This window comes from Streptomyces sp. NBC_00012, assembly GCF_045040875.1.
Taxonomy (GTDB): Bacteria; Actinomycetota; Actinomycetes; order Streptomycetales; family Streptomycetaceae; genus Streptomyces.
Genome location: NZ_CP108309.1, coordinates 1,942,135 through 2,055,774, shown reverse-complemented (window position 1 = coordinate 2,055,774; position 113,640 = coordinate 1,942,135). Strand labels below are relative to the sequence as shown.

Here is a 113,640-nt window from a genome sequence, read left to right as displayed (position 1 = left end):
GGGGATCCGTCTTCTCGATGTGCACGACCAACGGCAGCACGTACTGCGGAGCCTCGTCGCGGCTCGTCGGCTCCGACCTGAACGGGCTGTCCGCCGCGGGCGAAGGGGGAGTGGACGGGGACGCGGGAATGTCATTGCTGCTCACCCGGTCCAGTCTGCCAGCCGCCCGACCCGGGTTTCTTGGCGGAATGGAGCGCTCCGGGTGAGGATGCACCGCATGAAGAGCGATCTCTTTTCCAGCGAGAACCTGGCACAGCAGGCGACGGCCCCCGGGATGACCCTGCAGAACGCCAAATCCATCAAGTACGCCGTCAACGGCGAGATGCACGCCCGCCAGGGAGCGATGATCGCCTTCCGCGGTGATCTGCAGTTCGAGCGCAAGGGCCAGGGCATAGGCGGCATGCTGAAGCGCGCCGTCACCGGCGAGGGGCTGCCGCTGATGGCGGTCCGCGGCCAGGGCGAGGCATGGTTCGCGCACGAGGCCGCCAACTGCTTCATCGTGGAGATGGAGCACGGCGACGTCCTCACGATCAACGGCCGCAACGTGCTCTGCTTCGACCCCACGATCTCCTACGAGATCAAGACCGTGAAGGGCGCCGGGATGACCGGTGGCGGGCTCTTCAACAGCGTCTTCACCGGCTACGGCAAGCTCGGCCTGATGTGCGAGGGACACCCCATCGTGATTCCCGTCACGCCGCAGCAGCCGGTCTGCGTCGACACGGACGCGGTGGTCGGCTGGAGCGCCAACCTGACCACGTCGCTGCACCGTTCGCAGAGCGTCGGCTCGATGATCCGCGGCGGATCCGGCGAGGCCGTCCAACTGCGGCTGGACGGCGAGGGATTCGTGATCGTACGGCCCAGCGAGGCCAAGCCCGAGAAGACGGCCAACTGAGGCTGAGCGGGGTCGGCCGCCGGTACGGACCCGGCGGCCCCTGGGTGCTGCGCGGGGTCGACCTCGACCTGCCCGCGCACGCCCTGGTCCGGATCGAGGGGGCCAACGGCACCGGCAAGTCGGCACTGCTGCGGCTGCTCGCCGGGATCGACGCCCCGTCGGAGGGCCGGATCACCGGCCGTGGAGCGCGTATGGCATACGTTCCCGAGCGCTTCCCGGCCGCGTTGCCGTTCACCGCGGCCGGGTACCTCGTCCATCTCGGCCGCATCCACGGCCTGCGGACCTCCGAGGCGGCGGACCGCGCCCGGTCCCGGCTCGCCCGTTTCGGAGCCGCCGCCCATGCCCGTACACCGCTTCCGGAACTCTCCAAGGGCACCAGCCAGAAGGTCGCCGTCGCCCAGGCGCTCCTCGCCGAGCCCGAGCTGCTGATCCTGGACGAGGCCTGGACCGGGCTCGACACGGTGGCCCGCGACGGGCTGGACCGGGCCGTTGCCGAACGGGTCGCCGCCGGCGCCACCGTCGTCTTCGTCGACCACGACCCGCGCAGGCTCGCCGGGGCGGTCGACGCCGTGTTCCGGATCGAGGGCAACGGCCTCCTCGCCGCCTCCGGGACACGGCCGCGGAGACGGGCCCGCGGGTACGGATCGAGGCGGCGGGCCCGCCCGGCGCGGCGCTCCCCGCCGGACTGCCGGGCGATCCGGGGCACACGCCCGTGGCCGACGGGGGCGTGCGGCTCACCGTCGCGGCCGCGCACTCCGACGCGCTGCTGCGCGCCCTGCTCACCGCCCGACCGCCCTGGCACATCCGCCGGCTGACCGCCGCACCCGGCCCCGCGCAGGGCCCGGGGGCCGACGGGTCCGCACACCGCACCCCGACCCCCGAGGCACCATGACCGCCCTGCTGGTCCGTTCCCAGCGCCGGCTCGCCCCGGTCCTGCTGTACGCGGCCTTCGTCGGCGTCGGCGTCGGCGTGCAGTGGGGGCAGCCGGTCCTCGACTCGCTCGGGCTACGCCGCCGCCGGGCTCCTGCCCGTCACCGCCTGGCTCGTACAGCTCTGTGCCAACCAGGAACCGCCCACCGCCCGGACGGTCACCGCCGCGGTGGCCGGATCGGCGAAGGCGCATCTGGCGGCGCTGCTCGCCGCGCTCGGCTGTGCCGGGCTGCTGGGCACGGCCGCCACCCTGATCGTGCTGGTGATCAGCAGGCCGGCCGGCACCGACAACACCGTCCGGGTGGCGCTGCTGCCCGCCGGGATCGCGGGGCTGCTCGCCGCCGCCTGCTGTGTGCTGATGGGGGCGGTGGCCGGCGCGCTCTGCACCCGGCCGCTGCTGCACCGGCGGGTCTGGTCGGTCGCCGCCACCGTGCTCGCCGTGCTGCTGGCCCTGGTGACCGGCGGTTCGCCCGCGAACACCGCCGTGACGGGACTGGTCACCGGGTCGCGGACGGGCACGGTGCACATGCCTGTCCTGCCGCTCGTCGTGGCCGCCGTCCCAGGGTCTTTCGTTTGGATCATGCCGGGCTCGCGTGCCCCGGTGCCGCTCCCTGATACGGCCTGATCCAAACGAAAGGCCCTAGCCGCCGCGGGGGCCGCGCTCGCCTGCCGACTGGCCTCCCTGCGCGGCTGAGCCAAGGACTGTCCCGCACGCCCGCGAGGGATTGCGGGACAGCCTCAGGAGGTGGCCACCGTGCGGATCAGGTCGGAGACCTTCACGAAGCGGTACCCCTGCCTGCGCAGTTCGGGAACCACCTGGCTCACCGCCTCGTCCGTGACCGGTGCCGCGCTGCGGGTGCAGTGCATGACGACCAGTGAGCCCGGTTTCACCCCCTCCAGCACCTGTTCGGCCACCGCGTCCGCGTCCGTCGCGAAGGCGTCGCCGCCGATGACGTCCCACTGCACCGCCGTCACCTTCTCGGGCGCGAGGGCGCGCAGCGACGCCTCGTCGTAGCAGCCGCCGGGAAAGCGGAAGTAGGGCACCGTGTTGCGCACCCCGGCCTTCCGGAACGAGGCGAAGGCCCGCGCCGCATCGGCGCGCATGCCGTCCTTCGCCACGTCCGGCAGCCCGTAGCAGGGCGACGTGAAGGCATAGTGGCTGTACGAGTGGTTGGCGATCTCGAAGAGGGGATCGGCGCCGATGGACCTGGCCTGCGCCGGGTACTCATCGGCCCACCGCCCCGTCATGAACACCGTCGCGGGCACCTCCAAGTCGCGCAGCAAATCGATCAGTTCGGGATTGTCGAAGTGCTCGCCCGCCGCCGCGCGCGGACCCTCGGCGGCTGTCATGTCGGCGTCGAAGGTCAGCGCCACGACCTTCTCGCCGGTCCTCGCACCGTGCGCGAAGACCGGTGTCAGCCCGCCGGGGCCCGGTGCCAGGGTGGGCGGCAGGGCCGAGGCCGGGTGCGACGGCGCATGGGCCACAACAGGTGAACGCCCTGCGCCCGGGGGGCCGTCGGCGGGCGCGCTGCCATGGCCCCCACAGCCGGTGAGGCCGCCCAGCACCACACCAAGAACGGTCAGAGCGGTCGTTTTCCGAACGGAATGAGTCACCAATGAAAAGTATCGACTTATGTGACTAATGGGTAGATATGCCCCTTCTCCGTATCGGAGTCGCGCCCGGATTCACCCGGGCGAGCTCTGCCGGCACCGCGGCCCGCGCCAAGGCGGGAGGCCGGCCGGCCGCACCCGCGAAGCCGCATCCGCTCCCGTCCGGAGCCGCGTCATCGGTTACCGGCTTCCGCCGTCTGCGTGACGGCTCAGGGCCCCGGAAGCGGTCGAGTCGGCAATCGGGGGCGGTCGAGTCGGCGATCGGGGGAATTCAGAGGCCGGCCATCCGGTCGTGAGGTCCGGGGCCCGAAGTGGTTCCGGCTGCCCTGCGGTGCGAGAGCGTGGCCGACACGCCGACCGTGCCGAGAGCCGCCACACTGAGGCCGGCGCCGAGCCAGCAGACGGAGGGGTAGCCGAGGCCGGCGTCGATCGTGAGGCCGCCGAGCCAGGGGCCGATGGTGTTGCCGAGGTTGAAGGCCGAGACGTTGGTGGCACCGGCGAGGGTGGGAGCGGCGTCCGCCAGGGCGAAGACGCGAGCGTTGAGGGCCGGGCTGACGGCGAAACCGGCCACCCCGAAGAGGAACACCGCCACCGCCAGTGGCACGGCCGCCCCCGTCGGTAGCGCCAGTGCCAGCGTCGCGAGGACGAGTGCGACGGCTCCGATTCCGGCGTACAGGGTGCCGAAAGGGTACCCGTCGGCGAACCGTCCGCCCAGGGTGATCCCGGCGACCGAGCCGACCCCGAACAGTGCGAGCAACCCGGGCACCCATGACACCGGGAGGCCCGCGGTGTCCGTCAGCAGAGGCGCCAGGTAGCTGAACGCGGCGAAGATCCCGGCCGAGGTCAGCGCGGTCGTGGCCAGCGCGAGCCACACCCTGCCGTCGGTGTAGGCCCGCAGCTCCGCCCGGAGGCGCGGACCGGAACCGCCGGAGCCGGAACCCTGCGGAACCAGTGCGAGCAGGCCGGCCAGGGCCAGCAGGGCGCATACCGCGACACACCACAGGACGGCACGCCAGCCGAACTGTTGTGCGACGTATGCCCCGGAGGGCACCCCGAGAACATTGGCCACGGTCATGCCTCCCACCATCACGGCCATGGCCCTGCCCCGCCGGTCCGACGGCACCAGGGAGACTGCCGTCGCCGCCCCGACGGCCCAGAACCCCGCACACGCCAGGGCGCTGACGACACGTGATGCGAAGAGCGTCGCGTAGTCGTCGGTGACCGCGCCGAGGACGTGGCCGAGCACGAAGACCAGCAGGAGTCCGGCCATCGTGGCCCGTCGGGGCATCCGCAGAGTGAGTACGGCCAGCAGAGGTGCGCCGACGAGCATGCCGACGGCAAAGGCCGACACCAGCAGCCCGGCATCGGGGACGGACACCCCCAGGTCCGACGCGATGGCCGGCAACAGCCCGGCGAGCATGAACTCCGACGTGCCGAGCGCGAAGGCGCTCATGCCGAGCACGTAGACAGCGAGAGGCAAGGCGTTACTCCGTCTTCCGGCGCTCAGCGGTGTGTCCGGCGTCGCCTTCGGTGGCGGGGAGGGGAGGAGTGACACGGACGGCGAGGGCCCCGACCGAGTCGATCACGACCGGCGTGCGCGCGGTAGGCGCGTACCGGACATCACCGCAAGCCCGAGGGCGTGCGATGACGTCCGGTACGCGGGTCTCACGCCTGTTGGGCCTCCAGCCGTCCGAACTTCTCGGGCGTGTCCACCGCCACGGTGAGCGGCCCCCGGTGCTCCAGCGTCATCGCGGCCAGGCCGACCGAATGCGCGAGGGCGTCCACGGTCTCCCGGAAAACGGGCGCCGACGTGCCCTGCCTTCCGTGTACCAGGTGGGTGATCCAGGCGGCCACGGCTGTGTCGTTCGCACCGATGTACTTCTCCACCTCGTGGTCGGAGCCGCTGCTCGGCGGCACGCTGGCTGTCACCACCTCGTCGCCGTCGCGTGCCACCAGGTGGGCACCGCCGACGCCGTGCGAGAGCAGCAGCGCCCATCGCGGGTTCGTCGCGTCGAAGAGCAGGCGGGCGAGATCCCCACCGGTGCGGCCGGCGTCGAGACCGAGATGCTCGGCGAGCACATCCGCCTCCCGCTGGCTGACCACGATGACATCGGCGAGCGGGTAGAAGCGCGGGTCCACTTTGCGCCTCTCCTCGATCGCTTCCGGTCCGAGGTGAAGGACCAGGAACAGCCCGTGCTCACGGGCGTAGGAAACGGCCTCCTGCGAGGCATCCAGGGGAATCCCCTGGTTGACGATGACGGTGCTCACGTCGTTCCCCGCTCGCTCGGTCAGCCCGGTGAGCGCGGCGTGCACGTCCTTGGAGGTGAGGGCCCAGTTGGCGCCACGCTCCATCCGCCAACCGCCGGCCTCGAAGAAGTCGGCGCCCGTCGTCTCGCCCTCGCGTACGACCACGGCCGAGAAATCGGCTCCGGACGCCGACAGCGAACCGATGACGTCCGCGCCGTCGTCGTCGGCGCCCAGGCATCCGACCACGGCCGAGGGTGCGCCCAGGGCGCGGGCGGTCACCGCGTAGATGGCGGCCTTGCCACCGGGGTGACGCCTCTGGGTGCCGTCGTTCTCGGTGAAGACATCGACCATCAGATCACCGATGCACACGATCATGTCAGTTTCCTCCGTGGGAATGTGTCGCTGATGGGTGAAGCGGTGCCGGCCTGCCGACCGGGTGCGGGGAAGCGGTGCGGGGTTCGCCGACGGTCGCGGCCGATGTGCTCGGCGGGCGGCGTCGGGCCGGAGTGCGCGTCGGCCGGCTCAGTGACCGCTGAGCGCCCAGGTCCACTCGCGCAGGAGATCCGGGCACTTGCGGACCAGGGCCTGTGCGCCGGATGCGTCCTTGACCAGGCGGTAGCGCTGCGCGTGTTTGGGTACCTCGACGCTGTTCTGGGTGTCGCAGCCGGCCACGAGGACGCCGCGGTCGCGCAGGGCGCGGCAGCGGTCCACGACCGTTCGGGCCGCGGTGTCGTCCGCGACCAGCACCGGAACCCGATTGCCGCGCATGGTGCGCGCCAGGTCCTCGGTCCGGGCCGGCCCGGGTACGAGTGCTGTCGTTCCCGTGGCGATCAGGTCGGGCTGATGGACGGAGTGATCGACCAGGATGTGGTCCGTGAGCGGGTCGAGGGCGCCGTCGAGAAAACGGAAATACTCCTCGAAGTCGTCCTGGTCCGCACCGATGGCGCAGACCAGGCCGGCCGGCACCGACAGGCGCAGTTGTGCCAACTGGGCCTCAGTGACCCGGCATTGGAGCTGAAGGTCCGTGGTGTCGGGCAGCTGGAGTGTGGCGAGGAGGGCGTGCCAGTCGCGGCCGGTCGGTACGTTCTCCATCACCGCAACGACCTTGAGGCCGGCGGGGATCATCGTGGCCATCAGCCGGATCGACTCGGTCTCGTAGTGGGCGAGCGGCAGATCGGGGCGGCGAACGGGGGCACGGTCGTAGGGATGGTGGCGCTCCTGGCCTGCCGAGTAGGCGGGCTCGGGTGGTGACACCACATGGACGCCGATGGCGTGGGCGCCGGCCGCGAGCACGGTGGCCAGGTCGAAGGGATTGTGCACCCGGCAGACCTTGAAAAGCAGTCTGTCCGGGCTCCCGGTCCGTCCTTCGGCCGCGGTCCGCGGGACGTCCACGGGGAGCCGAGGCACCTCGGCCGGTGCCGAGTACATCCGGTGCAGTTCGCGGGTCTTGGCACTGGTGCCCCATGTGGCGAAGGCGGTGACGTAGTCGGTCACCGGCCGGAGATCGAGGACGTCCTGCCATCCTTCGCACAGCTCCTCGCCGGGCAGTCCGCGCAGCCGCCGGGCAATGTTGTCGTAGTTGATGCAGGCGACCGCGGCGCGGATCTGCGCCGCGGACGATCCCAGCGCTCGCTTGGCCACGGCCAGAGTGGAGAACGTCGTGACGTTGTTGTCGTAGAGGAGTACGAGCCCGTCGCTGTCCAGCCAGGAGTACACGCGCTCCCGGAAGTGCTTGGCCATGCGGGAGAGGAAGGCGTCGGGGTTGAGCGGGGCGGTGTGGTCGAGGCCGCGGAGCAGGTCCTTGGACGAGTAGACGGCGTGGGCCACCCCCACGGCGGGGCGGTGCGGGTGTGTGAGCCGGGTGATGCAGGAGAAGGCGAATCCGAGGTCGAGCGCCCCGGACTGGAAGTCGACGATTCCCGTCGGCCACTCTCCACGCTCGTCGAGTTGCCGGGACAGGGACAGTACGGACCGGGCGATCACGGTGGGGTCGTCCAGCTCCCGCATGCGGAAGGGTATTTCCGCGTACTCGTCCACGAACATGCACAGTCTCTGCCACGCGACCGCACGGTGAACGACATCGAGGCGTGGTGTGCCGAACACGGCGCTCCAGTAGGCGAGGTGACTGTCCTCGACCAGGGATTCGAGTTCGTCATCCAGGGTGTCCGCCGTGTCGTGGGCGAGGCCGGCCCGGGTCAGGACGTCGAGGGCGTGGGTGGCCGCGTTCTTGAGGTGGTCGAGGATGCACAGCACGATCCAGCGCTCGGCGGAGGTGAACGCGGTCCACCGGCCGGGCGGTGCCGCGCGGTCCAGGAGCCGCAGGGCGTCCAGCGCGCCGTCGAGCGCCTCGCGCCAGCGTGCACGGCTGGTGCGGGGCTCCGGCAGAAGGTAGGGCGGCGAGCCCAGGTGGAAGAGCCGCCCGCGCAGCCGGATTTGGTCGCCGTCGGTGTACACACAGGCGAGGACGTAGCGGCGCAGGCGGTCCCCGCCGTCAACGGTGGCGATTCGTTCCTGCAGGGCATTCAGCGCGTCAGTGAACTCGCCGGCGTCCATGACTCCGGTGCCGACGCTGTTGTCCGTCGGCGGAAGGCGGTCCAGCCGCTCCGCGCACCGGTCGGCGGCGGGGCGGGACCGGTCCAGGGCGTAGCGGGTGTCTCCGCCGGCGAGGCGGGTCTGGAGGTCCAGATGCGGGTCGTCGGCGAGGAGATCGCTCCAGCTGCGGCTGGTCGTGCGGCCGGGCTCGTGGCGTACGCGCAGCGTTCGACCGCCGGACGTCTCGACCCGGTCGAACATGCGGTGGTCATGGTGGTTGTCGTCGGCCAGGAGCGTGATCCCGGCCCCCGCATCGAGGAGTTGGGAGACCACCGCGTCCTTGCCGTCACCGTCCACGACGACGCCCTGCACGCAATTGCCGTCGGGGAAGTCCAGAGTCGAACCCACGACCTCGTACGGGAGCCCCAGCAGGAGGGCGTCTCGCATCAGGCCCTCGACGACTCCCGCGATGAAGGGCTGGTAGCCGGCGCTCAGGAAGAGGATCCGCTGCCACGGCGCCTGTTCGTGGCGAATGTGCCTCAGGTACGCGGCGACTTCGGGGTAGAGCGAGAGGTCGCGTGCGATACGGCAGCCGGCCTGCCGCAGCCGCTTCGCCGACCAGCCCGATGGGGAGGACGAGTTGAGCAGATCGAGAGTCAGCTGACGGAACTCGCCCTCCGGGAGGGTGGGGTCCGGGCCGTAGGTACGTTCATTGGCGGCCCGGAACTCTGCCACGGCCTCTGCGGAGAGCAGCAGCCCGGGCGCGACACAGGCCCGGTACCAGGACGTGGTGTTGATCAGAGTGCGGTCGACATCCAGTACCAGCCATTTCTGTCCGGGCTCTGCTGGAATTGAAGGGATCAAGTTAATCTACTCCATGAGATTCGGTCCAATTCTTCAATAACGGTCCGGCTGCTGCACCGGCTCACGAGGCTGTTGCCGCGCTGGACGACTGGTTCGACGCTGACCACTTCGGCTACCGGAGTCAGCACGACGTGGCATTCCGTGCCCGGTGTCACATAGAGCTCCCGCAGATGCGAGACGGCATGCTGTTGCGCTTCGGCAGCCCTTCCGCGGAGCGTCATGTGAATATGGCCGCGTGGCTCGTACGGTTTTCCTCCCCGGAATTTCTCCCAATCGACTGACCGGCGCGGATAGTGCGTTCCGAAACAGTGAAGTTCCTGTCCGGAGCGCAGCCGGAAGATCTGCTCCGAGGCGATATCCGTGGCCTCCTGAACGGTGCGTAGCCGACGGCGAGGAATACGGCGCAGGACTCGCCCGACGATCACCGGCGGATCGGCTTCGTCGGCGACGGAGACGAACATCCGGATCGCGTACGACGTAATCCCTCGGGCACGGGCATAGGCCGTGACGGCGTCCAGCGCGTTCAGCCCACCGGATGCGCCCTCCAGCCGCAGCAGATGGCCGGGGACCGGAGCTGTGGCCGGGTCCGCGATCCTCGGCAGGAAGGCTGTGTGCGAGTAGACGCTGCGCAGGTCGAGCAGGTCGGGCGAGCTGTCCGTGCGCAGCGGCGCCACCGCGCTGAACTCGCTGCCGCCCGGAAGATGACCGCTCGACGTGCGGGAGGCGCCCGCGAGTGCCGGGCCGCTCAGCAGGGAGTGCTCCACCACCTCGCCGCCGGGGTGGTGAGCGGTCGGAGGCGCACCGGCCGCACCGATCCGAAGGTAGGAGGTGTCCTGGTGCACCAGGCCGAGGGCGACGGCAGCCTGGCGGGCGGCCTCGTCGCGGAAGTACTTGGCCCGGGCGAACAGGAAGGCGTCGATGCCCTGCATGTCGACGATGAACGAGCCCGGGCCTCCGTATCCGGCATGGGATGCGACGCCCGGACGGGCCGGGGAGCCGGGCTCCGACCGCACTCCTGCCGGTTCCGGCCCGTTCACTGTTCCGGCCGGGGCATTCTCCCAGTGGCTACGCGTTGCCAGATAGCGCCGGCCGTCGTTCGAGAACAGCAGACGGGAGCGCGCCGAATCCATGATCGCGTTTCCGCCGAGTGGTCTAGCGGCGCCGACGTCAGCGAAGAACGAACCCTCGGCAGCGAGCGGAACAGCCATGGACAATCTCCCCCTTGCAGGCAATAGGGAATACGCCAGGAGTAATGAGGGTGGCTTTGCAATAGCCCTTTCGGTGCGTCTTCCGGCCCACAGAGGATCACGCCCGACTCTTGGCGAGAAAGGGCACCGGCCGTAGGTGCTGTCCAAATATTGACGGTTTAATTCAGGACACGGAAGAATCCTGACATTCGGTCGATAGCCGCCCCGATCACAGCACACGCCCACCATCACGCAAATAGATGGTGCATGAATCAAAGACATTTTCGGAATACTTCAGGCCAGCCGCTGAGTGGGCGTCCGGCAGATCAGTACGATGCCCCGATGATTCCCAAGATGATCGCCACGGACCTAGACGGCACCCTGCTGCGCAACGACCGAACTGTCTCGGAACGGACGGTGCGCGCACTCGGTGACGCCACTGCGGCAGGCGCGGAGGTCGTCTTCGTCACGGCCCGCCCGCCCCGTTTCGTGGACGCGATCGCCGCCCGTTCACAGCTGACCGGAACCGCAGTGTGCAGCAACGGGGCTCTGGTGTACGACGTCGGCACAGGCTCCGTGCTGAGGTCCCGTGCCCTGCCGGCCGAGGAGGCGCGCAAAGTCGCCGAGGCGCTGTCCGAAGCGGTGGGCGGCGTGGGATTCGCGGTGGAGACGGGCCACAAGGTGGTGTTCGCCCCCGGCTACGGACACAGGCTCCCGGAGGACGCCGAGTCCGAGTTCCCGGTCGGCTCCGTCAACGACCTCTGGGCTCTGGACGCCCCGTTCGTCAAACTGCTCGTCTGGTCGGCGGAGATGAACGCGGACGCCCTTCTCGGCACCGCCGAGAACGCCGCCGGCGGGAAGGCGCAGTTCACCCACTCCGGCGGCAGCGGGCTGCTGGAGGTCAGTGCCGCCGGTGTCACGAAGGCGGGCACGCTGTCCGCGCTCTGCGCCGAGCGGGGCATCGACGCCTCGGACGTGATCGCCTTCGGCGACATGCCCAACGACCTGACCATCCTGGAGTGGGCCGGCACCGGCTACGCAATGGGCAATGCTCACCCCCAAGTGCTGTCCGCGGTCAGCCACCACACGCTGTCCAACGACGAGGACGGCGTGGCGGCCGTTCTGGAGAAGCTCATCGCCGCCGCCTGATCCCCCTCGGAGAGAAGACCTGCGTGACGCACCGGGCCCGGGTGACATTCCGTCCCCCGGCGCCCGGCACGCATGGAGGCGCTGCGTCCTCACCGGGGCCCGCGAACCATGCATCGCGGTCACACGGCTGCTACGCGTACGCGCGGACCGCCACGACGTGCGCCGAGGGGGCTCCGTTGGTCGCCTCGACGACGATCCTGAGCGCCGTCGACGTGACCGGCTCGTCCAGGGTGTGCACCTGACGGCGCCGCCGGTTGCCGTCCGTACGGGAGACGGTCCGCCAAGTGCCGTCCGCCTCGCGCGCCTCGACGCGGTAGTCCCGCAGCAGGGTGGGCAGCGTCTCGAACGAAGTCCGGTGGTGGTGCAGGTTGATCAGGTCCTCGTTGACGTCGTCGTCGGCGAGCACGTCGATCCGGCGGAGCGTGACCGGCCGCGGCCAGGCCAGCTCCAGCCACGCCCCGTCGCCGTCCCGGAGCGGCCCGGAGACCCACATGTGCGGACCGGCGTACGGACGGGCGTAACCGTCCACGGCCTTGGCGGGGGCGTACGCGGCGGTCTCGCCCGCCCGGAAGCAGAAGGCGCGGCGCAGAAGGCCGTTGTCGGTCCACTCGCGCAGCGGCTGCGGCGACTCGGCGGCCGGGTCCAGCGGCACGCGGGTGAACGCGAGCACGCCCGGGACCGGTCCGTCGGTGCTGTACAGGGCGAGGTCCGCGTTGGCCCGTACGAGGACGAAGGCGTTGCGGGCGCTCTCCGGAGTCCACCGGAGCCCCGTCCTGACCCACTGCTTCGACCCGGCGGCGACCGGGACGGTGACGGAGTCGACGAGGCGGCGGGGGACGTAGTTCTGGCCGAGTTCCGGGTCGTGGAGCTCGACGACGAGTGCCGTGTCCCGATCGGCGTCGACGAGCAGTTCGAGGCCGGTCAGTTCGGGATCGACGGGAAGCACCAGGCCGGCGTCGGCGGTCAGCGACAGGCGTTCCGGCAGCGCCCCGGCACCCAGGTCCGTCAGGCTGGACGAGGCCGTGACGGTGGCGCGCAGGGCCAGGTCGTCCGGGTCGCTCGACGCCAGACCGATGACGGAGGCGTCCTCCCGCAGCAGCGTGCGCTGCAGCGCGGGTACGTCGAGCGCTCGCGGGGCGACACCCCGCGCGGCACAGAGCGCGGCGGCGGTGCCCGCGGCCTGGCCGACCGTCGCGCAGGTCGCCATGACCCGGGTCGAGCCGAAGGCGACATGGCTGGCGGAGATGTTGCGCCCGGCCAGGAGCAGGTTGGTCGTGTTCACCGAGTACAGGCTCCGGTAGGGAATGGGGTAGACCCCGTCCGCGTAGCGCTGCTTGGCGCCGTCCCCGTCGGAGTACATGCCCTTCGGCGGATGCAGGTCGATGGACCAGCCGCCGAACGCGACCTGGTCGGCGAATTCGGTCTGGCCGAGAATGTCGCCCTGGTGGAGCACGTAGTCGCCGAGGAAGCGCCGGTACTCGCGCTTGCCGGGCACCGAACCCACCCACTCCAGCGTCATGTCGTCGGCGTCGAACTCGCCCGAGTTCTTGATGTGGTTCCAGATGCCGTGGATGACCGCCCACAGCTCGTCACGGATGACATCGTTGTCATGCACCGTGTCCAGCTCTCCGCCGAACTCGATCCACCAGTACGCGCAGCCGTTGTCGCCGGACTTGATGATGCGCCGCCGCGGGATGGAGGTTTCGGCGATGTTCTTGGCGAAGGACGGCGGCACGTACTTGACCGGGTGTCCGGCGTCCTTGGTGTAGAAGAGCAGGGTCGATCCCAGCGTGATGCGATCGGCCTCCTCCGGTGCCCACGGTTCGTGGTACTCCGCCCGGGACTCCCGGCCGATGCGGTGCCGGGCACCAGCCAGGGCGCCGATCAGACCGTCCCCCGAACAGTCCAGGAACAGCTCGCTCTCGAAGCGGATGTGCCGCTCGGAGCCCATCATCCACCCGGTGACGGCGTTGATGTGCCGGGCGTCCTCGGGGCCCTGTGCGTCCACCTCCCGGACGTCGGTGTTGAGGTAGAGCGTGATCCCGGGCTCGGCCCGGACCGCGTCCAGCACGACCATGTCCCAGTAGTACGGATTCCCGTCCGGGTTGCGGAACTGGTTCTCGACGAAGAGTTCGCCCATGATGCCGCCCTCGCGGGCGTGGTGATTGTTGCCGTGCGCGGTGGCGCCGACGACCCAGACCCGGACTTCGCTGCTTGAATTCCCGCCGAGAACCGGCCGGTTGTTGATGAGTGCCACGGTACGGCCGAGCCGTGCGGCGGCTATCGCCGCGCAGACACCGGCCAGACCGCCGCCGACGACGGTGATGTCGTGCCGTGCGGTTTCGTGCCTCATGGTTCACGTCCCATCGGGGGTTGGTTTCGAGGCTGCAGAAGGTGTGCCGCACACCGCTGACGGTGAGGTGTCCTTCCCTCCCGGCCGGTGCGGCAGGTCCCGCGGAGGCACGCGGAACCAGGCGGGAGCCTATCTCCGCGAACGGCGTCGCGCCGAGGCTTCTTGGATCAACTCCCTTCGGCCCGCGGCCCGTTCGTCCGATCGTCGCGCCGACTGTTCCGCAGCGCGGAACACGGGCCCCGTCCGGGCGGCGCGGAGGGGGCGGACACCGGCTGCCCGCCCCCTCCGGTACTTCAATGGATCAGCACGTCAACACGTCAGCGCCACGGCCCCGTCACCGCGAACGTCGTCCCCGGGGTGTAGCAGTTCACGAACATCGTCCCGCCGTCCGGAGCGAACGTGACCCCGGCGAACTCTCCCCACTCGGGCTCCTGCGGCGTCCCGATGTTCTGCCGCCCGCGCGCCATCGCGTACACCTCGCCGCGCCGCGTCAGGCCGAACACATGCTGCGCGCCGCCGCCGTCCTCGCACACCATCAGCCCGCCGTCGGCGGCCAGGCAGATGTTGTCCGGGGACTCGCCGGGCAGCTGCACGTCGGTGCCGGGGCCGAAGACGATCACGAGTGTGAGGCGGCGCCGCTTGGGCTCGTACCGCCACACCTGGCCGTAGTGGTCGGCGGCGGCCCCCTCCGCGCTGTGCGCGAAACTGGAGACGAAGTAGACCGCGGACCCGCCCCAGTAGCAGCCCTCCAGCTTCTGTGCGTGGGTGATGCCCCTCGGTCCGAAGTCCTGGAACCGGATCGCTGTCTCGGCCGCCAGTGGATCTGGAACGGGAACCCACTCGATGCCCTCGAAGCTCGCGCCGGTCTCCTGGACCATGGAGAGGTCGGGGACGCCCGGAACCCGCATGGCCTCCAGACGGCCGCCGGCCCGCAGCGAGCCGGTACCGCCGAGCGGCTTGTCCGGCAGGAAGCGGTAGAAGAGCCCGAACGGCTTCTCGAACGCGTCCTCGGTCTCGTAGACGATCCCGTTCTTCGGGTCGATCGCGATGGCCTCGTGCTGGAAGCGGCCCATCGCGGTGAGCGGCACGGCCCCGGTGCGGTGCGGATCGGCGCCGTCCACCTCGAAGATGAAGCCGTGGTCCTTGGTGTAGCCGTTGGTACCGGCTCTGTCCTCGGTCTCCTCACAGGTCAGCCAGGTGTTCCACGGGGTGCGGCCACCCGCGCAGTTCACCGCCGTGCCGGCGATGGCGACTCGTTCGCCGAGGACGTTGTTGCGGCCGTCCAGCTCCAGGGCCGTACAGCCGCCCTTGCCCATCGGATCGTAGGTGAGGCCCTCGACGGTCGGGACCGGGCGTTTCGCGGTGACGCGGTTCTCGTGGTTGCGCACCAGGCGGACGTGGCCGTGACGGCCCGCGAAGGCGGCCATGCCGTCGTGGTTGCTGGGGACCGGGCCCTCGCCGGAGCGGAGCTGGTCGCCCTCCCGGGACAGCACCCGGTAGCGGAAGCCCTTCGGAAGGTCGAGCAGGCCGTCGGGGTCGGGCACCAGCGGGCCGTACCCGCTGTGTCCCCGGGCGGCCGCGGTGCCCGCGAAGAGTTCGGAGAACGCTCCGGTGAAGGCGATGGAGGCGACGGCGGCGCCGCTGCCGGCCAGGACCTGACGACGTGTGGCTCGCGGTCGTGACGTTTCTGATGACATGGGGCAACTCCCTGCTGGCGGACAGGAGAAGTGACCCGCATGTGTGTACCACGCGTATAGCCGCGCGGGAACCATGCGGGTCACTGACCCTGGGTGTGTCCCGGGCCGGGAGTGGCCCCTGTGGTCAGACCAGAGAGGCGGAGAGGGTGATCGTCGTGCCGGTCAGCGCCTGGCTGACCGGGCAGTTCGCCTTGGCTTCCTCGGCGGCCTTGATGAAGTCCGCCTCGCCGATACCGGGCACCTGGCCCTGGACGGTGAGGTGGATGCCGGTGATGCCGGTGCCGGGCTGGAGGGTGACGTCGGCCGTGGTGGTCAGCTCGGTCGACGGGGTGCCGGCCGAGGCAAGGCCGTGGGCCAGTGCCATCGAGAAGCAGCTGGAGTGGGCCGCCGCGATGAGCTCCTCGGGAGAGGTCTTGCCGTTCGCCTTCTCCGCGCGGGACGGCCAGGAGACGTCGAACTCGCCGATGCCGGAGGAGTCGAAGGTGACGACCCCCTTGCCTTCGAGCAGATTGCCGTCCCAGACCGTGTGAGCCTGACGCGTGGTTGACATGCCGAATCCCTTCAAACGGTGTGCGCGGTCGATACGGGAGTCCCGAGGTGCACGGGGCACCTCGGGTGGTGGACCCCCGGAGGGCGATACGTCCCCGGAGGGCGTACGTCCCCGAGGGCCGGTACGTTCCCGAACCTACTGCGCCACCAGCCCCTTCGCGTCGCGAGCCAGCGCCGTCAGCCGGGAGATCGCCCGGAAGTACTTCTTCCGGTATCCGCCGTTCAGCATCTCCTCGCTGAACAGCCGGTCGAACGGCAGCCCGGAGGCGAGCACCGGGATCTCCCGGTCGTACAGCCGGTCCGCGAGGACGACGAGCCGCAGCGCGGTCGACTGGTCGGGGACCGGCTGGACCTCGGTGAGGCAGACCGCCCGCAGCCCGTCCGTCAGCGCGCCGTAGCGGCTCGGATGGACCCGGGCGAGATGGTCGAGCAGCGAGGGGAAGTCGTCCAGGCTGGCACCCTCGGTGGCGTACGCCGCTCTGGTGACCTGCTCGTCGGAGTACGGTGCGGGCGCCTCGGGCAGCCCGCGGTGGCGGTAGTCCTCGCCGTCGATCCGCAGCGGGCGGAAGTGCGCGGACAGCCCCTGGATCTCCCGCAGGAAGTCGGCCGCGGCGAACCGGCCCTCGCCGAGCTTGCCGGGCAGCGTGTTGGAGGTGGCGGCGAGCGCGACCCCCGCCTCGACCAGCCTGCTCAGCAGCGACGACACCAGCACGGTGTCGCCCGGATCGTCCAGCTCGAACTCGTCGATGCACAGGAGCCGGTGCCCGCTCAGCGTCTGCACGGTCTGCTGGAATCCCAGCGCGCCGACCAGGTTGGTCAGCTCGACGAAGGTGCCGAACGCCTTCAGCGAGGGGGCGGCGGGGGTGGCGTGCCAGAGGGAGGCCAGCAGATGGGTCTTGCCGACGCCGTAACCGCCGTCGAGGTAGACCCCGAGCGGTGCCGAGGGAGCCGCGGGCTTCTTGCTGAACCACTTGCGCTTGCCCGAGCCGCTGGCATGCGCCCCGCCGAGCCCGGTCGCGAAGCCGCTCAGGACCCCGACCGCCTCGGTCTGGCTCGGCTGGTTCGGGTCCGGGACGTACGTATCGAAGCGTACGGAGTCGAAGCGCGGGGGCGGCACCATCTCGGCGACCAGCCGGTCGGCGGGTACGCGGGGCTCGAGGGCGCACAGGGAAAGGGGAGCCGTTTCGGCTATGGGGCTCTGCCCCGGCATGGCTGTGGAGGACGACACAACTCTCAACCTTAAGCGCCGTGCCAGACTGCAGAACATGCGACGCCTCTTCCCTGTGACCGACCTGACACCGGCTGACCACGAGGAGGAGTGGAGTCTGGACGCCCTGGCCGACGCCTACGCCTACCCCGAACAGGACGGCCCCTGGCTGCGCGCCAACATGGTCTCGACGCTCGACGGGGCCGCCCAGCACGACGGCCGCTCGCAGCCCATCTCCTGCGAGAGCGACATGCGGATCTTCGGCACCCTGCGCGGTCTGGCCGACGTGGTCCTCGCCGGGGCGGAGACGGTGCGCCTGGAGGGCTACCGCCCCGCCAGGGCCCGTGAGGCGTTCGCCGCCCGCCGGGCCGCGGCCGGGCAGGGGCCCGCCCCCGCGATCGCCGTGGTGAGCGGCAGCCTGGACCTCGACTTCTCGTTGCCGCTCTTCACCGAGCCGCTCGTCCCGACCCTCGTGCTGACCGGCGCCGGGGCCCCGCCCGGCCGGATCGAGGAGGCGCGCAGGGCGGGCGCCGAGGTGGTGATCGCGGGGGAGGGCTCCCGGGTGGACCCCGCCAGGGCCGTACAGGAGCTGGCGGACCGCGGGCTCAAGCGGCTGCTGACCGAGGGCGGCCCCAGGATGCTGGGCCAGTTCGTGGCCGCCGGGGTGCTGGACGAGCTCTGTCTGACCCTCTCGCCGATGCTGACCGCCGGAGACGCGCAGCGGATCGCGGGCGGCCCCTCGGTGGCGGTGCCGGAACGATTCACCCTGGCATCGATGCTGGAAGAGGCCGGGTTCCTCTTCACTCGGTACCGTCGAAGCTGACATTCAGCGGAATTTGTCGTTCCGGTTAGCCCCCGGTGGGCACAATTACTCTCGCAGACCCCGTGCGAGCACGGGGAAGGATGGTTTCAGCAGTGACCGGCGACGGTCACTGAAGCAGAAGGGCACCCGTGGTGTTCACCAGCGTTTTGATGATCGAGAAGCCCCTCACCTCCGAGGACGTCGAGTTCGTCACCACCCTGCACGGGGAGGAGCAGATCTCCTTCGTCGTGCTCATGCAGCCGCGCGGTGACCAGGCCGATGTGCTGCTGCGGGCGATCGACGACCTGGCGATGGGCGAACTGAAGGAAGCCGCCCGGGAGGGTGAGGAGCCGGAGGGCAAGAACGCCAGACAGCCCGCCGAACTCGCGCTCGAAGTGTCACTCGAGGCGCTGCGGCAGGCGGGCTCCGAAGCGGTCGGACAGGTGATCGAGGACCACCCCCTGGACAAGCTGAAGTCCGTGGTCGACGACGCGGAGGCGGACGAGGTCATCGTGCTGACCGCGCCGCACTACGTCGAGGAGTTCTTCCACCGGGACTGGGCGTCCAGGGCCCGCCACAAGGTCGGCGTACCGGTGCTCAAGCTCTTCGCGCACAGCGAATAGGCTGGGCGGGCACCTCGTACCGACTCGGGTACTCGTACTCGTACCGATTCGGTACTCGCATCGACCTCTGGGAGACACACGCATGGCACCCGGTATTCCTGCCGCCATGGAACGGCCGCACTTCATCGGCATCGGCGGCGCCGGGATGTCGGGCATCGCGAAGATCCTCGCCCAGCGCGGCGCCAAGGTCGCGGGCAGCGACGCCAAGGAGTCGGGTACTGCCGAGGCGCTGCGGGCGCTGGGGGCGACCGTCCACATCGGGCACGCCGCCGGACATCTGGCGGACGACGCCTCGTGCGTCGTCGTCTCCAGCGCCATCCGCGCCGACAACCCGGAGCTGGTGCGCGCCGCCGAGCTGTCGGTCCCCGTCGTGCACCGCTCCGACGCGCTCGCCTCGCTCATGGGCGGGCTGCGCGCCATCGCGGTGGCCGGTACGCACGGCAAGACGACCACCACGTCGATGCTGGCCGTCGCCCTGACCGAGCTGAACCTCGACCCCTCGTACGCCATCGGCGGCGACCTCGCCGGACCCGGCACCAACGCCGCGCACGGCGAGGGCGCGATCTTCGTCGCCGAGGCGGACGAGAGCGACCGCAGCTTCCAGAAGTACGACCCCGAGGTCGCGATCGTCCTCAACGTCGAGCTGGACCACCACGCGAACTACGCCTCGATGGACGAGATCTACGAGTCCTTCCAGGCGTTCGCGGGCAAGATCGTCCCGGGTGGCACCCTGGTGATCTCCGCCGACCAGGCGGGCGCCGTCGAGCTGACGGAGCGAGTCCGGGCCCTGCCCTCGCTGAACGTCGTCACCTACGGCGAGTCCGAGAACGCCGACGTACGCGTCCACAAGATCACCCCGCGCGGGCTGACCAGCGAGGTCACGGTCGTCCTGAACGGGAAGTACCTCACGTTCACGGTCTCCGTGCCCGGCCGTCACTACGCACTCAACGCCGTCGCCGCCCTCGCCGCCGGTGTCGCCCTCGGCATCCCGGCCCACAACCTGGCCTCGGCCCTCGGCAAGTACACCGGGGTCAAGCGCCGCCTCCAGCTCAAGGGCGAGGCGGCGGGCGTGCAGGTCATCGACTCGTACGCGCACCACCCCACCGAGATGACCGCCGACCTCGAAGCGATGCGCGGCGCCGTGTCCGACGCCCGCCTCCTGGTCGTCTTCCAGCCCCACCTCTTCTCCCGCACCCAGGAGCTCGGCACCGAGATGGGCCAGGCCCTCGCCCTGGCCGACGCCTCCGTGGTGCTGGACATCTACCCGGCCCGCGAGGACCCGATCCCCGGCATCACCAGCACCCTGATCATCGACGCCGCGCGGGCCGCGGGCGCCGACGTCACCGCCGTCCACGACAAGGCCGCGGTCCCCGGGGCCATCGCGGGAATGGCGAAGCCCGGCGACCTCGTTCTCACCATGGGAGCGGGCGACGTCACGGACCTCGGCCCGCAGATCCTGGACCACCTGTCGAGCTGAGGGAGCGACGTGTCGTACGACATCGAGAAGCCGGACGAGCAGTGGCGGGCGGAGCTGACGCCGGCCGAATACGCGGTCCTGCGCCAGGCCGGCACCGAACCCGCCTTCGTCGGTGAGTACACCGACACGAAGACCACGGGTGTCTACTCCTGCCGCGCCTGCGGCGCCGACCTGTTCCGCTCGGACACCAAGTTCGAGTCGCACTGCGGCTGGCCGTCCTTCTACGACCCGAAGGACAGCGACGCGGTCGAACTGATCCAGGACCGCAGCCACGGCATGGTCCGCACCGAGGTCCGCTGCGCACGCTGCGGATCGCACCTCGGCCATGTCTTCGAGGGCGAGGGCTACCCCACCCCGACGGACCAGCGGTACTGCATCAACTCGATCTCGCTGCGCCTGGCCCCGGACGAGGGCTGAGGGGCGACAGCCAGGACGGGGCCCCGGACGCGTTCCGGGGCCCCGTCCCGCCGTGCGGGCTCAGTGCACGTCCCTGCGCATCGGCACCAGGACCGCGACGAACGCCGCGACCAGGGCGTACCCGGCGAGCAGTAGTCCGCCGCCGACGGGGGAGAGCAGCGGCACCGGGCCGGTCGCCAGTTCCGCGGCCATCGCGTCCGCCACATAGCTGAAGCCGGTCAGGGACGCCGTGGCACCGCCGGGCAGCAGCGGGTAGAGGAGTTTGACGCCCGGGATCATCATCAGCAGGTACTCGCCCGCGTACAGATAGCCGACGACGACGGCCAGCGCCGCGACCTGATGGCGGATCAGCGCCCCGGCGGCCACGCCCAGCAGGGTGTACACCGCCATCGCCACCGCCGGCCGGACGAGCAGCCCCAGCACTTCGCCGGTGGGCATGCCGGGGGTCACCCCGCGCGCCGCGACACCGCCGAAGAAGGCGGCCGCCGCGGTGCCCGCGAGCACCAGCCCGTACAGCAGGCCGGCGACGCCGTACGCGACGAGCTTGGCGGTGAGCACCTGTCGGCGCCTCGGGGCGTGGAGAAAGGTGTACGTGGCGGTGCGGTGCCGGTACTCCGACGTCATCGCCAGGGTGCCGAGCGCGGCCGGCAGGAACACCGTGAAGCTCAGCGTGCCGAGTACGGAGCGGACCCCGGCCTCGGTGTCCAGGCCGGGCGCCGGCGGATCGAGGTTCTCCGGGCCGACCAGCGTCATCAGCCCCACCATGCCGCCGCCCAGGACGACGGCCGCGAGGAGCGCCCAGAGCCAGAGGCGGGTGGCGGCCAGCCGCCGGAACTCCGCCTTGACCAGTGCCTTCATCGCAGTCCCGCCTTCTCGTCGGTCCGTATCGGTGGCTGGTCGTGTCCGGCCGCTCCGTCGTCCCCCGCCAGCCGGAGGAACAGCTGCTCCAGGCCGCCCCCGACGGTCAGCCCGTACACCCGCAACCGCTCGGCGGCGGCCAGATCGGCGACGGTACGGTCCGCCATCCCGTACACGCGCAGGCTGCCGTCCGGCATGAGGTCCACCCGGTCGGCGGCCCCGTCCCGCGCGGTCCCGCGCAGCAGTGCGGCGCGCAGCGCCGTCGCGTCCGGGGAGCGGACCAGCACCGTGCCGGGCGACGACCGTTCGATCTCCGCCGTCGGTCCCGCCGCCACCAGCCGGCCCTTCCGGATCACGACGACGTCCTCGACGATCTGCTGCACCTCGCTCAGCACATGGCTCGACACCAGCACGGTGCGTCCCTCGGCCGCGAGACCGCGCAGCAGGCCGCGCAGCCAGGCGATGCCCTGGGGGTCGAGTCCGTTGCCCGGCTCGTCCAGCAGCAGCACCCGCGGATCGCCCAGCAGTGCGGTGGCGAGCGAGAGCCGTTGCCGCATGCCCGTGGAGAAGGTACGGGTCCGGCGGTCCGCCACGTCCGCGAGCCCCAGCCGGGTCAGCAGCCGGTCGACCCGGTCGGCGGGGTGGCCGCCCATGGTGCGGTAGATGTGCAGATGATCCCGCGCCGAGTGGCCGGGGTGGACCGCGGAGGCGTCGAGCACGGCGCCCACGGTGGCGGAGGGCCTGGGCAGGTCCACGTACCGCTTGCCGTCGATGGTGGCGGTGCCCGAGGTGGGAGCCACCAGGCCGAGGATCATCCGCATCGTCGTGGTCTTGCCCGCGCCGTTGGGGCCGAGGAAGCCCGTCACGACGCCCGGTCGCACGGTGAAGCTCAGGTCCTCCACGGCGGTTGCGGCTCCGAACCGCTTGGTCAGCCCGCTGACCTCGATGTACGGGCCCTGCGGCTGTCCGCTCATCGGTGGCACCCCATCCGCTGCTCGATGAGCTGTGCCGACTGCCGCGCGTCGTCGAGCGAGAGGACCAGTTCGTCGAAGTCGCCGCCGAAGGCGGCGCGGTCCAGTTCCACGCGCAGCCCCGGCCTGCCCCGGTAGGCGGCCACGAGCCGGCGAGGTCCGGTGACCAGCCCCCATACGCCGATCTTGGCGATTCCGGAGGCGTGCAGGCCCTTGCGGGTGCCGTGGGCGGCGCGCAGGGGCTCGTCGACGACCGTCACCCGGCGGACCGCGGCGAGCGGGACGTCCAGGGAACCGAGCCGGGTCCATATGCGCTCGCGGCCGCTGAACTCGATGGTGAGGCCGGTGTCGGAGATGTTCATCAGTGCCATGGGATTCCCCCCTCGTCGAGGGCCCGGACGGGCCCCTGGGCAGTCGCGCGGGGACACCGCGTCGTCATATCTGCCATGAGCGTCTGTTCTATTAGATGTATAGCAGATAGGATTGGGGTGTGTACCTAGTGCTCGACCTCGACAGCGAGGTGCCGATCTATCAGCAGATCCGGGACCGGGTGGTGGAAGCCATCGCGGAAGGGGCGCTGGCGCCCGGTGCCGGACTTCCGTCCACCAGGCAGCTGGCCGTCGATCTGGCGATCAACTTCCACACCGTCAACAAGGCCTACGACCTGCTGCGACGCGAAGGGATCATCCGCATCAACCGCAAGAGCGGTGCGGCGGTCCGGTCCGACGTCAAGCAGCCGTCGGACGAACTGCGGGCCGGCGTCGACTGGGAGGCGCGCATGCGCACCCTCCTCGCCGAACTCGATGTCCGCGGGATCCCGAAGGAGGAGGTGACGCGCCATGTCGCGACGGTTCTGGACGGCTTCCCCGCAAGACAGGACGAGACGCCCTGACCCAGGGGGCCGCCGCGAGGAACGGCTCGCGGATCCGAAAGGCCGGGCCCGGTGCCGGTGCGACGTCCCGCCCTGCCGGGACCAGTGACAAGAACGGACAGGTGAACACCTTGCTGCTCTACGCAGCTCTCAATTTCGGCATGCTCGCGGTGCTGAGCGCCGTCCTGTACGCCGCCCCCAGCCCGCTCCTCAACCCCGCCGCCGTCCCCTTCGGCGTCCGCGTACCGCCGGACAAGGTACGTGCCACCGCCGTCGAGGAGCAGCGCCACCGCTACCGTGGCGCGATCCTCGTCGTCGCGGCCGTCGTCACCGTGCTCGGCTCGGCGCTCGGCGCCGCCCTCGGCACCCTCTCCGCCGGGGCTGTCGGCTCCCTGCTGCTCTGCGCCCTCGCCGCCGCGCTGTGGGTACGGGCCCACCGCTCCATAGCCCGCGCGAAGGCGGACGGCGGCTGGTACCGACAGGCCCGGCAGGGCGCCGTCACGGACACCTCGCTGCGCACCGACCCGGTCCGCTTCCCCTGGAGCTGGACCGTCCCCGCGCTCGTCGTCATCGCCGTCAGCATCGCCGCGGGCGTCATCGTCTACCCCGGGCTGCCCGACCGCCTCGCGATGCCCCGGAGCTCAGCCGGCGGCACCGCCTACGACACGTACCCGACCGGCGTGTGGTCCGCCTTCGGCCTCGTCCTGTGCCAGGTGTTCCTCACCCTCGCCATGGCGGCCGTGGTCGCCGGACTGCTCCGCGCCCGCGGCGACCTCGATGTGGCACACCCCGTGGCGGGCGCCGCACGGTACCGCCGCTACCTCACCGTCACGGCCCGCTCCATGATGGGCATCACCGCCCTGCTGAACCTCATGCTGCTCGGGCTGTCCGCGCTGATGTGGAGCGACATCCGCTCCACGCCCGCGACCCTGGCCGTCACCGGCGTGCCGCTCGTCGCGGTCCTCGCCGTGGCCATCGGCCTGGCCCTGCGCGTCGGGCCCGCCGGCAGCCGGTTGCGAGCGCTCGCGGACGAGGAGGACACCGGACTCGTCCCGCGTGACGACGACCGCTTCTGGCGCGGGGCAGGCGCCGTCTACATCAATGCCGACGACCCCGCGGTGCTGGTGCCCAAACGGGTCGGCATCGGCTGGACGGTCAATCTCGGCAACCCGCGGTTCCTGATCGCCGCGGCCGCGGTCCTCGCCGTCGTGGCGGGAGCGGCTGCCGTCGTCCGGGCCGTGTGGTGAAGCCGTGCCCGGCGCCGGATGCCCACGCCGCCGAACCGCTCCCGGCCGCCGGGGGCCGGGAGTCGGGGGCGACGCCGGTCGTCAGCCCTCGTCCTCGGCGCTCTCCGGCTTGAGCAGCGGATGGGCGACGCCCGGGAACACCCGGGCCCGCACCACCGGCTCCGCGGCTCCGCCCTGGACCACCGTCTCGGCGACACCCCAAGGCCGCCCCCGCAGCACCACGGTCAGGATGTACGTGGACGCACAGCCCATGCAGTCGTAGCGGTCGGCCCAGGTCTCCACGTCCGTGACGCTGCCGGGGTAGCGCGCCACGTGCCGGTGCAGCGCGTGGCAGCGCTCGCACCGCTCGCCGGGCTCGCAGGTGCCGCCGCAGGGGCACGGCACATCGAGCGTGTCGGCGGGGCGCCAGCGCTGGGTGAGGACGGCCTCGCGTGTGGCGCCCATGTCCTTCATGGCCTTCAGATTGCGGGCCGCGACGTTGTACGACTCGCCGGTCGCGGCCATCCGGTCCCGGATGACGTCCTTGCGTCCGCGGTTCGTCGTCATCTGTTCCTCCTGGGGGTGTCACGCAGCCCGCCGGGAGCGCACGAGATCGATGTGTCACACGGTACCGGTCACCCCGGACGGGCCACGACCTCCGTGTCCCGTCCGGGACCGCCGGGGACCACACGACAGCGCTCGGCTACGACCGCCGTACCCGCGCCGACAGCCTGCTGCCGAGCCGTCTGCGCAAGCCGTCCGGCCGGTTCCACGCCCGGAACGCTTCCGCCGTACGGCTGCTGCCCGCCCGCTCGGCCGCCTCCTCCACCGCCGCGACCTCGCTCCCGGACAGCCCCCGCACCACCGGACGCAGCACCTCCGCGAGCAGCGCCTGACGAGTCTCGCCCCAGGCCGGGCCCGCGTGCGGGTGGGAGCTCCAGACGGTGAAGCAGTCCGCGACATAGGCCGGGTCCGAGCGCAGCCGGGCGAGCACCGCGTCCCGGCGGGCGGCCGCGCCGTAGGCCGCGATGAGGTCCGCGTCGCCGCAGTGGACGAACGCGTAGAGCTCCGCCTCGGGCCGGTCCGGGGCGAGCAGCCGCCCGGTCAGGGCGCCGAACGCCTGCTCACGCACGCCCGGCTCCACCGGCTCCGCCCCGGCGCACAGCTTCCGGGCCTGCTCCGCCCAGCCCGGCTCCGCCGCCCCCGAGCGGACGTCCCGCGCGAACTCCAGGAGGTGCAGCGCGCCGCGCGCCCGCGCGTCGATCTCCAGCGGGAAGCCGCGCAACAGGTCATGGGCCAGCTCGGGGGCCTCCGCGTCGTCGGCCGGGGCACCGAGCGCCGCCGCGACGAGCACGGACCACGTACCGGCCGTGCGATGCGCGTCGGACGTGCTCCCGGCCAGCAGCAGCCGGGCCTCGCCCGTCGTGGGAACGCCGTCGCCCCAGACCAGACCGACCGCCGTACGCAGCACCAGCGGCTCGGTGAACGGTGACATGCCACCGGCACGCAGCACCGCGTTCAGCACCTTCACCCGGTCGTCGTCGCCGCCCGTCCTGGCCTCCGGCGCCGCCGCGCACATCCGCAGGTGCGGCAGCGCCTGCGCCCCGGTGAACGGCAGCGCGACCCCGGTCAGCAGCCGCTCCGTCGCCGACGGGTCCTGCGGGGCGATCCGGTCCAGCTCACCGAGGAGTGCCGTACGGACGTCGAACTGCTCGTCCAGGAGGTCGAGCAGCACCGCGGCGCAGTCGGCGGCCCCTTCGTCCAGCAGCGACCGGGCCATCCGGCCCACCACGTCGGGGAGCAGCTCCGCGCACTCCACATCGAGCAGCCGCGCGATCCGCAGCAACTGCACCGCACGCCCCACGGTCCGTCCGGGGACGACGGTCGCGGAGGCCGCGAGGGACGTGCCGGTGGCGAGTTCGGCACGCAGGTCGTCGCCCAGCGCCGTGACGAGTGCGGCGACGGCACGCTCCCCGGCCGGTCCGGCGAAGACCGAGCGCGCGGGCGGTTCGAGTGCGAGCCCGCCGCCACGTACCGCCTCCGTCACCAGCAGAGCGCCGAGCGACGCGGTCACGGCGGCGTCGGACCGCCCGTCGAGAGCGGTCAACAGGCCTGCCACAGCCGAGAGTTCGTCATCCGTGCGGTCGAGGCCGGGTGTGGTCAGGGCCTCGGTCAGCCGCCGCGTCCGCTCCTCGTCCAGCGCGTATGGCCGCTCGGCCGCCCAACGTGCCGCCGCGGCACGCCCGTCGGGCCCGAGCGGTACGCCCGCGCAGAGCGCCGTCACGGCGAGCGGCCCGGCCGCGAAGGGTTCGCCCGGCAGCTCCGCCGCCACCCGGAACAGCTCGGGGGACCGGGCGCGCCAGATCCGGGCACAGGTCTCCGCCCAGGCGTCGCCCACCGGCTCCCCGGGACGCGTCCCGGTGCAGTCGCGCACCAGGAGCCCGCTGTCCGGGCCGGCCGGTGCGGGGGCGTCCTCCGGCCGCACCCCGACGACCTGGTGCGGGGAGTCGGCCGGGCGGCGGGTGTACGTGGTGAAGGTCAGCCGCTGGGCGGTCTCCGGCGGGAGCACGGCCCCGGCCAGGGCGATCCACCGCGCCACATCGGCGCAGCTCCGCTCCACGAGGACGACCCGCGCCGACGAGGACTCCTCGCACACCCGGCGCAGATCGGCGAAGACCGCCGCCAGCCAGGGGCTCCGGGAGACCGCGAAGTCGTTGAGCGCCTCGGGACCGAAGGCGGCGGAGGCGGGCAGGGCGGTCATCGGGCGGGGCGTGCCGCCGGCCGGAGTGGTGGCCGTCCAGTTCGGCGACCGCCAGGCCGTGATCGGCAGCGCGCCGCCCGGCAGCCGGGCACCGGCCGGAATATGCACCGCGTGCGCGTGGAAACGTCCGGCGCCGGGGCCGCCGAGTGCCACGGCGCGGCTCAGCAGATGACTGCCGTCGGACAGCGCACTGAAACTGAACGCCTCGGGGAACGAACGGAGTTCGCCGGTGGTGGGGTGGTACGGAGCTCCGGCGGGCGGCTGGTAGCCCAGGAGCTGCTCGGCCTCCGCCAGCACCGGCGTGGGTATGCCGGCACCGACCGCCGTGAACCGTGCGCCGCCCCCGTCTTCCCCCGCACCGGCAGAGGTGTAGTGCAACTGAGCGAGGCTCATGCGTCGGCCCTCTTCGTCCTTGCCGCGAACGTCCCCCGTAGCGTCAGCACGCCCGCTCCGCAGGCCGCCCGTCGAGGGCAGGCCGTCCGGGCGTGGCGACGACCCCGGCGGGGAGCGGTCCGCAATCGCGGGAGCGACGCTATCAAGGCACACCGCTCCGTACGCACCCCGCCGGAAGGTCACCCGGGCGACTCCCGCCGGGCGGCCGCGCGTCCGCGCCGCACCCTGGTCCGGCGCGCGGCCAGGACCCTGCTCAATGCGCCGTCGTCACCCCAATGGCCTACGCACCGTCCGCCCCGCCGGTCGTTGGATTCCATCGGATTGCACAATCCCCCGAGGGCGCAGCTCATGGGCCCAAGGGTCCGTCCGCGTACAGGAGTTACTCCGTTGAATCTCAAATCTCTCACCGCGGCAGCCGCTGTTCTGGCGCTGGCCGGTCTCACCGGTTCGGCCAACGCGGCGCCCGGCACGGTCTCCGGCGACGGTGGCAACCGCATCGGCACCCTGCGTGTCAACGGCGACGCCTACGTCAAGGAGGGCGGCCTCAGCGCCACGTGGGTCAAGGAGTCCGGGGACGTCAAGCAGGTCACCCTCTCCGGCAACCGCATCGGCGTCCTCACCGGTGACGGTGTCGCGTGGGTGAAGGAGGGGGGCCTCAGCGCCACCTGGGTCAAGGAAGCCTCGGACGTCAAGCAGATCGCGCTCTCCGGCAATCGCATCGGCGTCCTGAAGGACAACGGCGAGGCGTACGTGAAGGAGGGCGGGCTCAGCGCGGCCTGGGTCAAGGAGTCCGACAAGGTCAAGGAACTGGAACTCTCCGGCGATCGCATCGGTGTCGTCACCGGTGACGGTGTCGGGTGGGTGAAGGAGGGTGGCCTCGGCGCCAGTTGGGTGCGTGAGTCGGACAACGTCATCGGCATCGACCTGGCGGGCAACCGCATCGGCGTCCTCGTCGGCAACGGTGTCGCGTGGGTGAAGGAGGGCGGGCTCAGCGCCTCCTGGGTGCGCGAGGCCGACGACGTCATCCAGCTCGAACTGTCGGGCAACCGCATCGGCGTCCTCAAGGACAGCGGCGACGCGTACGTGAAGGAGGGTGGCCTCAGCGCGTCGTGGGTCCACGAGTACACCCACGCCATTCAGATCGCCCTGTCCGGCAAGCGGATCGGCGTCCTCAAGGGCGACGGCGACGCACGGGTCAAGGAGGGCGGCCTGAGCGCGACGTGGGTCCTGGAGGCCGGCAACGTCACGGAGCTGGCGCTGTCCTGACCCGCGGTCTCCGCATGTGACCCGTGCCATCCGCCGCGCCGCACACCGGTGCCGACTTCGGTGTGCGGAGCGGTGCCGCCAGGGCGTGCGCCCCGCCGGGCCGGAATAATCCCTGGTCAGGGATTTAGCGCTTCGGTAGAAAGGAGCCATGAGCACTCTCTCCGCCCCTGCCCCGGGCCCCGCCCCCGTGGAACGCAAGACCTTCATCCGCACCGAGTTCGACCTGGGGGACGCGGTGCTGCGCCCCTGGAGCCGGGCGGACGCCGATTCGCAGACCGTGCTGGACGCGTTGGTGGCCGCCGTGGCGGACCCGGCGATCGCCCTGTGGAACCCCATCGCGACGGCCGACCGGGACGCCGCCCGCGCCTGGGTGGAGGCGCGTGACGGCGGGTGGGAACGCGGTGCGGTCGCCGCCTTCGCCATCCGGGACGCCGCCGACGGCGGGGTGCTCGGCGGCGTCTCCCTGCGCTGGGTCGACCGCGAGGACGGGCTGGCGATGGTCGGCTATTGGCTGCTGCCTGCCGCCCGTGGGCGGGGCCTCGTGACCAGGGCGGTCGCGGCGATGACGGACTGGGGCTTCGACACCGCCGACGCCCGCCGCATCGAGATCGCCCACGCCGTCGGCAACCCGGCGTCCTGCCGGGTGGCCGACCGCTGCGGCTACCTCCCCGAGGGCACCCTTCGGGACTCCCACCGCTTCGGCGACGGCGAGTACCACGACGAGCACCTGCACGCCCGGCTGTCCAACGACCCGCGACCCGACGGATTCTGACGGAACAGCAGATCGTCCGGGAATCGGCCTTCCCTCTCACCACCGTGTTCGAGCCGGGCCCCTCGCTGGCCGAGGTCATCGTCGCCGAGGGCGCCCTGCCGACCGGGGCCGTCCGCGCGCTCGGGGCCCGGCTCGCCGACGCGCTCGTCGCGGTGCACGGAGCCGGCCTGGTCCACCGCGACGTGAAACCGGCGAACGTGCTCCTCGCGCTCGACGGGCCCCGGCTCATCGACTTCGGCATCGCCCGCCACGAGGGCGCCACCGCCCTCACCGAGCCCGATGCGCTGATCGGCACGCCCGGCTACCTCGCCCCCGAGCAGGCGTCCGGGGAGCGGGCCGGGCCCGCCTGCGACGTCTTCGCGCTGGGCTGCGTCCTCGCGTACACGGCGACCGGCCGCCGCCCGTTCGGGGACGGCGGGGCCGCGTCCGTACTGTTCCGCACCGTGCACGAGCCACCGGACCTGCACGGCCTCCCGCCCGCCCTGCTGCCGCTCGTCGAGGCGTGCCTCGCCAAGGACCCGGCGGCCCGGCCCACGGCCCGGGACGTGGCGCGGGCCCTCGCCGAGGGGCCCGACGAGGACCCGCGCGCCTGGGCGCCGCCCGGACTGGCCGCCCTGATCGCCGCCCGCTCGGCCGCCGCCCTCGACGTCCCCGTCCCGGACCTGCCCACCGTCATCGAGGAACCCTCCGCACCCCGTCCTGCCCGGCGGACCGTGCTGACCGCCGGGGCGGCCTCGGTCCTGCTGGCGGGGGGCGCGGTGGCGCCTGGACGACGGCGCGGCGGTCCGGCACCGGGGCGGCCCCCCCGCACCCTCCCCACCCACACCATCGGCCTGCACGCGGACCTCACCGGACCGGGCCGGGCCACCGGCCTCGCGTACCAGCGCGGCATGCGGCTCGCCGTCGACGACCACAACGCCCGCGCCGACGCCCCCTTCCGGCTGGCCCTGCGCACCGAGGGCGACGCCGGGGACCCCGCCCGCGCGCTCCGCGCCGCCGACCGGCTGGCCGCCGACCCGAAGGTGCTGGCGGTCGTCGGGCCCACCGGGGGCGTCGTCGCCGCATTCGTCGTCGAGCGCTACTCGATCGTGGCAGGTCCCCGTCCTTCAGGGCGGGGAGCGGAAGCCAACTGGTCCAGGTCCGCCCGGCCCGGCGGCCGGCGATCGTGGAGGACGGCGCGACCCCGTGGGCGCCTGGGCGATCACGGACTTCTTCCGGGACGGCCTGCCCAAGGGCACGAAGGTGACCGTGCACCCGGTCGCGGCGGGCACCGACGACTTCGGCCCGGTGGCCCGCGCGGTGGTCGCCGAAGGCGCGGACGCCGTCGTCCTCGCCTCGACGTCACCCACCCGGGGCGCCCGCTGCGCGGTCGCCCCGGCCGCCGCCGGGTTTCACCGGCAGCCGCGTGTCCACCGGCCACGTCCTGGCGCCCGCCTTCCTCGGCGGTGCCGGGAAGGCCGCCGGGGGATGGGTGTTCGCCCAGGCGTACAGCGACCCGTCCGGGCTCCCGGCCGCGAAGGCGTTCACCGCCGCGTACCGCGAGCGCTTCGGCACCGCACCCGCCCGCTGGGCCGCCGAGGCGTACGACGCGGTCGGGCTGATCGCCCGCGCGGCCCGTGCCACCAGCGCCACCGGGGCGGAACGCGAACGCATGGCGCGGCGTCTCTTCCTGACCACCCACCCGGGCATCACCCGGACCCTGTCGTTCTACGCCGACCGGCGGGTGCGGTTCGAGACGGGGATCTTCCTCTACCGGGTCGAGGGCGGACGGGCCCGGTCCCTGGGGCCCTACACCAAGGTCTGAGCCGGACCCTCCGTGCGCCGGGCCGGGGAACCGCGCCGACGGCATGAAGCGGATCTTCGGGCGCGCTTAAGAAATCCTCGATGGACCTGTGGCGCGGGGTGCGGCAGATTTCTCGGTGACGGCAGAGGATGGTGCGCGGCAGCCGGTCGACACGCGCTGCCATGCCCCCGTCCCTCTCGATCCTCCCCGGGCCGCGGGCTTCGTTCAGGTAAGCCCCCGGCCCGGGGTACTCAACGCCGCACCAGCGCAGGGAGCCGCAGCCGTGAAGGCACTCGTGAAGCAGAAGGCCGAGCCGGGACTCTGGCTGATGGACGTGCCGGAGCCGGAGATCGGCCCCACGGACGTACTGATCAAGGTGCTCCGTACCGGCATCTGCGGCACCGATCTGCACATCCGCAACTACGACGGCTGGGCCCAGCAGGCCGTGAAGACGCCGCTCGTCCTCGGCCACGAGTTCGTCGGCGAGGTCGCGGAGACCGGCGCGGACGTCGTCGACATCAACGTCGGCGACCTGGTCAGCGGCGAGGGCCACCTGGTGTGCGGCAAGTGCCGCAACTGCCTGGCCGGCCGCCGCCACCTGTGCCGCTCCACGCTCGGGCTCGGCGTCGGCCGGGACGGGGCGTTCGCCGAGTACGTCGCCCTGCCCGCGTCCAACGTCTGGGTGCACCGGGTCCCCGTCGACCTCGACATCGCCGCGATCTTCGACCCGTTCGGCAACGCCGTGCACACCGCGCTGTCGTTCCCGCTGGTCGGCGAGGACGTACTGATCACCGGCGCCGGACCGATCGGCATCATGGCCGCGGCCGTCGCCAAGCACGCCGGCGCCCGCAACGTCGTCATCACCGACGTCAGCGAGGCCCGCCTGGAGCTGGCCCGGAAGGTCGGCGTCAGCCTCGCCCTGAACGTCGCCGAGGAGACCATCGCCGAAGGCCAGCAGCACCTCGGACTGCGCGAGGGCTTCGACATCGGCCTGGAGATGTCCGGCCGGCCCGAGGCGATGCGCGACATGATCGCGAACATGACGCACGGCGGCCGGATCGCGATGCTCGGACTGCCGTCCGAGGAGTTCGCCGTCGACTGGGCCCGCATCGTCACCTCGATGATCACCGTCAAGGGCATCTACGGCCGCGAGATGTACGAGACCTGGTACGCCATGTCCGTACTGCTGGAGGGCGGCCTCGACCTCGCCCCCGTGATCACCGGCCGGTACGGCTACCGCGACTTCGAGGCGGCCTTCGACGACGCGGCGAGCGGACGCGGCGGCAAGGTCATCCTCGACTGGACCTCCTGACCACCCGTATCCAGCTATCGAGCCGGGAGACACCCCTCATGTTCGACTCCGTACGCGACGACATGCGCACCACCCTCGAAGAGATCGAGGCCGCCGGACTCCACAAGCCCGAGCGCGTCATCGGCACCCCGCAGTCCGCGTCGGTCGCCGTCACCGCGGGCGGCCGCCCCGGCGAGGTGCTCAACTTCTGCGCCAACAACTACCTGGGCCTCGCCGACCACCCCGATGTGATCGCCGCCGCCCACCAGGCGCTGGACCGCTGGGGCTACGGCATGGCCTCGGTCCGCTTCATCTGCGGCACCCAGGAGGTCCACAAGGAACTGGAGCAGCGGCTCTCCACGTTCCTCGGCCAGGAGGACACGATCCTCTACTCCTCCTGCTTCGACGCCAACGGCGGTGTCTTCGAGACCGTCCTCGGCCCGGAGGACGCGGTCATCTCCGACGCCCTCAACCACGCCTCCATCATCGACGGCATCCGCCTCTCCAAGGCCAAGCGGTTCCGCTACGCCAACCGCGACATGGACGATCTGGAGAAGCAGCTCAAGGAGGCGTCCGGCGCCCGGCGCAGGCTCGTCGTCACCGACGGTGTGTTCTCCATGGACGGCTACGTCGCGCCGCTGCGCGAGATCTGCGACCTGGCCGAGCGCTACGACGCCATGGTCATGGTCGACGACTCGCACGCCGTCGGCTTCGTCGGTCCCGGCGGCCGCGGCACGCCGGAGCTGCACGACGTGATGGACCGGGTCGACATCATCACCGGCACCCTCGGCAAGGCGCTCGGCGGCGCGTCCGGCGGCTATGTCGCGGCCCGTGCCGAGATCGTCGCGCTGCTGCGCCAGCGCTCCCGTCCGTACCTCTTCTCCAACTCTCTCGCCCCGGTCATCGCGGCGGCCTCGCTCAAGGTCCTCGACCTGCTGGAGGCCGCCGGTGACCTGCGCGAGCAGCTCAACGCCAACACCGCGCTCTTCCGTACCCGGATGACCGAGGAGGGCTTCGACATCCTGCCCGGCGACCACGCCATCGCCCCCGTCATGATCGGGGACGCGGCGAAGGCAGGCCGGATGGCGGAACTCCTCCTGGAGCGCGGTGTGTACGTGATCGGGTTCTCCTACCCGGTCGTCCCGCAGGGCGCGGCCCGCATCCGCGTCCAGCTCTCGGCCGCGCACTCCACGAAGGACGTGAACCGGGCCGTCGACGCGTTCGTCGACGCGCGGGCCGCCCTGGGGGAGTAGCGCCCGAGGTCTCACCGGGGAACCCCGCCCGGGCGGGGTTCCCTCCGTGACCTGGGACAATGGGTCACATGATCGATTCACGGCGGCTGCGCATCCTCCGTGCGGTGGCCGACCACCGCACGGTGACCGCAGCCGCCGCCGCGCTGTATCTCACCCCCTCCGCGGTCTCCCAGCAGCTCGCCGCGCTGGAGCAGGAGACCGGGCACCGGCTCGTCGAACGGGGCGCGCGCGGCGCCCGGCTCACCCCCGCCGGGGAGATCCTGCTGACCCACACCAACGCGGTGCTGGCCCAGCTGGAACGGGCCGAGGCGGAGCTCGCCGCGTACAGCGCGGGGGACGCGGGTACGGTCACCGTCGCCGCGTTCGCCACCGGCATCGGCCTGGTCCTCGCCCCCGCGATCGCCGGACTGACCCGCACCGCGCCCGGCATCCGGGTCCGGGTCCAGGACGCCGAGGGCGACGCGAGCGTGCCGATGGTGCTCGACCGGCAGGTCGATGTGGCGGTCGCCGTCGAGTACCGGGGTGCCCCGGACGAGGACGACCGGCGGCTGACCCGGGTGCCCCTGTACTCCGAGCCGTTCGACGCGGTGCTACCGGTCGGGCACCGGCTGGCCCACCGGGAACAGGTGGCGATCGCGGACCTGGAGAAGGACGCGTGGATCGGCCCGTACCCCGGCAACCCGTGCCACGACGTGGTGGTCCTGTCCTGCGAGTTCGCCGGCTTCCAGCCCAGGATGGAGCACTCCTCGGACGACTTCCGCGCGGTGGTCGCGCTGGCCGGGGCGGGTGCCGGGGTGGCGCTGGTGCCGCGGTCGGCGCTGCAGGGGATGGAGCTGACCGGGGTGGTGGTGCGGCCGGTGGAGGGCAGCGCGCCGACCCGCCGGGTCTTCGCCGCGGTGCGGCACGGGGCGGAGGGGCATCCGCTGATCGCCCCGGTGCTCGACGCGCTGGCCGCGGCGGCGGCACGGGAGGGGGCACTGCCCCTGCCCGCATCGCCCTGACACGCCGGGGCATCCACTCTCACGTCCGCCGCCCGAGTACGGACCGGCCGCCGCCGGACCATCCCGGCCACAGCGTCCCCGCACCCGCCGTCACCGTCACGGCCAGGGCGAGCATCCCGTACTGGGCAGGTGGCATGTACGGCACCGAACCGGTCACCGACAACGCGAAGGCCAGCAGCGGGACCGCCGCGACCAGCGTGCCGACCGCCAGCCCGGCCACCGCGACCATGCCCGTCTCCAGCACCAGCATCCGCCGCACCTGACGGCGGCCCGCACCGACCGTCCGCAGCAGACGGAACTCGGGTCGGCGGCCCACCGTGATCAGGGACAGCGTGCTGACCACCGCGAGCAGCGCGAAGCCACCGATCACACCGACCCCGATGATGATCATGGCGTTGTCCTGGTCCGACGACGGCGGTGCGATCCGTACGTCGTCGGCCGTCGCGGGCCGCACCCGTGCCCCCGGGTACGGGGCGAGCGCGCGCCGTACGGCCGAGGCCGCCCCGCCGTCCGCCGAGCGGACCAGGATCTGCTGGTCGCGCGGGACCGATACGTGGCCGGCCAGCGCCTCGCGCGGCAGCATGAACTCGCCGAGCCCCAGGGCCCGTTCGTAGAGCGCCACCACCCGCAGCCGTACCTCGGTGCCGTCGCCGAGACGGAGCTCCACCGAGTCACCGATGCCGACACCGAGATCGGACGCCCGGTCCTCGCCGACCGCCACCGTGCCGCTGCCGGTGAGATCCGCCGGATCGCCCGCCGTGACGCGCGGGTCGAGCGTGCCGGACAGCTGGTCCGCCGTCACACCCAGCACGGGGAACCGGTCCAGCTTCGGCTCGCCCATCTCGCGGTGGGCGAGCACGACGCCGGAGCGCAGCACACCGGTCGCCGCCACCACCCCAGGAGCCTCGCGCACGGCCCGCGCCGCACCGGCCGGCAGCCCGGCGGCCGGGCCCGTCACCACCAGGTCGGCCCGGAGCGCGGCAGCGGCCTGCCGGCCGGCGGCCCGTTCCAGCGTCGAGCCCGCCGCCAACTGCACGCAGACGAACGCCACCACCAGCACGATCGGGGTGATCGCCGCACCCAGGCGCCGATGGTGCGCGGCGGCGGACCTGGCGGCGAGGAAGCCCGCGACCCCACCGGCGCGCCGCACCGGCGTGCCGAGGACCCGCGTCGCCACCCGGGCGATCCACGGACCGAGCAGCGCCACCGCGATGATCAGCGAGGTCGCCGCACCCGACGCGGCCATCGCGGCGGCCTGCCCGCCCTGCGCCGTCGCCGCACCGGCCGCGCTCACGCCCGCCATGGCCAGCACCGCCCCGGCGACCGTACGCACCCGCCCCGGTTCGCCCGACTCGGGCGCACGGGCCGCGCCCAGCGCCGCGGCGGGCCGCAGCCCGGTGATCGACCGGGCCGCGAGGACCGCCACCGGACGGGCGGCGAGCGCGACGAGCGCCGCGGCCGCGGCCGTCGCGGCGAACGGCAGCCACACCGGCACCGGCAGCGGCAGCGCGTCCGTCGTCAGCAGCGACCGCATCAGCAGGCCCAACGGCACCGAGGCGATCCCGCCCAGCACCGCCGCAGCCCCGGCCACCCGGCTCACCTCACGGCCGACGGCCGACCTGAGCTGCCGTGGCGTCGCCCCCACGGCACGCAGCAACGCCAGTTCACCGGAGCGCTGGTGGACCGCCTGGGAGAGGGTGCTGGCGATCACCAGGAGCGCCACCATGAACACCGTGCCCGTGATCGAGGCGAGCACCGGCAGCAGTTCGCCGCGGGCGCCTAGCGCGTCCGGGTACTCGGCCTGTCCGCGCTCCGGACCGGTGAGGACCCGGACGTCACGGTCGCCCCGGGCCCGGTCGGGCAGCGTCTTCTCCAGCGCTGCCCGCAGCGCGTCCGTGGCGACCCCCTCCTCGGCGAGGACGCCGATCGCGTCGACCGTGCCGGGGTGTCCGGCCAGGGCGGTGAGGCGCCGCTCGGTGAGGAACACGGCGGGGGAGCCGCCCCGGTGGGCGGTGCCGGCGACCCCGCTCACGGTGTACGGCCGGGGAGCCCCGTCGACCTGAAGGGTCACCCGGTCACCGGTCCTGCTCCCGGTGGCGGCCGCCAGCGCGCCGTCGAGGACCACCTCACCGCCGGTCCGCGGCGGGCGTCCGTCCGTCAGCCGGTACGGGGTGAGCGCGGCGGCCGCCCAGGAACGGGCGGAGCCCGGGGCCGCGCCGCCCTCACCGGCCACGGTCAGCGGCACCGAATCGTCCGCGACGGCCTTCGCGACACCCTGCGCCGCGGCCGTCCGCGCCACCACGGAGCGGTCGAGCCGCACCCGTTCCGGCAGGTACGCCGTCGCGGTCTGCGGCTCGCTGCCCCACGGCTTCGCCGTGTAAGTCACCCGCTGGTCGGCCGCCACCACCGCGTCGGCCCCCGCGTATCGCTGTACCGGCGGCCGGGCCAGCAGCAGTGAACCGACGACGAGGGCGAAGGCGCCGATCAGCGCGGCCGCCGCCGTGGCCGCCGTGAACACCGAGCCCCAGGCCCGGCGATGGGCCTTCAGCGAACGCCGGGCGAGAAACGCCGGCGCCCGCCGGACCCCGGCCCGCACATCCGGCCCGGGTCGTGCCGTGCCCTCGCTCCCGCTCCTCCTGCTCATCGCAGCCGGCCGCCGTCCATCGTCAGCACGGTGTCCGCCCAGCTCGCCGCCACCGGATCGTGGGTGACCATGACGACCGTACGGCCGTCGATCCGCACCGCGTCCCGCAGCAGACCGAGCACAAGCGCCGCCGACTCCGGGTCCAGGGAGGCCGTCGGCTCGTCCGCGAAGATCACCTCGGGTCCGGTCACCAACGCCCTTGCCACCGCGACCCGTTGCTGCTGCCCGCCGGAGAGCGTCGCCGGGCCCTGCGCACCGCGGCCCGCCAGGCCGACCCGGGTCAGCAGCTCCCGTCCACGGCTCAGCACCCGCTCGTCCCCGGGGTCGGCGCCCGCCAGCACCAGCGGCAGCACGACGTTCTCCTCGATGCTCAGCGAAGGCACCAGGTTGAGGGCGTGCGACTGGAAGACGAAGCCGATCCGGTCCCGGCGCAACCGGGTCAGCGCCGCCTCGGAGAGCGCGCCGAGATCGGTGCCCGCGATCCGTACCGTGCCCGCCGTCGGACGGTCCAGCCCCGCCGCGCACTGGAGGAACGTGCTCTTCCCCGAGCCCGAAGGACCCACCACCGCGGTGAAACTCCCCACCGGGACCGAGCAGCTGACCGCGTCGAGCGCGGCCGTCCCCCCGCCGCCCCGGTCGTGGCGCCGGCTCACCGACTCCAGACTCAGCGCGGGAGCCCGCACCGCCGTGATCGTCTCCACCGTTGACCCCACCATTCCTGCTTCTGCCCTGCCGTGTGCGTCTGACCTGGATAAACGCTATGAACACGGGCCCGGCCGCACGAGGGTGCGCGGTCCCGGAACGGGGGTGCAGCCAGCTCCACCGGACGCCGGGGGACGGCTCCACTCCGGCGGCAGGCGAACCCCCGTAACGTGGTCCGTCATGAGCACCGCACCCGCCCCGCTGACCACCGCCATCCGGCGTTCGTGGGAGGCGTCGCGCTATCTGTCCGTCGGCCTCGCGGTCGCGCTGCTCGCGTATGTGAGCGCGGTCCTGGTGGTGGCGGTCCTGCTGTTCGCCGCCGTGATCATCGGGCTGCCCGCGCTGCCGGAGGCCGCCAAAGTGCTGCGCCGGTTCGCGGAGTTCGAGCGGCGCAGGGCGGCGGCGCGGCTGGGCGTTCCGTTCACGCCGACGCCCTATCCGTCGCTGGACAGCCCCGAACTCTCCGAGCGGGTCCGGCGCGTACTCAACGATCCGACCGTGTGGCGCGATGTGCTCTGGCTGCCCCTCCAGGCGCTCATGGGCAACGCCGTCGCATATCTGGCGATGGTGCTGTGGCCGGTCGGTCTCCTCGTGGACGGGGTCGCGCTGCCGGTCGTGCACCTGCTGGACCGGCGGGCCGCCGACGAGTACGGCACACCGCTGCCCGAGCGGCCGGGGTGGGTGCTGCGCCGGCACTGCGTGCTCGCGGACCTGTCGGCCGGCTGGACCAGGTCCCTGCTCACCTCGTCGCCGTCCACCGCGCTCGCCGAACGCATCGCCCAGCTGACCGAGAGCCGGGCCGGTGCGGTGGAGGCGCACGGAGCCGAACTGCGCCGCATCGAACGTGATCTGCACGACGGCGCCCAGGCCAGGATCGTCGCCCTGTCCCTGCGGATCGGCCTCGCCCGACAGCTCCTCGACAGCGACCCGGCCGCCGCGCGCATCCGTCTGGACGAGGCACAGGACGGCGCGGAGGCGGCCCTGGCGGAACTGCGGCACGTGGTGCGCGGCATCCACCCCCCGGTGCTGACGGACCGTGGACTGACCGGCGCGGTGCGGGCGCTGGCCGCCGACGCGGGTGTGCCCGTCGCCGCGGAACTGGACGGCGTGGAGGACGGCCGGCGGCTTCCGGCAGCGATAGAGGCCGCCGCCTACTTCGTCATCGCCGAGGCGCTCACCAACATCAGCAAACACAGCGGGGCGACGGCCGCGACCGTGCGCGTCGCCCGAACCCCCGGCAGCCTGCGGGTGACCATCAGCGACAATGGGCGCGGCGGCGCGGACGAACGGCGCGGCACCTCGAAGGACCCCTCCACCGGCAGCGGGCTGGTCGGCATCGGGCGGAGGATCGCCGCTCTGGACGGCACCACCCGCATCAGCAGCCCCATCGGGGGGCCGACGGACATCGAAGTGGAGCTGCCGTGCGGATCGTGATCGCCGAGGACAACGCGCTGTTGCGGGAGGGCCTGATACTGCTGCTCACCAGCTCGGGCCACGAGGTGGTGGCCGACGCGGCGACCGGGCCCGAGGTGCTGCCCGCCCTGCTGGAACACCGTCCGGACGCCGCCGTGCTCGACGTACGGCTCCCGCCCACCTTCCGCGACGAGGGGCTGCGCGCCGCGCTCGCCGCCCGCGCCGAGCTGCCCGAACTGCCGATCCTGGTGCTCTCGCAGTACGTGGAGGAGACGTACGCCGCCGAGCTGCTCGCCAGGGGCGCGCAGGGCATCGGCTACCTCCTGAAGGACCGGATCGGCCGGGTCGACCAGTTCCTCCAGGCGCTGGAGCGGGTGGCGGGCGGCGGTACGGCGCTTGACCCCGAGGTGGTGACCCAGCTGCTGACCCGCAAGTCGTCGGCCGAGCCGCTGCGCAGCCTCACACCGCGCGAGCGCGAAGTGCTGGAACTGATGGCGCAGGGCAAGGCGAACGGCACCATCGCCACCGAACTCGTCGTGACGGAACGGGCGGTGAGCAAGCACATCGGCTCGATCTTCGCCAAGCTCGGCCTGGAGCCCGACGACGGCACGGTGCACCGGCGGGTGCTGGCGGTGCTGGCGTACCTGGAGGGCCGGGGGACGCGCTGACACGGTCCGCGGGTCTCACGTCGTCGGCGCGCCCCGCCGGGGCACCTCGCGGCGGGACAATGCCCCGCATGGACACCAGCGAACCCACAGGACCGGCGGCCCGCGCCCGCCGACTCGCCGTCCCCGGCCACCGCCGCATCCTCGGCATCGCGGGGCCGCCCGGGGCCGGGAAGTCCACCCTGGCGGCCGAGCTCGTCGACGCACTCGGCGGCCTCGCCGTCCTCGTCCCCATGGACGGCTTCCACCTGGCCCAGGCCGAACTGGAACGGCTCGGCCGCGCCGGGCGCAAGGGCGCCCCCGACACCTTCGACGCCGCCGGGTACGCCGCGCTGCTCGCACGCCTGCGCGCACCGGAAGCGGGCACCACCGTGTACGCCCCCGCCTTCGACCGCGCCCTGGAGGAGCCGATCGCCGGAGCCGTCCCCGTACCCCCGGACATCCCCCTCGTGATCACCGAGGGCAACTACCTGCTGCACGACGAGGGCTCCTGGGCGCCCGTGCGCGGGCTGCTCGACGAGGTGTGGTTCCTGGAGACCGACCCGGTGGCCCGGGTCCGGCGGCTTGTCGAGCGGCATGTGCGGTTCGGGAAGCCGAGGCCGCAAGCCGAACGCTGGGTGGCACGGTCCGACGAAGCCAACGCGCACCTGGTCGAGCGCGGCCGGACCCGCGCCGACCTCGTCGTACGGCTGGATCCCGACCCCGACAGGCTCTGAGCCCCGCTCGCGTCGGGCGGCCCGGACGGGCAGGATGCTGTGTGCCGTGTCGCGTCGCCAGGAGGTCCCGCATGTCCAGCCAGAGCCAGCCCGTGCCGTTCACCGCCGACGACTACCGGGCCCGCATGACGCGCGCGGCCGACACCGCCGCCGAGGCCGGGCTGGCGGGCGTGCTGGTCGCGCCCGGACCCGATCTCGTGTACCTCACCGGCTATCAGCCCGTGAACACCGAACGCCTCACCGTCCTGGTCCTCACGCCGGGTCAGGCCCCGGTCCTCGTCGTCCCGACGCTGGAGGCCCCGGACGCCGAGAAGGCCGTCGGCGCCCCGGCGCTCACCCTGCGGGACTGGACCGACGGCATGGACCCCTACGCCGTCACCGCCCCGCTGCTCGACGGCACGGGCCGGTTCGGGATCAGCGACAACGCCTGGGCGATGCACCTGCTCGGGCTGCAGCAGACGCTGCCGGGCACCTCGTACGTCTCGCTCACCGAGGCCCTGCCGATGCTGCGCGCGGTGAAGGACGCCCACGAGCTGGAGCGGATCGCCGCCGCCGGAGCCGCCGCCGACGCCACGTACGGCGAGATCCTCAAGGTGCGCTTCTCCGGCCGCAAGGAGACCGACATCGCCGCCGAACTGGCCGACCTGCTCAAACGGTTCGGGCACTCCCAGGTCGACTTCACGGTCGTCGGCTCCGGGCCCAACGGTGCCAATCCGCACCACGAGGCCGGTGACCGCACCATCGAGCGCGGCGACATGGTCGTCCTCGACTTCGGCGGCCTCAAGCACGGCTACGGCTCGGACACCTCCCGCACGGTCCACGTCGGTGAACCCACCGCCGAGGAGCAGCGGGTCCACGACATCGTGCGGGAGGCGCAGGAGGCGGGCTGCAACGCGGTCCGGCCGGGCGTCGCCTGCCAGGAGATCGACCGCGCCGCCCGCGCCGTCATCACCGGGTTCGGCTACGGCGAACGCTTCATCCACCGCACCGGCCACGGCATCGGGGTCACCACCCACGAGCCGCCGTACATGATCGAGGGCGAGGAGCAGCCGCTGGTGCCCGGGATGTGCTTCTCGGTGGAGCCGGGCATCTATCTGCCGGGCCGGTTCGGGGTGCGGATCGAGGACATCGTGACCGTGACCGAGGACGGCGGCCGACGCCTCAACAGCACGGCGCGGGAGCTGGCGATCGTCGAGTAGCCGGGCGCGGGGGCCGCGCCCGCGCCCCGACCGCCCTCAGCCGTCGGCCAGCACCACGCACGACTCCGGCGGCAGATGCAGCAGCCCGTCGACGCCGGGGGCATCCACCGGCTCCCACGCCGCCAGCACCCGGTCCCCGCCGCCCCGGCGCCGGCCGCCGCCCAGCGGGATCGTGGCCGGCTTCTCGCCCAGGTTGACCGCGATCCGCAGATCGCCCCTGCGGTACGCCAGCCAGCGCGCCTGTTCGTCGTGGGCGGTGCGCACCGATGCCAGATCCGGATCGCGGAGGTCGGGCAGGGTACGGCGCAGCGCGATCAGCTCGCGGTACCAGGCGTGCAGGCGGGCATGCGGCTCCCGCGACGGCTCGTTCCAGTCCAGACAGGAACGGTTCCGGGTGGCCGGGTCCTGCGGGTCCGGGATGTCGTCCGCCGCCCAGCCGTGCGACGCGAACTCCCGCCTCCGGCCGTTGCGGACCGCCTCGGCGAGCTCCGGATCGGTGTGGTCGGTGAAGAACTGCCAGGGGGTGCGCGCGCCCCATTCCTCGCCCATGAACAGCATCGGCGTGAACGGCCCCGTCAGGACGAGGGCCGCGGCGCAGGCCAGCAGGCCGGGGGAGAGCGTCGCGGAGAGCCGGTCGCCCAGGGCCCGGTTGCCGATCTGGTCATGGGTCTGGGCGTAGCCGACGAAGCGGTGGGAGGGCGTGCGGGCGATGTCGACGGGGCGGCCGTGGGTCCGGCCCCGGAAGCTGGAGTACGTGCCGTTGTGGAAGAACGCACTGGTCACGGTCTTGGCGACGGCGGCCAGCGGAGCCTGGGCGAAGTCCGCGTAGTAGCCCTGGGACTCACCGGTCAGCGCGGTGTGCAGGGCGTGGTGGAAGTCGTCGTTCCACTGGGCGTGCAGCCCGATGCCGCCCGACTCGCGCGGTGTCGTGGTCCTCGGGTCGCACAGGTCCGATTCGGCGATCAGCGGCAGCGGACGGCCCACTTCGGCGGCGAGCGCGTCTGCCGCCGTGGACAGCTCCTCCAGGAAGGTCAGCGCCCGGCCGTCGGCCAGGGCGTGGACCGCGTCCAGCCGCAGCCCGTCCAGCCGGTAGTCCCGCAGCCAGGCGAGCGCGCTGCCCAGCAGGAACGCCCGCACCTCGTCCGAGCCCGGGGCGTCGAGATTGACCGCCGCCCCCCACGGCGTGTGATGAGTGTCGGTGAAGTACGGGCCGAAGGACGGCAGGTGATTGCCGGACGGGCCGAGATGGTTGTGGACCACGTCCAGCAGGACCGCGAGCCCGAGACCGTGCGCCGTGTCGACAAATCGCTTGAGCCCGTCCGGTCCGCCGTACGGCTCGTGCACGGCCCAGAGCGATACCCCCTCGTACCCCCATCCGTGCGTGCCGGGGAACGGGCAGACCGGCATCAGCGACACATGGGTGACGCCCAGCTCGGCGAGATGGCCCAGCCGGGCGGCCGCCGCGTCGAAGGTGCCCTCCTCGGTGTACGTACCGATGTGCAGCTCGTACAGAACGGCCCCCGCGAGCCCCCGGCCCGCCCAGTCGCCGCGCCACTCGAACAGCGAGTGGTCGACGACGGCGCTCTCGCCGTCCGGCCCGTCCGGCTGGCGCCGCGAACGCGGATCGGGGAGCACCCTGCCGCCGCTCCCGCCCCCGTCCAGGACGAAGCCGTAGCGGTCCCCGTCCGATGCCCGCGCCCCGGCCGTCCACCAGCCGGACCGTGCCGGATCACGCTCCATCGCCCGCGGTTCGCCCGCCAGCCGCAGCGCCACCTCGTCCGCATCCGGTGCCCATACCTCGAACAGCATGCAACGCTCCTCGTCTCATCGCCCCCGCGCCCCGTCGCCGTCAACAGCCACGATCACCGGCCCACGACACTGGATCGAGCGCGTTACTGGCGATTAAGGTCTGGTTCTGATCATTGCCCCATCAGGTTCCGCTCAATACGCACTCCCTCGTACGGCTGTGGAGGCCGAGATGACCGTGCCGTCGTTCCCGCCCGGCTTCCTCTGGGGAGCCTCCGCGTCCGCCTTCCAGACCGAGGGGGCCACCGACACCGACGGCAAGGGCCCCTCCGGCTGGGACGCCTTCGCCGCGCAGCCCGGACGGATCAAGGACGGCACCGACACCACCCGGGGCACCGGCTTCCACCAGCACTACCGCGAGGACGTCGCCCTGCTGGCCGGCCTCGGCGCCGACGCCTTCCGCTTCTCCGTCAGCTGGCCGCGCGTGGTGCCCGGCGGCAGCGGGCCGGTCAACCCGCAGGGGCTCGACTTCTACGACCGCCTCGTCGACGAACTCTGCGCCCACGGCATCACCCCGGCCCCCACCCTCTACCACTGGGACACCCCGCTGCCGCTGGACGAGGAGGGCGGCTGGCTCAACCGGGACACCGCCTACCGCTTCGCCGAGTACACGGGCATCGTCGCCGAACGCCTCGCCGACCGCGTACCGATGTGGATCACCATCAACGAACCGGCCGAGGTGACGCTGCTCGGCTACGCCCTCGGCGAGCACGCACCGGGCCGCGCCCTCCTCTTCGACGCCCTGCCCGCCGCCCACCACCAGCTCCTCGCCCACGGCCTGGCCGTGCGCGCGCTGCGCGGCGCGGGCGCCGACAACATCGGCATCGCCGTCTCGCACACCCCCGTCTGGACCGCCGGGGACCGGGACGAGGACCGTCTGGGCGCCCAGCTCTACGACACGATCACCAACTGGCTCTTCGCCGACCCGGTACTCACCGGCCGCTACCCCGACGAGACCTTCGCCGCACTGATGCCGGGCCCGGTCGAGGACGACCTGACGACCATCTCCACCCCGCTCGACTGGTACGGGGTCAACTACTACAACCCCACCCTCGTCGGCGCCCCCGACACCAGTGCCCCGGAGTCCTTCTCCGGCTTCCGGATGCCCCCCGAACTCCTCTTCGGCATCCGGGAGATAGAGGGCTACGAGAAGACCGACTTCGGCTGGCCCGTCGTCCCCGACGGCCTGCGCGAGACCCTCGTCCAGCTCCGCGCCCGCTACGGCGACCGCCTCCCGCCGCTCTACATCACCGAGAACGGCTGCGCCGTCGACGAGCCGGCCGAGGACACCCGCCGGATCGCCTACCTCGAAGGACACCTGCGGGCCCTGCGCACCGCCATCGACGCCGGGGTCGACGTGCGCGGCTACTTCACCTGGTCGCTCACCGACAACGTCGAATGGACCGAGGGCGCCAGCAAGCGCTTCGGCCTGGTCCACATCGACTACGAGACGCTGCGCCGGACCCCCAAGGACTCCTACGCCTGGTACCGCGACCTGATCCGCGCACAGAAGACGGGCGGTCCGTCACGGTGACCTGACGGACCGCGCCCGGAGTGATCCATACTTCGCGGCATGGTTGCTTCATGGTGGTCCCGGGCCGGCCTGGGGATATTCGTGCACTGGACGCCCGCCTCCGTACCGGGCTGGGCCCCGCCGTACGTCCCCGCGGACCGGCTCCCTCTGGCGGGCCGGCGTTCGCCGCTGGGCTGGGCTCCGTACGCCGAGTGGTACGAGAACGCGCTCCGGTTCCCCGGCAGCCCCGTCTCCGCCCACCACCGCGCGACCTACGGCAGCCGCCCGTACGCCTCCTTCGGAGGCGACTTCAACGACGCCCTGGGGAACTGGGACCCCAACGCGTGGGCCCGCGACTTCCGCAGAGCGGGCGCCCGTTACGCCGTCCTCGTCGCCAAGCACCACGACGGCTTCTGCCTCTGGCCCTCCGAGGTGGCCAACCCGCACCGGGCCGGCTGGCACACCACACGCGACGTCGTCGGTGAATTCGCCGAAGCCGTACGGGCCGAGGGGCTGCGCTTCGGGGTCCACTACTCCGGCGGACTCGACCGGACCTTCGACGACCGCCCGATCGGAACCGGCGCGGACGCCGTCTCGGCCGTACCGCGCGGCAGCTACCCGGCGTACGCGGGCGCCCAGATGCGCGAACTGATCCGCCGCTACCGCCCCGACATCCTCTGGAACGACATCGCCTGGCCCGGCTCACCCTCCGATGTCCAACGGCTCGTCGAGTACTACCGCTTCGCCGTCCCGCACGGTGTCGTCAACGACCGGCTGATGCCCCACGCACCGATCCGGCGCGCGCTGTCGCTCCCCGGCGCCAAGGCCCTGTACGACGGCTGGGAACGCCGGACCACCGTCCGGGGCGAGGGCTCCGTACCGCGCCGGCCCCCGCACCACGACTTCAGCACCCGGGAATTCGCCCGCTGCACCCGACCCGACCCGTACGGGATCACCCGCGGCATCGACCACGGCTTCGGCTACAACCGCGACTTCCCGCCCGAGGCGTACCTCGGCCGCGAGGCGCTGGAGACGCTGGTACGGGAGACGGCGGCCGGGGGCGGCAAGCTGCTGCTGAACATGGGGCCGCGCGGCGAGGACGCGACGGTCCCCGCCGAGCAGCAGCTCCGCCTGGAATGGCTGGCGGAACTCACCCGTGAACTCACACCAGATGGATGCGTTCCTGGGTGATGCGGTGACCCGCGCGCGCGAACGCGGCCGCCATCGGCACATTGCCCCGGTCGGTGGCGCCCGCGATGAACCCGGCGCCCTCGGCCGCGAGGAAGTGCGTGCACTCCACGAGCAGGTCGTACCCGTAGCCGTGACCCCGCTGCTCGGGCACGACACCGATGAAGCCGACGCACGGCCCGGACGGGTTGTGGGCGGGCACCTGGATACCCGCCAGCTCGCCCTCGCGGGTGTACGCCAGCTGCCACCAGGAGCGCGGCGAGGGGCACCAGCGGAAGAAGTCGAGCTCCTCCTGCGCCGCCTGCTCCAGACCACCGGGGCCCTCGATGGCCTGCCGGGCATGGGCGTCCAGCGTGACGGAGTGGACCCGGCGCAGCACGTCGAGGATCACCTCGTCGTCCGGCTCCGGCCGGAACTCCAGCCGCCCCGGCCGCTCGGGCAGGCCGGACTCCGGTGTCCACCGGTAGCTGTACCGCTCGACCAGCGGCTTCATCCCGGCCGCGCGGGCGGCGGAGATCCGGCCCTTCGCGGCGGCCCGGACATCGGGCAGCTCCTGCCAGCCGGCGGGCAGGATCAGCTCGTACTCGGCGTGCAGCGGGGAACGGCGCAGCAGTTCGGCGCCCGCCGCCTCCTCGCCGTCGGCGAAGTCGAACCAGTTGAGCAGTACCGGCTCGGTGTCGTGGGGCCCGCCCCACCAGGCGGCACGGGCCACCACGACACCGTCGCGCAGGGCGACCCAGGTCCACTCGGGGCGGTAGTCGCCGCCGTTGTCCGTCGTGGCGTACCGGTGCCCGAACGCGGCGCGGCCGACGAGATCACGGCCCCGCAGGGTGTGGAAGAGATGTGCGTCGCTCTCGGTGAGCGCGCGGATGACCAGATCGGTCATGGAACAGTCCTCCGGAAGAAGTGGTGCGCTCCCGGTCAGACCGAAACCGAAACCGCCCGGGGAACGGGACGGGAGCGCGGGAACGCAGTGGTGGGTGTACGCACTGTTCTCGCCTCCTTCCTCGGCTCTCGGGCGGAGCAGTCACCGTAACCGGCAGTCCGGCGGGCCGTCCACCGGATTACGGGACAGCCCTCAGTCCCAGACCATGTCGAAGGAGCGCTCGAAGTTCACGTACCCGAGGCGTGCGAAGGACTTCGCCATCGGTACGTTGCCGAGGTCGGTGGCGGCCCGGATGCGTTCCACGCCGTCCTGCCCGGCCAGCACCCGGGTGCCCTCGGCGAGGATGTCATCGATGTAACCGTGGCCGCGGTGGGCGGGCAGCACACCGATGTACGCGACGATCGGGTTGTAGTTGTTGCGGGCCGGGATCACGAACCCCACCGGTTCACCGTCCGGGAGTTCGGCGACGCGCCACCACTCGCGCGGTGTCCGGTACGTCGCCAGCTCCTCGTCGTAGTGCTTCTCGGCGGCCTCGCGGGCACTGAGCCCGGACGCCAGATCGGCCTGCCCGTGGGCGTCGAGGGTGCCCTCCATCACCGGTGTCATCAGCGCGAGAAGGTCCTCGCGCCCGTCGACCGGACGGAACCGGAGCCGGCCGCTGCCGGCGGGGACCGCCGTACCGGCGCGCCACTCCAGCCGGAGCCGCTCGACCAGCATCCGCGCACCGGAGCGCTCCATGACCTGGATCCGGCCCTCGACCACCTCACGGGCGGCCGGGTCCTCGCGCCAGTCGGCCGGGACGAAGCGTCCGTACTCGGGCCGCGGGGAACCGGCGGGCACGACCGCCGCCGTCGCCGCCTCCAGCAGCTTCAGGCCCGCCTCGCCGCGTTCGGGTTCGGGCAGGCTGTCGTCCAGGTCGAAGAAGTCGAGGAGCTGAGGGGCCCGTCCGTCCTGGCTCCACCACGCGATCCTCGCCACCACGTGCTCGCCGCGCAGCGCCACCCACAACCACTCGGGACGGCGGCGACCGCTCGCCAGGTCGTCAGCGAGTTCGTGATCGAGGGTGTACGACAGCCGGAGGAAGAGCTCCAGCTCCTCGGGCCCGACGAGCGGACGGATGGTCAGTTCCTGTGGTGCACGGGTCACACAAACTCCTCGAAGCGCGCAGAAGTGCCTTCCGGCGGACGCCGGGCGGGCCTGCGGCGGGAGACGGTAGCAGCGTCCTCGCGGCCGTGCGCGGGGATATTCGCGGCCACGGGCTCCGGGCCGGCCGAGGGGCGGAACACGGGCACGTTCTGGACACTCCGGGGCGGTCGGACCGACAATTGGCCCTGTGACGTCCTCCTTCGAGTCCCACACGTATCCCGTGCGGCTGTCCGACGCCGAGCGCGACCGCGTGCTCGGCGTACTCAGAGACGGCGCGGCACAGGGCAGACTCTCCCACGACACTTTCATGCGGCGCATGGAGCTGGCCCTCACCGCCCGGCGCTCCGAGGAACTGAAGGCGCTCACCGCCGACCTGGAGGGCGAGGGCCGGTTGTCCCGGCGGATACTCCGCGTCGTGGGCGGGGTGTCCGGGTTCCCCGGCCGGGTGCGCCGGGTCTGGCAGACCGAGCGGCTCCCCAAGCTCCTGCTCCCCGCCCCGAGCCCGCACCCCCTGCTGATCGGCCGCGATCCGGGCAACGGACTGCGGCTCAACCACGAGACCGTCTCCCGGCTCCACGCGGAGCTCACCGCCCAGGGCGGCCGCTGGCTGCTGCGCGACCTCGGCTCGACCAACGGCACCTGCGTCAACGGCCAGCGGGTCACCGGCGCGGTCCCGGTCCGCGACGGGGACCAGGTGAGCTTCGGCCGGATGAGCTTCCGGCTCTCCGCACCCGTCCTCGGCCCCCCTGCCTGAGCGCCCGTCGGGTGGCCGAGGCCCCCGCGGCCCCTTCGAGGCATTCCCGGGCCCGGCGGGGTCCGGCTCAGGAACGCTGGTGCAACCCCCGCCCGCCGAGGGTGAGGAAGACTTCGCCGACCGCCTCGGAGAGCGTCGGATGGGCGTGGACGTGGTGCGCCACATCGGCGGGTTCGGCGTCCCAGCCGACGATCAGCTGGCTCTCGGCGATCATCTCGGATACCTGCGGCCCGACGAGATGTACCCCGAGGACCCGGCCGCCCCGCTCGGCGACCACCTTCACCATGCCACCCCACCCGTGCACCATCCCCTTGGCCACGGCGGTCAGCGGCATGCTGCCCACGGTGACGTCGTGCCCGGCGTCACGGGCCTGGGCCTCCGTCAGACCCACCGCGGCGGTCTGCGGGGACGAGTACGTGACCCGGGGGACGGCGGCGTAGTCCACCGCGGGCGAACGCAGTCCGGCCAGCGTCTCGGCGACGAGCATCCCCTCCGCGAACGAGGCGTGGGCCAGGCCGGGGGACGGCGGCGCCAGCAGATCGCCCACCACATGGATGCCCGGCACGGAGGTTTCGAGCCGCGACCAGTCGGCGGGCGCCACATGACCGCGCTCGTCGGTGGCCGGCCCCGCCGCGGCGAGACCGAGCCCCCCGGTCACCGGCACGCGCCCCACCGCGACGAGCAGCCGCTCGGCCGCGACCGGTGACGTACGCGCTGCGCGGTCCGGTCAACTCGGCGCTGCCGTGCACCACTTCGACCGCCGCGTGCGCGAGGTGGTCCACCACCCCGCGATGGTTGCGCGCCACGATGTCGTCCCGGGTGGCGACCAGGGCCGGCCAGTCCAACGAGTCCAGGGTCACCTTCACCCCCCACCGCTCCCCGGCCTCCGTGATGCCGTCCACGAGTTCGGAGGCGTGCAGCATCGCCTTGCTGGGAATGCAGCCCCGGTGCAGACAGGTGCCGCCCACCTTGTCGCGCTCCACGAGGACCACCTCCAGGCCGAGAGCGGCCGCCCGCAGAGCGGTGGAGTATCCGCCCGTACCACCCCCGATCACCAGCACGTCGGTCTCGGTCCCGTTCAGTTTCGTAGCCGTTGCATCCGCTGTCCGCGTCATGATCACAGCCTCCGCCCGGTCCTTGCCATGAGTCCAAGGCAATGTTTCTGTGGCTCCGATGCGCGGTCCTTATGGATACGGCCCCCGGGGAGATCGCCTTGAGCCTGCGGCAGATGGAGTACTTCCTCACGGTCGTCGAGGAGTCGTCGTTCACCCGGGCCGCCGAACTCCTCCATGTCACCCAGCCCGCGCTCTCCCACCAGATCAAGGCCCTGGAGCGGACCGTCGGCGGTGCCCTCCTCGAACGGCTGCCGCGCTGGCGGCGGGGGTGCGGAGGGCGGTGAGCTGCACATCGCGACGGTGCACGCGGTGGCCGTCGGCATCCTCCCGGACGTCTTCGCGCGCTGGCGCCGGGTGCGTCCCGGCGTCGGTCTGGTCCTCCACGAGTACGCCTCGCCCGAAGCCCTGGCGGAACAGCTCGAACGCGGCACCGCCGACCTCGCCGTCGGCCACCCGCCCGCGCGCCGGCCGGGGCCCGTCGTCCCGGTCGGCGAGGAGGAGATCGTCCTGGTGGTGCCCTTCGACGACGCGCTCGCCGGACGCGCCTCGGTCCGTCTGGAGGAGCTGGCCGACCGGCCCTGGGTGCGCTGCGCGATGGAACCCGTGGTCCAGGGCCGGCCGTTCCTGGACCTGGTCTGCGGGGAGGCCGGCTTCACACCCCGTACGGCGGTGCGCACCGAACACACGTCGACCGCGGTACGGATGGCGGCGGCCGGGGTCGGAGTCACCACGGCTCCGGCGCATGTCGTCGGGGGAGCGGTCGGCGAGGACTGCGCGGTCCTCGCCGTCGAGCCTCCGTGGCGGCGTCGGCCGGCGGTCTTCTCCCGCGTGGAATTCACGGGGGCCGCCGCCGCGTTCACGGACCTTCTCGTGGACCACGGGTCGGTCGGCTCCCGTACGCCGACGGGCTGAGACCGCCCGGACGGGCGTACCGTCCTCACCCGTGCGGCCGTACTCCCACTGCGCGACGCCCCTGCCGGTGGTCCCCTGGAGGGAACCGCGCCGTACACCGGCGCCCTGACGCCCCGGGGGTACGGATGCAGGCCGACGTGCCGGAAGGCATACCCGCACCCGTCCTCGGCCGCCGAACCGGCCGCCCGGTGCGCGGCCTCGGCCCGAGCGTCGGCCCCAGCCTGCTCGCACCCGGCGCGGCGCGCGACCCGTACCGCCTCTACCGGGTCCTGCGCGAGGAGTACCCGCTCAGCTACGACGCGCCCCTGGGCGCCTGGCTGGTCAGCCGGTACGCGGACGTGGCCACGGCCCTCGCCGACCCTCGCTTCACCGGCCTCCCACACGACGACGCACCTTCCGGCGCCCCCGCCCCGCTCGGGCTCTGCCACGGCGCCCCCCGCTGCGCGCCCCGCGAACAGCGGGGGGCGACTCCCGGTCCGGTGTCGCATCACGCGCCGGACCCCGCGACAGTGCCATGTCACACGGCCGCACGGATCGAGCGGACCGCGTACGTGCTTGCGCGCCGGATCGCGTCCCGTCAACAGGCCGATCTCGTCGAGGAGTTCTGCCGCTGGCTGCCTTTCGGCACCACGCCCGGCACGAGCGCCCGACGCCACCACGACCGGCTGTCCGGCACCACGCCCGGCATCGCGTACGGGCCCCCGCCCGGCACCGCGCCGGCCACCGCGGCCACACCCTGCACCCGGCACACCGGCCTGCGCGAGAGAGCGCTCGCCTCCCTCCTCGCCAATGTGCTGGACGCCCCCGACGTCCTCGCCGCCCTGCGCGTCGAACCCGCCCTGGCCGACCGGGCCTGGACGGAGTCGCTGCGCCGCGACCCACCGGTCCAGGTGGTGCTGCGCCGCACCGTCACCGAGGTCGCCCTCAGCGGCGGCGCCCTGCCCGCCGGGGCGGATGTCGCCTGTCTGATCGGCGCGGCCGGCCGCGATCCGGAACGGTTCGCCGCCCCCGACCTCTTCGACCCCTTCCGCCGCGACCAGGGCCGGTCCCTCACCGGACCCGCCTCCTGCCCCGCCGTCCTGCTCGGCCGGCTGGAGGCCCGGCACGGACTGCGCGCGCTGCTCGACGCGATGCCCGGGCTCCGCTGGGCGGACGGGTTCCGCCCGGCCGGCACCGGGCTGCTCACCCGCGGCCCGCGGGCCCTCCTCGTCCGGCCCGGCTGAGCAGCGCCACCGGCCGGCCGTCGAAGAGTTCCGCGAGCGCGACCGAGCCCCCGGTGAACTCCCGCCCGGGTGCCAGCAGATCGGCCCACGGCCCGTCGTCCGGCAGCACCAGCTCCGTGTCGTGCCAGCCGCCCGACTCCGCCAGCCGCAACGACAGCCTGGTCACCGCGGTGACCACCTCGCCCGAGCGGCAGAACGCCAGACAGTGCGCGGCCGCCGGGCCGTGCGCGCTCAGCGGGGCGTACGTACCGGACTCGCCGAACACCTCCGGCCGCTCGCGCCGCAACCGCAGGGCGGCCGCCGTGAGCTCGTGCTTCTCGCCGGGGGCCGCGTCCCCGGCCGGTTCACGGAACGGCCGCCGGTTGTCCGGGTCGACCAGCGCCAGGTACTCCCGCTCCGTGCCCTGGTACAGATCCGGCACACCCGGCATGGTCAGCTGCACCAGCGCCGCACCCAGCACATTGGCCCGCACATAGGGGTCGAGCGTGCTCGCGAACCGCTCCAGCGTCTCGCGCACCGGACCGCCGCCGGCGGCCGGCCCGGCCGCGACGAAGTCCGTCACCGCCCGCTCGTACGCCGGATCGGATTCGGTCCAGCTGGTGAAGAGCCCCGCCTCGCGTACCGCCTTCAGGAGCGCCGGCTCCAGCCGGCCCGCCATCTCGCCGTCCGGCAGCTTCGCGCAGCCCACCGCCGTCTGCCAGGCCTGCCAGGCGAGCTGCGGGTCCGGAGCGGTGGCCGGGGTCGCCCGCTCCAGCTCCGTCAGCAGCCCGGACCACGACTGCGGGCACTCCGTCAGCACCGCGACGCGGGCCCGTACATCGGCGCTCCGCTTGGTGTCATGGGTGGTCAGCGCCGTGCCGGTGGCCGGCCAGTCGCGGGCCAGCCGGGCACAGAACGCGTGGAACTCCTCCGGCGTCACCGCGGGCTGCCCGGGGTCGCCGCCCACCTCGTTCGCCGAGATCAGCGGCACGTACCGGTAGAACGCCGTGTCCTCGACCGACTTGGCGCGCAACGCGGAGGCGGTCTGGGCGAAACGGGAACAGAACGCCGCCCGCTCGGGCCCCTCTCCCAGCCGCCCCAGCGCCAGCTCCCGGACCACATCGACGGCCGACGCCTCCTGGGCGACGGCGAACATCGCCTTCGCGTCCCGCACGACCGCGTCCGGCAGCGTCTCCTCGGCCGTCCGCGTGCGGGGCCCGCCGGCCGTCACGTACGGGCGGTAGACGGGCACCCGCACCAGCAGTTCGCGCACGGCGGCGTGCAGCGCCCACGGGGCGTGATCGCGCAGCGCGGGGTCGGCCGCGCAGATCCGCGCCGCGAGCCGGGTCAGCAGCTCGGTCTCGGCGGCCAGCTCGTGCGTCACCACCCGGTACGCGGCGCGGCGGACGGTCGCCGTCCAGTAGCCGCCGCGGTCACCGGCGGGCCCCGCGTACTCCCGGTAGCGGCCGACCAGCTCCGCGGCGCCCATCGGGTCGACGAACAGGCCGTCCACGCGGTGCAGGGCGTCGTACCCGGTCGTCCCCGCGACGACCCAGTCCGAGGGCAGCGGCTCGCCACCGGTGAGGATCTTCTCCACCACCGTCCACCGCCCGCCGGTCGCCGCCGAGAGCCGCTCCAGGTACGCCGCGGGCTCGGCCAGTCCGTCGGGGTGGTCGATGCGCAGCCCGTCGACGACACCGTCCCGGATCAGTTCGAGGATCTTGCCGTGGGTGGCGGCGAAGACCTCGGGGTCCTCCACCCGCAGACCGATGAGCTCCGAGATCGTGAAGAACCGCCGGTAGTTCAGCTCGGTACGGGCCAGCCGCCACCAGCCGAGCCGGTAGTGCTGGGCGTCCAGCAGCTCAGGCAGCGGCAGCTCGGCGGTGCCGGTCCGCAGCGGGAACTCCTGCTCGCCGTGGCGCAGCACCTCGCCGTCCACCCGGAGCCCGCCGATCTCGTCGCCGATCGGCCCGCCGAGCACCGGCAGCAGCACCTTCCCGCCGCCGGCCGCCCAGTCGATGTCGAACCAGCGGGCGTACGGCGATCCGGGGCCCTCCCGCAGCACCTCCCACAGCGCGCGGTTGTGGCGGGGGACGGCGGCCATGTGGTTCGGCACGATGTCCACGATCAGCCCGAGACCGTGCTCGCGCGCCGTGCGGGCCAGTTCCCGCAGCCCCTGCTCACCGCCGAGCTCGGCACGTACCCGGCCGTGGTCGACGACGTCGTAGCCGTGCCGGGAGCCGGGCACGGCTTCGAGGACCGGGGACAGATGCAGATGGGAGACGCCGAGCGCGGCGAGATACGGCACCGCGTCTCCGGCGGCCGAGAACGGGAAGTCGGGCTGGAGCTGGAGCCGGTAGGTGGCGGTGGGCGTCATGCCGACGTTCGTACCCAGCCTGGCGGCTTCTGTGTCACGGAACGCCGCAAAGGGCTCGACCGGCGGTGTGCCCGGCCACCGGGCGGGACGGTCCCCGGGCCTACGCGGGCCGTTGCAGCACCGCCATGCTGCGCCCCACCAGCGTCACCCGATCGCCCGCCGCCACCTTCGGCCCCGAGCCGGGCAGGACTCCGACCGGGCGCGCGGTGTCGACCACGACCAGCCACTGCCGTCCGTGATTCACCGGAACGGAGAACTCCAGCGTCTCCGCGCTCGCGTTGAACATGAGCAGGAACGAGTCGTCGGAGATCCGCTCGCCGCGCGGACCCGGCTCCGAGATCGCGTGACCGTTGAGGAAGACCGTCAGCGCCTTGGCGTGTGCGGCCTGCCAGTCCCGCTGTGTCATCTCGTCGCCCTCCGGCGTGAACCAGGCGATGTCCGAGAGCTCGTCGTGCGTGCCCTCTACCGGACGGCCGTGGAAGAACCGGCGGCGCCGGAAGACCGGATGGTCGCGGCGCAGCCACACCATCGCCCGGGTGAACTCCAGCAGACTGCTGCCCTCGGCGCCCGGCCCGTCCCGGTCGGCGCCGTCCTGCGCCGGCTCGTCCGGGTCGGGCCAGTGCACCCACGACAACTCGCTGTCCTGGCAGTACGCGTTGTTGTTGCCCCGCTGGGTACGCGCGAACTCGTCGCCGTGGCTCAGCATCGGCACGCCCTGCGACAGCATCAGCGTGGCGACGAAGTTCCGCATCTGCCGGGTCCGCAGGTCGAGGACCTCCGGCCGGTCGGTCTCCCCCTCCGCGCCGCAGTTCCAGGACCGGTTGTGGCTCTCGCCGTCCCGGTTGCCCTCGCCGTTCGCCTCGTTGTGCTTGTCGTTGTACGAGACCAGGTCGTGCAGCGTGAATCCGTCGTGGCAGGTGGTGAAGTTGATCGAGGCGAGCGGCCGCCGTCCGTCGTCCTGGTACAGGTCCGACGACCCGGTCAGCCGCCCCGCGAACTCCGCGAGGGTGCGCGGCTCGCCCCGCCACAGGTCCCGCACGGTGTCCCGGTACTTGCCGTTCCACTCGGTCCACAGCGGCGGGAAGTTCCCCACCTGGTAGCCGCCCTCACCCACGTCCCACGGTTCGGCGATCAGCTTCACCTGGCTGACCACCGGATCCTGCTGCACCAGGTCGAAGAACGACGACAGCCGGTCCACCTCGTGGAACTGCCGGGCCAGGGTCGCCGCCAGATCGAAGCGGAAGCCGTCCACGTGCATCTCGGTCACCCAGTACCGCAGCGAGTCCATGATCAGCTGGAGCACGTGCGGCGACCGCATCAGCAGGGAGTTCCCGGTCCCCGTGGTGTCCATGTAGTACCGCTGGTCGTCCGCCAGCCGGTAGTACGAGGCGTTGTCCAGGCCCCGGAAGGAGAGCGTCGGACCCAGGTGGTTGCCCTCCGCGGTGTGGTTGTAGACCACGTCGAGGATCACCTCGATGCCGGCCTGGTGCAGGGCCCGTACCGCCTGCTTGAACTCCAGCACCTGCTCGCCCCGGTCGCCCCAGGAGGCGTAGGCGTTGTGCGGGGCGAAGAAACCGATGGTGTTGTAGCCCCAGTAGTTGGCGAGCCCCGCGTCCGCCAGCCGGTGGTCCTGGACGAACTGGTGCACCGGCATCAGTTCGATCGCCGTGACGCCCAGTTCCGTCAGATGGGCGATCACCTCCGGGTGGGCCAGCCCCGCGTAGGTGCCGCGCAGCTCCTTCGGCAGCCCCGGGTGGAGCATCGTCAGACCCTTCACATGGGCCTCGTAGATCACCGTGCGGTGGTAGTCCGTACGGGGGCGCCGGTCGTCGCCCCAGTCGAAGTACGGGTTGACCACGACCGAGGTCATGGTGTGCGGCGCCGAGTCGAGGTCGTTGCGCGCGTCGGGGCGGCCGAACGGATAGCCGTACACCGCCTCGCCCCACCGGATCTGCCCGGCGACGGCACGGGCGTACGGGTCGAGCAGCAGCTTGGCCGAATTGCAGCGGGCGCCGCGCTCCGGCTCGTACGGTCCGTGGACCCGGAATCCGTACCGCTGACCGGGCATCACTCCGGGGAGATAGGCATGGCGGACGAAGGCGTCGGTCTCCCTGAGCTCCACCGCCGTCTCGGAACCGTCGTCGTGCAGCAGGCACAACTCGATTCGTCTGGCGGCCTCCGAGAAGACCGCGAAGTTGGTCCCGGCGCCGTCGTACGTGGCACCGAGGGGATACGCCTGTCCCGGCCAGACCTGCATGGGTTCGACCCTTCCACTACTGATCCGGGTGCCTGGAGCTCGCGGGTTGCCGGGGTCCGTCCGGCCCCTGATCCGCCGGGCGGGCCCCGGAGCCTGTCGGGCGGCCTCCGGCCGGGCGGCCACCCGACAGGCTCCGAGCCAGATCTTCCCCGAAAGAGGTGCGGCTACCTAGGACGTCACGCGGTCCGGTCAACATCGGGCCTCTCCGTGTCGCCCGGAACCGGGATCCGGACCCCGCGAACCGGTGCTCGCCCGGTGCAGGGCCCCGGATGGGGTGGTCAATCACTATGAATCCCCTCACTACGGCAGATCTCGCTGCCGGGAAGGTGCCTGCGCCGTAGGGGAGTTGACGAAGCAGCATGTGCATCCGGCTGCACCGGATCCCGCTCCCGGAGTACCCTTCCTTGATCGTTGGTGGGGGAGTGGAAGGCGGTGCGCGGGTGAGCTCGGGCGGATTCGAGCTGCCCCCAGGTGACCCGGGTCACGAGGGGGACTCCACCGATGTCCCGCCAGGGGCGGTATCGCTTGCGCAGCCCATGGAGATCGGCGCGGAGCTGGACTGGGGAGCGGACGCCTGGAGCGAGGTGCGTACGCGCGCGCAGCGGGCCGGGCGGGCCTACATCTGGCTGAATCTCGTGGAGCAGCGGCTGCGCGCCGTGGTCGCCGCGGTGCTCCGGCCCATCTACGAGCCGGTCCACGGCGAGGACTGGGTGGTGGCCGCGGCCGGGCCCGCCGGACAGGAGTGGGTGCAGCGCGCCGTCGCCGTGCGCGAGGTCTCGCGCCGCAAGGGCTATCTGCTGGACCCCGCCGACGACAACGTTCTCAGCTTCCTCACGCTGCCCCAGCTGCGTGAGCTGATGGTCCAGCACTGGCCGTGCTTCGAGGCGTACTTCGACGACCGGCGGGAGGTGGAGCTGGCGCTCGACGAGCTGGAGGTCGCCCGCAACGTGGTCTCCCGCAACCGCGCACTGAACGAGGCGGTCCTTGCCCAGGCCGAGCGCGCCTCCGCCCGGCTCCTGGAGATCCTGGGCAGCGGCGCCGCGGTCCCCTCGGCCGACCGGCTCCCGGTCGACGCCGTCGAGGAGCTGGTCGGCGACCGGTACGCGGACGTGGTCTCCGTCCACTCCGACCGGGTGCGGCTCCAGCGCCAGCTGCCCGCCGAGGACCTCTTCGGCGGTTCGCGCCGGCTCGACGCGATCGGCATAGGGCTCAACCTGCTGGTGCAGAACTTCTCCGGCCGCAGGCTCATCCGGCTCGCGGAGTCGGGCTGCCGGGTCCGGCTGCTCTTCATCAACCCGGCGAGCAGCGCGGTCAAGCGCCGGGAGCGGGAGCTGGGACTGAAGAAGGGGGAGCTGAGCCGGTCGGTGGAGATGAACATCCTCCATATGCGCCGGGTCCGCTCCAAGCTCCGCGACCCGGGCGCCTTCGAGATCCACGTGTTCGACGAGACCCCGCGCTTCACGGCCTATCTGGTCGACGGCGACGGGACCGACGCGGTCGGGGTCGTACAGACCTATCTGCGGCGCGCACGCGGCATGGAGGCGCCCGTGCTGGTGCTGCGCGGCGGCGGCCGCGCCGTGGTCCGGGCGGGGCAGGACAACGAACGCGGACTCTTCGAGACGTACCGCGAGGAGTTCGAGTCGGTGTGGGCGGACTCCCGGCCCGTCTCCTGAGGGGCCGCCACCGCGTTGTCAGTGGTGCATGCGAGGGTGGTCATCACCTGGGGGAGAGCACCACGAAGGAGGTACGGGATGAGCTGGCACCGGGAGGCGCTGGTCGGCTTCGACCTGGAGACGACGGGCACGGAACCGCTGGAGGCCCGGATCGTGACAGCCGCGGTCGTCGGCGTCGGCGGCAGGGACGGGGAGCCGGTGCGGCAGCGCGCCTGGCTGGCGGATCCGGGCATCCGGATCCCCGCGCAGGCCTCGGCGATCCACGGCATCAGCAGCGAGCGGGCGGCGGCGGAGGGCCGGCCGGTGCGCGAGGTGGCCGACGAGATCGCCGAAACCCTCACCGGTTACTGGCGCCAGGGAGTGCCGGTCGTCGCGTACAACGCGGCCTTCGACCTGACGCTGCTCACGGCGGAGTTGCGGCGGCACGGGCTGCCGTCGCTGAGCGACCGGCTCGACGGGGCCGGGATCGGCCCGGTCATCGACCCGTACACCATCGACCGGGCGGTCGACCGCTACCGCAAGGGCAAGCGCAACCTGGAGGCGGTCTGCGTCGAGTACGGAGTGGTGCACGGCGGTGCCCATGACGCGGGGGCGGACGCGCTGGCCGCGGTCCGGGTGGCGTACGCCATAGCCGAGCGGCACGGCTCGGTGGCCGAGCTGACCGCCGCCGAGCTGCACGAGCGCCAGGTGGAGTGGTACGCGCAGTGGGCGGCGGACTTCCAGCAGTTCCTGCGCCGCAAGGGCACGGCGGACGCGGTGATCGACGGCCACTGGCCGCTGCGGGAGCCGGCCGGGGTGGCCGCCGGCTGACGGCCGGGCCCCGCCCCCGGGGTCAGCGGGCGGCGCTCAGAACGGATACCACCGCACCGCCGTGTCACCGTCACGCAGTGAGGCCACCCGGCGGCGGAATTCCGCGAGCGCCTTCGGATTGGCCGGCGCGTGCTGGGACACCCAAGCACAGCTGGCCGTCTCCCGGGCCCCGCGGAGCACCGCGCAGCCCTCCCACTCACGGACGTCCCAGCCGTAGGCGGCGGTGAAGGCGTCGTACGCCTCGGGCGCCAGGCCGTACCGGTCCCGGGACAGCGCCAGCACCACCAGATCGTGCTCGCGCAGATCCGCGGAGAAGGTCTCCAGGTCGACCAGCACCGGACCGTCCGGACCGACATGGACGTTGCGGGGCAGCGCGTCGCCGTGGATCGGCCCCGGCGGCAGATGGGGGACCAGAGCGGCGGCGGCCGCCGCGAAGCCGTCGCGGCGCTCCCGCAGATAGTCGGCGTCGGCCGGGTCGATCGCGTCGCCCGCGAGCCGCAGCCAGCGTTCGACCCCGCCCAGCAGGTCGCGGCGCGGGAGGGCGAGGCCGTCCGGGGCGGGCAGCGCGTGCACCAGGGTGAGCAGCGGTGCCAGATCCCGCGGCTCGGCGGGGCGCACGGCATCGGGCAACCGGTGCCAGAGGGTCACGGGGTGCCCCTCGACCAGGCGCGCCGCGGGCTCGGCGGCCCGTACGGCGGGGACGTCCGAGGCGGCCAGCCACCGGGCGACGGCCACCTCGCGTTCTGCCCGGTCCCGCAGTTCCGGGTTGCGCACGGCGTCCCGGCCGACCTTGACCACCAGGTCGCCGACCGCGAACACCGCGTTCTCACCCATCGCGAGCAGCTCCGCACCGCCGGACAGCCCGGCAGCGGTCAGCACCTCACGCGCACGCATCTCGTTCATGACTCCGATTTTCGCATCCGTGCAGGCCCGCTTGACGAACCGACGGCCCGTCAGCACGATGACGGAGGCCACCTGAGCGGCCAGAACGGTATGAATCCGATCGAATGACGCAAGGGGGCGGATTCGTGACATTGGCGAGTGCAACCGTACGTTCCGGGAGGCATGGCCCGCCCGGAGGCCCGCGGGACGGACGCTCCCGGCCGGTCAACCGGAGCGTCGGAACCTGGTTCCTGGTGCTGCCCGCGCTGATCCCGATCCTGGTCCTGAGCGTCGGCCCCCTGCTCTACGGCGTCGCGCTGGCCTTCACCGACGCCCAGTCCGGCCGCACCCGCTCCACCCAGTGGGTGGGCGCACTGAACTTCCAGGACCTGCTCCACGACACCCTCTTCTGGGACTCGTTCCGGATCGGTCTGGTCTGGGCGTTCGGTGTCACCGTCCCGCAGTTCGTCCTGGCCCTCGGCCTCGCCCTGCTGCTCAACCAGAACCTGCGGCTGCGCTGGCTGGCACGGGCCCTGGCGATCATTCCGTGGGCGATGCCCGAGGTGGTGGTGGGCCTCATGTGGCGGCTCGTCTACAACCCGGACGCGGGCATCCTCAACGAGACCATCCGCGACCTCGGCCTCGGCGACGGCCGGGACTGGCTCACCGGTCTCGCCACCGCCCTGCCCGCCGTGATCGTCGTGGGAGTCTGGTCCGGCATGCCCCAGACCACCGTCGCCCTGCTCGCCGGGCTGCAGAACACCCCGCACGAACTCCACGAGGCGGCCGCCCTGGACGGCGCCGGCGCCTGGCGACGCTTCCGTACCGTCACCTGGCCGGTGCTCAGGCCCGTCGCGCTCTCCATCACCGCGCTCAACTTCATCTGGAACTTCAACTCCTTCGCCCTGGTCTACGTACTGACCAACGGCGGACCCGGCGGCCGCACCCGGCTTCCGATGCTCTTCGCGTACGAAGAGGCCTTCCACTACGGACAGTTCGGGTACGCCGCGGCGATGGGCTGCGTGATGGTCGCGGTGATCTCCGTGATCCTCGCGGTGTATCTCGCCGGCCGGATCAGGGGAGGCGAGGACCGATGAGCCTGCGCACCGGCAGAGCGGCACGCGCCGGACAGTACGCCGCGCTCCTCGGCTACCTCGTCTTCCTGGCGTTCCCGTTCCTGTGGCTGATCTCGACCGCCTTCAAACCTCCCCGCGAGCTGGGCTCCCTGCACCCCACCTGGATCCCCGAGAACCCGACGCTCGACAACTTCCGCGCCGCGTTCGACGAACAGCCGCTGCTCCAGGCCGCCGCCAACTCGCTGATCGCCGCGCTCTGCGCCGCCTTCATCGCGGTCCTCGTCGCCACGCCCATGGCGTACGTGATGGCCCGCCGCCGTTCCAGGCTCTCGGCTGCGGCCACCGGCTGGGTCGTGATCAGCCAGGCGTTCCCGCTCGTCCTGCTGATCATTCCTCTCTTCCTGATCCTGAAGAACCTCCATCTGATCAACACCCTGTGGGGGCTGATCGTGGTGTACGTCGTCTGGGCGCTGCCCTTCGCGCTCTGGATGCTGGTCGGATACGTACGGGCCGTGCCCGCCGAGCTGGAGGAGGCCGCCGCGGTCGACGGAGCGGGCCGGCTGCGGACACTCGTCTCGGTCACCGCGCCACTGCTGGCCCCCGGCATCGTCGCCACCGCGCTCTTCGCCTTCATCACCGCGTGGAACGAGCTCTTCTTCGCGCTCGTCCTGCTCAAGACACCGGAGAAGCAGACCTTGCCGGTCGTACTGACCCACTTCATCGGTGCGGAGGGCGCCGCCGATCTCGGGCCGCTCGCCGCCGCCGCGTTCCTCGCCACCCTGCCCTCGCTGGTCATCTTCGCGATCATCCAGCGGCGGATCACGGGCGGCATGCTGGCCGGGGCGGTGAAGAGCTGATGCGGGCATCCCTGCGAAGGACGGCCGCCGCGGCGGCCACCGCACTGGCCCTGCTGCTCACCGGCTGCTCGGGGACGGACGACGGCGGGGGCGACAACGGGCGGATCGAGCTCACCTTCCAGTCGCTGGCCTGGCAGAAGGAGTCCGTCGATGCCAACAAGCAGCTGGTGAAGGAGTGGAACGAGGCCCATCCGGACATCCATGTCAGCTACGTCCAGGGCAGCTGGGACACCGTCCATGACCAGCTGCTCACCTCCTTCGAGGGCGACGAGGCACCGGACATCATCCACGACGCCTCCGACGACCTGGCCGACTTCGCCTACAGCGGCTACCTCGCGGACCTGCGCGGGCTCCTTCCCGGCCGGCTGACCGCAGACATCCCGCAGCAGAGCTGGTCCACCACCACCTTCGGCGACGGCGTCTACGGAGTGCCGTTCCTCCAGGAGCCCCGTGTCCTGATCGCCAACACCAAGATCCTCGCGGAGGCGGGGGTCCGTATCCCGACGCCCGAACGCCCCTGGACCTGGCCGGAGTTCCGGCGGGTCACGGCGGAGCTGACGGGCAAGGGGCGGTACGGCATCGCCTGGCCGCTCAAGGAACCGGTCTCCGTCACGCTGAACCTCGGGCTCTCGGGCGGCGGCCGGCTCTTCCACCGCGGCGCCGACGGCAAGGTCACCATCCGCGCGGGCGAAGGCGACCGGATCGTCCCCGGCACCATCCACGACCAGGTCAACACCGACCGCAGTGCCGCGCGCACCGCACTCGGCATGGGCGGATCCGACACCCTTCCCGGGTTCTTCGGCGGCAAGTACGCGATGGTTCCGCTGGGCTTCTCGTACCGCCAGCAGGTCGTCGAGCAGGCCCCCGAGGGCTTCGAGTGGACGGTCCTGCCGGCTCCCGCGGGCAGCGCGGGCCTCGCCCAGGGGGTCAGTCCGCAGACCCTGTCCGTCTCGGAGGCCAGCTCGCACAAGAGGGAGGCCGCGCAGTTCATCGACTTCATGCTGCGGCCGCCGAACATGGTGCGGCTGGCGAAGGGCGACTGGATGCTCCCGACCGGCACCGCGGCCCTCGCCGACCCGTCCCTGCACACCGACGAGAACGGCTGGGCGACAGGTGCGGCCGTCGCGAAGGCGCTCCGCCCGGCGCCCGCCCAGTCGGTGCGCGGCTACCCGGAGTGGAAGGACAAGGTCGCCACACCGGCCCTCCAGGAGTACTACAGCGGGGCCATCGGGGCGGACGAACTGAGGAAGCGTCTGGTGGACGACGGGAACCGGGTCCTGGCCCGCTATCAGCGCTGAGTCACCCCGAAGCCCTCCCCGTCGGCGCCCGCACGCTCGTGGGCCCCGGCAGGGAGGGCTTCGCGGTGCCGATCCAGTTTCATGGGCCAAGAAGTGCTCGCCCGGGCCGGCCTCCTATTACCGACCGGTACGTCTCTTTCGGTGAGGTAACCGAAAGTGTCCGGCAAATCGCTCGTGGATACCGGCCCCGATTCCCCGCATTCCCCGATGTCGGCGATTCAGACATTCAACGGCGTGAATCAGCCTCTTCAGGCCCTTGTGTCCGCGCGCCCGTGCCGGTATGGACTCCACGTCCTGCCTGGTGACGTGGTGTTCCGGTCGGTACCCCCACACCTGCCGGGGGATTGCCGAAAAACTGAACGCGTTGCCGCTTTCCGTGAAAAGAAGTCATTGACAACACCTTTCACGCTGGGCTTCACTCCTTTCGGCGGTGAGCGGCACTTAATTCCTGGCCCAGGGCGGGGTGTTGGTGTCGCGAGCGGCTCAAGTCATGCCCGCCGGAATGCAAATTCAGAGTAAAAGATGGAGGTGCTGTTATGAAGTTCCTTTTCTTGCTCAAGGACAAGATGACGCCGGAGAAGAGCCTGAAGGCGTACGCCTGGTACCACTGGTACTAGGCCGACAGGCGGTCCGTCGTTTCGAGGGACACGGTCAGTCGATTCGGGCCCGTGTCCGGCCAGGCCTCATCGGCCCGCCGGGCGCGGGCCCTTCCCGCTTCTTGGAGACCACCGATGTACATGTCCGGTACCGGCAGCCGCGCCCGGGAAGTCGTCTTCGCGCCGAGACTCCAGGCGCTCCTGCGAGACCACCGGGGCGAGGAGGTCTTCCGCCTCGACCCCGGCACCGTCGGAGTGGCCGGGGCCGAGCTGACCGACCGAATCCTCGCCGCCAGGCCGGCCACCGAGGACGAGCGGCCCACGTTCAAGCCCCTGCACGGGCGCTCCATCCCGCGCACCGAGGCGTCCACCGTCATGCAGGCCATCGGCCGGGACGTCCGGGCGGCGCTGAAGAAGCCCGTCGGGACGGTCGACCTTGCGGGCCAATGGCCGCACGTCGGCCACGTGTTCCTGCGCGATCTGGTCCTCACGGGCGACCCGTACCGGCTGCGCGTCCTCATGGACCGCGCGCTGGAGCTGACGCCCAAGCTCACCTGGACGGTCATCGCCGCCGGGGCGGCGCTGCCTGGCCGGCTCCGCCCCGGCGCACCCGTCTCCGCCATCGCCGGCCTGACCGCCGAGGCGGAGAACTACAGCGACCGCCGCTACGCGATGGGGCTCTACCGGCGGGCGGCGGCCCCGGTCTGCTTCACCGTCTCGACGCTCGTCGCCAACGCGCTCTGGCTCGGATCGCCCTTCGACGACGACACCTCGAACCAGAACATCCTGTACGAGGCCATGCGACTGCTGCCGCCCTCCTGGAACATCCTGCGGAAGGCGTCGCCGGAGTACCCGGCCCTCGATCCCAGGATCGGCGCGGCCGACGACATCCTGCTCCTGCCGCTGCTGAGCCACCGCGACCCCGCGCTCTGGGAGGACCCCGACGAGTTCCGCCCCGAGCGCTGGGACGGTCTCGACCCGGACGACCAGCCCGGCTACCTCCCGTTCGGGCATGCCTCCGAACGCTGTTGGGGCCGGCACATGGTGATGCCGCTCGCCGAGATGCTGCTCGACATGCTGCGCGGCGACGGTCTGACGGTGAGTCCGGAGCAGAGCGCGGCGAAGGTGCCGCTCGCCGGTCTCATGGGGGTCGCCGACGTCCGGATCGTCCGTCCCTGACCGGCCCCGACCGTAAAGGCCCGTAACGTCGGCCCACGTAACGCCGGCCCCGCAACACGGCCCCGAACTCAATTTGGTGATCACGTGAGGGCTCTGTGAACACGGGGGTGGAATCCGGCCGCCTCCCCGTCCGGCCGCACGGCCGGACGGGGTTCGTCTTCCCGGGTGCGAAGTGTGCCGGTCGGGCCGTAACCCCGGTGCGTGCGGCGGATGTTGGGGGGACGGTGCCCGACTTGGGGGTGACTGGCCGGTTTCTTATTACGAAACTTTGTTGAGTAAGTCACAGCCGCATGAAGGTCTTGATCTGGGCGCGTCAATCGGCGAGGGTTTCGAGCCAACCCCCGGAGATCTTCCGGCCGGGGGTCAATCCCCCCACAAAGAATGACGAGGAGACCCCTCTTCATGGCAATTCACAAGCGCGCACGCCGTATCAAGCTGACCGCAGCGATAACCGCGGTGGCCGCGGCCGCCGGAGTCACCCTGCTCAACTCCTCGCTCGCCGGCGCCACCCCCGCTCCCGCGATGGGCGTCGTCTACGGCGCCGACGCGGCGAACGCCGTCTCGGGCAGCTACATCGTCATGCTGAACGAGAAGGCCGACAAGGCCGAGCTCGCCAAGGAGTACGGCGGCAAGCTGAAGCGCAACTACAGCTCCGCCATCAACGGCTTCTCCGCCAGCGGCCTTTCGCTCACCGAGGCCAAGCGCCTGGCGGCCGACCCGGCCGTGTCCAAGGTCGTCCAGAACAAGAAGTTCCACATCGACGAGACCCAGGACAACCCGCCGTCCTGGGGCCTGGACCGGATCGACCAGACCGAGACGGCCGGCGACGACGCGTACACCTACCCGGACAGCGCGGGCGAGGGCGTCACCGCGTACGTCATCGACACCGGTGTCCGCACCACGCACAACGAGTTCGAGGGCCGGGCCAGCTCGGGCTACGACGCCGTGGACAACGACGACAGCGCCGACGACGGCAACGGCCACGGCACCCACGTGGCGGGAACCATCGCCGGCTCGACCTACGGCGTGGCCAAGAAGGCCAAGATCGTCGCCGTCCGGGTGCTCGACGACTCCGGCTCGGGCACCACCGAGCAGGTCGTCGCCGGCATCGACTGGGTCACCGAGAACCACGAGGGCCCCTCCGTCGCCAACATGAGCCTCGGCGGCGGCGCGGACGAGGCGCTCGACGCCGCGGTCCAGAAGGCCATCGCGTCCGGAGTCACCTTCGCGGTGGCCGCCGGAAACGAATCCGCCGACGCGAGCGAGAGCTCCCCGGCCCGTGTCCCGGAGGCCATCACGGTCGCCTCGTCCACGGTGGACGACGAGCAGTCGGACTTCTCCAACTACGGCTCGATCGTGGACATCTACGCACCGGGCTCGGACATCACCTCGTCCTGGAACGACAGCGACGACGGCTCCAACACCATCTCCGGTACGTCCATGGCGACCCCGCACGTCGTCGGTGCCGCCGCCGTCTACCTCGCCGGCCACCCGGACGCCACGCCGGAGGAGGTCGCCACCGCGCTGACCGAGGGAGCCACCCCCGACGCGATCTCCAACGCGACCGAGGGCACCCCCAACAAGCTGCTGAAGGTCGTCGAGTAACCGACCCCGCAGCCGTGACCGGGCGAAGGATGCCCGGCACAACGGAATCGGCGGCCGCCGCGCCCTCCCCCACGGGGCGCGGCGGCCGCTCCGTACGAAGAGACCGTCCTATGGTGTGCCCATGACGATGTACGCGGCGCTGTTGCGCGGGATCAATGTAAGCGGCCACAAGAGGGTCCCGATGGCCGAACTCCGCACGCTGCTCACCGGACTGGGACACGGCGACGTCCGGACCCATCTGCAGAGCGGCAACGCCGTCTTCAGCAGCGCGTCGGACGACGAGAACGCACTCGCCGCCGAACTGGAGCAGGCGATCGAGAAGCGGTTCGGCTTCCCCGTCCCCTGCCTGGTCCGGGACGGCGCCTACCTGGCGGCAGTTGCGGCGGTCTGCCCGTTCCCGGCCGCCGAACTCGAAGGCAGACAGCTCCACATCACGTACTACGACCAACCGGTCGACGCCGACCGCTTCGCCCGGATCGACCCGGCGGCCTTCCTCCCCGAGGCATTCGCCCTCGGCGACCGCGCGCTCTACCTCTACGCTCCCGACGGACTGGGCCGCTCGAAGCTCGCCGACGCGCTGTCCCGCGCCTCTGTCACCAAGGGGCTCGTCGCCACCTCGCGCAACTGGAACACCGTGGAAACGCTGGTGCGGATGACTGCACCCCCGGGGACGGCGCACGCCGGAACAGCAGACGGCAGACCCACACACGACGGAGCCCCGGCATGACCGAACCGTCCCCCGGCGTGGCCGCGGCGGTCGAGGGCGAGCTGCGCCTCCTGGATCCGGCCGTGCGCGCCTCCACCGAACTCCTCTTCCAGGTGCTGCACCCCGACTACCGAGAGATCGACGCGTGCGGCCGGGTCTGGGACCGCGACACCATGATCGCCTCACTCACGTCGGCGGAAGCCCCGCGCCCCGGCCAGATGACCGCGTTCCGGATGAACGGGGTCCAGCTCGCCCATGACCTCGTCCACCTCACGTACGACACCGAGACGAAGGGACGCCTCGCCCACCGCAGCTCGGTGTGGCGGCTGACCGGAGGAGGCTGGGGACTCTATTTCCACCAGGCGACACCGTTCGGCGACGCCGCGGGAACCGGCCCCGACGCGGTCAACGCCTAGCGCCTCTCGTTTGGATCATGCCGGGCTCGCGTGCCCCGGTGCCTGATCCGGCCCGATCCAAACGAAAGACCCTAGGCCGTGCGGGCCTGGGCCTTCTCGGCCCGGGGCCGGACGAAGCGCTGTGCCCGCGCCGCCCACCGGCCGTCCGTGCGGGAGATCTTCACCGGATGCCCGAAACAGTCGCTGACCCGGTCCGTGGTCAGTACCTCGTCCGCCGGTCCCGAGGCCAGACACCGGCCGCCCCGCAGCAGCAGCGCATGCGTGGTGGACGCGGGCAGCTCCTCCAGATGATGGGTGACCAGGACCGTCGCCAGTTCCGGATGTTCCTCGCGCAGCTCGTCCAGACTGTCGAGCAACTGCTCACGCGCGGCGAGATCCAGACCGGTGGCCGGCTCGTCGAGCAGCAGGAGCCGCGGCTGCGGCATCAGCGCGCGGGCGATGAGCGTACGGCCCCGCTCACCCTGCGACAGCGCAGGCCAGCGCGCCCCTGACTTGCCGCCCATGCCCAGCGTCCTCAGCAGCCGTTCCGCCCGGTCCCGCTGCTCCTCGCTCACCGACCGGCGCGGCACCGGCTGGACCGAGTTGGTCAGGCCGGTCAGCACCACCTCGTGCACCGACAGCGGGGAACGCAGCGGATGACGCGGATCGACATGCCCGAGCAGCGACCGCAGCTCCCGCAGATCGACCCGGCCGAGGGTGCGTCCCAGTACCTCCACCGAACCCCGGGTGGGGTGGTTGACCGCGCCGAGCAGCCCCAGCAGCGTGCTCTTGCCTGCACCGTTGGCACCGAGCAGCGCCCAGTGCTCACCGCTTCTCACGGTCAGCGAGACCGAGTCGAGCAGCGTGTTGCCCTCCCGTACGAGCGAGACACCGTCCGCCCGGATCACCGGGACGGCGCAGGCATCGGCACCCGTCCCGGGAGCAAGGGCGGGGGCGGGGATGTCGGAGACGTCGGGGCCCGCGACGGTGCCGGCCGTGGCGGTACGGGGTGCGGTGGTGCGAGGTGCGGTCACGTGCGGGTACTCCTTCATGCGGGTGCGAGCGCCTCCAGGCTGCTCAGGTCCTCGGCGGACAGCCGGATCTCCCGGGCCCCCAGGTTCTCCGCCAGATGGACGGTCGAACCGGTGCCCGGAGTCGGGCACAGCACGGGGGACCGGTGCAGCAGCCAGGCGAGGGCGATCTGCCCGCGGGTGGCACCGTGCCGATCGGCGATACCGGCGAGCGCTGCGGCGGCGTCGCCGGTCAGAGCGCCGTTGGCCAGCGGGAACCAGGGCAGGAAGGCCAGGCCGTGGGCCTCGCACACCTTCAGTACCGCGTCCGACGAACGGTCGAGGAGATTGAACCGGTTCTGCACCGAGGCGATCCCGGTCAGGGAGAGAGCCTGCTCCAGCTGGCCGGCGGTGAGGGTGTCCAGACCGATGTACCGGATCTTACCTTCCTGCCTCAGCGCATCCAGAGTGCCCAGCTGGTCGGCCATCGGCACTTCCGGGTCGAGCCGGTGCAGCTGATAGAGGTCGATCCGGTCGGTCCGCAGCCGTCGCAGACTGGCCTCGCACATCGCCCGCAACTCCTCCGGACGGCCCGCGACGTGCCAGGCGTCGTCGCTCGTGCGCACCACGCCGCCCTTGGTCGCGATCACCAGCTCGTCGCGGTACGGGTGGAGCGCCTCGGCGACGAGCTCCTCGGCCAGCCCCGGCCCGTAGTTGTCGGCGGTGTCGACGAGCGTGACGCCCTGCTCGACGGCCGCCCGCAACACGGCCACGGCATCCTTCCGCTCGCCGCGCGGACCCCAGTATCCGGGGCCGGTCAGCTGAGCGGTGCCGTAGCCGAGCCGGCGTACGGGCACCTCGCCGCCGAGCAGGAACGTCTCATCGAGTGGCCGTGGCATGGAAGGCATCCCGCAATCCTAGAACCTCGACTCGCGGTGACCGGCCGACCGGTCGGGCCGTCACCACCTCCGGAGCACGGCATACGGCAGCCGTCCGCCCGTATGCCGGGCCGACGGCAGCCGTCCGCCCGTATGCCGGGCCGCCTCAGGTGGTGATGGTGAGGATCGCCGAGCCGGTCTTCTGGTGCGCAGCGTTCTCCGCGTACACCCGGAAGTAGACCGTCCGGCCCGGGGCCGAGCGGAACGTGAACGAGTTGCCGGTCAGCAACGGCCCCGAGGCCCGTACGAAGCACGGCCCGTCGGCGGTCGAGGGCCCGCTGCAACCCCCCTCGCGATAGCCGGTCGTCACCGTGTCGCCCGGGTCCTTCGGATCCCAGCTGACGGTCACCAGCTCGGTGGCCGCGTCATAGCTGTACGCCAGGCCGGTCGGCGCCGGCGCCGCCGCGGCCCGCGCGATCCCGGCCGGCGCGGCAACCGCCGGGACGGCGAGAGCTCCCCCCCGCTGCCGCCAGCGCGATGGCTACCGCCGCTGTGCGGCAGGCGATCCGTACGCGGTCTCGCATGTTCCCTCCAGGATGCTGATCGATTCGACCGGCGGAACGGTACGAGCGTGACCGAATGCCGGGATGGCGGCCGGCGGTCGGCGGGATGGCGAACGGCTGAAGCCTTGCCGCACCGGCCGCTGCCCCCACCGCCTGTCGGCCGGGACGGTGCCGAGCGGCATCGAGGGCAGGCGCCGGTGCTCAGCAGGTGGTCTCCGCCCACGTGGCGTGCGGTCGGTGCGTCGTCGCCGCACGGCGGACGGGGTCCGTCAAGGTCGCGCGCGTCGAGCATCCCTAACGAGGGAAGTGTGCGCGCATAACTGCACTTCGCTGGTGTGTACGCACACGCCATCCCTACGGTCGTCCGTACTCAACTCACTGGTTGCGACAGGGGCGTACCCACGATGACGATGACGACGACCAAGGCGTACGAGGCCGACCCGCGCGGGCGGGCGCCGATCATCCGGCCGAGAGCCGGGACCGTCCCTGCGAAGACCTCGGATCCCTCGGGGACACTCCCGCCCTCTCCCTCGCGACCGGTGCTGGACCGAGCCGGCGCGGGTGCACCGCGCTCCTTCAGCGGCGCTTCCCGAACTCCGGAGTGCCGCCCGGCCGCCAACCTCGTAAGGGTCGGGGCGTACCGCCCGCGCTCCGGCAGGCAGACGATATCCGCGGTCGACAGCGTGACGGAACGTCTGCACTGCGTCTGTCTCTGCCACACCCATCCGCGAGAGAGGACGGCACCGTGAAGTGTGCCAAATGCGGCAACCAGATGAGTCAGAACGTCGGCGGCTGGTGGACGTGCTGGGGCTGCGGGAACACCCAACCGCCCGGGTACGTGGAGGTCGATGAACTGCCCCCGGTGTACTCGGAGGTCCGGCCGGTCACGAACCGGCCGGTACCGATGCGCCGCGTGTTCCTGCGATGTCGGCGTCGATGCCTGGACGTTCCATCAGGAACTGCTTGCCGAGTCGGAGGCCTACGAGAACGCGTTCTTCGAGCGCATGCGACAACGCATCCAGAACTTACGGTGGTTGGAACCGGCTCGGTGACGAACTCGCTGAGCGCACCCCCCGCTCACGGCCGCTGATCGCCCCGCCCGGGTGCGGGCGGGGCGGGCCCTGCGCCCGCCCCGCACCCGGGCCCGTCGGGCTCCGGGGCCGGGCGCGCACCGGAACACTCCTGGCCGGGCCGGACCGGGCCGGTGCGGGGTGTGTCGCTTTTCTTCAATCCGGGGGTGGGTGGCGGTCATAGTCTGGGCGGCATGAAGAACGAGCACGCGCACATGACCGAAGTCGCCGCCGAGGCGGCCCGTATCGCCCGATCCATCAGCGCCGAGCAGCTCGACGCGCCGAACACGCCCTGCGGTGACTGGGGTGTGCGCGGGCTCGTCAACCACTGGGTGCTGTACACCTCCCACGGCCTGGAGCACCGGGCCCTGCGCAAGGACCTCCCGGAAGAGCTCACCGCTCGCGACTTCACCGCCGACGCCGACTGGGCGCAGCAGTACGCGGAGCAACTGGACCGCGCCGTCGCGGCCTGGGCGGACCCGGCCGTCTGGGAGGGGGAGGTCGATCTCGGGGGATCGGCCTCCCCGGCCTCCGAGATCGCGGCGATGCTCATCGAGGAGACGGCCCTGCACGGGTGGGACGTGGCCCGTGCCGTCGGGGAGGAGTTCCGGCTCTCGGACGAGGCCGCCGCCTATGTGCTCGGCGTCGTCGACAGCACCGCCGCGCTCTACCGGCAGTACGACGGCTTCGCCGACGAGGTGACGCTGCCCGCGACGGCGTCGGTGTTCGAACGGGCGCTGGCCCACAGCGGACGGGACCCGCACTGGACAGGAGCCGCCTGAGCACGGGGCGGCCCAGAGAGTCGTTCACCGCCCGGGTCTCGGCGGTGTCGGTCTGCGCGGCTTGTGGGATCAGCTGCCGATGGTTCGCATCCGGGGATGGCAGAGAGCGGGCGTACCTCGAAGTGGCCCAGTCGATTGGGTTGTGAATGGCCCGAAGGGTGGTGCCAATGTCTCGTTAGGGTCGGGGCATGAACACAGCCGTCGACTTCTACTTCGACCCGGCATGCCCGTTCGCCTGGATCACCTCCCGCTGGATGCTGGAGGTGGAGCAGCAGCGCGACATCGATCTCCGCTTCCGCGTCATGAGTCTCCACCTGCACAACATCGGCAATGAACTCCCCGACTGGTACCGGGACCTGGTCGACAGATCGATCGGCCCGGTGCGGGTCGCGGTCGCCGCGGCGGAGGCCCACGGCGACGGCGTGCTCCGCGATCTCTACACCGCGATGGGCGTCCGCATCCACCGGCAGAAGAACGAGGACTTCGACGAGGTGATCGCCGAGTCCCTCGCGGAGCTCGGGCTGCCCGCCGCGCTTGCCGCCGCCGCGCACTCGGAGACGTACGACGAGGCGCTTCGGCAAAGCCATGACGCGGGCAAGGACCCGGAGGCGGACGCGTACGTCGGTACGCCCACGATCCATGTCGACGGGGCGGTGTGGTTCGGGCCCGTTCTGCGGGCGGCACCGCGCGGCGAGGAGGCCGGACGCGTCTTCGACAGCTTCCGGGTGCTGGCCGGGAGCCCGGATCTCTTCGAGCTCAAGCGGACCCGTACGGGGCAGCTGGACGTGGGGTGAGCGGGAGTCGCGTCAGGAGCGGTGGTGCGGGGCGGGCAGTGGTGCGCGGTGGTGTGCATCAGGCGGTGAGTGCCGCGGGGCGGGCCGCCTCGCGGCGGGCCTCGTCGTAGCGGGTCAGCAGGAGCCGGGCCAACTCCGGTGCGGGGCCCAGCACATCGGCCACTACGTCCGCGCCCACCGCCCCTGCGGCGATCCGGTCCGGGAGCCGGCCGGGGGCGATGACGTACGGTGCCACCGCCACCCGGCGCACGCCTTCGTCCCGCAGGGCCCGTACCGCGTCCTCGGTACGGGGGAAGCCCGCGGGAGATGTGGCGGAGGCGAACGCAGGCCGCACGGAACACCAACCGGTGTGCCGCAGCTCCCGCGCGATTTCAGCGATCACTGCGATCGCCTCCGGGTCTGTGGAGCCCGCCGAGGCCAGGACGAGCCCGGTCGAGCTTCGGTCACCGGGACGGATCCCGGCTTCGTGCAGCCGCCGTTCCAGCGCCGAGTCCAGCAACGGTGACGGGCCGAGCACCTCGGCCTGCCGGACCCGTAGCCGCGGCAGCCTGGCCCGGGCCTCGTGCAGCACCGTCGGAATGTCGGACTTGGCGTGGAAGGCCCGGGTGAGGAGGAGAGGGAGCGCGATGACTTCCTGCGCCCCCTGTACGGTCAGCCGCTCGAGGACCCTCGGCACCGACGGTGCGTTGAAGTCCAGGGAGCCCGTCTCCACGCGCAGACCCGGGCGCAGCGACCGTACCCGCGCGGTGAGCGCGTGGACGGTCGCCGCGTGCCGTGGGTCGCGGCTGCCGTGGGCGATGACGAGGAGCACCGGAGCGGTCATGGTCGCACTCAGCTCTTGACGAGGAGGCCGCGGCTGCGCAGTACCCACCGCTCCAGCGGACTGAAGATCAGCAGGTCGATCGCGATGCCGACGGTGAGGATCAGGATGATGGCGAGGAACACCATCGACATGCTGCTGGTCTCCCGGCCCTGTTCCAGCAACTGGCCCAGGCCCACCCCGAGATCGGGCGAGGAGGCGATGATCTCGGCGGCCATCAGCGAACGCCAGGAGAACGCCCACCCCTGCTTCAGGCCCGCCAGATAGCCGGGCAGCGCGGCCGGCAGCACGATGTGCCAGGTGCCGCGAAGACCGGTGGCGCCCAGCGTCCGCCCGGCCCGCAGGTGCAGCGGCGGGATCTGGTCGACGCCCGCGACCAGGCCGTTGGCGATCGACGGGACCGCGCCCAGCAGGATCACCGCGAACATCATCCTGTCGTTGAGGCCCAGCCAGATCACCGCGGGCGGCACCCACGCCACCGAAGGCAGCGACTGGAGCCCGGACAGCACCGGGCCGATCGCCGCGCGCACCAGCTTGACGCGCGACACCAGCAGTCCGAGCGGAGTGCCGATGACCAGCGCCAGCAGGAAGCCGAGCAGACCGCGCGAGACACTGGTCCAGATGAAGCCGAGCAGGGTGCCCTGCGCCCAGGCATCGGTCACCTCGCTCCAGACCAGGGACGGCGACGGCAGCTTGTAGTCGTCGGTGACCTTCGCCCATATCAGGATCTGCCAGACGACGAGCACCAGGGCCACGGCCACGACCGGCGGCAGCACCTTGCGCACCAGCACCTCGCGGACCGGGGTCCGGCGCACCCGCACCGCGTCGAGTGCGTCCAGCCCCGCCTCCAGGCCCGCCAGGTCCTGGGCGGTGTCCTTGGCGGCGGTCTCAGTGCTGGCCATGTCGGCGGATCTCCCCACGCAGTTCTTCGGTGATCTCTACGGACAGCTCGGCCACCGCGGTGTCCTCGATGCGGCGCGGCTGGTCGATGTCGACCGTCCACTCCCGGGCGATCCGGCCCGGCCGCGACGAGAGCAGGACGACCCGCTCGGCGAGCCGGACCGCCTCGCGCACGTTGTGCGTGACGAAGAGGACCGAGACGTTCGTCTCGCGCCAGATCCGGGTCAGCTCGTCGTGCAGCACATCCCGGGTGATGGCGTCTAGTGCGGCGAACGGCTCGTCCATCAGCAGCAGTTGACTGTCCTGGGCGAGCGCGCGGGCCATCGCCACCCGCTGCCGCATACCGCCCGAAAGCTCGTGCACCCGCTTCCCGTGCGCACCGCCGAGCCGCACGAGTTCGAGCAGCCGCTCCGCCTCGGCGCGGCGGTCGGACTTGGGTACGCCGCGCAGCCGCAGGGCGAGTTCGATGTTCTTGCCCGCGGTCAGCCACGGGAAAAGGGCGTGCTCCTGGAACATCAGGGCCGGCCGCCCGCCGGGAGTCTCGATGGACCCCGCGGTCGGACGGTCGAGTCCGGCGACCAGATTGAGCAGGGTCGACTTGCCGCATCCGGAGGCGCCCAGGAGGGTGACGAACTCTCCGGGAGCGACATCGAGTGTGATGTCGTCCAGGACGAGCTGCTGCCCCTCCGGTCCGCCGAAGGACTTCGAGACGTGGTCGATGCGGGCGGCGTGCCCGACCGCCGTGCGGTCCTCGGCCTTGGTGAGCGTGGTCGTCGCCATGGTCGTCACCTCCTGGGAATCCTGTTCGGGTGCCGGACGCGCTTACTTGACGCCGAGACCGGCGTCGGCGACCTCGGGCTTGCCCGCGGCCTTGAGGATCGTGTTCAGCGGCTTCAGGTCGTAGATGCCCTTCAGGTCCGGCTGCTCCAGCAGACCGGCCTTCACCGCGTGCTCGGCCTCGGCGTCGAGCGTGGCGGCCAGCGGGTCGTCGATGAACTGGACGGACTTCCACGCCGGGTCGAGGATCTCGGCCGGCAGTTCCTTGCCGCTCAGCTCCTTGAGCGCGGTGTTCGCGGAGGCCTTCGCCTTGTCCGGGTTGGCGTTGATCCAGGCGTTGGTGGCGACCGTGCCGCGCAGCACCGCCTCCACGACATCCGGGTGTTCGGCGAGGAACTTCTGCGACACGATGATGTTCGTGATCACGAACTTCTTGTCGGGCCACAGCGTCGACTCGTCGAGCAGTTCCTTCGCGCCCTGGGCGACCAGCTTGGAGGCGGTCGGCTCGGGCACCCAGGCACCGTCGATGGAACCCGAACGGTAGGCGTCCGGCGTCACCTTGTTGTCCGTACGGACCACGGAGACGTCGCCCTTGCCGCTGTTGGCGTCGACCTTCCAGCCCTTCTCGGAGATCCAGTTGAGGAAGGCCACGTCCTGGGTGTTGCCGAGCTGCGGGGTGGCGATCTTCTTGCCCTTGAGGTCGTCCAGGGTCTTGATCTTCTTCGGGTCGACGACCAGCTTCACCCCGCCGGACGCCGAACCGCCGATGATCCGCAGGCTCTTGCCCTTGGACTTGGTGAAGCCGTTGATGGCGGGGGAGGGGCCGATGAAGCCGATGTCGATCGAGCCCGCGTTGAGCGCCTCGATCTCGGACGGACCGGCGTTGAACGTGGACGGCTTGACCGCGGTGGAGCCGAGCTCCTTGGCGATGATGCCCTCCTGGATACCGACCAGGGCCGTGGCGTGGGTGAGGTTCGGGAAGTAGCCGATCTTCACGGTGTCCGTGGAGAGCTTCTTGCCGCCGGTCGGGGCGTCCGCCGCCTTGACGTCGTCCTGTTTCGCCTCGGAGCCGTAGCCGCAGGCGGTGAGCGCGAGGGCGAGCAGCGGCAGGGCGGCGACGGCGGCGAGGGCGCGGCGCGGAGTGGTACGGGGGGCAGGCACGGGAGGTTTTCCTCTCGTTGGCCCGGTGCCCGCGTCCCCTGGATGCTTACGGGGACGCGGCCGGGAGGTCGGCAGGTCTTCGTCTGAACTGGCGGTGCGGGTGGTGCGGGTGGGCGCGCAGGCAGTGCGCGTACGTCATCGCGCACATCGCGCGACCCCGCCCTGCCCGCTGCCGAGGGCACCGCTGCCGATGCGGCCGCCCTCCTTCGCGAACGTGGAGAAGATGTCGATGGTCATCAGAAGTCCCACTCGGCGTCGTCCGCGGCCGCCGCACCGGGCTCGGCCACGGCGGCGAACGAGGCGCCCGCCATGCCGGCCGACAGCGTGGTGCCGTCCGCCGGGTCGATCAGCAGGAACGATCCGGTGCGCCGGGAGTCCGCGTACGCGTCGAGCGCGAGCGGCTCCGCGGTACGGACGACGACCCGGCCGATGTCGTTGGCGACGAGCTGTCCGGGCGCCGGGTGCTGGGACAGGTCGTCGAGCGTCAGGCGCGAGGGGATGTCCTTGACGATCGCCTTGACCGTGCGGGTGGTGTGCTTGAGCAGCACCCGCTGGCCCACGGCGAGCGGCTGGTCGGCGACGTGGCAGACGGTCGCCTCGACGTCCTGGGTGACCGCCGGAGCGTCGTCGGCCGGTGCGATCAGGTCGCCGCGCGAGATGTCGATGTCGTCGGCCAGCCGGATGGTCACCGACTGGGGCGCCCAGGCGATGTCCACGCTCTCGCCGAGCGCGTCGATCCCGGCGATCGTCGACGTATGGCCGGACGGCAGGACGGTGACGGCCTCGCCCACCCGGAACGCGCCGGCGGCGATCTGGCCCGCGTAGCCCCGGTAGTCGGGGTGCTCCGCGGTCTGCGGCCGGATCACGTACTGGACCGGGAAGCGGGCGTGGCAGGCGGTGAGGTCGTGGCTGACCGGCACCGTCTCCAGGTGTTCCAGGACCGTCGGCCCGCCGTACCAGTCCATGTGCGCGGACGGCTCCACGACGTTGTCACCGGCCAGCGCGGAGATCGGGATCGCAGTGATCTCCGGGACGCCCAGCGAGGCGGCGTACGCGGTGAACTCCTCGGCGATCGCGGCGAACACCGGCTCCGCGTAGTCGACCAGGTCCATCTTGTTGACGGCCAGCACCACATGGGGCACCCGCAGCAGCGCCGCGACGGCGGCATGGCGGCGGGTCTGCTCGACGACCCCGTTGCGGGCGTCGACCAGCACGACGGCCAGCTCGGCCGTCGAGGCGCCGGTCACCATGTTCCGGGTGTACTGAACGTGGCCCGGGGTGTCGGCCAGGATGAACCGGCGGCGCGGCGTCGCGAAGTAGCGGTAGGCGACGTCGATGGTGATGCCCTGCTCGCGCTCGGCCCGCAGCCCGTCGGTCAGCAGCGCCAGGTCGGGCGCCTCCTGGCCCCGGCTGCGCGAGGCGTGCTCGACGGCCTCCAACTGGTCGGTGAGGACCGACTTGGAGTCGTGCAGCAGACGTCCCACGAGGGTGGACTTGCCGTCGTCGACGGACCCCGCGGTGGCGAACCGCAGCAGGGTGGTGGTCGACAACTGCTCGGCTGTGCTGGTCATTTAGAAGTACCCCTCGCGCTTACGGTCTTCCATCGCGGCCTCGGACATCTTGTCGTCGGCACGCGTCGCGCCCCGCTCGGTGAGCCGGGAGGCGGCGATCTCGGTGATCACGTCGTCCAGCGTCGTGGCGTCCGAGTCGACGGCGCCGGTGCACGACATGTCGCCGACCGTGCGGTAGCGCACCTGCCGGGTCTCGACGCTCTCGTGGTCCTTGGGACCGCCCCAGTCGCCGGCGGTCAGCCACATTCCGTTGCGGTTGAAGACCTCGCGCTCGTGGGCGAAGTAGATCTGCGGGAGCTCGATGGACTCGCGGGCGATGTACTGCCAGACGTCCAGCTCGGTCCAGTTGGAGATCGGGAAGACCCGGACGTGCTCACCGGGGGCGTGCCGGCCGTTGTACAGCTGCCACAGCTCGGGGCGCTGGCGGCGCGGGTCCCACTGGGAGAACTCGTCGCGCAGCGAGAAGACCCGCTCCTTGGCGCGCGCCTTCTCCTCGTCGCGGCGCCCGCCGCCGAACACGGCGTCGAAGCGGTGCTGCTGGATCGCCTCGGTCAACGGCACGGTCTGCAGCGGATTGCGGGTGCCGTCCGGGCGCTCGCGGAGCTTCCCGGCGTCGATGTACTCCTGCACGGAGGCGACATGGAGCCGCAGCCCGTGCCGGGCCACCGTGCGGTCGCGGTACTCCAGAACCTCGGGGAAGTTGTGCCCGGTGTCCACGTGCAGCAGGGTGAACGGCACCGGCGCGGGCGCGAACGCCTTGAGCGCCAGATGCAGCATCACGATGGAGTCCTTGCCGCCGGAGAACAGGATCACCGGCCGCTCGAACTCGCCCGCCACCTCGCGGAAGATGTGCACGGCCTCGGACTCCAGGGAGTCCAGATGGCTGAGTGCGTACGGATTGCCGGTGCCCTCCGACACGGTCGCGACGGTCGTCATGCCGCACCCCTCTCGCTCAGCAGCGCGTACAGCTCCGCCGCGGACTCCTGCACGGTCTGTTGGTGCGACTCGATCCGCAGGTCCGGCGACTCGGGTGCCTCGTACGGGTCGTCGACCCCGGTGAGGCCGCTGATCTCGCCCGCCGCCTGCTTGGCGTACAGACCCTTCACATCGCGTTCGGAGCACACCTCGACCGGGGTCGCGACATGCACCTCCAGGTACGCGGTGCCCTCGGTCTGGTGCCGCCCCCGCACCGCGTCCCGGCTGTCCGCGTACGGGGCGATGACCGGGACAAGCACCTTCACGCCATTGGCCGCCAGCAGCTCGGCGACGAAGCCGATCCGCTGGACGTTGGTGTGGCGGTCCTCGCGGGAGAAGCCGAGACCCGCGGAGAGGAACTCCCGGATCTCGTCCCCGTCGAGCACCTCCACGCGGTGGCCCTCGCCGCGCAGCCGCCCGGCGAGTTCGTACGCGATGGTGGTCTTGCCCGCGCTCGGCAGACCGGTCAGCCAGATGGTGGCTCCCGTCTCCGTCACGCTCATCGAAGTCTCCTGATCAGTCGTCATCAGTCGTGCAGCCCGCACTCGGTCTTGCCGCGGCCGGCCCAGCGTCCGGCGCGGGCGTCCTCGCCCTCCAGCACCCGGCGGGTGCAGGGGGCGCAGCCCACGGAGGCGTAACCGTCCATCAGCAGTGGGTTGGTGAGTACGCCGTGCTCCGCGACGTACGCGTCGACGTCGTCCTGCGTCCAGCGGGCGATCGGCGAGACCTTCACCTTCCGCCGCTTCGCATCCCAGCCGACAACCGGGGTGTTCGCCCGGGTGGGGGACTCGTCGCGGCGCAGCCCGGTCGCCCAGGCCGTGTACCCGGTCAGGCCCTCCTGGAGCGGCTTGACCTTGCGCAGCGCGCAGCACAGGTCGGGGTCCCGGTCGTGCAGCTTCGGCCCGTACTCGGCGTCCTGCTCGGCCACCGTCTGCCGGGGGGTCAGCGTGATGACGTTGACGTCCATCACCGCCTCGACCGCGTCCCGGGTGCCGATCGTCTCCGGGAAGTGGTAGCCGGTGTCGAGGAAGACCACGTCGACGCCGGGGAAGACCCGCGAGGCGAGATGCGCGACGACCGCGTCCTCCATGGAAGAGGTGACGCAGAACTTCCCGCCGAAGGTGTCGGCGGCCCACTGCAGGATCTCCGCCGCGGAGGCGTCCTCCAGCTCCCGGCCCGCCCGCGCGGCCAGGGTCTCAAGGTCTTCGGTCCGCAGAGTCTCCGTCATGTCCCGTCCCCTTCAACGTCGTTGCGCTGCAGTCCCCGGGTCAGCAGACCCAGGAACTTGAGCTGGAACGCGCGGTTGCAGGAGGCGCATTCCCAGGCGCCGTGGCCGCTCTCGTGCGGGCGCAGGTCCTCGTCCCCGCAGTACGGGCAGTAGAACGGTGCGGCGCGCTCGCTCATGACAGCGACTCCGCACCGGCCCGCGCCGCCCAGGTCGCGAACCGCTCGCCGTCCTCGCGCTCCTCCAGGTAGTGGCCCAGGACCCGCTCGACGTAGTCGGGCAGCTCGGCCGAAGTGACCTTCAGGCCACGGACCTTGCGGCCGAACCCGGCCTCCAGGCCGAGTGCGCCGCCCAGGTGCACCTGATAGCCCTCGACCTGGTTGCCGTCGTCGTCCAGGACCAGCTGGCCCTTGAGCCCGATGTCGGCGGTCTGGATGCGGGCGCACGCGTTGGGGCAGCCGTTGATGTTGATGGTGAGCGGCTCGTCGAAGTCCGGGAGGCGGGCCTCCAGTTCGTCGATCAGCGCGGCACCGCGCGCCTTCGTCTCGACGATCGCCAGCTTGCAGAACTCGATGCCGGTGCAGGCCATCGTGCCGCGCCGGAACGGCGAGGGCCGCACCTGGAAGTCGAGCGCCTCCAGCCCGGCGACCAGGGAGTCCACCTGGTCCTGCGCCACGTCGAGGATGATCATCTTCTGCTCGACGGTGGTCCGCAGCCGATCCGAGCCGTGCGCGGCGGCCAGGTCGGCGATCTTGGCCAGCGTGGAGCCGTCCACCCGGCCGACCCGGGGCGCGAAACCGACGTAGAAGCGGCCGTCCTGCTGCTGGTGCACGCCCACGTGGTCGCGCCAGCGGCTGCTGGGCTGCTCGGGCGCGGGGCCGTCGGCCAGCGGACGCTTCAGGTACTCGTCCTCCAGCACCTGGCGGAACTTCGCCGGGCCCCAGTCGGCCATCAGGAACTTCAGCCGGGCGCGGTTGCGCAGCCGCCGGTACCCGTAGTCGCGGAAGATGCCGACGACTCCGGCCCAGACGTCGGGAACCTCGTCGAGCGGCACCCACGCGCCCAGCCGCTCGGCGAGCCGCGGGTTGGTGGAGAGCCCGCCACCGACCCAGACGTCGAAGCCCGGACCGTGCTCGGGGTGGACCACACCGACGAACGCGACGTCGTTGATCTCGTGGACCACGTCCTGCACGGGCGAGCCGGAGATCGCGGTCTTGAACTTGCGCGGCAGGTTGGAGAATTCCTTGTTGCCGATGTACCGGTCGTGGATCTCGTCGACGGCGGGCGTGCCGTCGACGATCTCGTCGGCGGCGATGCCGGCCACGGGGGAGCCGATGATCACGCGGGGGCAGTCGCCGCACGCCTCGGTGGTGGAGAGCCCGACGGCCTCCAGCTTCTCCCAGATCGCCGGGACGTCCTCGATGCGGATCCAGTGCAGCTGGATGTTCTGCCGGTCGGTGATGTCCGCGGTGCCGCGCGCGTACTCCTGGGAGATCTCGCCGATCACCCGCAGCTGTGCGGTGGTCAGCCGGCCGCCGTCGATCCGGACCCGCAGCATGAAGTACTTGTCGTCCAGCTCCTCCGGCTCCAGGACCGCGGTCTTGCCGCCGTCGATCCCGGGCTTGCGCTGGGTGTAGAGACCCCACCAGCGCATCCGGCCGCGGAGATCGTTGGGGTCGATCGAGTCGAAACCGCGCTTGGCGTAGATCGTCTCAATGCGTGTCCGCACATTGAGACCGTCATCGTCCTTCTTGAACTGCTCATTGCCGTTGAGCGGAGTGTGGTGCCCCACGGCCCACTGGCCTTCGCCACGGTGGCGTCCGGCCTTGCGGCGGGGCGTGGTGGTCGCAGGCTGTTCCGGGGTAGCGGCCATGACAGTACGTCCTTCGGGACTGCAGGAGGGCGGCTCTGAACTGCACACTCGCGCTGAGGCGCGGCGGTGCGCAGGGTTTGCAGAGAAAAAGGGGATCGCGGCGGTGCTGGGACTCTCAGCTCGCCGGACAGATGGCGCTGGACACGCGGCCGAGGTCGACGTGGCGTCGACTCACCAAGGCAATTCCAGTTCCAGGCATGACGGAAGCGTGGCACGCGAATCTCGGGCCAGTCCACCACTATCCAAGATGTGGACGAGAGTGTCCCGCTATGTGAGATGCCGTGGTGCTCGTCACGGAATGTGTCCTGGTCTGCCCGTCCGTAATGGCCGCAATCCCCCTGTCTGTCGCCGCAATCCCCGTCCGTCGTCGCAATCCCCGTCTGTCGCCGGAAGGCGCCGGTGGAAGCGGCAGTGCGGTCCTCCTGCCGCACTGCCGCCCGGATCCCTCGTGTCTACCGCCCGGACCCCGGCCACGGTCCGGGCGTCTCCACCTCCGGCTCCAGCTCCACCTTCGTGCCGAAGAGCCGGAAGCCGCGCCGCAGATAGTTGTCCATGGCGTGCGGGCCGTCCTTGGAGCAGGTGTGCAGCCACACCCGCTTCGTCGGCGTCCGCTCCGGCCAACGCTCCGCCAGGTCCCAGGCGCGGGCGACCCCGTACGAGAGCAGATGACCGCCGATGCGGCGCCCCCGGAAGGCCGGAATCAGCCCGAAGTACATGATCTCGACCGCGCCCTCGTCCTGGGGGTCCAGCTCCAGGTAACCCGCCGGGGTGCCGTTCTCGTACGCCACCCAGGTCTCGACGCCGGGCCGGTCCAGGGTCTCCTGCCACTGCGCGTACGTCATGCCGAGCCGGTCGGTCCACCGGATGTCGCCGCCGACCGCCGTGTAGAGGAACCGGCTGAACTCGGGAAGCGGAATCTCCGACCGCACGATCCGCACGTCGCCCTCCGGGGCCGCGGCGGGTCGCAGATCGTCGGCGGAGGTCTGTTCCAGGGACCAGATGGTCACTTCGGTGGTGGCTGCGGCAGTGCTGCGTGCGGGGTTGCTCATGGCTGCCAGGGAACCACGCCCCGCCGCCGGCGCCAAAGCCGGTCCCGACCCATGGACAGGGGGCCGCCGACGGAGCGGGCCCGGATCCGGAATCCGGCGGCCGTCAGCCGGCCGCGCGCGCCCTGACCACCACCGGAGCCGTCGAGTGCGGCAGCAGATCGGCCGGGTGGTCCGGGTGGATCACCTCCACCTCGACGTCCTCGCCGAAGCGGTACGGGCGGTGCGCGAGCACCTGGGCGAGATGGCGGCGCATCCGTGAGATCTCCGCCCGCACCGTCACCGTCCGGGTCGCGTCACCGAAGATGTCCTGGGCCAGCTCGGACGCGGTACGCCCCTCGGGGTGCAACGCCAGGGCGTACAGCAGCTCCGCGTGGCGCGGCGAGAGCCGCTGCGTCCAGGTGCCCACCGCGCCCACCACATTGACCGTGAGACCGCGTGGCCGGCTCAGATCCAGCACCACCCGCTGCGGCGCCCCGTCCGAGGGCCCGTCCGCGACCTGGAGCAGCCAGCCGCCGGGCAGCGGCTCGACCCGGCACATGCCGAGCGACGGCAGCCACACCCGGCCCGGCCGTAACGACTTGGGCAGCGGCAGCCGGTCGACCGGCGGCATCCCGGTCACCGCGGCGAGCCAGCCGTGGGTGTCCACGGCCAGGGCCCGGCCGCCCAGCCGGCACACCAGCGGTGCCGCCACCGACCGCAGCCGGTCGATCGCCTGCAGGTGCCGGTTCCTGATCTCGCTCTCCGCCAGCCTGGCCACCGAGCTGACCAGGGCGAGCGTCGTCGGATGGAACGTGGACGCGGGACCGCTCATGTCGACGATGCCCATGACCTTGCCGTCGCGCGGATCACGGACCGGTGAGGCCGCACACGTCCAGCTGTGCAGGGTGCGGACGAAGTGCTCCGAGGAATGGACCTGGACCGGGACACGGGAGACCAGGGCCGTGCCTATCGCGTTCGTCCCGGTGCTCTCCTCCGCCCAGGCCGCGCCCTCCGCCAGACAGACATCGTCCGCCCGGCGCAGCACCGCCGCGTTGCCCCGGCGCCACAGCACCCGGCACTCCACATCGGTGACCACCATGATCTGCTGGGCGGCGTCCGCCATGGCGACCAGGCCGTCGTTGAGCAGCGGCATCACCTCGCCCAGCGTCGAGCTCCGGCGCCGGTGCTCGATCTCCTCCACATCGAGCAGCAGGCTGTCGGTGGACTGGTCCGGATCCATGCCGCTGCGCAGCACCCGGTCCCACGAGGCGCCGATCTCGGCCCGCGGGGCGACCACCGGGCGGTTGCCGCCGAGCGCGGCCTCCCTGGCCCGGTGGATCGCGCGGGTGGCCCCGGCGGACTGCGGGACAGCAGGCGAGGGCACCCCGGAGGCGCTGGTCTCCACTCTCGTATCCCCCCACATGCCAGGGCCGGCTCGACGATCCACGGGCCCCATCCTGCCGCTGCGAGAGGCCCGGCACCGCGCACTCCACACAATGGTTGCAACCCTTTGCAACTCTGGCGAGAGGGTACGGGCCCGTACGAGAGTGGTGGAACACCGCGCGGCGGAGCCCCTGCCCCACTGTTCGGTGTGCACAACATGGAGGGTGGTGCCGTGTCGGCGCAGCACCACCCTCCGTTGCTGTACACCGGGGCGGTTCCCGGTTCCCGGCCGCTCTGTGCCGGGGCGGTACTCAGTGCGCGACGGGCCGCGCCCGTTCGACGACCGATGCCAGGTCGAGGGTGTGCGGCAGTGTGCCGAAGGCCGCACCCCGGTCCCCGCCCAGCCGCGACGCGCAGAACGCGTCGGCCACCTCCGGCGGTGCCCACCGCACCAGCAGCGACCCCTGGAGCACCAGCGCCATCCGCTCCGCCAGCCGACGGGCCCGCGCCTCGATCCCGTCCAGATCGGCCAGCTCCGTCAGCATGTCCTTGATCGCCCGGTCCAGCCGGTGGTCGGCACCGCGTGCCCTGCCGACCTCCTGGAGGAAGGCGTTCAGCGCCATCGGCTCACGCTGCAGCGCCCGGAGCACATCCAGCGCCTGCACGTTCCCGGCGCCCTCCCAGATGGAGTTGAGCGGCGCCTCGCGCAGCAGCCGCGGCATCCCGGACTCCTCGACGTAGCCGTTGCCGCCGAGACACTCCAGCGCCTCGCCCACCAGCGGCGTGCACCGCTTGGTCACCCAGTACTTCGCCGCGGGCACCGCGATCCGCAGGAAGGCCCGCTCGCTCTCCGAACCGTCGTCGTACGCCGCCGCCAGCCGCATCGCCAGCACCGTCGCGGCCTCCGACTCCAGCGCCAGATCGGCCAGCACGTTGCGCATCAGCGGCTTCTCGATCAGCACTCCGCCGAACGCGCTGCGGTACGCGCAGTGGTGGACCGCCTGAGCGACCGCCTGCCGCATCAGCGCCGCCGAACCGACCACACAGTCCAGCCGGGTCGCCGCCACCATCTCGATGATGGTGCGCACCCCGCGCCCCTCCTCGCCGACCCGGCGCGCCCAGGTGCCGTCGAACTCGACCTCGGCCGAGGCATTCGACCGGTTGCCCAGCTTGTCCTTGAGCCGCTGGATCGCGAACGTGTTGCGGGTGCCGTCGGGCAGTACCCGGGGCAGCAGAAAACACGTCAGCCCCCCGGGCGCCTGCGCCAGCACCAGGAAGCCGTCGGACATCGGGGCCGAGCAGAACCACTTGTGCCCGGTGAGCAGGTACTCGCCCGCCGCGGCCAGCGGCTCGGCGCGGGTGGTGTTCGCCCGTACGTCCGTGCCGCCCTGCTTCTCCGTCATCCCCATCCCGAGGAGCGCACCGGCCTTCCGCTCGGCGGGCCGCAGCCCCTGCTCGTACACCGACGAGGTGAGCAGCGGCTCCCACACGGCGGCCAGCTCCGGATCGGTGCGCAGCGCGGGCACCGCCGCGTGCGTCATCGACAGCGGGCAGCCGTGCCCCGCCTCGGCCTGCGTCCACACGAGGAAGCCGGCCGCCCGTCGTACATGGCCGCCGGGCCGGCCCCAGGCGTCGGTCAGTCCGGCGCCGACCGCATGGCCGAGCAGCCGGTGCCAGGCCGGATGGAACTCGACCTCGTCGATGCGATGCCCGTACCGGTCGTGCGAACGAAGCACCGGCGGATTCGCGTTCGCCTGCGCACCCCACTCCTGCACCTGCGCGGAGCCCGCGGCGCGGCCCAGCTCGCCGAGTTCGCCCCGGACTTCGGCCAGGAGCCCGGGTGACGTGTGACGTTGCACCGCCTCGGTGAGCGCCCGGTCGGCGGCGAAGACGTCGTAGCCGGTCAGCGGTGGTACCTGATTGGACACGGTGTGGGTGGTGGCTGCCATGCCGATACGGTAAGGATGTGCAGGCAGCAAATGAAACACCCGAGCGGCCACCGGGTCGGCTCCACCGGGCCCGAGTCCTCTATCGCAACGTATCCAAGCGGCAGATGGCCTGGCGGTTGCTCAAGGACACCGTCAACTCGTGCATGGAGTACCGCATTCTCGGGCTCGCCGCCGAGGCGGCGTTCTTCACCCTGCTGTCCCTGCCGCCCCTGCTCCTCGGTCTGATCGGACTGCTCGGATACGTCGACGAGTGGACCAGCACCACCACGGTCGCCTCCATCGAGCGCAACATCCTCAACGCCGCGCAGACCGTGCTCAGCGAGCGGGGCGTCAACGACTTCGCCAAGCCGCTCCTGGCGGACGTCACCACCGGCGCCCGGCCCGACGTCATCTCGATCGGCTTCGCGATCGCGCTCTGGTCCGGCTCCCGGGCGGTCAATGTCTTCATCGACACGATCACCGTGATGTACGGGCTCGACGGCCAGCGCGGGATCGTCAAGACGCGACTCCTCTCCTTCCTGCTGTACATCGTCGCGCTGCTGCTCGGCGCGGTCGTACTGCCGCTGCTGGTGGTGGGCCCCGACCGGGTCGTGGAGTTCGTCCCGTGGGGCACCGAGCTCATAAGCGTCCTGTACTGGCCGCTGGTGATCCTGCTGTCGATCGCGTTCCTGACGACGCTCTACCACGTGTCCGTGCCGGTCCGTTCGCCGTGGATCGAGGACATGCCGGGTGCGCTGGTCGCGCTCGCGATGTGGGTGCTCGGAAGTTTCCTGCTTCGGATCTACCTGACCAGCACGGTCGAGGGGCCCACGATCTACGGCTCGTTGGCGGCCCCGATCGCCGTGCTGCTGTGGATCGGCATCTCCGCGTTCGCGGTACTGGTCGGAGCGGCGGTGAACGCGGCCATCGACCGGGTGTGGCCCTCGCTGGCGACGGCCGCCGCCCGCGCGGCGAACGACCGGGTACGGGCGGCCCAGGCGGCGGAGTTCGTCGCCCGGACGCAGGCGGAGAACCAGGAGCAGGCATGGGACGACGATGACGACGATGACGATGACGGGAGCGACGACGGGGCCAGCCCCTACATGCCCTCCGAGTTCCCGGAGCGCTGGTCGAAGTTCCTGCCGCCGGACGATGTGAAGTCCAGGCTGCAACCGAGCCGCGACAAGGAGCCGGAGAAGCCGAACCCGGAGAAGGCGAATGCGGAGAAGCGGGACGAGGAGTCCGGCGACTGAGCGGCTCCTACGGCGCGGGCGCGGGGGCCGGAACGGTCGGCTCCGCCGGAGTCACCGGAGTCGCCGGTACCGCCGGAGTCGCCGGTACCGCCGGAGTCGTGCCGGGGGACCAGGACAGCTTGACCGTCAGATGGCCCTCGACCGCGCTCTTGGCGATCACGGCACCGGCCTCCGCCGTGATCTTCACCCCGAATTCGAGCTCCACCCCGTCCGGCTTCAGGGCGCCGTCCCGGAACACCGCGAGGGCGGACTCGGCCGCCGACCGGATTCCCGTGAGTGCGCTGTCGAACGTGCGCCCGGCCCTGGCCAGGGTGTTGTCGTCGCCCAGCGCGACCAGCTGCGCGCCCTGCGTGTGCCGGTCGACCTCCACCGTCACCGTCGCACCGCTGTCGGTGGTGAACTCCATCAGTGCCGTCATGACCGCTCCCGGGAAGCTGATTCCGTCCGCCGACGAGATTAGCGTGGGAGGCATGGGCGAGAGGTACGAAGAGCGGACATCGCGGTTCGACGGTGCGATCGTGTGGACGCTGAGCATGCCGAAGGGCTCGGTCCATCCGGTGCTGCCCGACGGGTGCATGGACCTGCTCTGGATCGGTGGACGGCTGCTCGTCGCGGGCCCCGACACCCGTGCCGCGACGCCGTCCGCCCCGGCCGGCGGGCGGTGCGCCGGCATCCGGTTCGCGCCCGGCACCGCGCCCGCGCTGTTCGGGGTGGCGGCGCACGAGCTGCGCGACCGGCGTGTCGAGCTCGCGGACCTGTGGCCCTCGGACCGGGTCCGTGTGCTGACCGAGCAACTGGCCGAAGCGCCCGACCCGGCTGCCGCGCTGGAGGCCGTCGCGCTGCGCCGGGCGGCCGGCACCGCACCGCCGGACCCACTGATGCGGTACGTCGCGGACCGGCTCGGCGCCGGGTGGTCCGTCGCGGACACCGCACACCGGGCCGGCCTCGGCGCCCGTCAGCTGCACCGCCGCTCACTGGCGGCCTTCGGCTACGGGCCCAAGACCCTCGGCCGGGTCCTGCGCCTGCAGCGCGCGCTCGCCCTCGCCCGGTCAGGGACGCCGTACGCCGAGGCGGCGGTCGAGGCGGGCTGCACCGACCAGGCCCATCTCGCCCGGGAGATGCGCGACCTGGCCGGGACCACCCTGACCGCCTACCTCGCCCGGTAGCGGTGGACGCCGCGCCTCAAACGTTGGCGGCGAACAACGACACGGAGCAGCCGTCCGGGTCGAGGACCGTCGCGTAACGCTGCCCCCACACCGCGTCCCACGGCTTCAGCTGCCCCCGGTATCCCGCACCGGTCAGGTCCTCGTACACCGCGTCCAGCTCCGCCGGGCTGTCGCACAGGAAGGCCAGGGAGAGACGGTCCCCGCCGACGGGCGCGGTCCATCCGGGGTCGAACGAGCGGATGACGTCCTCGGTGTCCCACAGCAGCCGCTGCCCGCCCGGGAGCGTCACTTCGACATGGGGCGCGGATTCCGCTCCGGCGGGGATGTCGAGACCGAGCCGGCGGTAGAAGGTGAGCGATGCGGCCAGATCCGAGGTGACGATGCCGATCGCGTCCATGCGTGGAGTCATGCCCCGACCGTATGCCGGGCCCCGGTACGGGTCTTGTACGAAACGGACGTCGGCTCTTGTGCGAAGCGGACGTCGGCACCTGCGTGAAACGGGCGTCGGCCCGGTCGGGTGCGTACGGGGGTGCCGCGGGCGGCCGACGGCACCCCCTGCCCCGCTACCGGGCCGTGCAGTCGGCGGGTGACGTGCCCGGGTCCGTCAGCGCGAGCGAGAGCTGGGCACGTTCGGTGACCCAGCGGCTCGGGCGATGACGAGGATCGCCCGTCGTGCGGTGCAGGGCCCGGTGCAGCGCCAGCATCCGGTCCGCGCCGATCCGGTCGCCCCAGGCCAGCGGGCCGACGGGGTAGCCCAGCCCGGCGGTGACGGCCAGGTCGATATCGGCGGGAGCGGCGATGGATCGCTCCGCGATCCCCGCCGCGACCGACACGATCGAGGCGAGCAGCCGCTGGGCCACCGAGCCCGCGGTGTCCCGCACCACCGAGACCGCCCACGGCTCGTCGCCCTCCGCCGCGCGGGCCAGCACCGCACGGGCGTCGTGCGCGGCGGCCGGGTCCGCCGCCGGGGTCACGGCCAGCGCCCGGCGCCGTCCGGCCGGGGGCAGTGGGTCCACACCGAAGGTGCGCCCCGCGGGCAGCCCGTGTCCGGCGACCGCCCCGGCCACCGTGGTGCCCCAGACCGGCACCAGTACCAGGGCATCGGCGGACGGCCTGTCGCCGGTCTCGACGACGGCCCCCGCGGCGGTCAGCGCGGCCTGCAGCGCGGCCGCGTCCCGGTCCTGTCCTTCGGTGCCGTGGACGAACACCGGACGGTTCGCGTCGCCGGTGACCGGGGGCTCCGGCGCGGGGGCGGGCGCCTCGGGGCCGTACGCGTACCAGCCGTGCCCGGTCTTGCGGCCGTGCAGCCCGGCCGCCACCCGGTTCGGGGTGAGGTAGGAGGGGCGGAGCCGGTCCGCGTACCGGAAGCCCTGCCAGATCGAGTCGATCACCGCGGCGGTGACATCGAGGCCGGTGAGGTCCATCAGCTCGAACGGACCCATCCGCAGGCCCAGTACGTCGCGGGCGATCCGGTCGATGTCCGCCGGGTCGCCGACCGTCTCCTCCAGCAGCGCGAGCGCCTCGGTCACCAGCCCGCGTCCGGCGTGGTTGACGAGGAAGCCGGGGGTGTCGGCGACAGTGACCGCGCGGTGGCCGCAGCTCTCGACGAGTGCGGTGAGGGCCGGCGGGATCTCCGGGCGGGTGGCCGAGCCGGGCACGATCTCGACGATCTTCATCAACGGAACCGGGTTGAAGAAGTGCAGCCCGGCCAGGCGCGTCGGGTCCTTCAGCCCGGCGGCGATCCGGGTGACCGACAGGGACGAGGTGTTGGTGGCGAAGACGGCGGTCGTGGGCAGCGCCTCCTCCAGCCGGCCGAAGACCTCCGTCTTGGTGCCGAGGTCCTCCCGCACGGCCTCGATGACCAGCTCGACGTCCGGGCCCTGAGCCCACGGGTCGTCGAGCGGGATCAGCCGCTTCAGGGCGGCGGCGCTGTCCGGCGCGGACATCCGGCCCTTCTGGACGGCCCGTTCGAGCATGGACCGTACGAAGTCCACGGCGGCCGTCACGGCCTCCGTGCGCACATCGCACAGCTCGACGGTATGTCCGGCGGTCGCCGCCCACTGGGCGATGCCGCGGCCCATGGCCCCGGCGCCGACGATCCTGATACGCATGGCGGTTGCGGTCCTCTCGGGGTGTGACATGTGACCTGTCCAAATCGACGGGCGTGACATGTCACACCTGTCCAAGTCGACAGGTGTGACATGTGACCTGTTCAAGCCGGCGGATGTGACATGTGACCCGTCCGAGCGAGCGGGTGTGACATGTGATCCGTCTCAGCGAAGATAGACGCGGTCCGGGTCCACGTCCTCACGCAGCAGCCGGAGTTCGGCCGCGGTGGGCGGCGGGACGGTCCCGACGGTGTCGGCCACCTTCAGGTCCCAGCCGGTGGCCGCCCGCACCTGCTCGACGGTGACGCCGGGGTGGACGGCGACCAGACGGAGCTCCTCACCGACGCCCGCGCGGGCCAGGATGCCCAGTTCGGTGATGACCCGGGTGACACCGGCGCCCAGCGGCCGGATGCCCTCGGCCAGCGCCCGGTCGGGGCCGGGCGTGGTGCAGAAGTCGAGGGCCTCGGTGAAGGAACGCGGATCGTGGCGGCGCATCACGACGAAGACCTCACGGGAGTTGGCCATCACCTCGATGCCGCCGCCGGAGCCGGGCAGCCGGACCGAGGGGCTGTCCCAGTCGCCGATCACGGACGTGTTGAGGTTGCCCCACCGGTCGATCTGCGCGGCGCCGAGGAACCCCACGTCGATGTGGCCGCCCTGGAGGACGCAGCCGAAGAGCGCGGGCATCGACAGCACCGCCTCGGCGCCGGTGATCAGGACCGCGTCGGCGATGGTCTCCGGCAGGTGCGAGGGATGTGCGCCGCAGACCCCGGACTCGTACACGACCTCGATCTGAGGGGCGATCGTCAGACGGGCCAGCTCGGTGGCGAGCGTCGGCAGGCCGATGCCGGCGAACACGGTGCGGCGCGCGGCCAGTTCGCGGGAGGCGACGACGGAGAGCAGCTCCGAGGAGGTGAGGGTGTCCGTCGGCTGCGACGAGGCGGTGGCGGTGGTCGTGATGGTCGTGGTCATGGCGCTTTCCTTCTCGTGTCCCGATTCCGTCGCCGTTCCCGCCCGCCGGGTCACAGCGGCCGCCCGTGGTTTCACAGCCGCCGTCCGTAGTTCACGGGCAGGCTCAGCGCCTCGCCGACCGCCAGGCCCGCCCAGAACTCCTCGCCGAGCTTGTCGACGTACTCCGCGTGGTCGGCCGTCCCGAGCACCCATTCGGCCAGCCACTCCTGGAGCCGCTGCGGGTCCTTGCTGATGTGCGACCAGGCGCGGTAGAAGGCGTTGTCCCGGTCGTAGTACCCCTGCGCGAAGGAGGGGTGGGCGCCGCGCGGGCAGACGACGACCGCGTCGACCGCGTGGGCGGGGACGAGCGTACGGTTCGGGTCCGAGCGGATCACCTCGTCGTCGACGATCTCCTCCACGACGACGATCGCCTTGTCCGCCGCGTACACCGCCTCGGCCTGGATGCCGGTCAGGCCCCACATCTGGGTGTTGCCGCTGCGGTCGGCGCGCTGGGCGTGGATGATCGTCACATCCGGGTTGACCGGCGGTACGACATAGATCTGCTCGGGTTCGCCGTCCGGGCCGGGGTAAGGAGAAGTGACCTTGCGCAGATCGCTGTTGACGGACGGCAGATCGCTGCCGCCGTAACTGCGCAGCGGGTGGAACGGCAGCCGCTGGGCACCGGCCAGGTAACGGCAGATCATCCCGTAGTGGCTGTACTCCTCGAAGGCGAGCGGCGCCGGGTCGCCGGTCTCGACGCGGCGGCGCAGTTCGCCGAGCGACCCGGCGGAGGAGTTGCCGACGAAGGAGGAGACCAGCCGCGAGACGCAGCCCGCGGCGATCATCTGGTCCACCATGATGTCCGCGGTCATCCGGACGACGGTGAGGTCCCGGCGGCCCTGGCGGATGATCTCGTGGCCGGCGGCGGTCGGGACGAGATGGGTGAAGCCTTCGAGACAGACGGTGCCGCCGTCGTGGACGAACGCGGCGATAGCCGCCTTCATCGACATCGTCTTGTCTTTCCGGTCCGTCGTGGCCACGGTGCTCCTCCGGCTCTGCTGGCGCGTCCTGGTATGCGCGTCGCCCCACCGTGTCAGCGGCTATTGATTGCTGTCCAATACCAAATTAAGGTCGCATCAAGACGTCTGATTAATGAATTGATGGGGGGCGCGCATGGAGCTGCGTCATCTGTCCGCGTTCGTCGCCGTGGCCGAGGAACTGCACTTCGGACGGGCCGCGAAGCGGCTGCAGATGGCCCAGCCGCCGCTGAGCCAGCAGATCCGTCAGCTGGAGAAGGAGCTGGGCGTCCAGCTCTTCGAACGCAACACCCGGTCGGTGCGGCTCACCAGCGCGGGGGAGTCCTTCCTCCAGCCGGTCCGCACCGTTCTCGACGACCTCGACACCGCGGTGCGCGCCGCGAAGGCGGCGGGCCGCGGCGAGTACGGACGGGTCACCATCGGCTTCGCGGGCGCCTCCAGCCACGAGACGCTGCCGCACCTCACCCGGGCCGTGCGCGCCGCCCACCCCGCCCTCGAACTGGTCATGCGGGGCCAGACCTACGCCAACGTCGCCCTCGACCGGGTCGCCGACGGCTCGCTCGACCTGGGCTTCGTCCGGCTGCCGGTGAGCCAGCCAGGAGTGGCGTACCGGGTGATCGACGAGGAGGAGCTGGTGTGCGCGCTGCCCTTCGACCACCGGCTCGCCCGGCTGGAGAGCGTCCCCATCGACGTCCTGGCCGAGGAGCCGTTCGTCTCCTTCCCGGCCAACACCGGATCCACCGTGCGCGACGCGATGGTCGGGGCCTGCGAGGCCGCCGGGTTCAACCCCCGGGTCGTCCAGGAGGCACCCGACTCGTACACCATCCTGGCCCTGGTCGCCGCGGGTGTCGGCGTCACGCTCACCGTCACCTCGGTCCAGCACATCCAGCAGAACGGCCTCGTCTACCGGCCCCTGTCGGGCCCGCCGATCCGGCTCCAGGCGGCGCTGGCCTGGCGGGCGGACAACCCCTCCGCCGCGCTGCGGGCGGTGCTCGCCGTGGCGGAGGAAGCCCTGCCCACGCCGACGGGCCCGGCCGGGGAGCGAACCGCAGCAGGCGGGAATTGAGACGCGCCACGTCTTGGACCAGGGCGAACTGGATATTGGACCGACTCAGTCGCCGGGTGCAAGGGTCGGCGGCAAACGCCCTCGCCACCGAAAGGTCACGCCGTGCCCGACCAGCAGCTCGACGTCGTCATCTGTGAACCACTGCGTACCCCCATCGGCCGTTTCGGCGGAGTGTTCGCGCAGCAGAAACCGGCCGCACTCGCCGCACGCGTCATCGCCGAGGTCGTGGCCCGCACCGGCATCGACCCCGCCGCCGTCGACGAGGTGATCCTCGGCCACTCCTACCCGTCCGCCGAGGCCCCCGCCATCGGCCGGGTCGCCGCGCTCGACGCCGGACTGCCCGAGACCGTCACCGGCTCCCAGGTCGACCGCCGCTGCGGCTCTGGCCTCCAGGCCGTGCTCGACGCGGCGATGCAGATCCGGGCCGGCTTCAGCGAGGTCGTGATCGCGGGCGGCGTCGACGTGATGAGCGCCGCCCCGTACTACACCCACGAGGGCCGCTGGGGCATCAAGGGCCCCGGCCTCCAGCTCCACGACTCGCTGGCCCGGGGCAGGGTCACCGCGGGCGGCGTCAACCACCCCGTGCCGGGCGGCATGATCGAGACCGCCGAGAACCTCCGGCGCGCGTACGGCATCAGCCGCGCCGACCAGGACGCCCTGGCCCTGCGCTCCCAGCAGCGGTCCGGCCGGGCGGCGGCGGAGGGGCGGTACGAGGCGGAGACCGTTCCCGTCACCGTACGCACCCGCAAGGGCGAGAGCGTCGTCACCGCCGACGAGCACCCCCGCCCCGACACCACCGCCGAACAACTCGCCGCGCTGCGCCCGATCATGGCGAAGCCCGACCCGGAGGCGACCGTCACCGCGGGCAACGCCAGCGGCCAGAACGACGCGGCCGCCGCCTGCCTGGTCACGAGCGCGGCCACCGCCGAACGGCTCGGCCTCACCCCGCTGGTCCGGCTCGTCTCCTTCGCCCGCGCCGGTGTGCCCGCCGCGACGATGGGCATCGGCCCCGTCCCGGCGACCCGGGCCGCTCTCGACCGGGCCGGCCTCACCCTCGCCGACCTCGACCTGATCGAGCTCAACGAGGCCTTCGCCGCCCAGGTGCTGGCCTGCACCCGAGAGCTGGGGCTCGGCGAGAAGGACCACGAGCAGCGGATCAACGTCAACGGCTCCGGCGTCTCCCTCGGCCACCCGGTCGGCGCCACGGGCGCCCGTATCCTCGCCACGCTCACCCGTGAACTGCACCGCCGCGAGGCCCGGTACGGCCTGGAGACCATGTGCATCGGCGGCGGTCAGGGCCTCGCCGCCGTCTTCGAGCGGATCGCGGCCTGAGATTCGGCCGCCCAGGGTGCAGTGAGACGCATGACGTCTCACTGCACCAGTAATTCGGTATTGGACCGCTCCAGGTCCCGGCTGGCACCGTAACCGCCATCACCCACGCGCCGCCGTCCCCTCCCCGGCCTCACCGATGCGTCCCCACGCATCCCCGAGCCCCACGCGGCGCCGGGCGTCTCGGGCGACGCCCCTTCTCGTCCCCTGCCATCCGTTTCTCGTCCCCTGCCCTCCGTTCGATCAATGACGTTCACGGGAGCCACCAATGAGTGCGTCCACCGCCAGCGCACGAGAGCGCACAAGAGCCGCGAACCGTGCCGGATTCGGTGCTTTCATCGGTTCGACCATCGAATGGTTCGACTTCTACATCTACGGGACGGCGGCCGCGCTCGTCTTCGACAAGGTGTTCTTCCCCGAGCTGGACGGGCCGGTGGGAACCCTGGTCGCGTTCGCGACCTTCTGGGTCGGCTTCCTCGCCCGGCCCATCGGCGGAATCATCTTCGGCCACTACGGTGACCGTCTGGGCCGCAAGAAGACCCTGGTCATCACCCTGTTGATGATGGGCATCTCGACCACTGCGATCGGTCTGCTGCCGAGCTACGCCTCCATCGGCATAGCCGCCCCGATCCTGCTGGTCGCCATCCGCATGGTGCAGGGCATCGGCCTGGGCGGCGAGTGGGGCGGTTCCGTACTGATCGCCTCCGAGCACGCCCCGAAGGGCAAGTCGGTGCTGTACGGGGCGTTCGCCCAGCAGGGCTCGCCCGTCGGCAACACCCTCTCCACCCTCAGCTTCCTCGCCATCAGTCAGCTGCCCGACTCCGCGTTCGTCTCTTGGGGCTGGCGGGTGCCGTTCCTCTTCTCGGCCGCCCTCGTCATCGTCGGACTCTTCGTCCGGCTGAAGGTCGCCGAGTCCCCGGCGATGGCGAAGCTCATCGAGAAGAAGGAAGTCGTCAAGCTTCCGCTGACCGAGGTCCTGCGCACCCAGCCCATGCTGATCGTCCTCGGCATCGGCGCCTGCACGATCGGCCTGTCGGCCACCTACTTCAAGTCGACGTTCGCCCTGTCCTGGGCCACCTCGGCGCTCAGCTTCGACCGCAGCTCGTTCCTGACGATCATCCTCGTCGCCAACATCACCCAGATCATCGTCCAGCCCTTCGGCGCCCTGATCGCCACCCGCATGAAGAGCTGGTCCCGCGCGGTGACCGTGATGCTGGTGCCCGAGCTGATCCTGATGCCGGTGATGTTCCTGCTGATCCGCACCGAGAACTACGGTCTCGCGATGCTCGGCGTCGCCGTCGCCACCATCCCGCACTGCCTCTACTACGCGGCCCTGGCCGGCATGCTCGCCAGCCGCTTCCCGGCCCACCTGCGCTACACCGGCATCTCCCTCTGCTACCAGCTCTGCGGGACGCTGCTCGGCGGCACCACCCCGATCATCGGCCAGTTCCTGCTGAACCGCACCGGCTCCATCACCGCCGTCATCGCCTATGCAGTCTTCCAGGTGGCACTGACGCTGGGCTGCATGCTCCTGCTGCTCAAGCGCCCCAACCACGACGAGCAGGCCGTGGAGCCCGTCGCCGCGTCGCGCACCGCGGCCGCCGCCGTCTGACCTCCCTGCCCCGCCCCCGCGAGAAGACCCGCCCCACGAGAAGACGCGACGAGAAGACCCGCCCCACGAGAAGAGACGAGAGGACGGCCGCCATGCCGCTGACCGTGAACGGCATCCCGGAGATCCTCGCGCTGAACGGGCGCGACCTCGGGCACTCCGGCTGGAAGGAGGTCACCCAGGAACTCATCGACGCCTACGCGGACGTCTCCGGGGACCACCAGTGGATCCACACCGACACCGAGCGCGCCGCGTCCGGCCCGTACGGAAGGACCATCGCCCGCGGGTACATGGTGCTCAGCTGGGGCATCCCGATGTTCGCCGAGCTGCTCAGGGTCAAGGGCGTGGGCCGCGCCCTCAACTACGGGGTCAACCGGGCCCGCTACCCGGCGCCCGTGCCGGTCGGCAGCCGGGTCCGGCTGCGTGCCGCCGTCGCCGGGGTGAAGGAGGTCGCGCGCGGCGGCGTGGAGATGACCCGGGCCTTCACCTTCGAGCTCGAAGGGTCCCGGAAGCCCGCCTGCGTGGCCGAGTCGCTGACGCACTTCTACCCGTAGGACAGCCGTGAGCGCGGGACGGGCCGGAGCAGTGGGTGGCACTGCTCCGGCCCGTTCCACGCTCACGCGGCCGTCGAGGGTCAGCCGGCGGCCGTCGGGTGCGGGGTGCCGCCCCGCACCGCCGCCGCGGCCACCGCGAGATGGTCCCGCTCGGCATCCGGATCGGTGAGCCGGTTCAGCCGGGCCGGTACGTCGAACCCGACCAGCAGCACCACGATCACCGTGCCCGCGAAGGTCAGCACGGCCAGCGCCTGCCCCAGATCCATGCCGGACGCCAGATGCGCCCCCAGCACCGGAGCCACCGCACCGCCCAGTGCCCCCACGTTGTACGTGAAGCCGAGCGCCGCGCCCCTGCTCGCGGTCGGGAAGTGACCGCCGATGTAGCGGGGCAGCAGCCCGGAGATGCCGAAGCTGGTCGCCTGGAGCAGGAAGAGCAGGATGCCGAGCAGCAGCAGATCGTCGTGCACGGCGAAGACCGGATACACGAACGCCAGCGAGGCGAGCAGCGTCAGTGCGTACGCCTTCTTCGCCCCGATCCGGTCGCCGAGGAAGCCCGCGGTCCAGCAGCCGACCATGGTTCCGAAGCCCGCGAAGTACAGGACGTCGGTGACCTGGTCGGTGGAGTAGCCGAGTTGGGTCTTCAGATACGTGGGCAGAAGCGACTGGATCGGCCACGAGTACAGGAACGCGAAGAACAGCGTCACGACCATCGACAGATACAGCACCCAGCCGCGCTTCCCGCCCATCTGCACGGCGAACGCCGCGAGCGTCAGCCCGGCGACCACCGAGAGCACCGGGATCATTCCGGCCCCGCCCGGGGTGAAGACCAGGAAGAGCGAGACGGTGGCGACGACGACCAGGACCGTGTTGACGACGGCCCGGCCCCGGGTCGCGAACAGCGGCCGGAACGGATTGGGCTTGGCACCCTTGTCCGCGACGCTCTCCGTCCACTCCTCGGCCTCCGGCAGCGCCCGCCGCATCCACAGCGCGACGGCGATCGGGATCAGGCCGAGGTAGAACATCCACCGCCAGCCGAGCGACGGAACCACCCAGTTGTAGACCTGTGCGGCGAGCACCGAGCCGACCGAGAAACCGGAGATCAGGAAGCCGCTGGCCCGGCTGCGGAGCCTCGCGGGCCAGCTCTCCATGACGTACGTGGCGCTGGCGCTGTACTCGCCGGCCATGCCCATGCCGATGGCCAGCCGGGCGGCGAACAGGCTCTGGTAGTTCCAGGCGAATCCGCAGGCGAAGGTGCCGAACGAGTACAGCAGGATGCTCAGGACCATGGAGAGCTTGCGGCCGTACCGGTCGCCGATGGCGCCGAGCACCGCACCGCCCAGCCAGCGGGTGATGAACGCCCCGGAGATCAGGCTGGCGGCCTGCACCGTGCTCAGCCCGAAGTCGTCACTGATCTCGGTGAGCACGAGGGTGATCAGCACGAAGTCGAAGCCGTCGAGGACGTAGCCGATCCAGGCGGCGAAGAACGACTTCCACTGGGTGCCGCTCACTTCTCGGTACCAGGGGAGCTCGGCGGGTGATGTGGTCTGCACGGCGACTCCAGGATGCGGGACGGCGCTCGTCGTCGAGACGCCGGCCCCGCGTGGGACGGTCAGGGCCGGGCGATGCCCGCGACGAAGCGGGCGGTCAGGGCGGTGGGGGCGGTGATGGCGGTGCCGACGACGACGCTGTGGGCGCCGCGGGCCAGGGCCTCGGCGGCCTCCCCGGGGGTGTTGATCCGGCCTTCGGCGACGACCGGGACGTCGATCGCGGCGGCGAGCTCGGCGACCAGGGCGAGATCGGGGCCGGTCTGCGCCGGCGTGCCCGGCACATAGCCGGAGAGGGTGGTGGAGACGAAGTCCGCGCCCTGCCCGGCCGCCGTGATGCCTTCGGCGAGCGTGGAGACATCGGCCATCACCAGGGCACCCGCCCCGTGCACCGCCGCGACCAGTTCGGCGAAGGTGGAGCCGTCGGGGCGCGGCCGGTCGGTGGCGTCGGCGGCGACGACATCGGCACCCGCCTCGACGATCGCCAGGGCGTGCCGGACGGTCGGGGTGATGTAGACGCCGACGTCGCCGTCCTTCCACAGGCCGATCACCGGGAGATCCACGGCCTCGGCGATCGCGGCGACGACCTCCGGCTCATTGGCGCGGATCGCGGCGCCGCCTCCGGCGACGGCCGACCGGGCGAGCCGGACCAGGGCGCCGGTCTCCCGCATCGGGTCGCCGGGGGGCGCCTGGCAGGACACGATCAGCTTGCCCCGGAGGGCGGCGGTCAGTTCCTGAGCGGTCATCGAGGGGCTCCCGGGTGGTGGAGGGGAAGTGCGGTGGTCAGGGCGGCGGCGCCGAGCACCGCCGCGTCGGCGCCGAACCGGGGCGCCCGGGGCACGAGGCCGCGCAGCGGCGGCATCAGCTCCGCGGTGAATGCGGCGGCCAGGGCGTCCCCGTACAGCGGGCCGATCCGCGGCACACCGCCGCCGACGACGACCCGGTCGGGCCCGAGCGCGTTGGCGAGCCCGCCGAGCACCTTGCCGGTTGCGGTGGCGCCGGTGGTGATGGCGCGGACGGCCGCCGCGTCGCCCTGCCCGGCGCGGACGGTAATGGTTTCGAGCCGGTCCACGGGGGCGCCGGTCAGCCGCTCGTAGTGGGCGGCGATGCCGGGCCCGGAGGCGATGACCTCCAGATGCCCGACGGCACCGCAGGTGCAGGGCAGTCCGGCGGCCTCGGGGCTGGACAGATGGCCGATGTGCCCGGCGAGCCCGGCGGCCCCGTGCAGCATGCGCCCGTCGACGGCGACCGCGCCGCCCACCCCCGTGCCGACCGCCGTGAACAGCAGCGATCCGCGTCCCGGGTGCCGGGAGGTCAGGGCCGAGAGCTCCGGTCCCGCCGTGGCGCGTACGTCGTTGTCGCAGGCCACCGGGTATCCGGTGCGGTCGGCGAGGCCGGCGCCCAGCGCGGTGCCGGCCCAGCCGCGGATGGAGTCGGTGGCGCTGGTGACCATGCCGGTACGGGGCTCGACGACGCCGGCCGCCGCGATGCCGAGCGCCGTGGCCAGCCGCCCCGGATCGACGGCCGCGGCCGCCCCGGCGAGTGCGTCCAGCACGGCCGCCGCGCCGTCCCGAGCCGGGGTGGGCCGGGTGTGCCGGGCCAGGACGGTGCCGTCGGGGCCGAACAGCGCGGCGGCGATCTTCGTACCGCCGAGGTCGAGCCCGATCACCGCGGCACCTGTGGCGGCGGACGGCCGGGAGCGGTCGTCGTTCATCGGACCGGCGGCAGACCGGCGGCGCGCAGGCGCCGGGAGACCAGGGCGACGGACTCGGCACTGAGCTGGATCTGCGGGAAGGCCGTGTCACCGCAGGTGATGACGCCGAGCAGCTGGAGCGCAGCCTTGAAGGAGCCGAGCGCCGAGGAGCTGCGGCCCATGTCCGCCTCCGGACCGGCGTCGACCATGGCGAACAGCTCGACGAGCCGCTCCTGCTCCTTCGCGGCGAGCTCCCAGTTCCCGGCCCGCGCGGCGTCGTAGAGCCGTACGTAACCGGCCGGGTCGACATTGCCGATGCCCGGCACCACACCGTCGGCACCCGCCAACAGGGCGGCGTCCACGGTGAGTTCGGAGCCGGTGAGGATGCTGAAGTGCGGCGCCGGACCGTCCGCGCGGCCGTTTCGGCCCCCCAGCCCGACGATCAGACGGCGCAGCCCGCCCTCGTCGCCGCTGCTGTCCTTGAGGCCGGCCAGGGTGCCGTCCTCGGCGAGCTCGCACACCAGCGCGGGGGAGAGCTTGCTGTGCACGGCGACCGGGATGTCGTACGCGAACAGCGGCAGGTCGACCGCCGCGCGCAGCCGCCGGAAGTGCTGGGCGACCTCCTTGCCGTGGGTGCGGGTGTAGAACGGCGCGGTCGCGACCAGGGCGTCCGCGCCCAGCCCGGCGGCGGACCGGGCGTGCTCGACCACACGGGCGGTGGTGGTGTCGATGACACCGGCCAGCACCGGAACCCTGCCGTCGGTCGCGTCGACCACGGTCTCCAGCGCCGTGGCCCGCTGCTCGTCGGTGAGGTAGGCGACCTCGCTGGTGGACCCGAGCGCGAACAGCCCGTGCACGCCGCCGCCGATGAGGTGCTCGACGAGCCGCGCGAGGGACGCGGTGTCGACATTCCCCTCGGTGTCGAGCGGGGTGCAGACCGGCGGGACGACGCCGTGCAGCGGTGAGGTCAGGGACATGGTGAGGGGCTCCAGCTGGGTCGAGGGCTCGATCGGTGCACCGGTCCATGGCCCGGAACGGCTGCACGGATCGATACATGAGACGTAAGATGTCCTATGTCTGGCTCACCTTAAACAGATGCCCCTGCGAACGGTCAAGGGGCAATCGCACCCCGGGAGGTTGTTGTGGCGCGCCCCACCATGGCTCAGGACATAGAGCGCCGGCTCAAGGAACTGATCCTGGAACGCAGGCTCGCCCCCGGCGACGCGCTGCCCACCGAGGCCGAGCTGATGGACCTCTTCGCGGCCGGCCGGGTGTCGGTGCGCGAGGCCCTCAAGGCGCTCCAGGCCGTCAATGTCGTGGAGATCCGCCGCGGGTACGGCACCTTCGTGGGCTCGCTCTCCCTGTCACCCTTCGCCGAAGGACTCGCCTTCCGGGCCGCCGTCCGCCACCGCCAGGGGGAGCCGGGTCTCTTCGAGCTGATGAAGGTGCGGGAGGCGCTGGAGGCCGGCCTGGTCGGCGCCGTCACGGCCGGTATCCCCGACGAGGACCTCGACGTGCTGCGCGGTCTCGTCGCGAAGATGGGGGTCGAGGCCCGGGACGGCGGCCGGGTGGCGCGCGGCACCGACCGCGCCTTCCATCTCGCGCTCTACGCCTCGCTCGACAATCACCTGCTCAGCGAGGTGCTCGACGCGTTCTGGGCGGCCATGGACCGGGTGCGTGAAGACCTCGACGACGGCCATCAGGACCCGGTGGCCACCTGCGCCCAGCACCGCGAGATCGTCGCGGCGATGGCGGCGGGCGACGGCGAACGCGCGGTACGCGCCATGCGCACCCACTTCGACGGCATCCGCACCCGCCTGGAACCGTCACCGGTCCCGTAGTCGGGCGCGCCCGGCCGGTCCCTCGCCGCCCCGGCGATCGCGGTGACGGCTTTCCGTGCCGCCTGCTCCCTCACCGCCCCGGCGTCGCTCCGGTGATCGCGGTGACGGCCATCCGGACCGCCCGGTCCGTCACCGCCCGGGGGTCGTCGCCGTTCTCGATCGCCGTCGTGGCCGCGTTCACGATTCCCTGGAGGAGCAGCGCCGTGCGCCGGGGGTCCTCCTCGCCCAGCTCCGTCAGTGCGCCGATCAGCGGGGTGAGCAGCTCCCGGTGCGCCCGCACCGCGCTCTCCCGCACCACCGCCGCGTCCCGGACGCCGGCCAGTGCCTGGGCGATCCGGTGCTCCCCGCCGCGCACCAGCTCCAGCTGGGACGACACATAGGCGGCGATCTTCGCCTCGGGTGTGGCGGCCGCCGACATGCCCGCCCGGATGGCCTCCGTCCAGCGGGGCATCGCGTCCTCGACGACCGCGGCGAGCAGCTCGGGGCGGCCGGGGAAGTACTTGTACAGGCTGTTGCGGGCGAGGCCCGTGGCCCTGGCGACCGCGGTGAAGGTCACCGCCTCGGCGTCGCCGCCCTCCAGCAGTTCGCGCGCCGCCCGCACCAGGGCCAGCCGCTGCTGGGCGTGGTGCTCCGCGACGGTGGCGGCTCTGATCCTGGGCACCGGCCCAGTCTAGAAGCCCCGGCGCACTTCCGACCCCAGTTGGGGACGCCGCGTCCCCATCATCTATGTTGGCGACACACCGTCCCTAACATCGAACCATCGAAGGGAACCGCCGTGTTCCTCGCTCTGCTGGAGCTGCGCGCCGCCCGAGGGCGCTTTCTGCTCATGGGGTCCGTCGTGGTGCTCGTCGCCGCACTCGTCGGCATCGTCTCCGGCTTCACCACCGGCCTGGGTGACGACACCATCTCCGCGCTGCGCCGCCTCCCGGCCGCGCAGCTGGTCTTCTCCTCGGACGCCCGGTCCGACCAGTTCGCCCGCAGCCTCCTCGACGAGAAGACCTCCGCCGCCTGGCGCGCGGACGCGGACACCGACACGACCCCGCTGGGCGTCTCCATCACCCGCGGCACGACGAACCGCGGTGCCGAGGTCGACCTCGCCGCCTTCGGCGTCGAGCCCGGCTCCTTCCTCGACCCCTCGGTCACCGAAGGCGAGGGCCTCACTGCCGGGAAGGCGGACAGCATCGTGATGTCCGCCGAACTCGCCGACGAGGGTGTGCGCGTCGGCGACACCCTCGTCATCGACCGGCTCGGCATCGAGCTGCGCGTCGTCGGGCTGACCGAACGCTCCGGCTACGGCCATGTGCCCGTCGCCTACGTCCCGCTGAAGACCTGGCAGCGCATCCGTTTCAGCACCCCCGGCGCCCCGGCGTCCGCGGCCGCCGCGATCCCCGACCAGTTCAGCGCCCTGGCCCTGCGCACCCTGCCGGCCGGGACCTCGACCGCCACCCTCGACGCGCGGCACTCCACCACCACCCTCACCAAGGAGAAGGCCTACGAGGCGGCCCCCGGCTACACCGGCGAGCGCGTCACCATGAGCTCGATCCAGGTCTTCCTCTACCTGATCGCCCCGCTCGTGGTCGGCGCCTTCTTCGCCGTGTGGACCGTGCAGCGGCAGCCCGAACTCGCCCTGCTGCGCGCACTGGGCGCCTCCCGGCGGCGACTGCTCGCCCACACCGTGCTCCAGGCGGCCCTGGTCGTCGTCCTCGGCACCATGGCGGGCGCCGTGCTCGCCGGGGCGGTCGGGCTGCTGGTCGGCGAGCAAGTGCCGTTCAGCCTGCCCGCCACCACCCTCGCCGGCACCATGTGCACCGTCGCGGCCGTCGGCCTCGCGGGCACCGTCCTGACTCTGCGCCGGGTCACCCACGCCGACCCGCTGACCATGCTGGGAGCCAACCGATGAGCCTCGAACTGACCGGCGTCACCGTCGAGTTCGGCCGGGCCGACGCCCGTACCACCGTCCTCGACGGGCTCGACGTCACCTTCGCACCCGGCCGCATGACGGCCCTCGTCGGCCCGTCGGGCTCGGGGAAGTCCACGCTGCTCGCAGTCGCGGGCGCGTTGCTGCGGCCCACCGCGGGGCAGGTCCTGCTGGACGGCGAGGACCTCGCCGGGCTCTCCGACGCCCAGCGCGCCAAGGCCCGCCGGGACCGGATCGGCTACATGTTCCAGAGCGGCAACCTGCTCTCCGGACTGGCCGCGGTCGACCAGCTGCTCGCCGCCGTGTACATCGGCGGCCGACGCCCCCGCGCGCACCGGTCCCGCGCCGAGGAGGCCCTGGCCCGGGTGGGGCTCGGCCACCGCCTGCGCCACCGCCCCGAACAGCTCTCCGGCGGTGAACGCCAGCGAGTCGCCCTGGCCCGCGCGCTCTTCCTCTCCCCGGAACTGCTGCTGATCGACGAGCCGACGGCGGCCGTCGACCGTTCACAGGCCGGTGAACTGGCCGCGCTCCTCGCCGAACGCACCCGCCAGGACAACTGCGTCACGGTCGTGGCGACGCACGACCCGGCCGTGGCGGAGGCCGCCGACCGGGTCGTGGACATGGCCGAGCTGAACGCCGGCGCGGCCCCGTCCACCCCTTCCGCCCTTTCCGGCCGCTGAACCAGGCCCCCCGACCGGGCCCGTCAGCGCCGCTGGACGCTGCCGAACAGGTAGCTGCCGTCGCCGTCCAACGCGGCACGGCTCAGCGCGTCCACCTCGGCGGGCCCCATCGCCGGCCAGTTGGGCGTGCTCTCGACCAGCGCACGTCCCAGCCTGCGGCCGAGGCCGACCAGGCGGGCCCCCTCGGCGGAGCGCTCGTCCGCGTACCGGTGCAAGGCCTCGGCCGCCGAGGCGGACGCGCGCAGCGACCGCTCCAGGCACAGCGCGTCCTGGAGCGCCTTGACCGCCCCGCTCGCGGTGTGCGGCCGGGTCACGCCCGCCGCGTCGCCGGCCAGCAGGAAGGGGGGCTCTGCCGCCCGGGGCACCACGAAGTCGGCGACCGGGTGGAGCGCCTGGGAGGTGTGTTCGCCCCGGGCGACGATGTCGGCCCACTCGGCCGGGAAGTGCTCCTCGGCGATGTGCCGCACATACGCGGCACGGACCGGGGCGTCCGGTGCGGTGCCGGTGGCCGCGTCCGCGGGCGGGGGAGAGGCGTAGATGGCGTACGCCAGCAGTAGTGAACCCGCCACCGCCCCCGGGATCAGATAGAAGACACCGTGCCCGCCGGGGAAGCCCAGGGTGACCCAGGCGGTCTCCAGCAGTTCCAGCTGGGCCGGATGGTCGCGCAGCGCGCTCGACGGGATCGTGCCCCGCCAGACCAGATACCCGGCGGGAACCGGCCGCACCTCGGGTGCGACCAGTTCGCGGGTGACGGAACGGTGCCCGTCCGCCCCGACGACGATGTCGTACTCCCGCTCGCCGTCCGTGGTACGGATCACGGCCCCGCCGGAGGCCGTGCGTCCGACGGAGCCGACGGGCCGCCCGCGGTGGTAGGCGCCGCCCCCGGCGTTGGCGCGCAACGCCCGCCACAGCAGACCCCAGTTGCACGGTGCCACCGGGGCCTGCTGCCGGGCCAGCTCACGCGCCGACCGCCGCCCCGGCGCCCGCGCCAGCCAGACCCGGGTGGCGACCGGGGCCGTCGGCATGTCCGCGCCCAGATACCCGCCGGCGACCAGTTCCCGGTGGAGCGGAGGCGGGATGACGATGCCGAATCCCCGGTCCTGCAACTCGCCGTCGCTGCGCTCGTGGACGGCGACGTCGGCCCCCGCCCGCGCCCCCGCGATTGCCATGGCGCAGCCGGCGATGCTGCCGCCGACCACCCCGATGCGTAAACCCGTCACTGCCACCGCGCTACCACCTGTTCTGACGTTCCGGGAGGTATTGGACGCCCTCATCGTCGCACCGGTGCGCGGGGGCGGACCGGGGACGCGCGGCACCTCCCGCGGCCCTCAGGGAGTCACGGTCACCGCCGCGCTGCCGGACGCCTGCTTGCCGCTCGCCCGGTACGTGGCGGTGAGCGTGGCACCGCCCGAGGCGCCCGCGGCGACCGTCACCGGGACCTTCACATCGGCCCCCTGGCCCGGGTTGAGCGCGGGGACGACGACCTGGCTCGTCGTCCATCCGCCGGGCACCGTGAGATCGACGGTGCCCCGGTCGCGGCGCACGTCCATCCGGTTGACCACCCGGACCGTCACCTCGGCGGCCGCGCCCGCCCTGAGCGTCGCGGGCGGGGTGATCGTGATGTCGGCGCAGGTGCCGCCGAGCCACTTCAGGTCGAAGGACGAGTAGGTGATGTGCTGGTAGTCGGCCCGCTCGTAGAGCAGTCCGAGGCGGCCGTCCGGGAGCCGGGTCAGCATCGAGTAGGCCGCGGAGCCGGGGTCGACTACCTTCCGGATCGGCCAGGTCTTCCCGGCCCGTGATCCGCCGGCCGGGCCCGGGGTGGGGTGGGGTGCGGCGGCGGAGACGGCGCGCGCCGCTACGGGACACGCAGCGAGCAGACCCGGCTGTCGCTGCCGTAGACCCGCAAGTCCTTGATCATCTTGAGTGCGAGGCGGTGGTGGCCCCGCTCGTCGGGGTGGAGCCCGTCGTTGAGCAGCGACAGCGGGACCTGGCCGCCGTTGCCGGTCAGCCAGTCGTTGTAGTGGTCGATGAAGACGGTGTTCTGCGCCGCCGCGACCTCGCCCATCACCTGCGCGTACCGTGAAAATCCCACCCGGCCGGGCCACTTCGCCGGATCGACCGGGTTGGGCGACTGCCGGTGGTGCGGAAGGTGACGACGATGGTCCCCGCGGTGAGCGGGGCGAGTGCGCCGACCCGGTTCGACGGGTCGACGTACTCGCTGCCGTCCAGGTCCACGGGGGTGTCGTGGTCCAGGAGCGGACCGCCGCCCGGAGCGGCGGCGAAGGCACGGCCGCCGAGCCCGGAGCTCAGGGCCGCCGCGGCGGCGAGAAGCATGGATCGTCTGCGCACGGAAGGTGCCTCCGGTCAGGAGTGGCCGGCCCGCCCCGACGGCGGGCCTGCGAACAGGGAACGCACCCAGGCCAGTTGCTCCCGCTGCTGATACGCCGTGCCGCCCTCGTGCCCGTTGATCTCGTAGACGCGTACGTCCTTGGGCCCCGCGTAGTGGTTGTACGCGGCGAAGCAGGTGGAGGGCGGACAGATCTCGTCCATCATCGCGATCGAGAACAGCGCGGGAGCGGTGGCGCGGGTGGCGAGCAGCGCCGCATCGAAGTACGACAGGGTGGTGAACGCCGTCCAGGTGCGGTCGCGGTGGAGCTTCAGGTACTCGGCTATCTCGGTGTACGGCGGCCGGCCCGAAATCTCCGCGCCGCGCCGCAAATTGCAGAGGAACGGCACATCCGGCATCACCCCGGCCAGCCCCGGCACCAGCCCCGACACCGCCAGAGCGATCCCGCCGCCCTGGCTGACCCCGGTCACGACGATCCGGTCCGGATCGACCGCGGGGTGCTCGCGCACCGCCTCGACACAGCGCACCGCGTCGGTGAACACCCGCCGGTAGTAGTACGTTTCCGGGCTCTCGATGCCGCGGGTGAGGAAGCCGGGTACGGTGCCGGCCGCTCCCGCGTCGGTGTCGGCGGTGGAGCCGCCCGCGGCCGACCAGCCCTGACCGCGGGTATCCATGATCAGGTGCGCGTGACCGGCGGACGCCCAGAGCGTGTTCTCGTGCGCGAGGCCCCGCCCCCGCCCGTACCCGAGGAACTCGACCACGCAGCCGAGGGGTTCGGTGGCCCCGGTCGGCAGATGCAGCCAGCCGTGGACCGGACGTCCGGCGAAGCCGGGCAGGGTCACGTCGTACGTACGGATCTGGGTGAGCCCGGTGCCCACGGGCGTGAACACCGGCTTCGGCACCGGACCGCCGTCGGCGGGCGCCTCGCTCAGGGTGCTCGACCAGAAGGCGTCGAAGCCGTCCGGGACCGGCGGTTCGGGCCGGTAGTCGCGGCAGTCCGCGAGCGAGAGGTCCGTCAACGGCATGGAGGTGCCCTCCTGGGGTGGGCCGGGGGTGTGAATGCCGGGCATCGAGACAGAAGACGTCAGATGTCCTGGCGGCACACGGACCCTAGGCAGCCCTCGCACCGGCCGTCAAGGGCTCGGCTGGCGGATCACGGGCCGGGAGATCACGGCCCGTGATCCGCCGGCCGGGCCCTAGCTCGGTGCGCTGTCGCGGGCGCGGGCCTCGGAGATCCGGCGCCTGACCGGGGCGTAGTGCTCGCCCAGCGCCTTCATGAAACCGGTGATGTCCCCGGCCCGCGCGGCGTCCACGATGTTCTGGTGGGCCGCGATCGTCGCCATCTCGTCGGCGTGCGTGAATCCGTCGAGGTGCGGCGCGACGATCGAGTACACGTCCCAGAAGGCCATCGAGAGCTGGCCGATCAGTTCGTTGCCGAGCGGCGCCACCAGCAGTGCGTGGAACGCCCGGTCCGCCTCCACGAAGCCGTGCCCGTCCTGGGCGCCGGTCCTGCGCATGGTGGTGACCAGGCCGTCCAGCTTGTCGAGCTGCTCCTTGCTGAGCAGCGAGACGATCCGCTCGGCCATCCCGCGCTCGAAGAGCTCGCGTACGTCGACGAGGTCGGCCATCACTTGGAAGTCGTCGTCGGGGGAGAGCAGCCCGCGGAAGGTCAGGCTCTCCACCAGGGCCGACAGGCTCAGCCTGCCTACGTACGTGCCGTGCCCGTGCCGCACCTCCACGATGTCCAGCGCGGCGAGGATCTTGACCGCCTCGCGGACGCTGGAGCGGCTGGCGCCGAGCGCCTCGCACAGGGCCGGCTCGGTGGGCAGCGGGTCCCCGGGGCGAAGTCGCTCTTCGAGGATGTAGCGCTTGATGCCCTCGACCACTTCCTGCCGGAGCAGCTGCCGGCCGGGCTTCGCACCGGACATATGTGAACTCCCCACCTCTTGACCCCTCTCGAGTGTCCAGCTACGTTCCCACGCTATCAAGGCATCAGACATCTGACGTCTGATGCTCTGAGGCGCCGATCCCTCGCGATCCTGCGTCCCACCCCCGCTTCCCCGCCAGATCACCCCCTCACGTTCCACCTTCGACGTCCCTGGAGGACCCGTGCCCGAGCTGAGACCAGCCGGTGTCGAGCGCCGCACCTTCCTGCGATACACCGGTGCCATCGGTGCCGCAGCCGCCATCACGGCGAGCCTTTCCGCCTGCGGCGGCCCGTCGTCGACCGCCGACGGCACGGCGGACAAGGGCAGCGGCAGCGGCCTGATCGAGGCCGGCCTCTCGTACCCCCTGTCGACCGGTTTCGACCCGATGATCACCTCGGGCGCCACTCCGTACGCCGCCAACATGCACGTCTTCGAGGGCCTCGTGGATCTCGATCCGGCAACACTCGTGGCCCGTCCCGCACTCGCCACCGAGATGCCGAAGAAGATCAACGCGACCACCTACCGGGCCACGCTCCGCAAGGGCGCGACCTTCCACGACGGATCACCGGTCACCGCCGAAGACGTGGTGTTCAGCTTCGAACGCATCCTGGACCCGAAGAACGCCTCGCTCATGGCACAGTTCGTGCCCTTCGTCGACACGGTGAAGGCCGTGGACGCCGGCACGGTCGAGTTCAAGCTGAAGTACCCCTTCGCGCTCTTCCCCTCCCGCATCGCCGTAGCCCGGATCGTCCCGAAGAAGATCGTCGAGCCGGACCCCAAGGCGTTCGACGCCAAGCCGGTCGGCTCGGGACCGTACGAGTTCGTCGAGGCGACCCGCGAGGACAAGATCGTCTTCGAGGCGTACGACAAGTACAACGGCCCCCACCCGGCCAAGGCCAAGAAGATGATCTGGCGGCTGATGTCCGACCAGTCGGCACGCGTCAGCGCCATGGAGTCGGGCCGGGTCCAGGCCATCGAGGACGTCCCCTACATCGACGTCAAGCGGCTCGCGGGCTCGTCGAAGACCGAGTCCGTGCAGTCCTTCGGCCTGCTCTTCCTGATGTTCAACACCGCCGACAAACGGTTCGCGGACAAGCGCGTACGCCAGGCGCTGCACTACGCGCTGGACACCGAGAAGATCATCTCGACGGCGATGGTGGGCAACGCGGCAGCCGCCACCGGATACGTCCCCGCCACCCACCCCGACTACCACAAGGCCGCCACGGTCTACACGCACGACGTGGCGAAGGCCAAGCAGCTGCTCGCCGACGCGGGCGTCAAGAACCTCTCCTTCACCGTCCTCACCACCGACACCGGCTGGGTCAAGGACATCGCCCCGCTGCTGAAGGAGAGCTGGGAGGCGGCCGGCGTCAGGGTCACCCTCGACATCGCCCAGTCCCCGGCCCAGTACGCCAAGATCGACAAGGGCGACTTCGAGGTGCTGGTCGCCCCCGGCGACCCGTCCGTCTTCGGCAACGACGCCGACCTCCTGCTGCGCTGGTTCTACTACGGCTTCTGGCCCGAGAGCCGTTACGGCTGGGGCAGGTCTGCCGCCTACAAGAAGGTCAGGCAGACGCTCGACAAGGCGGCGCAGGCCGCCGACGAGGCCAGGCGCAAGGAGCTGTGGGGCGAGGTCACCGACCTGGTGGCCGACGAGGCCGCGCTCTATCCGATCCTCCACCGCAAGCTGCCCACGGCCTGGAACGAGAAGGCGCTGCCCGGCTTCAAGCCGCTGCCCACCACGGGCCTCTCCTTCCTGGACGTCAGTCGCGCCTGACCGAAGCGCACAGGTCACCTGTGACATGTCATCGCGCCGCCGTATCACCGTGCGGCAGACGGTGCTCCGGTGACATGTCACAGATGGCCGACAGCCCGGTCCGGCACCCCGCCCCCCCGGTGCCAGGGCCACCAGACCGCCCAACCGCAAGGAACCCGACGATGGTTGCTTTTCTCCGGCTCGCGCTGCGCCGCGTCGCGATGATGCCGGTGATGATCCTCGGCATCGCGCTGCTCGTCTTCGTGGTGCTCCACTTCTCGCCGGCCGACCCGGCCTTCAACGCGCTCGGGGAGAGCGCCACCCCCGAGGCCCGAGCGGCCTTCGCCGAGGCCAACGGCCTCGACGACCCGCTCCCGGTCAGGTACTTCCACTTCCTCGGCCAACTGCTCCACCTCGACCTCGGGATGACCGTCCCGCCGAGCCAGCCCGTTGCCGACCGGATCACGGCCGCCTTCCCGCTCACCCTCCAGCTGACCCTGCTCGGACTGCTCCTCGCGGTCGTGCTCGCCGTGCTGTTCGGAGTGACCGGCGCGATGTACCGGGACCGCTGGCCCGACCAGCTGTTCCGGGTCGTCTCCATGGCCGGGGTCGCCATCCCGTCCTTCTGGCTCGGGGTACTCCTCATCCAGCAGTTCGCACTGAACACCCGGATCTTCCCGACCGGCGGCTACACCAAACCCGGCCGACTCCTTCGGCGGCTGGCTCACCACCATGGCCCTGCCCGCGATCTCGCTCGCGCTCCCGGTCTCCGCGTCCCTCGCCCGGCTCGTACGGACCTCGATGGTCGCCGAACTCGACCGCGACTACGTACGCACCGCCCGCGGCAACGGCCTGCCGCCGCTGCTGGTGATCCGCTCGGTGCTGCGCAACGCGCTCGTCACCCCGCTGACCGTGCTCGGCATCAAGGTCGGCTACATGCTCAGCGGCGCCGTTGTCATCGAAGCGATCTTCGACCTGCCCGGCATGGGCAAACTCATCCTCGAAGGTGTCACCGGCGGCGATGTCGCCCTGGTCCAGGGCACCGTACTGACCATCGCCATCGCGTTCCTGGTGGTCAACGTCATCGTCGACCTGCTCTATCTGCTGGTCAACCCGCGCATCAGGACGGTGTGACATGTTCGCCACCGGCCGTCTGGCCAACAAGCTGTCCCGACCGGGCATCGCGTTCCGCTCCCTCCCGGTCACCTCCCGCATCGCCCTCGGCGTGCTGATCGTCGTCGTACTCGGCGCCGTACTCGCCCCACTGTTCACCCAGGACCCGCTGACCACCGGCACCCCGGTGCAGGCACCCGACGGCGCCCACTGGTTCGGCACCGACCGGGCCGGCCGCGATGTCTTCGCCCGGGTCGTGCACGGCTCCCGCTACTCGCTGGTCATCGGCCTCGGCGCGACCGCCGCCGCGCTGATCGCCGGCGCGCTGCTCGGATCGGTCGCCGCCACCTCGCGCAGGCTCGGCGACGAGTCCGTGATGCGGACCCTCGATGTCGTGATGTCGTTCCCGCCCATCGCGCTGGCCGCTGTCCTCGTCGCGGTCTTCGGCACCAGC

At 71.9% G+C, this 113,640-nt stretch carries 100 protein-coding genes and 7 pseudogenes (2 of these 107 cut by a window edge); 50 read left to right on the top strand and 57 right to left on the bottom strand.

What is annotated here, in order from left to right; translation table 11 throughout:
• Positions 1-145: the beginning of a peptidyl-tRNA hydrolase gene (locus OHA19_RS09555; protein ID WP_405717480.1), read on the bottom strand. 605 nt of this gene lie to the left of the window's left edge; 145 of the gene's 750 nt are visible here — the first part of the coding sequence; the start codon lies at positions 143-145; the stop codon falls past the left edge of the window.
• 72 nt (positions 146-217) lie between these two features.
• Between OHA19_RS09555 and OHA19_RS09550 the strand changes: the two genes are divergently transcribed.
• The 3 genes and pseudogenes from OHA19_RS09550 (at position 218) to OHA19_RS09540 (ending at position 2,447) form a co-directional block, all read left to right on the top strand.
• On the top strand, positions 218-892 hold the full coding sequence (locus tag OHA19_RS09550) for an AIM24 family protein (protein ID WP_351256646.1): 675 nt from the start codon (positions 218-220) through the stop codon (positions 890-892).
• Positions 889-1,784 (top strand): annotated as a pseudogene (locus tag OHA19_RS09545) (ATP-binding cassette domain-containing protein). The gene OHA19_RS09550 and the pseudogene OHA19_RS09545 overlap by 4 nt, the downstream one beginning before the upstream one ends.
• Positions 1,781-2,447: pseudogene (locus tag OHA19_RS09540) on the top strand (ABC transporter). Before OHA19_RS09545 ends, OHA19_RS09540 begins: the two co-directional pseudogenes overlap by 4 nt.
• Positions 2,448-2,560: 113 nt before the next feature.
• On the opposite strand, the gene OHA19_RS09535 reads toward OHA19_RS09540, so the two are convergent.
• The 5 genes from OHA19_RS09535 to OHA19_RS09515 form a co-directional block, all read right to left on the bottom strand.
• A complete protein-coding gene (locus OHA19_RS09535) occupies positions 2,561-3,436 on the bottom strand; it encodes a polysaccharide deacetylase family protein (protein WP_405749893.1) in 876 nt (291 codons plus the stop codon).
• Between the two features lie 268 nt (positions 3,437-3,704).
• Positions 3,705-4,913, bottom strand: coding sequence for a Cmx/CmrA family chloramphenicol efflux MFS transporter (locus tag OHA19_RS09530; RefSeq protein ID WP_405717486.1), 1,209 nt, complete (start codon positions 4,911-4,913; stop codon positions 3,705-3,707).
• Positions 4,914-5,098: 185 nt separating this feature from the next.
• A complete protein-coding gene (locus OHA19_RS09525) occupies positions 5,099-6,055 on the bottom strand; it encodes a carbohydrate kinase family protein (protein ID WP_405717488.1) in 957 nt (318 codons plus the stop codon).
• Between the two features lie 147 nt (positions 6,056-6,202).
• Positions 6,203-9,076 carry a hypothetical protein gene (locus OHA19_RS09520; protein ID WP_405749892.1) on the bottom strand — a complete coding sequence of 958 codons (2,874 nt, stop codon included), beginning with the start codon at positions 9,074-9,076 and terminating at the stop codon, positions 6,203-6,205.
• Entirely contained in the window at positions 9,073-10,206 is a 1,134-nt protein-coding gene (locus OHA19_RS09515; RefSeq protein ID WP_405749890.1) for a hypothetical protein, read from the bottom strand. Before OHA19_RS09515 ends, OHA19_RS09520 begins: the two co-directional genes overlap by 4 nt.
• Positions 10,207-10,605: 399 nt before the next feature.
• Between OHA19_RS09515 and OHA19_RS09510 the strand changes: the two genes are divergently transcribed.
• Positions 10,606-11,412 carry a Cof-type HAD-IIB family hydrolase gene (locus tag OHA19_RS09510; RefSeq protein WP_405717495.1) on the top strand — a complete coding sequence of 269 codons (807 nt, stop codon included), beginning with the start codon at positions 10,606-10,608 and terminating at the stop codon, positions 11,410-11,412.
• 130 nt (positions 11,413-11,542) lie between these two features.
• On the opposite strand, the gene OHA19_RS09505 is transcribed toward OHA19_RS09510, so the two are convergent.
• From OHA19_RS09505 to zapE, 4 genes are all read right to left on the bottom strand, one after another.
• Entirely contained in the window at positions 11,543-13,765 is a 2,223-nt protein-coding gene (locus OHA19_RS09505) for an FAD-dependent oxidoreductase (protein ID WP_405749889.1), read from the bottom strand.
• A 317-nt stretch (positions 13,766-14,082) separates the two neighbouring features.
• Positions 14,083-15,462 (bottom strand): alkaline phosphatase PhoX, encoded by a 1,380-nt coding sequence (locus OHA19_RS09500; RefSeq protein ID WP_405749887.1) that lies wholly within the window; start codon positions 15,460-15,462, stop codon positions 14,083-14,085.
• Between the two features lie 124 nt (positions 15,463-15,586).
• Positions 15,587-16,012, bottom strand: a complete 426-nt coding sequence (locus tag OHA19_RS09495) for an OsmC family protein (protein WP_405749886.1) — start codon at positions 16,010-16,012, stop codon at positions 15,587-15,589.
• A 135-nt stretch (positions 16,013-16,147) separates the two neighbouring features.
• A complete protein-coding gene (gene zapE, locus OHA19_RS09490; protein ID WP_405717507.1) occupies positions 16,148-17,239 on the bottom strand; it encodes a cell division protein ZapE in 1,092 nt (363 codons plus the stop codon).
• A gap of 37 nt (positions 17,240-17,276) precedes the next feature.
• Here zapE and OHA19_RS09485 point away from each other — a divergent pair, with 37 nt between their 5' ends.
• The 4 genes from OHA19_RS09485 (at position 17,277) to msrB (ending at position 20,537) form a co-directional block, all read left to right on the top strand.
• Positions 17,277-18,041, top strand: a complete 765-nt coding sequence (locus tag OHA19_RS09485) for a pyrimidine reductase family protein (protein WP_405749885.1) — start codon at positions 17,277-17,279, stop codon at positions 18,039-18,041.
• Between the two features lie 149 nt (positions 18,042-18,190).
• On the top strand, positions 18,191-18,643 hold the full coding sequence (locus OHA19_RS09480; RefSeq protein WP_329193344.1) for an indole-3-glycerol phosphate synthase: 453 nt from the start codon (positions 18,191-18,193) through the stop codon (positions 18,641-18,643).
• Positions 18,644-18,725: 82 nt separating this feature from the next.
• Entirely contained in the window at positions 18,726-20,120 is a 1,395-nt protein-coding gene (gene murC / locus OHA19_RS09475; protein WP_405717513.1) for a UDP-N-acetylmuramate--L-alanine ligase, read from the top strand.
• A 9-nt stretch (positions 20,121-20,129) separates the two neighbouring features.
• Entirely contained in the window at positions 20,130-20,537 is a 408-nt protein-coding gene (msrB, locus tag OHA19_RS09470) for a peptide-methionine (R)-S-oxide reductase MsrB (protein ID WP_124721182.1), read from the top strand.
• 60 nt (positions 20,538-20,597) lie between these two features.
• On the opposite strand, the gene OHA19_RS09465 is transcribed toward msrB, so the two are convergent.
• From OHA19_RS09465 to OHA19_RS09455, 3 genes are read right to left on the bottom strand one after another with little or no spacing between them, the layout of a single operon-like run.
• Positions 20,598-21,395 (bottom strand): ABC transporter permease, encoded by a 798-nt coding sequence (locus OHA19_RS09465; RefSeq protein ID WP_405717517.1) that lies wholly within the window; start codon positions 21,393-21,395, stop codon positions 20,598-20,600.
• Positions 21,392-22,369 (bottom strand): ABC transporter ATP-binding protein, encoded by a 978-nt coding sequence (locus OHA19_RS09460; RefSeq protein ID WP_405717520.1) that lies wholly within the window; start codon positions 22,367-22,369, stop codon positions 21,392-21,394. The genes OHA19_RS09465 and OHA19_RS09460 overlap by 4 nt, the downstream gene beginning before the upstream one ends.
• On the bottom strand, positions 22,366-22,737 hold the full coding sequence (locus tag OHA19_RS09455; protein ID WP_405749884.1) for a hypothetical protein: 372 nt from the start codon (positions 22,735-22,737) through the stop codon (positions 22,366-22,368). Before OHA19_RS09455 ends, OHA19_RS09460 begins: the two co-directional genes overlap by 4 nt.
• A gap of 119 nt (positions 22,738-22,856) precedes the next feature.
• Here OHA19_RS09455 and OHA19_RS09450 point away from each other — a divergent pair, with 119 nt between their 5' ends.
• Together OHA19_RS09450 and OHA19_RS09445 are read left to right on the top strand one after the other, a co-directional pair.
• A complete protein-coding gene (locus OHA19_RS09450) occupies positions 22,857-23,258 on the top strand; it encodes a GntR family transcriptional regulator (protein WP_405717525.1) in 402 nt (133 codons plus the stop codon).
• A gap of 101 nt (positions 23,259-23,359) precedes the next feature.
• Positions 23,360-24,484 (top strand): DUF1648 domain-containing protein, encoded by a 1,125-nt coding sequence (locus tag OHA19_RS09445; protein ID WP_405717527.1) that lies wholly within the window; start codon positions 23,360-23,362, stop codon positions 24,482-24,484.
• An 81-nt stretch (positions 24,485-24,565) separates the two neighbouring features.
• Here the strand turns inward: OHA19_RS09445 and OHA19_RS09440 are convergent, their stop codons facing one another.
• Complete coding sequence (locus tag OHA19_RS09440; RefSeq protein ID WP_405717529.1) at positions 24,566-25,030, bottom strand: hypothetical protein; 465 nt, start codon at positions 25,028-25,030, stop codon at positions 24,566-24,568.
• 136 nt (positions 25,031-25,166) lie between these two features.
• A complete protein-coding gene (locus OHA19_RS09435; protein ID WP_405717531.1) occupies positions 25,167-27,617 on the bottom strand; it encodes a GTPase-associated protein 1-related protein in 2,451 nt (816 codons plus the stop codon).
• Between the two features lie 387 nt (positions 27,618-28,004).
• Here OHA19_RS09435 and OHA19_RS09430 point away from each other — a divergent pair, with 387 nt between their 5' ends.
• The 7 genes and pseudogenes from OHA19_RS09430 to OHA19_RS09400 all read left to right on the top strand — a co-directional run bounded on the left by OHA19_RS09430 (position 28,005) and on the right by OHA19_RS09400 (position 34,983).
• Positions 28,005-28,883 (top strand): peptidase S1, encoded by an 879-nt coding sequence (locus OHA19_RS09430; protein WP_405717533.1) that lies wholly within the window; start codon positions 28,005-28,007, stop codon positions 28,881-28,883.
• A gap of 148 nt (positions 28,884-29,031) precedes the next feature.
• On the top strand, positions 29,032-29,655 hold the full coding sequence (locus OHA19_RS09425) for a GNAT family N-acetyltransferase (RefSeq protein WP_405717535.1): 624 nt from the start codon (positions 29,032-29,034) through the stop codon (positions 29,653-29,655).
• 44 nt (positions 29,656-29,699) lie between these two features.
• The gene (locus tag OHA19_RS09420; protein ID WP_405717538.1) at positions 29,700-31,256 is read left to right on the top strand and encodes a protein kinase domain-containing protein; all 1,557 of its coding nucleotides are present in this window, start codon (positions 29,700-29,702) and stop codon (positions 31,254-31,256) included.
• Positions 31,145-31,459, top strand: a pseudogene (locus tag OHA19_RS09415) (serine/threonine protein kinase); the annotation flags it as partial. The gene OHA19_RS09420 and the pseudogene OHA19_RS09415, both read left to right, overlap by 112 nt.
• A 262-nt stretch (positions 31,460-31,721) precedes the next feature.
• The gene (gene tdh / locus OHA19_RS09410) at positions 31,722-32,750 is read left to right on the top strand and encodes an L-threonine 3-dehydrogenase (RefSeq protein ID WP_405717541.1); all 1,029 of its coding nucleotides are present in this window, start codon (positions 31,722-31,724) and stop codon (positions 32,748-32,750) included.
• Between the two features lie 38 nt (positions 32,751-32,788).
• Entirely contained in the window at positions 32,789-33,982 is a 1,194-nt protein-coding gene (locus OHA19_RS09405; RefSeq protein ID WP_405749883.1) for a glycine C-acetyltransferase, read from the top strand.
• A 68-nt stretch (positions 33,983-34,050) separates the two neighbouring features.
• A complete protein-coding gene (locus OHA19_RS09400) occupies positions 34,051-34,983 on the top strand; it encodes a LysR family transcriptional regulator (RefSeq protein ID WP_405717545.1) in 933 nt (310 codons plus the stop codon).
• A gap of 19 nt (positions 34,984-35,002) precedes the next feature.
• On the opposite strand, the gene OHA19_RS09395 is transcribed toward OHA19_RS09400, so the two are convergent.
• Both OHA19_RS09395 and OHA19_RS09390 read right to left on the bottom strand, forming a co-directional pair.
• Positions 35,003-37,627, bottom strand: a complete 2,625-nt coding sequence (locus OHA19_RS09395; RefSeq protein WP_405749882.1) for an ABC transporter permease — start codon at positions 37,625-37,627, stop codon at positions 35,003-35,005.
• Positions 37,624-38,343: an ABC transporter ATP-binding protein gene (locus OHA19_RS09390; RefSeq protein ID WP_405717549.1), complete on the bottom strand. Its 720-nt coding sequence runs from the start codon at positions 38,341-38,343 to the stop codon at positions 37,624-37,626. Before OHA19_RS09390 ends, OHA19_RS09395 begins: the two co-directional genes overlap by 4 nt.
• 166 nt (positions 38,344-38,509) lie before the next feature.
• On the opposite strand from OHA19_RS09390, the gene OHA19_RS09385 reads away from it, so the two are divergent.
• The 4 genes from OHA19_RS09385 to OHA19_RS09370 all read left to right on the top strand — a co-directional run bounded on the left by OHA19_RS09385 (position 38,510) and on the right by OHA19_RS09370 (position 42,322).
• Positions 38,510-39,763 carry a sensor domain-containing protein gene (locus tag OHA19_RS09385; RefSeq protein ID WP_405717551.1) on the top strand — a complete coding sequence of 418 codons (1,254 nt, stop codon included), beginning with the start codon at positions 38,510-38,512 and terminating at the stop codon, positions 39,761-39,763.
• Entirely contained in the window at positions 39,751-40,410 is a 660-nt protein-coding gene (locus OHA19_RS09380; protein WP_405717553.1) for a LuxR C-terminal-related transcriptional regulator, read from the top strand. The genes OHA19_RS09385 and OHA19_RS09380 overlap by 13 nt, the downstream gene beginning before the upstream one ends.
• A gap of 68 nt (positions 40,411-40,478) precedes the next feature.
• Positions 40,479-41,123 carry a nucleoside/nucleotide kinase family protein gene (locus tag OHA19_RS09375; protein ID WP_405717555.1) on the top strand — a complete coding sequence of 215 codons (645 nt, stop codon included), beginning with the start codon at positions 40,479-40,481 and terminating at the stop codon, positions 41,121-41,123.
• A 71-nt stretch (positions 41,124-41,194) separates the two neighbouring features.
• Positions 41,195-42,322, top strand: coding sequence for a M24 family metallopeptidase (locus OHA19_RS09370; protein ID WP_405717558.1), 1,128 nt, complete (start codon positions 41,195-41,197; stop codon positions 42,320-42,322).
• Between the two features lie 36 nt (positions 42,323-42,358).
• Here the strand turns inward: OHA19_RS09370 and treZ are convergent, their stop codons facing one another.
• Positions 42,359-44,131, bottom strand: coding sequence for a malto-oligosyltrehalose trehalohydrolase (gene treZ, locus OHA19_RS09365; protein WP_405717561.1), 1,773 nt, complete (start codon positions 44,129-44,131; stop codon positions 42,359-42,361).
• 169 nt (positions 44,132-44,300) lie between these two features.
• On the opposite strand from treZ, the gene OHA19_RS09360 reads away from it, so the two are divergent.
• Entirely contained in the window at positions 44,301-45,662 is a 1,362-nt protein-coding gene (locus OHA19_RS09360) for a GH1 family beta-glucosidase (RefSeq protein ID WP_405717563.1), read from the top strand.
• Positions 45,663-45,701: 39 nt separating this feature from the next.
• Complete coding sequence (locus OHA19_RS09355) at positions 45,702-46,832, top strand: alpha-L-fucosidase (RefSeq protein ID WP_405749881.1); 1,131 nt, start codon at positions 45,702-45,704, stop codon at positions 46,830-46,832.
• Here the strand turns inward: OHA19_RS09355 and OHA19_RS09350 are convergent.
• Together OHA19_RS09350 and OHA19_RS09345 are read right to left on the bottom strand one after the other, a co-directional pair.
• On the bottom strand, positions 46,804-47,715 hold the full coding sequence (locus OHA19_RS09350) for a GNAT family N-acetyltransferase (RefSeq protein WP_405717568.1): 912 nt from the start codon (positions 47,713-47,715) through the stop codon (positions 46,804-46,806). The two genes, OHA19_RS09355 and OHA19_RS09350, sit on opposite strands and share 29 nt — an antisense overlap.
• Positions 47,716-47,907: 192 nt before the next feature.
• Positions 47,908-48,861, bottom strand: a complete 954-nt coding sequence (locus tag OHA19_RS09345; RefSeq protein ID WP_405717571.1) for a GNAT family N-acetyltransferase — start codon at positions 48,859-48,861, stop codon at positions 47,908-47,910.
• 187 nt (positions 48,862-49,048) lie between these two features.
• On the opposite strand from OHA19_RS09345, the gene OHA19_RS09340 reads away from it, so the two are divergent.
• Positions 49,049-49,615 (top strand): FHA domain-containing protein, encoded by a 567-nt coding sequence (locus tag OHA19_RS09340; RefSeq protein ID WP_405717574.1) that lies wholly within the window; start codon positions 49,049-49,051, stop codon positions 49,613-49,615.
• 67 nt (positions 49,616-49,682) lie between these two features.
• On the opposite strand, the pseudogene OHA19_RS09335 reads toward OHA19_RS09340, so the two are convergent.
• A pseudogene (locus tag OHA19_RS09335) lies at positions 49,683-50,730 on the bottom strand (dihydrolipoyl dehydrogenase family protein).
• Positions 50,731-50,828: 98 nt separating this feature from the next.
• Between OHA19_RS09335 and OHA19_RS09330 the strand changes: the two are divergent.
• Both OHA19_RS09330 and OHA19_RS09325 read left to right on the top strand, forming a co-directional pair.
• Positions 50,829-51,642: pseudogene (locus OHA19_RS09330) on the top strand (LysR family transcriptional regulator).
• 125 nt (positions 51,643-51,767) lie between these two features.
• Entirely contained in the window at positions 51,768-52,865 is a 1,098-nt protein-coding gene (locus tag OHA19_RS09325; protein WP_405717579.1) for a cytochrome P450, read from the top strand.
• On the opposite strand, the gene treY is transcribed toward OHA19_RS09325, so the two are convergent.
• Positions 52,825-55,221, bottom strand: coding sequence for a malto-oligosyltrehalose synthase (treY, locus tag OHA19_RS09320; RefSeq protein ID WP_405749879.1), 2,397 nt, complete (start codon positions 55,219-55,221; stop codon positions 52,825-52,827). The two genes, OHA19_RS09325 and treY, sit on opposite strands and share 41 nt — an antisense overlap.
• A gap of 100 nt (positions 55,222-55,321) precedes the next feature.
• Positions 55,322-57,478 (bottom strand): glycogen debranching protein GlgX, encoded by a 2,157-nt coding sequence (gene glgX / locus OHA19_RS09315; protein WP_405717583.1) that lies wholly within the window; start codon positions 57,476-57,478, stop codon positions 55,322-55,324.
• 440 nt (positions 57,479-57,918) lie between these two features.
• On the opposite strand from glgX, the gene OHA19_RS09310 reads away from it, so the two are divergent.
• Positions 57,919-59,151, top strand: coding sequence for an SAV2148 family HEPN domain-containing protein (locus OHA19_RS09310; RefSeq protein WP_405717585.1), 1,233 nt, complete (start codon positions 57,919-57,921; stop codon positions 59,149-59,151).
• Positions 59,152-59,229: 78 nt separating this feature from the next.
• On the top strand, positions 59,230-59,961 hold the full coding sequence (locus OHA19_RS09305; RefSeq protein ID WP_405717587.1) for a 3'-5' exonuclease: 732 nt from the start codon (positions 59,230-59,232) through the stop codon (positions 59,959-59,961).
• A 36-nt stretch (positions 59,962-59,997) separates the two neighbouring features.
• Here the strand turns inward: OHA19_RS09305 and OHA19_RS09300 are convergent, their stop codons facing one another.
• A complete protein-coding gene (locus tag OHA19_RS09300; protein ID WP_405749877.1) occupies positions 59,998-60,864 on the bottom strand; it encodes a phosphotransferase enzyme family protein in 867 nt (288 codons plus the stop codon).
• Positions 60,865-60,968: 104 nt separating this feature from the next.
• Here OHA19_RS09300 and OHA19_RS09295 point away from each other — a divergent pair, with 104 nt between their 5' ends.
• From OHA19_RS09295 to OHA19_RS09260, 8 genes are all read left to right on the top strand, one after another.
• On the top strand, positions 60,969-61,940 hold the full coding sequence (locus tag OHA19_RS09295; RefSeq protein WP_405717592.1) for a carbohydrate ABC transporter permease: 972 nt from the start codon (positions 60,969-60,971) through the stop codon (positions 61,938-61,940).
• Complete coding sequence (locus OHA19_RS09290; RefSeq protein ID WP_405717595.1) at positions 61,937-62,776, top strand: carbohydrate ABC transporter permease; 840 nt, start codon at positions 61,937-61,939, stop codon at positions 62,774-62,776. Before OHA19_RS09295 ends, OHA19_RS09290 begins: the two co-directional genes overlap by 4 nt.
• Positions 62,776-64,074 (top strand): ABC transporter substrate-binding protein, encoded by a 1,299-nt coding sequence (locus OHA19_RS09285; RefSeq protein WP_405749875.1) that lies wholly within the window; start codon positions 62,776-62,778, stop codon positions 64,072-64,074. The genes OHA19_RS09290 and OHA19_RS09285 overlap by 1 nt, the downstream gene beginning before the upstream one ends.
• A 536-nt stretch (positions 64,075-64,610) precedes the next feature.
• Complete coding sequence (locus tag OHA19_RS09280; protein ID WP_350985409.1) at positions 64,611-64,691, top strand: tryptorubin family RiPP precursor; 81 nt, start codon at positions 64,611-64,613, stop codon at positions 64,689-64,691.
• 114 nt (positions 64,692-64,805) lie between these two features.
• Complete coding sequence (locus tag OHA19_RS09275; RefSeq protein ID WP_405749873.1) at positions 64,806-65,849, top strand: cytochrome P450; 1,044 nt, start codon at positions 64,806-64,808, stop codon at positions 65,847-65,849.
• A 402-nt stretch (positions 65,850-66,251) separates the two neighbouring features.
• Positions 66,252-67,454: a S8 family serine peptidase gene (locus OHA19_RS09270; protein WP_405717603.1), complete on the top strand. Its 1,203-nt coding sequence runs from the start codon at positions 66,252-66,254 to the stop codon at positions 67,452-67,454.
• Between the two features lie 121 nt (positions 67,455-67,575).
• Complete coding sequence (locus OHA19_RS09265; RefSeq protein WP_405749872.1) at positions 67,576-68,181, top strand: DUF1697 domain-containing protein; 606 nt, start codon at positions 67,576-67,578, stop codon at positions 68,179-68,181.
• The gene (locus tag OHA19_RS09260; RefSeq protein ID WP_405717608.1) at positions 68,178-68,576 is read left to right on the top strand and encodes a DUF4440 domain-containing protein; all 399 of its coding nucleotides are present in this window, start codon (positions 68,178-68,180) and stop codon (positions 68,574-68,576) included. The genes OHA19_RS09265 and OHA19_RS09260 overlap by 4 nt, the downstream gene beginning before the upstream one ends.
• A gap of 71 nt (positions 68,577-68,647) precedes the next feature.
• Here OHA19_RS09260 and OHA19_RS09255 read toward each other — a convergent pair whose 3' ends face one another.
• The 3 genes from OHA19_RS09255 to OHA19_RS09245 all read right to left on the bottom strand — a co-directional run bounded on the left by OHA19_RS09255 (position 68,648) and on the right by OHA19_RS09245 (position 70,852).
• A complete protein-coding gene (locus tag OHA19_RS09255; RefSeq protein WP_405721953.1) occupies positions 68,648-69,517 on the bottom strand; it encodes an ABC transporter ATP-binding protein in 870 nt (289 codons plus the stop codon).
• A gap of 86 nt (positions 69,518-69,603) precedes the next feature.
• Positions 69,604-70,473 carry an aldo/keto reductase gene (locus OHA19_RS09250; protein WP_405717611.1) on the bottom strand — a complete coding sequence of 290 codons (870 nt, stop codon included), beginning with the start codon at positions 70,471-70,473 and terminating at the stop codon, positions 69,604-69,606.
• A gap of 136 nt (positions 70,474-70,609) precedes the next feature.
• The gene (locus tag OHA19_RS09245; RefSeq protein WP_405717613.1) at positions 70,610-70,852 is read right to left on the bottom strand and encodes a hypothetical protein; all 243 of its coding nucleotides are present in this window, start codon (positions 70,850-70,852) and stop codon (positions 70,610-70,612) included.
• 1,418 nt (positions 70,853-72,270) lie between these two features.
• Here OHA19_RS09245 and OHA19_RS09240 point away from each other — a divergent pair.
• Together OHA19_RS09240 and OHA19_RS09235 are read left to right on the top strand one after the other, a co-directional pair.
• Positions 72,271-72,858, top strand: coding sequence for a TIGR03086 family metal-binding protein (locus OHA19_RS09240; RefSeq protein WP_405717616.1), 588 nt, complete (start codon positions 72,271-72,273; stop codon positions 72,856-72,858).
• 188 nt (positions 72,859-73,046) lie between these two features.
• Positions 73,047-73,652: a DsbA family protein gene (locus tag OHA19_RS09235; protein ID WP_405749870.1), complete on the top strand. Its 606-nt coding sequence runs from the start codon at positions 73,047-73,049 to the stop codon at positions 73,650-73,652.
• A gap of 58 nt (positions 73,653-73,710) precedes the next feature.
• Here the strand turns inward: OHA19_RS09235 and OHA19_RS09230 are convergent, their stop codons facing one another.
• The 14 genes from OHA19_RS09230 to OHA19_RS09165 all read right to left on the bottom strand — a co-directional run bounded on the left by OHA19_RS09230 (position 73,711) and on the right by OHA19_RS09165 (position 87,314).
• Complete coding sequence (locus OHA19_RS09230) at positions 73,711-74,475, bottom strand: sirohydrochlorin chelatase (RefSeq protein ID WP_405749869.1); 765 nt, start codon at positions 74,473-74,475, stop codon at positions 73,711-73,713.
• An 8-nt stretch (positions 74,476-74,483) separates the two neighbouring features.
• Positions 74,484-75,374: an ABC transporter permease gene (locus OHA19_RS09225; RefSeq protein ID WP_405717624.1), complete on the bottom strand. Its 891-nt coding sequence runs from the start codon at positions 75,372-75,374 to the stop codon at positions 74,484-74,486.
• A complete protein-coding gene (locus OHA19_RS09220) occupies positions 75,361-76,152 on the bottom strand; it encodes an ABC transporter ATP-binding protein (RefSeq protein WP_405717626.1) in 792 nt (263 codons plus the stop codon). Before OHA19_RS09220 ends, OHA19_RS09225 begins: the two co-directional genes overlap by 14 nt.
• A 42-nt stretch (positions 76,153-76,194) precedes the next feature.
• Positions 76,195-77,310: an aliphatic sulfonate ABC transporter substrate-binding protein gene (locus OHA19_RS09215; RefSeq protein ID WP_405717629.1), complete on the bottom strand. Its 1,116-nt coding sequence runs from the start codon at positions 77,308-77,310 to the stop codon at positions 76,195-76,197.
• A 236-nt stretch (positions 77,311-77,546) separates the two neighbouring features.
• A complete protein-coding gene (locus tag OHA19_RS09210) occupies positions 77,547-78,881 on the bottom strand; it encodes a sulfate adenylyltransferase subunit 1 (RefSeq protein ID WP_405749868.1) in 1,335 nt (444 codons plus the stop codon).
• The gene (cysD, locus tag OHA19_RS09205) at positions 78,882-79,817 is read right to left on the bottom strand and encodes a sulfate adenylyltransferase subunit CysD (protein WP_405717633.1); all 936 of its coding nucleotides are present in this window, start codon (positions 79,815-79,817) and stop codon (positions 78,882-78,884) included.
• Positions 79,814-80,359, bottom strand: a complete 546-nt coding sequence (cysC, locus tag OHA19_RS09200; protein ID WP_405717635.1) for an adenylyl-sulfate kinase — start codon at positions 80,357-80,359, stop codon at positions 79,814-79,816. The genes cysD and cysC overlap by 4 nt, the downstream gene beginning before the upstream one ends.
• A 23-nt stretch (positions 80,360-80,382) precedes the next feature.
• Positions 80,383-81,084 carry a phosphoadenylyl-sulfate reductase gene (locus OHA19_RS09195; protein ID WP_405717637.1) on the bottom strand — a complete coding sequence of 234 codons (702 nt, stop codon included), beginning with the start codon at positions 81,082-81,084 and terminating at the stop codon, positions 80,383-80,385.
• Positions 81,081-81,260: a hypothetical protein gene (locus tag OHA19_RS09190; RefSeq protein WP_266687983.1), complete on the bottom strand. Its 180-nt coding sequence runs from the start codon at positions 81,258-81,260 to the stop codon at positions 81,081-81,083. The genes OHA19_RS09195 and OHA19_RS09190 overlap by 4 nt, the downstream gene beginning before the upstream one ends.
• A complete protein-coding gene (locus OHA19_RS09185; RefSeq protein WP_405717641.1) occupies positions 81,257-82,954 on the bottom strand; it encodes a nitrite/sulfite reductase in 1,698 nt (565 codons plus the stop codon). Before OHA19_RS09185 ends, OHA19_RS09190 begins: the two co-directional genes overlap by 4 nt.
• A gap of 115 nt (positions 82,955-83,069) precedes the next feature.
• On the bottom strand, positions 83,070-83,153 hold the full coding sequence (locus tag OHA19_RS09180) for a putative leader peptide (RefSeq protein ID WP_317864749.1): 84 nt from the start codon (positions 83,151-83,153) through the stop codon (positions 83,070-83,072).
• Positions 83,154-83,406: 253 nt separating this feature from the next.
• Entirely contained in the window at positions 83,407-84,003 is a 597-nt protein-coding gene (locus OHA19_RS09175) for a GNAT family N-acetyltransferase (RefSeq protein WP_405717644.1), read from the bottom strand.
• A gap of 103 nt (positions 84,004-84,106) precedes the next feature.
• The gene (locus OHA19_RS09170; RefSeq protein WP_405721956.1) at positions 84,107-85,405 is read right to left on the bottom strand and encodes a GAF domain-containing protein; all 1,299 of its coding nucleotides are present in this window, start codon (positions 85,403-85,405) and stop codon (positions 84,107-84,109) included.
• A gap of 271 nt (positions 85,406-85,676) precedes the next feature.
• On the bottom strand, positions 85,677-87,314 hold the full coding sequence (locus OHA19_RS09165) for an acyl-CoA dehydrogenase family protein (protein ID WP_405717646.1): 1,638 nt from the start codon (positions 87,312-87,314) through the stop codon (positions 85,677-85,679).
• 104 nt (positions 87,315-87,418) lie between these two features.
• Between OHA19_RS09165 and OHA19_RS09160 the strand changes: the two genes are divergently transcribed.
• Positions 87,419-88,546 (top strand): YihY/virulence factor BrkB family protein, encoded by a 1,128-nt coding sequence (locus tag OHA19_RS09160; RefSeq protein ID WP_405749866.1) that lies wholly within the window; start codon positions 87,419-87,421, stop codon positions 88,544-88,546.
• 7 nt (positions 88,547-88,553) lie between these two features.
• Here the strand turns inward: OHA19_RS09160 and OHA19_RS09155 are convergent, their stop codons facing one another.
• On the bottom strand, positions 88,554-88,964 hold the full coding sequence (locus OHA19_RS09155; protein ID WP_405749865.1) for a CU044_2847 family protein: 411 nt from the start codon (positions 88,962-88,964) through the stop codon (positions 88,554-88,556).
• 52 nt (positions 88,965-89,016) lie between these two features.
• Between OHA19_RS09155 and OHA19_RS09150 the strand changes: the two genes are divergently transcribed.
• Positions 89,017-89,712 (top strand): DUF6597 domain-containing transcriptional factor, encoded by a 696-nt coding sequence (locus tag OHA19_RS09150; protein WP_405717650.1) that lies wholly within the window; start codon positions 89,017-89,019, stop codon positions 89,710-89,712.
• Between the two features lie 16 nt (positions 89,713-89,728).
• Here the strand turns inward: OHA19_RS09150 and OHA19_RS09145 are convergent, their stop codons facing one another.
• From OHA19_RS09145 to OHA19_RS09130, 4 genes are all read right to left on the bottom strand, one after another.
• On the bottom strand, positions 89,729-90,121 hold the full coding sequence (locus OHA19_RS09145) for a VOC family protein (RefSeq protein ID WP_405749864.1): 393 nt from the start codon (positions 90,119-90,121) through the stop codon (positions 89,729-89,731).
• A 154-nt stretch (positions 90,122-90,275) separates the two neighbouring features.
• The gene (locus tag OHA19_RS09140) at positions 90,276-91,823 is read right to left on the bottom strand and encodes a 3-hydroxyacyl-CoA dehydrogenase (protein WP_405749862.1); all 1,548 of its coding nucleotides are present in this window, start codon (positions 91,821-91,823) and stop codon (positions 90,276-90,278) included.
• A 162-nt stretch (positions 91,824-91,985) separates the two neighbouring features.
• Entirely contained in the window at positions 91,986-92,792 is an 807-nt protein-coding gene (locus OHA19_RS09135) for a CoA-transferase subunit beta (protein ID WP_405717658.1), read from the bottom strand.
• 71 nt (positions 92,793-92,863) lie between these two features.
• Entirely contained in the window at positions 92,864-93,781 is a 918-nt protein-coding gene (locus OHA19_RS09130) for a CoA transferase subunit A (RefSeq protein ID WP_405721961.1), read from the bottom strand.
• Positions 93,782-93,944: 163 nt separating this feature from the next.
• Here OHA19_RS09130 and OHA19_RS09125 point away from each other — a divergent pair, with 163 nt between their 5' ends.
• From OHA19_RS09125 to OHA19_RS09110, 4 genes are all read left to right on the top strand, one after another.
• Positions 93,945-94,874, top strand: a complete 930-nt coding sequence (locus OHA19_RS09125) for a LysR family transcriptional regulator (RefSeq protein ID WP_405717660.1) — start codon at positions 93,945-93,947, stop codon at positions 94,872-94,874.
• A 102-nt stretch (positions 94,875-94,976) separates the two neighbouring features.
• Positions 94,977-96,206, top strand: a complete 1,230-nt coding sequence (locus OHA19_RS09120) for an acetyl-CoA C-acetyltransferase (RefSeq protein ID WP_405749861.1) — start codon at positions 94,977-94,979, stop codon at positions 96,204-96,206.
• Positions 96,207-96,471: 265 nt separating this feature from the next.
• Positions 96,472-97,815 carry an MFS transporter gene (locus tag OHA19_RS09115; RefSeq protein ID WP_405717664.1) on the top strand — a complete coding sequence of 448 codons (1,344 nt, stop codon included), beginning with the start codon at positions 96,472-96,474 and terminating at the stop codon, positions 97,813-97,815.
• Positions 97,816-97,907: 92 nt separating this feature from the next.
• Positions 97,908-98,366, top strand: coding sequence for a MaoC family dehydratase (locus OHA19_RS09110; RefSeq protein ID WP_405749860.1), 459 nt, complete (start codon positions 97,908-97,910; stop codon positions 98,364-98,366).
• Between the two features lie 80 nt (positions 98,367-98,446).
• Here OHA19_RS09110 and OHA19_RS09105 read toward each other — a convergent pair whose 3' ends face one another.
• The 4 genes from OHA19_RS09105 to OHA19_RS09090 are packed head-to-tail and all read right to left on the bottom strand — an operon-like array spanning position 98,447 to position 102,580.
• Positions 98,447-99,916 (bottom strand): sialate:H+ symport family MFS transporter, encoded by a 1,470-nt coding sequence (locus OHA19_RS09105; RefSeq protein ID WP_405717668.1) that lies wholly within the window; start codon positions 99,914-99,916, stop codon positions 98,447-98,449.
• Positions 99,917-99,975: 59 nt separating this feature from the next.
• Entirely contained in the window at positions 99,976-100,656 is a 681-nt protein-coding gene (locus tag OHA19_RS09100; RefSeq protein WP_405717671.1) for an N-acetylmannosamine-6-phosphate 2-epimerase, read from the bottom strand.
• On the bottom strand, positions 100,653-101,624 hold the full coding sequence (locus OHA19_RS09095; protein WP_405749858.1) for an ROK family protein: 972 nt from the start codon (positions 101,622-101,624) through the stop codon (positions 100,653-100,655). Before OHA19_RS09095 ends, OHA19_RS09100 begins: the two co-directional genes overlap by 4 nt.
• On the bottom strand, positions 101,621-102,580 hold the full coding sequence (locus OHA19_RS09090) for a dihydrodipicolinate synthase family protein (protein WP_405717676.1): 960 nt from the start codon (positions 102,578-102,580) through the stop codon (positions 101,621-101,623). The genes OHA19_RS09095 and OHA19_RS09090 overlap by 4 nt, the downstream gene beginning before the upstream one ends.
• A 165-nt stretch (positions 102,581-102,745) precedes the next feature.
• Between OHA19_RS09090 and OHA19_RS09085 the strand changes: the two genes are divergently transcribed.
• Positions 102,746-103,444 (top strand): FadR/GntR family transcriptional regulator, encoded by a 699-nt coding sequence (locus OHA19_RS09085; protein ID WP_405717678.1) that lies wholly within the window; start codon positions 102,746-102,748, stop codon positions 103,442-103,444.
• Between the two features lie 70 nt (positions 103,445-103,514).
• Here OHA19_RS09085 and OHA19_RS09080 read toward each other — a convergent pair whose 3' ends face one another.
• Positions 103,515-104,105 (bottom strand): TetR/AcrR family transcriptional regulator, encoded by a 591-nt coding sequence (locus OHA19_RS09080; RefSeq protein ID WP_405717680.1) that lies wholly within the window; start codon positions 104,103-104,105, stop codon positions 103,515-103,517.
• A 114-nt stretch (positions 104,106-104,219) separates the two neighbouring features.
• Between OHA19_RS09080 and OHA19_RS09075 the strand changes: the two genes are divergently transcribed.
• Both OHA19_RS09075 and OHA19_RS09070 read left to right on the top strand, forming a co-directional pair.
• Complete coding sequence (locus OHA19_RS09075; protein ID WP_405717682.1) at positions 104,220-105,344, top strand: ABC transporter permease; 1,125 nt, start codon at positions 104,220-104,222, stop codon at positions 105,342-105,344.
• Positions 105,341-106,042, top strand: a complete 702-nt coding sequence (locus OHA19_RS09070; RefSeq protein WP_405717684.1) for an ABC transporter ATP-binding protein — start codon at positions 105,341-105,343, stop codon at positions 106,040-106,042. Before OHA19_RS09075 ends, OHA19_RS09070 begins: the two co-directional genes overlap by 4 nt.
• A gap of 23 nt (positions 106,043-106,065) precedes the next feature.
• Here the strand turns inward: OHA19_RS09070 and OHA19_RS09065 are convergent, their stop codons facing one another.
• The 6 genes and pseudogenes from OHA19_RS09065 to OHA19_RS09040 form a co-directional block, all read right to left on the bottom strand.
• Positions 106,066-107,262 carry an FAD-dependent monooxygenase gene (locus tag OHA19_RS09065; RefSeq protein WP_405717687.1) on the bottom strand — a complete coding sequence of 399 codons (1,197 nt, stop codon included), beginning with the start codon at positions 107,260-107,262 and terminating at the stop codon, positions 106,066-106,068.
• A 108-nt stretch (positions 107,263-107,370) separates the two neighbouring features.
• Positions 107,371-107,832: pseudogene (locus OHA19_RS09060) on the bottom strand (NEW3 domain-containing protein); the annotation flags it as partial.
• A gap of 65 nt (positions 107,833-107,897) precedes the next feature.
• Positions 107,898-108,107, bottom strand: a complete 210-nt coding sequence (locus tag OHA19_RS09055) for a hypothetical protein (protein WP_405753381.1) — start codon at positions 108,105-108,107, stop codon at positions 107,898-107,900.
• A complete protein-coding gene (locus OHA19_RS09050; RefSeq protein WP_405717689.1) occupies positions 108,107-108,391 on the bottom strand; it encodes a hypothetical protein in 285 nt (94 codons plus the stop codon). The genes OHA19_RS09055 and OHA19_RS09050 overlap by 1 nt, the downstream gene beginning before the upstream one ends.
• A gap of 15 nt (positions 108,392-108,406) precedes the next feature.
• Complete coding sequence (locus OHA19_RS09045; RefSeq protein ID WP_405749856.1) at positions 108,407-109,414, bottom strand: acetylxylan esterase; 1,008 nt, start codon at positions 109,412-109,414, stop codon at positions 108,407-108,409.
• Positions 109,415-109,585: 171 nt separating this feature from the next.
• Positions 109,586-110,317, bottom strand: coding sequence for a FadR/GntR family transcriptional regulator (locus OHA19_RS09040; protein WP_405717693.1), 732 nt, complete (start codon positions 110,315-110,317; stop codon positions 109,586-109,588).
• Positions 110,318-110,498: 181 nt separating this feature from the next.
• On the opposite strand from OHA19_RS09040, the gene OHA19_RS09035 reads away from it, so the two are divergent.
• The 3 genes and pseudogenes from OHA19_RS09035 to OHA19_RS09025 form a co-directional block, all read left to right on the top strand.
• Positions 110,499-112,094: an ABC transporter substrate-binding protein gene (locus OHA19_RS09035; protein ID WP_405717696.1), complete on the top strand. Its 1,596-nt coding sequence runs from the start codon at positions 110,499-110,501 to the stop codon at positions 112,092-112,094.
• A 161-nt stretch (positions 112,095-112,255) separates the two neighbouring features.
• Positions 112,256-113,207: pseudogene (locus OHA19_RS09030) on the top strand (ABC transporter permease).
• A 1-nt stretch (position 113,208) separates the two neighbouring features.
• Positions 113,209-113,640, top strand: the 5' portion of a protein-coding gene (locus OHA19_RS09025) for a dipeptide/oligopeptide/nickel ABC transporter permease/ATP-binding protein (RefSeq protein WP_405717699.1). The gene runs 1,536 nt beyond the window's last position; 432 of the gene's 1,968 nt are visible here — the first part of the coding sequence; the start codon lies at positions 113,209-113,211; its stop codon lies off the right edge, out of view.

Excerpts from the sequence above, each read along its gene's own strand:
- OHA19_RS09550 (WP_351256646.1), top strand. The coding sequence starts at position 218 with ATGAAGAGCGATCTCTTTTCCAGCGAGAACCTGGCACAGCAGGCGACG.
- OHA19_RS09525 (WP_405717488.1), bottom strand. The coding sequence starts at position 6,055 with ATGATCGTGTGCATCGGTGATCTGATGGTCGATGTCTTCACCGAGAAC.
- OHA19_RS09515 (WP_405749890.1), bottom strand. The coding sequence starts at position 10,206 with ATGGATTCGGCGCGCTCCCGTCTGCTGTTCTCGAACGACGGCCGGCGC.
- OHA19_RS09510 (WP_405717495.1), top strand. The coding sequence starts at position 10,606 with ATGATTCCCAAGATGATCGCCACGGACCTAGACGGCACCCTGCTGCGC.
- OHA19_RS09505 (WP_405749889.1), bottom strand. The coding sequence starts at position 13,765 with ATGAGGCACGAAACCGCACGGCACGACATCACCGTCGTCGGCGGCGGT.
- OHA19_RS09500 (WP_405749887.1), bottom strand. The coding sequence starts at position 15,462 with ATGTCATCAGAAACGTCACGACCGCGAGCCACACGTCGTCAGGTCCTG.
- OHA19_RS09495 (WP_405749886.1), bottom strand. The coding sequence starts at position 16,012 with ATGTCAACCACGCGTCAGGCTCACACGGTCTGGGACGGCAATCTGCTC.
- OHA19_RS09485 (WP_405749885.1), top strand. The coding sequence starts at position 17,277 with ATGCGACGCCTCTTCCCTGTGACCGACCTGACACCGGCTGACCACGAG.
- OHA19_RS09480 (WP_329193344.1), top strand. The coding sequence starts at position 18,191 with ATGATCGAGAAGCCCCTCACCTCCGAGGACGTCGAGTTCGTCACCACC.
- murC (WP_405717513.1), top strand. The coding sequence starts at position 18,726 with ATGGCACCCGGTATTCCTGCCGCCATGGAACGGCCGCACTTCATCGGC.
- OHA19_RS09465 (WP_405717517.1), bottom strand. The coding sequence starts at position 21,395 with ATGAAGGCACTGGTCAAGGCGGAGTTCCGGCGGCTGGCCGCCACCCGC.
- OHA19_RS09460 (WP_405717520.1), bottom strand. The coding sequence starts at position 22,369 with ATGAGCGGACAGCCGCAGGGCCCGTACATCGAGGTCAGCGGGCTGACC.
- OHA19_RS09455 (WP_405749884.1), bottom strand. The coding sequence starts at position 22,737 with ATGGCACTGATGAACATCTCCGACACCGGCCTCACCATCGAGTTCAGC.
- OHA19_RS09440 (WP_405717529.1), bottom strand. The coding sequence starts at position 25,030 with ATGACGACGAACCGCGGACGCAAGGACGTCATCCGGGACCGGATGGCC.
- OHA19_RS09435 (WP_405717531.1), bottom strand. The coding sequence starts at position 27,617 with ATGAGCCTCGCTCAGTTGCACTACACCTCTGCCGGTGCGGGGGAAGAC.
- OHA19_RS09425 (WP_405717535.1), top strand. The coding sequence starts at position 29,032 with ATGAGCACTCTCTCCGCCCCTGCCCCGGGCCCCGCCCCCGTGGAACGC.
- OHA19_RS09405 (WP_405749883.1), top strand. The coding sequence starts at position 32,789 with ATGTTCGACTCCGTACGCGACGACATGCGCACCACCCTCGAAGAGATC.
- OHA19_RS09400 (WP_405717545.1), top strand. The coding sequence starts at position 34,051 with ATGATCGATTCACGGCGGCTGCGCATCCTCCGTGCGGTGGCCGACCAC.
- OHA19_RS09395 (WP_405749882.1), bottom strand. The coding sequence starts at position 37,627 with ATGAGCAGGAGGAGCGGGAGCGAGGGCACGGCACGACCCGGGCCGGAT.
- OHA19_RS09390 (WP_405717549.1), bottom strand. The coding sequence starts at position 38,343 with ATGGTGGGGTCAACGGTGGAGACGATCACGGCGGTGCGGGCTCCCGCG.
- OHA19_RS09385 (WP_405717551.1), top strand. The coding sequence starts at position 38,510 with ATGAGCACCGCACCCGCCCCGCTGACCACCGCCATCCGGCGTTCGTGG.
- OHA19_RS09375 (WP_405717555.1), top strand. The coding sequence starts at position 40,479 with ATGGACACCAGCGAACCCACAGGACCGGCGGCCCGCGCCCGCCGACTC.
- OHA19_RS09370 (WP_405717558.1), top strand. The coding sequence starts at position 41,195 with ATGTCCAGCCAGAGCCAGCCCGTGCCGTTCACCGCCGACGACTACCGG.
- treZ (WP_405717561.1), bottom strand. The coding sequence starts at position 44,131 with ATGCTGTTCGAGGTATGGGCACCGGATGCGGACGAGGTGGCGCTGCGG.
- OHA19_RS09360 (WP_405717563.1), top strand. The coding sequence starts at position 44,301 with ATGACCGTGCCGTCGTTCCCGCCCGGCTTCCTCTGGGGAGCCTCCGCG.
- OHA19_RS09355 (WP_405749881.1), top strand. The coding sequence starts at position 45,702 with ATGGTTGCTTCATGGTGGTCCCGGGCCGGCCTGGGGATATTCGTGCAC.
- OHA19_RS09350 (WP_405717568.1), bottom strand. The coding sequence starts at position 47,715 with ATGACCGATCTGGTCATCCGCGCGCTCACCGAGAGCGACGCACATCTC.
- OHA19_RS09325 (WP_405717579.1), top strand. The coding sequence starts at position 51,768 with ATGCAGGCCGACGTGCCGGAAGGCATACCCGCACCCGTCCTCGGCCGC.
- treY (WP_405749879.1), bottom strand. The coding sequence starts at position 55,221 with ATGACGCCCACCGCCACCTACCGGCTCCAGCTCCAGCCCGACTTCCCG.
- glgX (WP_405717583.1), bottom strand. The coding sequence starts at position 57,478 with ATGCAGGTCTGGCCGGGACAGGCGTATCCCCTCGGTGCCACGTACGAC.
- OHA19_RS09305 (WP_405717587.1), top strand. The coding sequence starts at position 59,230 with ATGAGCTGGCACCGGGAGGCGCTGGTCGGCTTCGACCTGGAGACGACG.
- OHA19_RS09300 (WP_405749877.1), bottom strand. The coding sequence starts at position 60,864 with ATGAACGAGATGCGTGCGCGTGAGGTGCTGACCGCTGCCGGGCTGTCC.
- OHA19_RS09295 (WP_405717592.1), top strand. The coding sequence starts at position 60,969 with ATGACGCAAGGGGGCGGATTCGTGACATTGGCGAGTGCAACCGTACGT.
- OHA19_RS09290 (WP_405717595.1), top strand. The coding sequence starts at position 61,937 with ATGAGCCTGCGCACCGGCAGAGCGGCACGCGCCGGACAGTACGCCGCG.
- OHA19_RS09285 (WP_405749875.1), top strand. The coding sequence starts at position 62,776 with ATGCGGGCATCCCTGCGAAGGACGGCCGCCGCGGCGGCCACCGCACTG.
- OHA19_RS09280 (WP_350985409.1), top strand. The coding sequence starts at position 64,611 with ATGAAGTTCCTTTTCTTGCTCAAGGACAAGATGACGCCGGAGAAGAGC.
- OHA19_RS09275 (WP_405749873.1), top strand. The coding sequence starts at position 64,806 with ATGTACATGTCCGGTACCGGCAGCCGCGCCCGGGAAGTCGTCTTCGCG.
- OHA19_RS09270 (WP_405717603.1), top strand. The coding sequence starts at position 66,252 with ATGGCAATTCACAAGCGCGCACGCCGTATCAAGCTGACCGCAGCGATA.
- OHA19_RS09265 (WP_405749872.1), top strand. The coding sequence starts at position 67,576 with ATGACGATGTACGCGGCGCTGTTGCGCGGGATCAATGTAAGCGGCCAC.
- OHA19_RS09260 (WP_405717608.1), top strand. The coding sequence starts at position 68,178 with ATGACCGAACCGTCCCCCGGCGTGGCCGCGGCGGTCGAGGGCGAGCTG.
- OHA19_RS09250 (WP_405717611.1), bottom strand. The coding sequence starts at position 70,473 with ATGCCTTCCATGCCACGGCCACTCGATGAGACGTTCCTGCTCGGCGGC.
- OHA19_RS09240 (WP_405717616.1), top strand. The coding sequence starts at position 72,271 with ATGAAGAACGAGCACGCGCACATGACCGAAGTCGCCGCCGAGGCGGCC.
- OHA19_RS09235 (WP_405749870.1), top strand. The coding sequence starts at position 73,047 with ATGAACACAGCCGTCGACTTCTACTTCGACCCGGCATGCCCGTTCGCC.
- OHA19_RS09230 (WP_405749869.1), bottom strand. The coding sequence starts at position 74,475 with ATGACCGCTCCGGTGCTCCTCGTCATCGCCCACGGCAGCCGCGACCCA.
- OHA19_RS09225 (WP_405717624.1), bottom strand. The coding sequence starts at position 75,374 with ATGGCCAGCACTGAGACCGCCGCCAAGGACACCGCCCAGGACCTGGCG.
- OHA19_RS09220 (WP_405717626.1), bottom strand. The coding sequence starts at position 76,152 with ATGGCGACGACCACGCTCACCAAGGCCGAGGACCGCACGGCGGTCGGG.
- OHA19_RS09210 (WP_405749868.1), bottom strand. The coding sequence starts at position 78,881 with ATGACCAGCACAGCCGAGCAGTTGTCGACCACCACCCTGCTGCGGTTC.
- cysD (WP_405717633.1), bottom strand. The coding sequence starts at position 79,817 with ATGACGACCGTCGCGACCGTGTCGGAGGGCACCGGCAATCCGTACGCA.
- cysC (WP_405717635.1), bottom strand. The coding sequence starts at position 80,359 with ATGAGCGTGACGGAGACGGGAGCCACCATCTGGCTGACCGGTCTGCCG.
- OHA19_RS09195 (WP_405717637.1), bottom strand. The coding sequence starts at position 81,084 with ATGACGGAGACTCTGCGGACCGAAGACCTTGAGACCCTGGCCGCGCGG.
- OHA19_RS09190 (WP_266687983.1), bottom strand. The coding sequence starts at position 81,260 with ATGAGCGAGCGCGCCGCACCGTTCTACTGCCCGTACTGCGGGGACGAG.
- OHA19_RS09185 (WP_405717641.1), bottom strand. The coding sequence starts at position 82,954 with ATGGCCGCTACCCCGGAACAGCCTGCGACCACCACGCCCCGCCGCAAG.
- OHA19_RS09180 (WP_317864749.1), bottom strand. The coding sequence starts at position 83,153 with ATGCCTGGAACTGGAATTGCCTTGGTGAGTCGACGCCACGTCGACCTC.
- OHA19_RS09175 (WP_405717644.1), bottom strand. The coding sequence starts at position 84,003 with ATGAGCAACCCCGCACGCAGCACTGCCGCAGCCACCACCGAAGTGACC.
- OHA19_RS09170 (WP_405721956.1), bottom strand. The coding sequence starts at position 85,405 with ATGTGGGGGGATACGAGAGTGGAGACCAGCGCCTCCGGGGTGCCCTCG.
- OHA19_RS09165 (WP_405717646.1), bottom strand. The coding sequence starts at position 87,314 with ATGGCAGCCACCACCCACACCGTGTCCAATCAGGTACCACCGCTGACC.
- OHA19_RS09160 (WP_405749866.1), top strand. The coding sequence starts at position 87,419 with ATGGCCTGGCGGTTGCTCAAGGACACCGTCAACTCGTGCATGGAGTAC.
- OHA19_RS09155 (WP_405749865.1), bottom strand. The coding sequence starts at position 88,964 with ATGACGGCACTGATGGAGTTCACCACCGACAGCGGTGCGACGGTGACG.
- OHA19_RS09150 (WP_405717650.1), top strand. The coding sequence starts at position 89,017 with ATGGGCGAGAGGTACGAAGAGCGGACATCGCGGTTCGACGGTGCGATC.
- OHA19_RS09145 (WP_405749864.1), bottom strand. The coding sequence starts at position 90,121 with ATGACTCCACGCATGGACGCGATCGGCATCGTCACCTCGGATCTGGCC.
- OHA19_RS09140 (WP_405749862.1), bottom strand. The coding sequence starts at position 91,823 with ATGCGTATCAGGATCGTCGGCGCCGGGGCCATGGGCCGCGGCATCGCC.
- OHA19_RS09135 (WP_405717658.1), bottom strand. The coding sequence starts at position 92,792 with ATGACCACGACCATCACGACCACCGCCACCGCCTCGTCGCAGCCGACG.
- OHA19_RS09130 (WP_405721961.1), bottom strand. The coding sequence starts at position 93,781 with ATGTCGATGAAGGCGGCTATCGCCGCGTTCGTCCACGACGGCGGCACC.
- OHA19_RS09125 (WP_405717660.1), top strand. The coding sequence starts at position 93,945 with ATGGAGCTGCGTCATCTGTCCGCGTTCGTCGCCGTGGCCGAGGAACTG.
- OHA19_RS09115 (WP_405717664.1), top strand. The coding sequence starts at position 96,472 with ATGAGTGCGTCCACCGCCAGCGCACGAGAGCGCACAAGAGCCGCGAAC.
- OHA19_RS09110 (WP_405749860.1), top strand. The coding sequence starts at position 97,908 with ATGCCGCTGACCGTGAACGGCATCCCGGAGATCCTCGCGCTGAACGGG.
- OHA19_RS09100 (WP_405717671.1), bottom strand. The coding sequence starts at position 100,656 with ATGACCGCTCAGGAACTGACCGCCGCCCTCCGGGGCAAGCTGATCGTG.
- OHA19_RS09095 (WP_405749858.1), bottom strand. The coding sequence starts at position 101,624 with ATGAACGACGACCGCTCCCGGCCGTCCGCCGCCACAGGTGCCGCGGTG.
- OHA19_RS09090 (WP_405717676.1), bottom strand. The coding sequence starts at position 102,580 with ATGTCCCTGACCTCACCGCTGCACGGCGTCGTCCCGCCGGTCTGCACC.
- OHA19_RS09070 (WP_405717684.1), top strand. The coding sequence starts at position 105,341 with ATGAGCCTCGAACTGACCGGCGTCACCGTCGAGTTCGGCCGGGCCGAC.
- OHA19_RS09055 (WP_405753381.1), bottom strand. The coding sequence starts at position 108,107 with ATGGGCGAGGTCGCGGCGGCGCAGAACACCGTCTTCATCGACCACTAC.
- OHA19_RS09045 (WP_405749856.1), bottom strand. The coding sequence starts at position 109,414 with ATGCCGTTGACGGACCTCTCGCTCGCGGACTGCCGCGACTACCGGCCC.
- OHA19_RS09040 (WP_405717693.1), bottom strand. The coding sequence starts at position 110,317 with ATGTCCGGTGCGAAGCCCGGCCGGCAGCTGCTCCGGCAGGAAGTGGTC.